Source organism: Acinetobacter sp. 'aerobic (ED)' (genome assembly GCF_904886855.1).
GTDB lineage: Bacteria > Pseudomonadota > Gammaproteobacteria > Pseudomonadales > Moraxellaceae > Acinetobacter > Acinetobacter courvalinii.
Genome location: NZ_CAJHGI010000006.1, coordinates 1 through 115,343, shown reverse-complemented (window position 1 = coordinate 115,343; position 115,343 = coordinate 1). Strand labels below are relative to the sequence as shown.

Below are 115,343 nucleotides of genomic sequence, written 5' to 3'. Positions count from 1 at the left end.
TTTTGTCTTTATCAATATGGATGAAAATGCCACTTGTGTTGAAGATCAGTTGCCTGAATTTGCACAAAAACTGAATGAAGCCTGTGCGGTGATTAAAGACTTGAAACTGGCTGCACGTTTCGTAACGGAAACGCCTGCCAACTGGAAAGTGATCGTGGATAACTATTTGGAATGTTATCACTGTGGTCCGGCGCATCCCGGTTTTGCCGACTCGGTACAGGTGGATAAATACTGGCACACCACCCATCAGAACTGGACGCTGCAATATGGTTATGCACGTTCTTCAGAAAAGTCATTCAAGCTTGACCCATCGGTGAAAGACCCGACCTTTAGCGGTTTCTGGACCTGGCCATGCACCATGTTTAACGTGCCACCCGGTGCAAACTTCATGACCGTGATCTATGAATTTCCGATGGATGCGGAAACCACTTTGCAGCACTATGACATTTTCTTCACCAATGAAGAATTGACCCAAGATCAGAAAGACTTGATTGAATGGTATCGCAATGTCTTCCGTCCTGAAGACCTGGAACTGGTTGAAAGCGTACAACGTGGCTTGAAATCACGGGGTTATCGTGGTCAAGGTCGTATCATGACCGACAAGCAACGTTCAGGGATTAGTGAGCATGGCATTGCCTATTTCCAGAATCTTGTTGCGCAATATCACAAATAATCCCGTATCAGCTATTCAGTCATTTAAGGTACGGGACGCAGACCGTACCTTGCTTTCAATCGATAGGATCATGACATGTCAACTTTGCAAGGAAGTTCATTATTTCAACAACGCGGATTGATCAATGGTCAATGGGTGAATGCACAATCCAGTGCCACAATCCCTGTGACCAATCCGGCAACGGGTGAAGAAATTGGCCAGATTCCAAATATGGGTGCAGCGGAAGCTACGCAAGCGGTAGAATTGGCGTATCAAGCTTTAGCAGCATGGAAAGGATTAACGGCACAAAAACGTGCAGATCTGTTACTGGCTTGGTATCAACTGGTTTTGAGCCATGCGGATGAGCTGGCACGGATCATGACCATTGAGCAGGGTAAGCCTTTAGCCGAAGCCTTAGGTGAAGTGAAATATGCCGCTTCATTTATTCAATGGTTTGCCGAAGAAGGCAAACGTGTTTATGGCGATGTGATTCCAACCACCAACAGTCAGCAACGTTTTATTGTGACCAAAGAACCTGTGGGTGTGGTTGCCGCCATTACACCGTGGAATTTCCCGATTGCGATGATTACCCGTAAAGCAGCGCCTGCTTTGGCAGCGGGCTGTAGCATCGTGATCAAACCTGCCAATGAAACGCCGTATTGTGCACTTGCGCTTGCTAAACTGGCAGAAATGGCGGGCATTCCTGCGGGTGTCATTAATGTGGTGACAGGCAAATCGCAAGAGATTGGTTCGGTCTTTACTAGCCATGAAAAAGTCAAAAAACTGACCTTTACCGGTTCTACACCTGTCGGTCGTTTATTGATGCAGCAATGTTCAGGCACCATTAAAAAACTGGCGCTGGAACTTGGTGGCAATGCACCCCTGATTGTGTTTGATGATGCCGATCTGGATAAAGCGGTACAAGGCGCAATCTTTGCCAAGTTCCGTAATGCTGGGCAAACTTGTGTCTGTGCCAATCGAATCTATGTCCATGACCAGGTTTATCAGGCCTTTACCGAGAAATTTGTACAAGAAGTACAGAAATTCAAAATCGGCAATGGTTTGGAGCCGAATGTGCAGATCGGACCGTTAATCAATGACAAGGCGGTACTGAAAGCCAAACAGTTGATTGATGATGCCTGTGAAAAAGGTGCACAAGTGGCTTGTGGTGGTCAACAACATGCATTGGGTCAGACTTTCTTTGAACCAACGGTGTTAACCGATGTTTCGCGTGACATGGAGATTGTTCAGGAAGAAATTTTTGGCCCCGTTGCACCGTTAATTCGCTTTACAGACGAAGCCGATGTGGTGGCACAAGCCAACGATACGATTTTTGGTTTGGCCGCTTATGTTTATAGCGAAAATATTTCACGGATTTGGCGTGTGGCTGAGCAACTGGAATATGGCATGGTCGGGATGAATTCCACCGCTATTTCCAACGAAGTCGTGCCATTTGGTGGTGTCAAACAATCAGGTGTTGGTCGTGAAGGTTCTAAATACGGTTTAGAAGAATTCATGACCATTAAGTATATGTGTTTAGGATTATAGCAATACAGCCTGTTGGGATACGCTGAATAATCGGTCCAACAGGCCATTTGCGTTTAAAAATAGAAAATGCTGGGATGAGCAGCAGGCGGTAAAGAGGATTTAGACATGGCGAGTCATTATGAAATGTTCCCTTCAGTGGTCACTTGTGTAGAGCAACTGACTCCATTGATTAAACGGTTCACATTTAAACGTCAGGATGGAAAAAATTTCCCTCAGTTTAATGGCGGCAGTCATATCATTGTGAAAATGAATGACCAGTTGTCAAATGCTTATTCATTGATGAGCTGTGCTCAAGATCTGTCGACTTATCAAGTCTGTGTACGCAAGGATGTCGAAGGTAAGGGCGGTTCAGTCTTTATGCATGATCAGTGCAATGAAGGCTGTGAGATTCTGATTTCTGAACCGAAGAACCTGTTTCCATTGGCGGCAGATGGCGAGAAACATATTCTGATTGCAGGTGGGATTGGGATTACCCCGTTTGTACCGCAAATGGATGAACTGGCTGCACGCGGTGCCGATTATGAGTTGCATTATGCCTATCGTTCACCAGAGCATGCAGCACTGTTGGAAGAGTTAAAACAAAAACATGGCGAACATATATTTAGCTATGTGGACTCAGATGGAAAATGTCTTGATCTGGATCAACTGATTGGGTCTCAACCCAAAGGCACGCATGTCTATGTATGTGGTCCGAAACCGATGATTGATGCGGTGATTGATCGTTGTAATTATCATCGTTACCGCGATGAATATATTCATTGGGAACAATTTGCTTCAACTGTACCTGAAGAGGGGGAAGCATTTACGGTGGTGTTGGCCAAATCCAATCAGCAAGTCGAAGTTCAAGGCAATCAAACCATTTTACAAGCGATTGAATTGCTGAATATTGATGTGGAGTGTTTATGCCGTGAAGGGGTGTGTGGGACGTGTGAAACCACGATCCTAGAAGGTGAGGCAGAGCATTTTGACCAATATCTGAGTGATGATGAAAAAGCCTCACAGCAGTCGATGATGATCTGCGTGTCGCGTGCCAAAGGCAAGAAATTGGTGCTTGATCTGTAAGTTGTCTGATTGATCCAGCGTATTTTTTAGTCAGTCACATCAATCTCGATGTGTGAAGTTGAAAAATTAATATACATTTAAGCTGGGGTAATTAATTTAAACACACGGACATGACCCGTATACACAGTACACCTTTCGCCACATACCAGATGTGGCATTTTTTTGCCTTGAATTTAGATGACGGGTTAGATCACTTGGCGCAAATCACGCGCCGTTTCCTGTAGCAAAGGTAAAATATGCGCAATTAAATAATCCTTGGTAGTGCGCATGGTTGGAGACACGATATTTAAGGCAGCAACGACGCTTGCATTGGAGTCATATATAGGGACAGCCACAGCATGCACGCCCAACTCATGTTCTTCACAAGAGTAACACCAATCCTGTTCCTTGATTTCATGCAGTAATTCTAAAAATAGCTCAGTTTCGGTATGGGTATATTTGGTCAGGCGTTTTAAGGGATATTTTTCCAGCCAGCGCTTTTGTTGTTCGGGCGTTAAATGTGCCAGTAAAATTTTGCCAGCAGAGGTGGCATGGGCAGGGAGGCGATTACCTAAATGCAAACCATAAGGGTTGACCCGATCGGTTTGTTGGTGAGCCGCACTACGGGCAATGGTAATTGCTTCATAACCATCTAAAACCATGACCGAGTAAATCAGTGAAGTCTGATTGGTTAAAAGATTTAATAAGGGCTGACAGATTTTGGGAAGTGTAGAACCATCCAGATAAGCCCCTGAAAATTTTAGAATCTTGGGTGATAAATAATAGTAATGTCCATCAAAATCTAAATAGCCTAAGTATTCTAATGTGAGTAAATGGCGTCGTGCAGCAGCACGGGTCATCCCGGATTTTTCAGCCGCCGTACTCATATTCAAGCGATGTCGTTCGGGACCGAAGCATTCCAGAATGGCAAGACCTTTCGCGATTCCTGCAATAAAGTCTTCATGGCGGATGGTCTTTTTATTTTCATTATGGTGAATTAATCGAGGACTTTTAGCTTCATCATTTTCCATTGATTAGGTATCCGTTCCAAATCTTTTGTTGAAGAATTTATTCTAAACTAAACATGACTATTTTACTTGGATAATGTTCGATGATCGAACATAAAAAATAATCATCGAACAAAATGCACTTCAACGTCTAGAAGTGAGCGCAGAATTTATCAAGAATGAATAGAAGAAATCCGAACAAAGCACTCGACTTAATTTCATCGGTTTTCAGGATGAAAATACGAGTGATGCATCGTACAGGAAGTAGGTAGATGATTGATAAAAGTACGCTCACATTGACTGAGGCACTGGCACAGATCAAGGATGGCGCAACCATCATGATCGGTGGCTTTGGCACTGCAGGACAACCCGCTGAACTGATTGATGGACTGATCGAACTCGGCATCAAGGATCTGGTCATCGTCAATAACAATGCAGGCAATGGCGATTACGGTCTGGCTAAACTGCTCAAAACAGGTGCGGTTCGTAAAATCATCTGTTCCTTCCCGCGTCAGTCTGACTCATGGGTCTTCGATGAACTGTATCGTGCCGGCAAGATTGAACTGGAACTGGTCCCACAAGGTAATCTGGCCTGTCGTATTCAAGCTGCTGGGATGGGTTTAGGTGCCGTATTTACCCCAACAGGCTTTGGTACGCTTTTGGCTGAAGGTAAAGAGGTCCGCCATATCGATGGTAAAGACTACGTGCTTGAGTATCCGATTAAAGCCGACTTCGCATTGATCAAAGCACACAAAGGCGATCGCTGGGGCAATCTGGTCTATAACAAATCTGCGCGTAACTTCGGCCCGATCATGGCAATGGCCGCAGATGTCACTATTGCGCAGGTGTCTGAACTGGCGGAACTCGGTCAGCTTGACCCTGAACACATTATTACCCCCGGGATTTTTGTCCAGCATGTAGTCGCTGTCGATGCAGCCAACGGCATAGGAGCAGAACAATGAGCTATCAAAAACTAAGCCGTGACCAGATCGCTGAACGTGTCGCTCAAGATATTCCAGATGGTGCTTATGTCAATCTCGGCATCGGCCTTCCAACCAAGATTTCTAATTATCTTCCAGCCGATAAAGATGTATTCCTACATTCGGAAAATGGCCTACTCGCATTCGGTCCACCGCCTGCCAAAGGTGAGGAAGATCCTGAGTTGATCAATGCAGGTAAAGAATATGTGACCATGCTGACGGGTGGTAGCTTTTTCCATCATGGTGATTCCTTTGCCATGATGCGTGGCGGACATCTGGATATTGCGGTACTCGGTGCATTTCAGGTGGCGGCCAATGGTGATCTGGCCAACTGGCATACTGGTGCAGCAGATGCCATTCCTGCAGTAGGTGGTGCCATGGATTTGGCTGTCGGCGCCAAGAAAGTATTTATCACCACTGACCACAACACCAAGCAAGGTGAGCCCAAGATTGTTGAAGCACTCACTTATCCAGCAACGGGATTAAAGTGTGTCGATCGGATTTATACCGACCTGTGTGTGATTGATGTGACTCAAGACGGTTTGAAAGTGATTGAAAAAGTGGATGGTCTGAGCTTTGAGGAGTTACAGGCATTGACGGGTGCTCAGTTGATTGATGCGACTCAATGATAATGTTTACACAGCCACTAATTACGGGTTAAAGCAGAGGCTTTTTGTATAGGCATTGCCTTACTTTTTAAGGATAAAAAGTAACAAAAATCCTTTGTTAGACTGATGGTATATCCATATACCACAGTCTAACGGGCGGCATCCATGCCGCCATCGCGAAACATTGAATGATAAGGTTTAAATGCAGCTTCTGCTTACGAAGATTTAGACTTTTCACCTAATTTACTATCGTGACAGGCGACAGGGATGTCGCCCGTTGGACAGGGAGGCAAGGAAGCTTCCTCTGTTCAACAAAGGGTTTTGTCACTTTTGTCCTGTCAAAAGTGAGGCATTGCCTACGCAAAGGAAGAATGACTAAACCCATAATTTGTGGCAGTGCTCACAACAGATTTAGAAATGGAAATGTAAGACTATGAAAAACGCTTATATCATCGATGCCATCCGTACCCCATTTGGTCGTTATGCAGGCGGTCTTGCTCCTGTACGTGCCGACGATCTTGGGGCAGTTCCAATTCAGGCTCTGATGCAACGTAACCCCACTGTGGATTGGCAACAGGTAGATGATGTCATCTATGGTTGTGCCAACCAAGCGGGTGAAGATAACCGTAATGTGGGGCGTATGTCAGCCTTATTGGCAGGCGTACCGTATCAGGTGCCTGCCACCACGGTAAACCGTTTGTGTGGTTCATCACTGGATGCCATTGCCATGGCTGCCCGTGCGATTAAAGCCGATGAAGCCGACCTGATTATTGCAGGTGGCGTCGAAAGCATGAGCCGTGCCCCTTATGTGATGGGCAAATCAGACAGTGCCTTTGGCCGTAGTCAAAAGATTGAAGACACCACCATGGGCTGGCGTTTCATCAATCCAAAGCTCAAAGACATGTATGGCGTCGACAGCATGCCGCAAACCGCAGAAAACGTGGCGGAACAGTTCAATATTAACCGTGCCGATCAGGACCAGTTTGCGCTTAACAGCCAACAACGTACTGCAGCGGCACAAGCCAAAGGCTTCTTCAGCAATGAAATCATCCCGGTGACGATTCCACAGCGTAAAGGCGATGCCATTGTGGTGGATACTGATGAGCATCCACGTGCATCGACCACTTTAGAAGCATTAACCAAACTCAAAGGTGTGGTCAAAGCCGAAGGTACCGTGACCGCAGGTAATGCTTCTGGAATTAATGATGGTGCTGCTGCCTTATTGATTGCTTCGGATCACGCTATAGAAAAATACCAACTCAAGCCACGCGCCAAAATCATTGCTGCGACTACAGTTGGGGTTGAACCACGGATTATGGGCTTTGCGCCTGCGCCTGCGATCAAGAAACTGCTGAAACAGGCCAATCTCACGTTAGAACAAATGGATGTGATTGAATTGAATGAAGCTTTTGCGGCACAGGCTTTGGCGGTGACCCGTGATTTAGCTTTGGCAGATGATGATGCACGGGTTAATCCGAATGGCGGTGCAATTGCCTTGGGTCATCCACTCGGTGCCTCTGGTGCACGTCTGGTGACCACGGCCTTGAATCAGCTTGAACAGATCAAAGGTGAATATGCCTTGTGTTCGATGTGTATTGGTGTCGGTCAAGGGATTGCCTTGATTATTCAACGTGTTGAGTGAGGTCTGTTATGAGCCAGTTATACGCCAGCTTATTTTATCAGCCTGATGTCACTGCAATTTTTAGTGATCACGCTTTATTGGGATATATGGTACAAGCCGAAGTGGCTTTAGCCAATGCACAGGCACAGGTCAACGTCATTCCTGCTTCAGCAGCAACGATGATTGAACAGGTTGGTCAAAATGCTGTTGCGCACATCGATATGGATGCGTTGGCTACAGCAGCAGGGCTGGCAGGTAATGTTGCGATTCCATTGGTCAAGCAATTCACTGCCTTGGTAAAACAGCAGAATGAAGATGCATCCCGCTATGTGCATTGGGGTGCAACCAGTCAGGATATCATTGATACAGCAACGATTTTGCAGTGTCGTGATGCCTTGGCATTGATCGAAAAGCAACTGCAACGGGCCTATCAAATTTGTTTAAAGCAAGCGCAGCAATATCGCGATCAGGTCATGATTGGACGTACCTGGTTGCAGCAGGCTTTGCCGATTACTTTAGGTCATAAATTTGCCCGTTGGGCAGCTGCCTTGAAACGTGATCTTGATCGTCTACAGGCCATGAAAGGTCGCGTATTGACTGCACAACTCGGTGGTGCAGTAGGTTCACTGGCATCTTTACAGGATCACGGTTCTGCGGTGGTTGCAGCTTTTGCAGCACAACTCAATTTAACAGCGCCTGAATGTACATGGCATGGTGAGCGCGACCGTATGGTTGAGCTTGCCAGCACGCTTGCCTTGATTGTAGGGAATGTCGGCAAGATGGCAAAAGATTGGTCATTGCTGATGCAAACCGAAATCGCAGAAGTTTTTGAACTGGCAGCAAAAGGGCGTGGTGGATCATCGACCATGCCGCATAAGCGTAATCCGGTGGCGGCAGCTTCAATTCTTGCCGCAGCCAATCGTGTGCCAGCCTTAATGGCAAGTGTTTATCAAAGCATGGTGCAAGAGCATGAACGGGCTTTAGGGGCTTGGCATGCGGAATGGCTGGCGATTCCAGAAATTTTCCAGCTATGTGCAGGCGCTTTAGAGCGAAGCAGTGACGTACTTGAGCACATGCAGGTCAACACAGACGCGATGCAACGTAATCTTGAATGTACCCATGGCCTGATCATGGCAGAGGCGGTGATGATGGCGTTGGCCCCAAAGCTTGGCCGTTTGAATGCACATCATCTGGTTGAGCAAGCCTGCCAGCAAGCTGTTGCCCAACAGCAGCATTTAAAAACCGTGTTAGCAGACATGGAGCAAGTGCAAGCCCATTTCAATGATCAGGCATTAGATGAGTTGTTCAATCCTGCATCTTACCTAGGCAATATTCAGGCTCAAATCGATGCAGTCCTACATGCACAACAAGGAGAGTAAGCACATGATCACGCATATCAATAATCGTCAGGGGCATCCGCTGGCTGTTCAGGTTCAAGGGCGCAAAGATGCTCCGGTGATCATGTTCTCTAACTCATTGGGAACCGATCATGGAATGTGGCAGGCGCAAGTGACAGCTTTAGCTGAGCATTATCAGGTCATAACCTATGACACACGTGGACATGGTACCAGTAGTGTGATTGCCGATACCACCTTGCAAAATCTGGCTGAAGATGTGATCGATATTCTTGATGCTTTAGCTGTTGAAAAAGTACATTTTTGTGGCATTTCAATGGGTGGAATCACTGCTTTGGCCTTGGCCATCAATCATGCACAACGCTTTCATAGCATCACGGTTGCAAATTCGGCTGCAAAAATCGGTCATGCCGAGGCATGGAATAGCCGTGCAGATAGCGTAGAACAAAACGGTTTGGCAGAACTTGTAAAAACCACGCATACCCGTTGGTTTAGTGAGCATTTTGATTATGCGCATGATGTGCTGGCACAAAAAACCATTCAGAGTCTGGCGGTGACACCTGCACAGGGGTATGCCAATGCATGTCGTGCTTTAGCTGATGCCGATGTTCGGGCGCAACTTGCTCAGATTCAAATTCCTACTTTAATTATCGCAGGGCAATACGACCCCGTCACCACAATCCAGGATGCAGAGTTTATGCATCATCACATTGCAAACAGTCAGCTTGAGATTTTGCTGGCTTCACATTTATCGAATATTGAGCAACCACAAGTATTTACTCAGGAACTGACAAAGTTTATCCAAAGAATATAAACACTTAGGTTTGTTAAAAGGATTTCGCCTCAAGGAGACTACTATGGCGTTTCAGGATTACGCTGCAAAAAATAACAGCATGGATGCACAGGAATTAATTGATAATGCGCCGATTAGCAAGTATCAATGGATGATTGCAATCATCTGTTTTTTAATTGTTTTTTTTGATGGTGTGGATACTGCTGCAATGGGTTTTATTGCACCAGCCCTCACACAGGACTGGGGCATTGACCGTTCCCAGTTAGGACCGGTGATGAGTGCCGCTTTGGGCGGTATGATTATTGGGGCTTTAGTCTCGGGACCAACTGCTGACCGTTTTGGCCGTAAGATCGTTTTGACTGTGGCCATGTTGATTTTTGGTGGTTTTACCTTTGCTTCTGCCTATGCATCCGGTCTGGATCAATTGGTGGTATTACGCTTTTTAACCGGTATTGGTTTGGGTGCAGCCATGCCGAATGCCACAACCTTGTTCTCGGAATATTGCCCGAAACGCGTACGCTCTATTTTAGTGGTGTGTATGTTCTGTGGTTTTAATCTGGGCATGGCGATTGGTGGCTTTATCAGTAGTTGGCTGATTCCTGCTTTTGGTTGGCACAGCTTATTCCTGTTTGGCGGAATCATTCCTTTGATATTGATGCTTCTGGTGATTGTGTTCTTGCCGGAGTCTTATCGCTTCCTGATTGTAAAAAATAAGAGCCCTGAAAAAGTACGTAAAATTTTAAATCATATTGCGCCTTCACAAGTCCAAGGTATTACCCAGTTTCATATTCCTGAAGAAGAATCCAATGTTGCACCCAAGGGCAACGTATTCAAGATGTTGTTTTCCAAACAATATGCCAAAGGTACGGTTTTATTGTGGCTCACCTATTTCATGGGGCTGGTCATTATTTATCTATTGACCAGCTGGTTGCCAACCTTGATGCGTGAAACCGGTGCGAGCATGGAACGTGCGGCATTTATCGGCGGGTTATTCCAGTTTGGCGGTGTACTCAGTGCATTGGTGATTGGCTGGGCAATGGATAAATTCAATCCAAACCGGGTATTGGCAGTGTTCTATGTCGTGGCAGGTATTTTCGCTGTAGCCGTTGGTCAAAGCCTGAATAGCCCGACTTTATTGGCCATTCTGGTGCTTTGTGCCGGTGTTGCCATCAATGGTGCCCAGTCTTCCATGCCTGCATTAAGTGCCCGTTTCTACCCGACTCAATGTCGTGCAACAGGGATTGCATGGATGATGGGAATTGGACGTTTTGGTGCGGTATTTGGTGCATGGATCGGGGCGATCCTGCTTGGAAATAACTGGTCATTTACCGCCATTCTGAGCCTGCTAATGATTCCTGCCGCAGCAGCCGCAGTCGCCATTTTTGTTAAATCTATCGTTGCCCATACCGATGCAACTTAATCGAGGAAAAAGTCAATGAATGATGAGCAGCGTTATCAACAAGGACTGAAAGTCCGTACCGAAGTACTGGGCGAAAAACATGTCGGACGTTCTTTACAGAACCTGAATGATTTCAATCAGGACTTCCAGAACTTTATTAGTCGCTTCGCCTGGGGGGAAGTGTGGTCACGTGAAGGTTTGCCACGCCATACCCGCAGTCTGGTCACGATTGCCATCTTATTGGCTTTAGGGCGAGAAGACGAACTGAGAATGCATTTACGTGCCTGCTTCAATAACGGTGTGACTAAAGATGAATTAAAGGAACTGATTTTACATAGTTCTTTATATGCCGGTTTACCAGCAGCGAATGCGGCGATGCATATGGCCGAAGACGTCTTTAAAGAACTTGGCATAGACGTGCAACCCGTTGCGGCACAACCACAGGATTAAGGAGACAGGCATGTTAAAGCATACATTAGGGGCATACCCACAACGAAACACCGATGATCATCCGCCAGCATATACACCCGGCTATAAGACCAGTGTATTACGCTCGCCAAAGAATGCATTGATTTCAATTAATGAAACCTTGACTGAAGTGACGTCACCGCATTTTTCACCGAGTATTTTTGGCCCCAAAGATAATGACCTGATCCTGAACTATGCCAAAGAAGGATTGCCGATTGGTGAACGTATCATTGTACATGGTTATGTACGTGATCAGTTTGGTCGTCCTGTGAAAAATGCTTTGCTGGAAGTATGGCAAGCCAATGCATCGGGTCGGTATCGTCATCCCAATGACAAGTTTATTGGTGCAATGGACCCTAACTTTGGTGGCTGTGGCCGCACCTTAACCGACGAAAATGGTTTCTATATTTTCCGCACCATCAAGCCCGGACCATATCCGTGGCGTAACCGGATTAATGAATGGCGTCCGGCGCATATCCATTTTTCCCTGATCGCTGATGGTTGGGCACAGCGTCTGATTTCGCAGTTTTATTTTGAAGGCGATACGCTGATTGACACCTGTCCGATTTTAAAAACCATTCCATCTGAAGATCAGCGTCGTGCCTTGATCGCACTGGAAGATAAAAACAATTTCATTGAAGCAGATAGCCGTTGTTACCGCTTTGATATTCATCTGCGTGGTCGTCGTGCGACTTATTTTGAAAATGATTTGACATAAGGGAGACATACGATGAATGCATGGAATTTTCAGGAATTGAAAGAGACCCCATCACAAACCGGCGGTCCTTATGTGCATATCGGCTTATTACCACAACAGGCCAATATTGAAGTATTTGAGTATAACTTCGATAACCAGTTAGTCAATGAGCAGACACAAGGGCAACGGATTCGTCTGGAAGGTCAGGTGTTTGACGGACTCGGTTTGCCATTAAGAGATGTGTTACTGGAAATCTGGCAGGCAGATGCCAATGGGGTTTATCCAAGTCAGGCGGATACCCAAGGCAAAACTGCCGACCCACATTTTCAAGGATGGGGACGTACAGGTGCCAATTTTGAAACAGGCTTCTGGAGTTTTCATACGGTAAAACCGGGCGCTGTTGCCGGTCGTAAAGGCTCAATTCAGGCACCACATATTGCAGTCGCAGTTTTTGCACGTGGCATTAATATCGGTTTGCACACCCGTATCTATTTTGATGATGAGGTGGATGCCAATGCCAATGATCCAGTGCTGAACAGCATTGAGTGGGCAGTACGTCGCCAGACTTTAATCGCCAAACGCAGTGACGTGGATGGTGAAGTAGTCTATCGCTTTGATATCCGTATTCAGGGTGATGATGAGACCGTGTTCTTTGATATTTAGATATTTCTTTTAAATGTCTTCGTTTCAGCGATGGGCTGATCATGGAATTAATTGATTCCTGAAATTGGAAATACTCCTCATTTTGAACCGGTGAGGAGCAATCAAAAAATGAAATGAGAACTCGGCAAGACCGCAGAGTTGCAAAAAATTTATTAAGGACGATACAGATGAAAATGAAAACACTGGCAGCAGTAATGTTGCTTGTTAGCCCCTTATTGATGGTTCAAACAGCACAAGCGCAAGATCATCAGCAAAAGCAGGTTGAATTATCTGAGCTGGCAAAGCTGCCTGTGAAAACCATTGTGCCCATTACGGCCAAAACCAGAGAGCAGGCCATTGCTCAGGCAAAAGTGATTGCAGCCAATGCGGATGCCGATCTTGCGGAGTTTCGGATTGATTTACTGAATTTTGCCAGTGATCGCAAGCAGGTGATTGCCTTAGGCCATGAGCTCAAACAGATATTAGGCACTAAACCGCTGATCGCCACGATTCGTACCCATAACGAAGGTGGGCAATTAACAATAAGTGATGCAGATTATGGCAAGACCTATCAAGCGTATTTACAGCAGCCATTTATGGACATGCTGGATGTGGAAATGTTCCGTGATCATCAAATTGTAAAGAATACGGTCAAATTAGCTCATGCGAAAAAAGTACTGATCGTCATGTCCAATCACGACTTCCAGAAAACGCCACCCGAGTCTGAGATTATCAAGAGGTTACTTAAACAGGATGAGTTAGGCGCCGATATTCTGAAAATTGCAGTCATGCCGCAAAACAAACAGGATGTATTTACCCTCATGAATGCGACCTTGAAAGTCAGTCAACAGTCTAAAAAACCATTACTGACCATGTCGATGGGCAAACTGGGCACGATTTCCCGCATCGCCACTGCCAACATGGGCGGTAGCTTTAGCTTTGGCATGATTGGTGAAGCATCTGCACCCGGCCAGATTGATGTGACCCAACTGAAACAGTTTTTAAAAACGGTTCAGCCTACACAATAATTTAAAAAGGATGTTTAGACATGAAAACAATTTACTTACGTTTAAGTACTTTAGCCATCGCTATGGCAGTTTCGGGTTGGGCAGCAGCAGAAACGTATATTGTTGATCGTTATCAGGATGATGCGGATAAAGGTTCTTTGCGCTGGGCAATTGAGCAAGCCAACAGCAAGCCGACTGAAGCCAGCGAGATTCTGATTCAGGCAGTCGGCAAAGCGCCTTATGCCATTAAGGTCAACAGTCCATTACCTGAGATCAAAGCACCGGTAAAAATTATCGGAACGCAATGGGCAAAAACAGGGGAGTTTATTGCAGTCGATGGATCGAATTATATTAAAGGAACGGGTGTTGAAGCCTGTCCTGGTGCAGTTGAAGGGCAGTTCGGAACCAATGTCCGTACCACGACTTTACCGGGCATCGTGTTACGTGACATCAATGGCGTCACCATCCAAGGTTTGGAAATCCGTCATTTCTGTATTGGAATTTTAATGAACCGTGCCAGCAATAACCTGATTCAAAATAACCGCATCATGCATAACTATGGCGGCGCAGGGGTAATGTTGACTGGAGACGATGGCAAGGGCAATCCAACAGCGACCACCACCAATAACAACAAAGTATTGAATAACTATTTTCAGGACAATGGCGATGGTCTTGAACTGACCCGTGGTGCAGCATTCAATTTGGTTGCCAATAACCATTTTATTTCTACGGCAGCCAATCCTGAACCATCACAAGGGATTGAAATCTTGTGGGGCAATGACAATGCAGTCGTCGGCAATAAATTTGAAAACTATTCGGATGGCCTACAGATCAACTGGGGCAAACGCAACTATATTGCTTATAACGAGCTGACCAATAACTCCAACGGTTTTAACCTGACGGGTGATGGCAACATTTTTGACAGCAATAAGGTACACGGCAACCGGGTTGGCATTGCCATTCGTTCCGAGAAAGATGCCGATGCACATATCACATTGACTAAAAACCAAATCTGGAATAATGGTAAAGAGATTACACGTTGTGAAGCAGGTGGCAGTTGCGTACCGAATCAACGTGTCGGCGCGATTGTTTTTGACGTTCCAGGACTGGAACATGCTCATTTTGTAGGATCTCGCGGTCATGGCGTCAAGATTGATCCTGCAAACTTGCAGAAGACCTGCAAGCAGGCCAATGAACAAGGCTGTAATGCTCAACCTAACCAAAATATTCAGGCACCGAAATTAACCTTGTCCAAAGGACAAATTGCAGTCGAAGTTAAAGCGCAGCCGAACCAGCGTTATCAGGTCGAGTTTTTTGGAAACTCATCGGCAACTTCAAATGAAGCCGAGTTTTATTTAGGTTCGGCGATTGCTGCCACCAATGCGCAAGGAATAGCGACGCTGACTTGGAAACCGACAGCACAAGTTGCTTCAGTGACAGCAAATATTACAGATCGTTTGGGTGCAACGTCTGAACTCAGTTCAGCTGTAAAACTGAAATAAACGGCAAGGAGGCTGAATATGAATTCGAATGCATTTTTGCTCAAGATGAGCTGTCTGGCTGTGGCGCTATGTGCAGCTCAATCTGGTTTTGCGGATCAGCCCTGGTCACAGGATCGTAAATGGCTCCTCGGCGACTGGAATGGCCAGCGCCAGCAACTGGAAAAAGAGGGCTATAAATTTAACCTCAATGTCATGAACCAGACAGCAACAGTGCTGGACGGTCTGGACCATCATCCCACCAAAAATGCCAATCAGGTGGCATTGGGTGCAAATTTTGATTTGGCTAAAATTGCGGGATTACCCAACACGACAGCCGCTCTCACCGTGACCAAACGGGATGGACGTAATATTGCCAGCAATATTGGCATGAACGGTAGTCCAACGGAAATCTATGGGCGCGGCAATATCTGGCGCTTGACGCAAGCATGGATTAAAACAGGATTTCTGGACAATACCCTGCAGTTTAAGCTTGGGCGGATGGGCATGTCCGAGGACTTTAATGGTTCACACTGTAATTTCCAGAGTCTGATTTTATGTGGTGGCCAAGTGGGCAAGAGTCAGGGCGATGTCTGGTATAACGGTCCGGTGAGTGGCTGGGCTGCAAATGTTAAATACCAGTTTCTGCCTGAATGGACGTTTGGTGTGGGCGTTTATGAAAATAATCCCGAAAATACTGAAGTGAAGGACAATGCCAATTTCAACCTGTCTACGGATCGGGCCAAAGGTGTCCTGATTCCAGTCGAATTGGCTTGGAAAACCAACAAATTAAACGGTTTGGCGGGCGAGTATAAAGTTGGCGGTTTCTGGAGTAGTCATGACTATGACCGGGTTGATGCACAAGCAGGACAAGATCCAAAGTCGGCCATCTGGCTGAATACCCAGCAACAGTTGAGCAGCAATGCCACGGATTCAAAGGGTGGTTTATATGGCGCCGTGAATCTGGTCTGGAACAACGATAAAACCGCCAATATTTCTGATACCCAGCAAATCGCCTTCTGGTACAAGGGAGCCTTGCCATCACGACCGGCCGACCAGATCGGTTTTGGGGTGGGACGTTATAAATTTAACGACCAGATCCTTGCCAATCATGATCGTGATGATGAGATGAATGTTGAACTGAACTATGTTTACAACTATTCCCCAGCCGTAATGTTACGTCCCAATATCCAGTATGTTTATCAGCCAAGGGGCAATCCGTCTCGTGATAATGTCTGGGTAGCCGGTATTTCAGTTGGGCTGAATTTCTAATACAGGAGTATGACAGATGTCTGAATCTTCAAGCTCGCATACCATGCTGAAAATATGGTGTTTTATTTTGGGGCTGGTTTTATTGCTGACCGGACTGTTTTTTACAGTCGGTGGAGTAAAGCTGGCGACTTTAGGTGGATCATGGTATTTCGTGATTTCAGGTGTACTCACGCTGATCGCTGCACTTTTTATTTTCAGGAAAAAAGCGCTCGGTGTCTGGTTATTTACCCTGGTGTTTGCGGGGACAATCGTCTGGTCGTTGTTTGATGCAGGGTTGGAGTTCTGGCCTTTATTTTCTCGACTGATGTTTCCAGCAGGCTTATTTGCAGCCCTGATGTTTACTTTACCTGCCATTCGTCGTTACCAGTTTCAACCGAGTGCGGATTTACCTGCTTATGGTCTTGGAATATTGATAGTGATTGGCATGGTGATTGGTCTCTATCAGATGTTCCAGCCACATCCAACCGTCACTGCGTCGGGACAGGCATTACCGCTGATCCCGGTAAAAACCGATATGAAGCAGACTAACTGGCAGCATTATGGTCAGGATGCAGGTGGTAGCCGTTTTGCGGCACTGGATCAGATCACACGTGATAATGTGCATCAGTTGAAAGAAGTCTGGCGGTTCCGTACCGGTGATTTCACCACAGGTTCGGGAAATGGTGCAGAAGATCAGATGACCCCTCTACAAGTCGGCAACAAGATTTTCCTGTGTACCCCGCATAACAATATTTTTGCCTTGGCAGCGGATTCTGGTAAACAACTCTGGAAAGCAGAAGTCAATTCCAAGTCAGATGCATGGGAACGTTGCCGTGGTGTTGCTTATTTTGACTCAACGCAAGCATTGGTTCAGCCGACTTTAGCGGGAGCGACACCGGTAAAAGCGGTGGCAAACAATACCTCATGCCTACGTCGTGTTTATACCAATACACCGGATGGTCGTTTAATTGCAGTCAATGCAGATACGGGTGAACGTTGTAAAGATTTTGGTGTAGAAGGCACGGTTGACTTGCTCAAAGGCTTGGGTGAGGGAACCACAGCACCACGTTTTGAAGTGACTTCAGCGCCAACCATTGCCGGTACGGTGATTGTGGTCGGTAGCCGTATTGCCGATAATTTTGCAGCGGATATGCCTGGTGGTGTAATTCGTGCATATGATGTCATTACAGGTGAATTACGTTGGGCCTTTGATCCACGCAATCCTGATCCAAACTATGTGTTGAAAGATGGTGAAACCTATAAACGCAGTTCAGCAAATTCATGGGCGGCGATGTCTTACGATCCGCAAATGAACACGGTGTTTTTGCCAATGGGTAGCTCATCTGTTGATGTCTGGGGCGGTAACCGTCAACCATTGGACCATAAATACAACTCATCCGTACTGGCTTTAGATGCGACCACAGGTCAGGAAAAGTGGGTCTATCAAACGGTTCATAATGATTTGTGGGATTTTGATTTGCCAATGCAGCCAAGCCTGGTCGATTTCCCGATGAAGGATGGTAGCAACAAGCCTGCTGTGGTGATTGGTACCAAATCCGGCCAGTTCTTTGTACTGGATCGTGTAACCGGGCAGCCATTAACCAAGGTGGTTGAGCAAGCGGTGAAGCCTGCGGATATCCCAGGGGAACAATATAGCCCGACACAGCCACGTTCAGTCGAAATGCCGCAGATTGGTAACCAGACCATAACGGAATCTGATATGTGGGGCGCCACACCATTTGACCAGCTCATGTGTCGTATTAACTTTAAATCGATGCGTTATGAAGGTTTATTCACTGCACCGGGGACTGATAAATCATTAAGCTTCCCAGGTTCCCTAGGCGGTATGAACTGGGGCAGTATTGCCTTTGATCCAAGCCATCAATATATGTTCGTCAATGACATGCGTTTGGGCTTATGGATTCAGTTAATTAAACAGACGCCGGAAGATCTGGCAGTTCAGGCCAATGGTGGTGAAAAAGTGAATACTGGTATGGGCGCCGTGCCAATGAAAGGAACCCCATATAAAGTCAATAAAGACCGCTTCTGGTCAAAATTGATGATTCCTTGCCAAAAACCACCGTATGGCACCATGACTGCAGTAGATATGAAAACTCGTCAGGTTGCATGGCAAGTGCCAATGGGAACGGTAGAAGATACTGGTCCGATGGGAATCAAAATGGGCCTGCCTGTTCCAATTGGTATGCCAACCATTGGCGGTCCAATGGCAACTCAAGGTGGTTTAGTCTTCTTTGCCGCGACTCAGGATTATTACTTGCGTGCACTGGATTCGTCTTCAGGTAAGGAGCTGTGGAAAGCGCGTTTACCTGTCGGTAGCCAAGGTACGCCAATCAGTTATGTGTCACCGAAATCAGGTAAGCAGTATGTGCTGATTACTGCGGGTGGCGCGCGTCAATCACCTGATCATGGTGATTATGTGATTGCGTATAGCCTGAACTAAAGCTTTTTTAATCGATAGTAATAAAAAAAACGGCAATCCTCGGTGATTGCCGTTTTTTATTTAAATATCCAGATCATTTTTTTATAAACGCTATCGAAAAGTCTACACGCCATAATTGGCATATTCATTGCTTTATTTAGGATATCTGGTCTGACCAGTCAGACAATGCCTTAAATTGGAGCAGAGATGCAACTCGAAACATTTAATCAACTCGATCCAGACAGAGCAGCACGTGTTTTACAGGCCTGTGCGCATATCCCGAACTGGATTGCTGAACTGCTACAGCAACGTCCTTATCCAGCTAAAGAGCAACTTTATCAGGCTGCAGTGACACAAGCGCAGGCATGGTCATGGCCAGAAATTTCTATAGCTTTGGCGCAACATCCCCGCATTGGCGAGAAAAAAGCAGCAGCAGTTTTGTCTGAGAAAGAGCAGCATTTTTCCCAACGTGAACAAGCTCAGGTTGAAACGGATGCTGTGCTGCAACTGGCGCTATATCAGGGCAATTTAGATTACGAGCACAAATTTGGGCATATTTTTCTGATCCGTGCGGCGGGCCGCTCTGGTCAGCAAATCTTGTCCGAATTGCAACGTCGCTTACTCAATACGGTCGAACAAGAGCAAGTCGAAGTAAAACAACAGTTGGCTGAAATTGCCTTGATTCGTTTAGAACAGGAGATTCAATAATGGCGGGGATCAGCACACATATTTTAAATGCAGCACTGGGGCAGCCAGCACCTCAGGTATTGGTGAAACTCTATCAGGAAATCAATCAGCAATATGTTTTGCAAGATGAACAATTGACGGATGCGGATGGCCGTATTCCGGCTTTCAGGATCGAAGCATTTATCCAAGCCAATTATCAGTTGATTTTTGAAGTAGGGGATTATTTTCAGACTTTGAACACAGCCAGTTTCTATCCAAGCGTCTGTATCGATTTTAAGGTCACTGATACGCAACAGCATTACCACGTGCCTTTATTGATCAGTGCATTTTCCTATTCAACTTATCGCGGCAGCTAAATCAACTTAAACAATGTGGACCTTATGAATCTAATTTGAGGAATTAACCATGCATCAAGACAACACACCCACAGAACGAGATACGCTGATCTCGGCAGAACATCAATATTTAGGCATGAATAAAAACATTTTATATGGTTTGCAGCATGTGTTGACGATGTATGGTGGAATTATTGCACCCCCATTGATTATTGGAGCTGCTGCAGGACTGGAGGCTTCAGAAATTGGATTGCTGGTGGCTGCTGCCTTGTTTGTAGGGGGCCTGGCGACGGTGTTGCAAACCCTAGGTTTCAAGCATTTCGGAGCAAAATTACCGATTGTTCAAGGCGTTTCTTTTGCAGGTGTTGCGACCATTCTGGCAATTGTCAGCACCGGTGGCGGGTTAGCCTCTGCCTTTGGTGCCGTAATTGTTGCTTCCCTCATTGGTTTATTGCTGACGCCATTTTTTGCCAAAATCATCCGCTTTTTTCCCCCCGTGGTAACCGGTTGTGTGATTACCATGATTGGTATTTCACTGCTGCCTGTGGCGATCCGCTGGATTATGGGGGGTAATCCCAAAGCTGAGAACTGGGGCGATCCGGCTAATGTCGGTCTGGCGGTGATGACGCTGGCGATTGTGATTATCTTCAGCATGTTGCGTAGTCAGATGCTCCGTCGGCTCGCGATTCTGGTTGCCATTATTCTAGGTACTGTGCTCGCCTATGCGGCAGGATTTACCGATTTTTCAAAGGTCAGTACAGGTCCGGTTTTTGCATTTCCAAGTTTCTTCCATTTTGGTTCGCCTGTATTTGAGTTTTCTGCCATTCTTTCCATGACGATTGTGACCTTGGTGATTATGACCGAAACCACCGCCGATATTATTGCCATCGGTGAAATTGTTGGAAGCAAAGTTGATTCGAAACGTATAGGCGACGGTTTACGTGCCGATATGTTATCGAGCGCCATTTCTCCGATCTTTGGTTCATTCATGCAAACAGCTTTTGCCCAAAATGTCGGGTTGGTTGCCATGACTGGCATTAAAAGCCGTTTTGTGGTGGCGACTGCAGGAGGAATCTTGATTATCCTCGGCTTATTGCCCATCGTGGGGCGTCTGGTGGCATCGATTCCCATGCCTGTTTTGGGTGGTGCTGGCATCGTGTTGTTCGGTACGGTTGCCGCCAGTGGTATACGTACCTTAGCCAAAGTGGATTATAACGATCATAAAAACCTGATTATTGTGGCCACTTCACTGGCTATCGGCATGATTCCTATCGTCAATCAGGAATTCTATGCACAATTTCCAACATGGGTAAAAACCTTATTGCATTCAGGTATTAGCTCAGCCTGTATTACCGCTATCTTACTTAACATCATTTTTAACCATCTACCGTTCACTAAAAAAACAGTGGAAGTAGCAAGCTTGCCTGTAAATTCAGGGCATTGATCATCGCGGGTTCAGGGTCGAATATTTAGTCTGAATCCCGCTTTTTACCTGCACATTATTCAAAGTTGCTTATTCAAGCTTGAATAGGTCAAGGGGAGTTTTTGTCTTGAAAAAGCCAGAAACAGGATTTTTAAAAGCCAAAAGTGATTTTTAAATCAAATCTTACGGGGAATTTTATGAGAAGTTTTAAATTAAAATCAGCCGTATTCGTGCTCGTGATGAGCCCAGCCATACAGGCGTGGGCAACGGATACTAGCCTGAATCATCTATTGAACCTGCAACAGGATTGTCAGGCGAACGATCAACTGGCTGCGGTATTTGCCTGTGGCAGTCTGCATGGTGCAGTGAAATCAACTTATTACTCACTCAATAATGCTTATTTTGTGGATAATCTGAATCAGGATACGGCTGTCATCGGTGGTTATATAAAGTATGAAACAGCGCCTTTTTATGGGGTACAGGCCGCTGTTGGTTATGATATTCAGCGTCGTTTAGATGAGAAAGATAATAAGGCTGAAGTCGATGAACTCAAGGAAGATGGTGATGGTTTAGCAGAAGCCTATCTGACGTGGAAAAATGATTTGGCTCGGGTGACCGTCGGGAATCAGCGTCTCAATTTACCGTTTATGGGGGATTATGCAGACCGCCGTGTCTTGATGTTTTTATATCAGGCCGCCGATGTCCAGATCGGAGACAATAACGATTTCTTGCGCCTGACCAAAGTCAATAAATATAAAAGTTATGGCGAAGATGAGTTTACAAAAAGCGCTCGTCAGAATTCGAATCTGCAAACCGATGGGGTTTGGTCAGTGGGTGTCGGCAAGCGTTTCAACCTAGCCGAAGACCGAAGTCTAAAAACGCAGTTGTGGTATCAAAGTTATGATGATTATACCCGCCTGATTTATACACAAGCGGATCTGGCAATGCCAAAACTTAAATATGCCCCTGAGTTTTCACTGCAATATATGTCTGGCAAAGATCAGGGCAAAGCACTGGCAGGTGAGGTGAACAGCCAGATTTTTGGTGCACAGGCAGCAGTTAAGTTCTTGCCTGTAACCACTTTAAAAGTTGCATATAACTATATTAAACCGGATCGTGAAAGTTATCTGAATGGTGCACTGTTAACGCCCTATGCCGCCAAAACCTCTTCAGGTGAAATTTTTGCCCAGCCTTTTTTTACCAGTACTCAGGATTTAGGTGCGGGCAATGCTTTGATGTTGTCCTTAGAGGGTAAACTAACAGATCAAGTGATTGCAGGGGCACGTTATTCATTTATGGATTTAAAAGAGGCTGAAAATCTCTCCAGTCGAAACCAATCTGAATATATGCTATTCGGTATTTATAATTTCACAGGTGCTTTAAAAGGTTTTAGTGTCAGTAATTTTGCAGGGATTCAGACCTCCCCACGTTATGACAAGAACTTCTTGCAGAACCGTTTGACACTGAGTTATAAATTTTAAGCAATAAGTTCAACATCGAATGCATATTCTCGTCGGGATATGCATTTTTTTGGACTGCAACCTGAGACGAAAAAAAGCCCCCTAGATAGGGGGGAGTTAAAAACAAAAACACTTAATCTAGTGGATTGCCGATAATATTACTGATGATGCCTTGCATGATGTGTGACCCTTGCTCCTGATAGAGCGATTGATACCATTCTTCAGTCACCTGCGGATCTTTCATATGGGTGACATCACAACGTTTACGTGCTCTCAAGACCATTTCTCGTGTGCGTTCATTACGTTTATTTTGATAACGTGCCAAAGCATCTTCCAGACCGAAGGTATTGATTTGCAAGGCACGGGCGAGATATATCGCATCTTCCATGGCCTGGCAGCCACCTTGGCCAATATCTGGTGTGGTGCTATGTGCTGCATCACCTAACAGCACCACACGTCCTTTGTAAAAGTCCATAAAAGGTTCAATATCATGGATTTCGACACGATTGGTTTTTTGCTCATCTAAATGTTCAATCAGTTTTTGTACGGGTTCACACCAGCCGCTAAAATGAGTTTTGAGATCTTGCTTATAGTATTCACGTCGATTTTCCAGTCCTACCTCTAAGGGGACATCAAAGAAGAAATAAAAACGATTTTGGGCCACCGGCATCAGTGACACACGTTTGCCTTCGCCGATATAAGTGGTCCATTGCATGGCAGGCGCAATGGCTTCATCAATATTAACTAGACCGTTCCAATTGACATAACCCGCATAGCGGCGTTCGACTTGATAGCCCAGTACAAATTGTCGGGTGAGAGAATGTGTACCATCTGCACCAATCAGTAAATCAGCCCGAACTTGTGAGCCATCCTGAAAATAAATGGTGACCTCATCTTGATGGGTTTCAATCGCCGTCATTTTCATGCCCAGTTTGATATCTGCCAGACCAAATTGCTGCATTAATAAATGTTGTAGATCGGCCCGGGCGACCGGATAGGCACGTTGCCCGACTTCTTTATATAAAGGAGATAAGCTAAATTGAGTCATGGTTTGTTGGCTCAGTCCATCGACATAGGCCAAAGACTCCATTTGCCCGCCGAGCGCCTGAATTTGATCGGTAAGGCCTAGATAATTCAGGCATTTGACTCCATTTGACCACAGTGAAATGGCCGCACCGACAGGTAATATTTCGGCTGCCTGTTCATAGATCGTGACCTGATGACCAAATTTTTTTAACGCGATACCAGCAGTCAAACCGCCCATACCAGCACCTACAATCGCAATATTCATCGTTCAGACCCTAAATATATAAATAAGTTTCTAAACAGTTCTAAGCGAGAAGTGTGCCAATTTTAGCAACTGGTTTTACTGGTCATACCAGATGATTTGCTTTATTAAAAAGCATAAAAAGGAAGGCTGCATGGATATGGTTCAAGGCATGGAGCAAAGTAGTGCAGATTTAATTTTCATACTTAGATTGAGCTGTTATGCCGAGCAAAGTACACACCCGCACGTTGCGCAGCACCAATAATATGCGCTTGCATGGCTTTTTCAGCCGCAGCTGCATCCTGATTAAATAAGGCTTGCAGAATGAATTCATGTTCCTGAATGGTTTTAAATGCCAGATTCGGCTGGACAAAAGGCAGGATCTGGCTTTTTTTAATCCATTCAGTATGCATCTTAAGTGTTTGAATAATCGACTGATTATGACTAAGTTCAATAATATGCTGATGAAAGGCATAATCTGCCTCAGAGGCTGCCTGCCAGTTCTGTGCCTGAATTGCAGAGGCCAGTGACTGGTAATGTTGCTGTAAGGTCGACTTATCCTGTTCAGTTAAATATTCGCAGGCCAACAGCGCACAAAAACCCTCCAGTACATAGCGTAATTGATAGAAATCTTTAAGCGAAACACGGTGTTCGCCATCCCATTGTTCGGCGGCCTGACTGTGTTGTGAAATCACATAAACCCCTTTACCTGCCTTGATTTCCAATAATCCTAAAGCGGCAAGACGGGTGAGGGCCTCGCGTAACGAAGCACGGCTGATGCCCAACTGGAGGGCAAGATCACGTTGTGAGGGTAAGGCAGAACCGACAGGATAGGTATTTTGTTGAATGCGTTGATGAATCACTTCCACCGCTTGCTCAGTCACCTGAGATGATTTTCCATTGAGCATCGCTTGTGGACTCATAAGCAACACGCCTTAAAGATAAAAATAAACAGTTTGATTCTACACAAAATTCACCTTTTTGTTGGTGATGTTGATCAAAAATCGCTATATTTTTAACAACAGGTCAGACCAGTTGGACTGGATCTTGCATAATAGAATAGAAATCAAACCTTCAGGAACGATCAATGACAGTGCATATTGCTAAAACCGTAGCTTTACCGACCCATTTGCAAGCGTTAACCAATCTCGCTGATGCCAGAATTGGTGCAACGATTGTGAGTTGTTCCGATGAGTTCTTTGCAGAAGCTGCAAGAATGTTGCAAAGTGCACCCGCTCAATTCATTGAAGGAAAATATGATGACAATGGCAAATGGATGGATGGATGGGAGACCCGCCGCAAACGTGAGTCTGGCTATGACTGGTGTATTGTTCGTTTGGGCGTAACGGGGATTGTATCTGGATTTGATATTGATACCTCATTCTTTACAGGCAATTATCCGGCATCTGCTTCTATTGAGGGCTGTTATGCACCAGATAATCAATTAGAAGGGATCACCTGGACTGCTTTATTAGAAAACTCGGTTTTATCTCCGGATCAGCATCATTTTTTCGACTGCGCTGCTCAGAAAGTTACCCATATTCGTATTAATATTTTCCCTGATGGTGGGATTGCTCGTTTAAGAGTGTATGGCCGTGTGGTGCTCGAACATGTCGATACAACCCGGCAGATGGATTTGATTGGTTTAAAAAATGGCGGGCGTATTGTGGCCTTTAGCGATGCGCATTTTGGCCATCCGAATAATTTGCTCAGTCCGGATCGTGGGCTAAATATGGGCGATGGTTGGGAAACCAAACGTCGCCGTGCCCCTGGTTTTGACTGGTGCATTATTGCTTTGGGACAATCTGGATTCGTTGAAAAAATTGAAGTCGATACCGCATTTTTTAAAGGCAATTTCCCCGCATTTTGTTCGATTCAAGCCGCTTATGTTGAAAATGCAACCGATGCACAACTGATTCCGCAAAGTATGTTCTGGCCATTCCTATTGGAACAGCAGCCTTTGACCATGGACCATATTCATGAATATATTGCAGAAGTACTGCAACATCAAAAAGTGAACTATATCCGCGTCAATATGATTCCTGATGGCGGGATTAGTCGGATTCGTTTATGGGGGAAAGCGGCACTGGTTGCAAAATGATTTTTCAGGGGGTTAAGGGGCGAAGCCCCTTAGCACACCCTCAAAAACCAATGGCGCAGCCATTGGTTTTTGAGCTTTTGATTTTAATCTGATTGCATAACCTGTAGTTATTTTTAAGCAAATAAAGCAACAGCGCAAAAGTTGCCTTGCGCGACAGTGTTGCTCACGCGATGCAACTGATCTAAAGAGAATCAACCTATGCATGAGAAAAATATTGAAATTCGGCCTTTAACTCAAGATAGTTTTGCTGCTTTTGGTGATGTGATTGAAAAGAGAGGCAAAGACTTTATCCCGATTAATCAGGGACTCACTGAGCGTTATCACGCCTTATCACTGGCACAGGTATCAGGTGATCATGTTGCTGTTGGGATGAGCATTTTTCACAATTTATTTGCAACTCAGATTCCATTTCAAATTGAGATGCTGGAACGACATCCTTATGGTTCGCAGTCTTTTATTCCATTACAGCAACAAAAATTTATTGTTGTAGTAGCATTACCGTTTGATCAGAATCGTCCCGATGAACAAAGGATTTATGCATTTATGGGTAACGGACAACAGGGAGTTACTTATCATCAAGGGGTATGGCACCATCCTTTAATTACTTTGGAAGCCAATAGTGATTTTCTCGTGGTCGATCGTATTGGTGGCGGCAGTAATTGTGATGTGCATCATTTATCTCAACCTGTATGGATCAGTGAAGCTTTAGCACAGTCAGAGATCGTTAATCTCTGACTGTATATTGAAAAAATATATTTGCCTTAGAATATTGGAAGGAGATTCGTTTTAATTTAGAATTCTCAAGCATATTAATATTCGCGTATCTTTATTATTTTCTAATTAAGATTTTTATATAAAACATAAATATTGATTTTCTATGTCAACAAAACGTTATGTAGCAAGAGAATTGCTTGAGCAGCACACAAAGCAAAAGAAGCAAGAAAAATTAGAACAAAGACGTTTGGCGCTTGAACAACAAGCTAAAGTAAAAAGAAAAGCGAAATTACAGATTGCTTTTTGGATTATCTTATTTGTTTTACCCTTATTTTTATTTCCAGCATATCCACGCAATCAGTGGCAGTATGAGATTTATCGTTATATTACAGAGCAGATGTTGATTACGGTGGGGACTAAAGGTCCATTGCCATTTTTTACTATTCTTTCAAGTATTTATTGTACTATTTTAACTTTTGTCGCGGGCTGTTACATGTGCCTGTTATTTATTAAGAAAGTAGGCATGAACAAGGCGTTTCAGGAAAAAATTTATAGTAAGTTTTTTCAGGCTGAGTTTGAGGCATCGAAGAAATATCCGTGGCTGGAGAAGCCATGGATTAAAAAAACGATTGTTTCAGGGATATTTTTATTCTGCTTTATCATGGGGATGGGCCATTTTCTTTTGGAAAATATCTCCTTTCAGGATGGTAGTCGTAGAGGTGCACTTATCCAGTTAGGTTATAATTATCGGATTGGTGTACTTTTTTGGGAAAGTATGTTTAGTGTCTTTACTATATTCCCATTTTTTTATTTTGGTTTTTTATTTATTTATCTTGTTAACTATTTTTTCCGAGGATTAGGCACTGGAAAAATTATTGTTCCCCAAAAAGTGGTACCTAAAAGAACCAAGAAGAGATCACGGAAAAAATAAATCGATAATTTTTAATGGTAGACAGAGACCATCTGCCTCTGTCTACAAGGAATCAACGATTAATATTTCCCTTTAAAATTCGCACTGATGCGTTGTTTTAAATATTCCTTCGCTGTAATTGCTGGATATTTCTGTTGTGGACTTTCAATCAGCACATCTTCATTGGCTTGGCAGAAGAATGCCAGACTATAACGCGGCCCTTGATATTCATCTGCTTCCGGATTTTTGACCCGATGGAAATTAGAAGGTAATTGGTCATCACTCCAACGCATCAGCATATCGCCAATATTACAGGTGATCACATCATCTCGTGGTTCGATACTGGTCCATTGTTGCTGTTCCATATCTTTACCTGGGCACACTTGCAGACCACCTTGACCATTACGTTGAAACAACAAGGTTAAACAATCAAAATCGGTATGTGCGCCTGCACGCCATAGCCCCAATTGATCTTTTAAAGCAGGATCAATGGCATAGTAATGCAACATTCTTAAAGTACTTTGATAGCTGTCTTGTTCCGGATCATGCGCCAGCGTAAAGAAATTATCGGCAAAACCCAGTTTATAAGCGAAACAGGAAAGTATTTTCATACCCACTTGCCAGCAGGCCTGTTCAAATTCAAGCATGGTATTTTTAAAGTCAGGTAGCTCTTGCTCGGTTGGATAAAGTCCGTCCATACGTGGGCGAGTGATTTGGTAGGATTCTTTCTGGTCTGGGGTACTGGTTGATGGACGAACCTGCGCCTTACTTTCCCAACCTGCATTGCGATTGAGCGGGTAACGCGCTTTGACAGGTTCAGGTAGAGCAAAAAACTGTTGTGTCATGTCAAATGCAGTTTGGATTTGCTCAAGTGGAATACCATGATGCGAGACCTGAAAAAAACCAATATCCGTTGCTGCTGCCCAAAGCTGTTCGGCAATTTCATATTTACGTTGTTCAAAGTTGGATAAATCAATCACCCGAACTTCACGTTCAAAGGTCTCTTGACCTAAAGCGCCCATACGCGCTTCTTTTTGCAGTTCTTCTAAGCTGTAGTCATTTTCCGCTAATGCAGACATGTTGGCGCTATTCATATTTCAACCTCATCTTCTGGATAAACCGTGACCCAATCAAATGAATTGAAAGAGACGGGGTCACATTCAAAAAAAAGCTTCATTCACTTCAAAAGATCGTTCTGATGAAGAGCCTAAGCTAATTTCTGAGCAATGACCCACATAACAGCCGATGTGACTGACTATGCTGAACGCTTCTACTCTGACATAAAGGATGAAGCAGTTTTTGTGCCAGTTTATAAAGTGAAATACAATGATGTTAAAATCGGCCTGAATTTTGAGCTATGTTGAATGGTTTAATTCACACTGCGTAAAATTAATTCAATGGTTAAGCTATCTGCAAGAAAGGACAGTAATGAGCGTATTTAATCGGCATACAGTGAATTGTCCACCATTTGGAAGATTGAAATATGGCAGTCCACATTGGCTGGGAGAAGTTGAACTTGGGGCATTTGAAGGGATGCTTAGGGTTATTGTTCGAGCAAAGCGTGATGGTCCAACAGATGCGCAGATTGCAGCAATGACTCGTTTGCTTTCTGATGTCGCGATCATCAAGACATTGGCAAGTAAGGCAATGGTTGATGTTTTTGAGGATTGTGAACTTCTTCCAAGCGACTTTGGTTCTGATGTGCATCATATCTGGCAGTATCTTTCCCCTTGTGAAATAGAGGTTTCCGATGAAAACTATTTTGGTGGTGAAGATAATCGGATCAATATAATGATTATTTTTGAGTCACCACAACATTTGGATTTTTTACCCGCTATAGTGACGATTGATGGGTACTTCGAGGAATGTGTGTCGGGAACTTGATGGCTACTTATTTTTTAAAACCCAGTTTTAGAATAATTGTTAATATGCAACATGGCTATTTAAAACATCCATTTGTCCAGTAGGTAGTTCATTTAAGGTGCAGCTGCATGTACTGAATGCACCATTAAACTGCACTCAACACCAAAGACTTAATACAGTTTATTCATCTTAGAACAATTAAAAATAAATCCGACCTAGAGAATTACCAATAAAAACAAGGTGGAATCAATCTTGGCACAGAGCTTGCTAAATCATGATTGAGTATAAGCGGTCAGTATGTTGTGAACATACGGGACATTGCTCTACAGCGTTTGCTGTTCCTCTTTCGGGGACAAAGCCAATTGATTTGGCTTTGAGAGAAATGTGTACTTATACATTGATTATCCCCCTAAAAAGAATAGCAAGATGAATCCATACAGATTTAGGGGTCTTACTTATGAATATTCAGCACTATGTAGGCAAAGGGCGACGTACTGTAATTGCGGGCGCGTTATTGGGGTTGGCAACAGTTATCAGCTCAACCAGTTTTGCAGCCGATAAACTTGTTTTACAAACCACATGGTATGCGCAAGCCGAGCAAGGTGGATATTATCAGGCACTGGCACAGGGAATTTATAAAAAATACGGACTTGATGTCGATATCAAAATCGGCGGGCCACAAGTCAATAACATGAGCTTATTATTGTCCAAGCGAGCCGATATTATTATTAATTATGATCTACAGGTCTTAAAAGGCATCGAAAGCAACTTTCCCATCAAAGCGGTGGCAGCACCATTCCAGTTTGATCCGCAAGGTGTACTAACCCATAGCGATGTAAAGTCTTTGGCCGATCTGAAAGGAAAAACGATTCTGGTCTCGACCAGTGGACAAGCAAGCTGGTGGCCTTGGTTAAAAGGCAAATATAAATTAGATGCAGCACAAGCTCGCCCATATACCTTCAATATGCAGCCTTTTTTAGCAGGCAAAAATGTCGCACAACAAGCCTATGCCACATCTGAGGTTTTTCAGGCCAAAAAAGCAGAACCTTCGAGTCATTTCTTTTTATTTGCTGATGCGGGTTATCCAGCCTACGGCGGTATCTTGGTGACCCGTAATGATGTGATTCAAAACAAACCAGAGGTACTACGCCGTTTTGTTCAGGCATCGATGGAGGGATGGAAAAACTACTTAGCCGATCCACGTTTGGGCAATAGCATCATTAAAAAAGAAAACCCGAATATGAATGATGAACTACTCACTTTTGCTGTAGGACAAATGCGCAAATTGAAGTTGATTGATGGTGGAGATGCCAAGACTCAAGGCATTGGCGTCATGACGGATGCACGTTGGAAAGCAACGCGAGATTTTATGGTGAGTGCAGGGTTGCTGAACACTAAAACCAATTGGAAAACCGCTTATACCACGCAGTTTATTAAACCAGCCAAATAATCTTAGATACTTTCCTTACAAGGAAGCCATGGTGAAAGGGTTAATAAAATAGCGCATTTGCATCAAGGGGAAATCACATGAATTCTGCTTTACCAATAGATACGCCAATACCTGAGTCTTCGAGCTTTATTACGCCGATGATTATGGCCAGAGGGGTTGAAAAAACCTATCCAAATGGCACCAACGCCTTACAACGATTAGATTTAAATATTGCCCGCGGTGAAATTGTTTCATTACTGGGGCCGTCAGGTTGCGGTAAAAGCACCTTGCTGAAAATGTTTGCCGATCTGGAGCAGCCTTCTGCGGGTGTGGTGCGCTGGAATGGCAAGGCTGAGATGCAATCTCAATGCAAAATGGCCATGGTGTTTCAGGAGGCAACGCTGATGCCATGGGCCAATATCGAAGACAATGTGCGTTTACCTCTCGATTTACAACATATCTCAAAATCAGTGAGCACCCCGAAAGTGATGGCGGCTTTAGCAGCTGTAGGTTTAGAGAAATTTAGTAAAGCCTATCCACGGGAACTTTCAGGTGGTATGCAAATGCGTGCTTCTTTGGCTAGAGCCTTGGTGACTGAACCTGATCTGTTATTGATGGATGAACCTTTTGGCGCTTTGGATGAGTTTACTCGCCATAAACTGGATAGTGATATCCGGCAATTATGGTCAGAACGAGATCTCACGGTGGTGTTTGTGACGCATAGTATTTATGAGGCTGTGTATCTGTCTTCACGGGTTATTGTGATGGGCGCACGGCCTGGGCGGGTAGTCGCCGATCTGGACATTGAAGGACCTTATTTACGTGACGACGCTTTCCGAAGCTCAGAGATTTTTATCCGACAATGTTCGCATCTATCGCAATTATTGGCTGAGGCAAGCGGAGGGCATGCTCATGATTAAACCCTTGATACAACATCCAACCGTACAACGTATCGCGGCTCCGCTCGGGTTGGGGCTGGTCTTCCTGCTGATTTGGCAGTTGAGCTTCCAGCAGCTTGCGGTGCCGGTTTATGTGGTACCCAAGCCTAGTGATATTGTGATGGCGTTGATTCATCAATCCAGTATGTTATTTGGCAGTTTATGGGTCACTCTAAAAATTACCTTATTGGCTTTTGCATGCGCGGTGCTAATCGGTACATTGGTCGCTTTTGTGTTTGTACAGAGTCGCGTGCTCGAAGCCTGTTTTATGCCTTATGCCATTTTATTTCAGGTCACACCGATTGTTGCAATCGCACCTCTGGTCATTATCTGGATTCAAAATACCACTTTAGCGTTAGTGGTCTGTGCCATGCTGGTTGCGGTTTTTCCTATATTAACCAATACCACCTTGGGTCTGCGTAGTGTCAATAAAGGCTTGCTCAATCTTTTTCAAATCAATAAAGCCAGTCGCTGGCAAATTCTGATGCGCTTACGTGTACCGAATGCGTTGCCTTATTTCTTTGGAGGCTTACGTATTTCCTGCGGTTTGGCGCTGATTGGTGCGGTGGTTTCCGAGTTCGTTGCCGGTGCGGGAGGGACCAGTGCAGGCTTGGCTTATCAAATCTTGCAAGCAGGTTTTCAACTGGATTTACCGCTGATGTTTGCTGCCTTATTCCTGATAACCTGTACGGGTTTGGGCTTGTTTATGTTGATGTCTTTATTAAGCCAGTTCTTTCTAAACAAATGGCATGAGAGTGAACAAGTATGAGTCCAGAGCAATTAAATCAAAGCTATTTAATTCAAAATGCCCATGCCATTTTAACGGGTTTATCTGGAGAGGCTGCACGTGCTTCATCCACTGATATCCGTATCCAGTCAGGTAAGATTACTGAAATAGGTCGGTTAGGTGCTCAGCCAAATGAGCAGGTGATTGATGCTAAAGATTGCGTAATTTATCCGGCATGGGTGAATACCCATCATCATTTATTTCAGTCCTTGTTAAAGGGTGAGCCACAAGGGTTGAATCAAAACCTGACCTCATGGCTTGCCAGTACGCCATATCGGTTTCGTGGTGTGTTTGATGAAAATACGTTTCGGATTGCTGTACGGATTGGTCTTGTCGAGCTATTACGTTCGGGGTGTGCAACGATAGCTGATCATCATTATTTGTATTGGCCCAAGATGCCGTTTGATGGCGCTGCGATTTTATTTGATGAAGCCGAAAAACTGGGTATGCGCTTTGTGTTGTGTCGTGGTGGTGCAACACTTACACGTGGCTTGGAAAGTGAATTGCCTCAAGCCCTACGCCCTGAGAAATTTGAAGACTATATGGCGGATATTGAGCGTTTGGTGCAGCACTATCATCAACCAGATTCAAAAGCTTTCCGAAAAATCGTGATGGCACCGACCTCGACTTTGCATTCGACCACAGCACAGCAATTACGGGAAAGCGCCAAAGTCGCCAGACAATTGGGGATCCGGATGCATAGCCATTTATCTGAAACGGTGGATTATCTGGATGCAGCACGCGCCAAGTTTGGCATGACACCAGTCCAGTTCTGTGCCGAGCAGGACTGGATTGGCAGTGATGTCTGGTTTGCCCATCTGGTGAAATTATTACCCGAAGAAATTCAGTTGTTGGGTCAGACCAAAACAGGTATTGCGCATTGTCCTCAGAGTAATGCCCGTTTGGGGAGTGGTATTGCCGATCTGGTTGCTTTGGAACAGGCAGGCATGACGATTTCGATCGGGGTAGATGGTGCAGGTTCCAATGAGGCTGCAGATATGTTATCTGAAACCCATGCCGCTTGGTTATTGCAGCGAGCCAGAAAGGGGATGTTAGCCAAGCCACAATATGAGGGCGGACAATTTGAAGGGGGTGCAGATGCTGCCAGTATTGAGGATGTAATCCGTTGGGGAACGGTGGGGGGAGCCAAGATTTTAGGGCTTGATCAAGTCGGGACAATCGAGGTGGGGCAACAGGCTGACTTGGTCATATATCAGTTAGATGATCCTCGTTATTTTGGATTACATGATATGGCGATTGGACCTGTGGCAAGTGGCGGACGCGCGCATATTAAGGCGATGTTTGTAGCAGGGAAAATGGTGATGGAAAATGATCAGGTTCCTGATCTGGATATGATGGAGTTAGCTTGGCAAGCCAAGCAAGCGGTGAAGCTGTTACAACAGCGGAGTATGGACATGGCAAAAATAGCCTAAGCTAATGGATTACCTTATGGAATTGGATAGCTCTCTTTCTTAAAGAGTGACTATCCAAGAGTTAAAATACTTGTATTTATATTTTAGCTAAAAATTTGGTTGCATTTCCGCCTTCACATTTCCAATCTGCAAATACACCAATAAGTGAGCAGTTTGTACAACGACAGCCTATGTAATACCAGCGGACATCATTTGATCCATCATAAAGTGCAACAGCAGATTCCAGTTCAAATTGTTGATTGTCACAAATACAAATATGTTCTTCTAGCTCTGCATCCTCAATATATTCAGCATTATCTCCCATCAAATGTGCATGGTTACATTGAGTACAGATCCGTCTAGCAATTCCTTCATTTTCGTCACTTTCTAAACAGAAAATATGGTTTCCACATCGACAGAAACTTGATGCAAATTCTTTTGCTTCATAACCATTTAGGTGGCTAAAACGAGTCATTTCTAAACGCAAGTCGTCTCGATTTTGACCATACCAATATTTTCCTTTTTGATATAAGGACACGAAATACCTCTAGTTCATTATTAAAAAACATTTTTTATATATAAAGCTTTATTTTTTCAGAGAGTTTTTGATTACTGTTTTATTGCTACCGTTCAGCTATGTATTTTGGCCTACCATCTATGACCCACCTACGATACCTTTCAGCAATATGGTTTGCCAATTTGTGGTAATTTTCCCAAGTATCAGCGACTCTATACACGTTATTCGTATCTACCGAAAAGCTAAGCAAGTAGTCATCAATATATCGACTTTCATTATTTAATCCTTCGTAATACGCCAAAGCAAAATCATTACCTTCTTCGTTAAAATCATTGTCAGTGAGCTTTTCATCAAGTTCATCAATGAGAAAATGTGCTCCTGTAATTTGTTTTGTCTTTAGATGTTTAATTGCATCTCGTGAATCTTCAATTAATTCTTCACTAGCAAAGTTTGAAGAAGCATCCATGTTAAAAACATTCCAATATGGGTTGCTCCTGCTTCTTGTGGAAGATCTGCAGGGAAGTCACCTCCATAATGCCAAGAAGCATCATCGTATTTCATGATTTATATCTCCAAAAACTGCACCATTACTCACCATTTAAATAATGATACTGATTTAAATTCTAATTTTATCGTAGTTAGTTATTTTCCATTTGAGCATTAAGGAGTGTCGTATAAACGCATCTCCTCGATTCGCAATCAGCTCATAAAATTGTATCAGTTCAAAGATGGGATAATTCTTCCGAATACCCCATTTTATTTAACAGAATGGGTTATGTAGATTGAGTTTAGGAGTTCTTTAATTGCTTTACCAGTATTTACAGGCTAGATAAGCCATTCAACATCATCAAGTGCGTACGAAGATTTCCACCCGTCGGTTTAACTGCCTGCCAGCGGGGTTGTCTTGGCCGCTGACCTCGTTGGGCGCTACAGGCTGCGACTCGCCGTAACCATGTGTACTGGCGGCAGCTGCGGCACCACGCTGGCGCAAGGCCATGCCCACTGATTTGGCACGGCGCTCGGACAAATCCAGATTGTAGGCGTCACTGCCCTTGGCATCGGTATGACCGCGAATTTCTATTGCTTTGGCTGGTACTTTCTGCAAGGCCACGGCCAAGCTGTCCAGCACCTTCGCTGCGTCAGGACGTATATTCGTCTTGTCGAAATCGAACAACACCTGATCATTGAGAGTGATGATGAACCCGCATGGCGCGCCTGATGGAGCGAATTTTTTTAACGGCGGAAACTTGCCAGCTGGCGCGACCTTGGGAATTGGTGCCATTTTCACTTGACGTGCTGGTGTACCTATGCTGCCGCTGCCTTTACCATCGTTGCTCACCAACCCGTGTGGGCCGTTCCAGGTACCGCTGCCATCGGCATTGATAGTGACAATGCCTTGCGGACCGCTCCAACTACCTGAACCATCACCTTCGTTGCGAATCACACCATGATCGCCGTTCCAGGTGCCGCCACCTTTGCCATCTAGCACGATGATGCCGTACTTGCCGTTATACGTGCCCGAACCGTCGGCCTCGACCGAGATGATCCCATCGTCAGCACCACCGTCGCCATTACCGTTGATTGTACCACTACCGTCTGCGTTGACGACGATGACGCCGCCTTCATAGTTGGCGGTGCCACTGCCATCTGCTTTGATATGGAAGATGCCTTCATTACCGTTGCGCGACAGATTGCCTTGCGCATCCATGCTGGTGATGCCTGCATCGTTGAGTAATGCGCCGTCGGTTGCACAGTGAGCGGGCTTAACGCTAATACCTGCAACTGGATCAGTGATGTCTTGCATTGATGCTTCCAGTGCTCGCTGGGCCGGGCCAATACCGATGATCTCTGGCACAACGATTTGCGGGATTACCGGGAAGTCGACATCCCCGGCGGACTTGGCTGCGACTTTGGCTGTTTTCGCAGTTGCATCATTGGTCTTTGCCTCGTCAGTCGAGGGGGACTTCGTGCAGGAGCAAGCGAGCAATGCCATTCCCAGCACCATGAACCTGTTCATTGAAAACATGTCTAATTACTCTACTTATATGTTGACCGTGTTTTGTTTTAATTGAGTCGCTTTAAGTCCTTCAAATGTCTATCTTGCTTAACAAAATCACGTGTACAACTGTACAACAAGGCGATGTAGTTGTTTCATTAAGATCAATTATTTACTCTTGAGTAAAAAATAGGCGAAGACAAGCACCGCTAGTCCGAACAGAAGTCGCGCGATCCAGGGTGTGACCAGCCAAGCACCGAGTGCCATGATGGCGCGGCTCAAGACATGCGGTGATTGTAATGCCCCTGACTCGGGCGCGTGACGTTGGGGCTGTAGCGGATAACCGCAATGCGGGCAGGAGTTGGCTTGGGTCGAAACCTGACTGCTGCATTCGGGGCATGAAATAAGCGCCATAAGTGTTCTTCCTTTTAAGTTATTTTCCCTTTGGGCATTAAGAAATGCCATATAGACACATGTTGTCGATTCGCAATCAGGTCATAAAATTGTATCAGCTAAAAGATTGGAAAATTCTTCCGAATCACCCATTTTATTTAACAGAATGGGTTGTTTCGACTGAGTTGAGGGGGGTGCCAATTGCTTTGCTGTTCTCTAGTAAGGTAGATAAATAAATCATTTAAGGCAATAGATCATTTAAGGCATTCAACATCTGGCTAATTTTATATGGGTGCAACGGTATAATGTAATTCAACCATACCTTCACCCATATGATGAACGGAGATTAATTTAAGCGTTGGCGCAAGTACTCGTCGGGGAAATAGTACTTTTCCTTTTGCAAGGGTGACTGAACCAATTTGTATAATAAGTTCATCAAGTAAATTGGCATCGTAGAACTGTCCAGCCAATTCTCCACCACCTACAACCCAGATATTCTTGTTCCCGATGATGGATTGAATTTCAGCATAAACCGGAGTGATGTCTCCTTGCACAAAATGGATATCTGCTCCTTCAATTAGTGGCAGTTTACGGCTGGAAAACACCCAGGCTGGCTGGGTATAGGGCCAAGGTGAACCTGTTTCGGCAGCAACATGCTCTGCGTTATTCAATATCCATTCATAAGTTGCTGAGCCCATGACCAAAGCACCAACATTTGCAATAAAGGTTGGATAACTTGAGTTATCTAGTCCGCCTAATGTAAATAACCATTCTAAAGAATCGTCTTCGGTCGCAATAAATCCGTCTAGGCTACTCGCTGCAAAATATTGTACTTTCATTCTGATTATCTCCTTATTCTAAAGGAGTAGCTTAAAGCTTATTTTCTTTGAATAAATTGTTTAAATCGGATATACGACACTTTAGGACGCTTTAATAAAATTAAGCTTGAAAAGGATGATGTCTATACCAATGCTCAGCAATTTGCTGACGGGTACAAATCCAGACCCGATCATGATTTTGCACATAATCGAGAAAACGTTGTAGCGCCTTAAAGCGGGCAGGACGTCCTAAAATGCGGCAATGCATGCCAATAGAAAGCATTTTCGGACGAGTTGCTCCTTCCGCGTACAAGACATCAAAAGCATCTTTTAAATATTCAAAAAAATCCTCACTACGATTAAAACCCGTAGGAGATGCAAATTTCATATCGTTGGTATCAAGTGTATAAGGAATAATTAAATGCGGACGGGTTGCACCTGCTGCATTGCGAAGTGTTGTCCAAAAAGGTAAGTCATCACCGTAATAATCACTGTCATATTGCACCTGATCATATTCCGCCAATAATTGACGGGTATTGGGGCTATCACGGCCCGTATACCAGCCTGTCGGCATTTCACCAAACAAATCTTTAAGGATGTGCATGGCTTCATCCATATGTTGTTTCTCGGTTTCAATATCCATATTTTGATAATGAATCCAGCGTAAGCCATGTGAGACCACATCATAGTTGTGTTGTTTGATGGCTTCGACCACCAGAGGATTACGTTGTAAAGCCATCGCAACGGCAAAAATGGTCATGGGCAATTGGCGTTTGGCAAACTCCTGCTGAATGCGCCAGAAACCGACCCGTGAGCCATATTCATAAATCGAGTCCATCGAAAGATGGCGTGCAGGATAACTTTCTGCACCACTGATTTCAGATAAGAACTGTTCCGAACCTTCATCGCCATGCAGAATATGTTTTTCACCCCCTTCTTCATAATTCAGCACAAACTGCACCGCGATTTTTGCTTGATTGGGCCATTGGGCATGGGGCGGTTGATCGGCATAACCGACCATATCGCGTGGATAATCTGCTGTTAAATGAGCGTCTGTACTGGACCAAACCATAGCAATGCCTGAATCATGAAAAAGGTGAATCTTCACATCAACTTACCCGATTAAATCTTCGGGTGTCAAACACTATATTTATTTAAATCAATAGCTTGAGTGTTTTGTTTTGGTGCAAAAATACAATTTTATTGATGAATATTGTTTTGCATGCGCGATTTTAGTGCCTCCATCTCGATAATGATATGATTCATCATGATTTGCGCAATCCGAGAAAGTTGCCGTTTTGGTGCAGTACAAAGTGCGACCGTAATCGGATGAAGGCCGTGGTCATTGATTGTTCTAAACTCAAATGCACCATTTTCAATATAAGGGGCTGCATCCAGATAACTCATGATGCTGATGCCTAAGTTTTGCTTAAGCAATGAGACCATCATACGGATATCATTACATTCGATTGTGTGTGCTGGGTTGAAGTCATGCTTTTTATAGAGTGCATGCACATGATCATGAATAATCAATGGTTCGGCAGCAACAATATGATTGAACTCCAGCGTATCGGAAAAGTAGATTTTTTCTTTATGGGCTAAAGCATGCTGTTTAGGAATGACGAAACCCAAGGGCATTTCAATAAAGTCACTGATCTGTAATTGGTGCTGATGTTTGGGATTCAGTATCAAGCCAAAGTCGAGTTCAGCATTGATTACCAGATCAGCAATACGCTCACTGTCCGAAACCCGAAGCTTAAAATTAATCCATGGATATTGCTGAACAATCGACTGCATCACGGCACTGACAAAGCTTTCACTGAGTGCTGCAATCATCCCAAAATCAATTGAACCGCGTTGTATGCCTTGGATTTCATTTAGACGTTTCTGTGTGATTTGAAACTCTTTTTGCCAGCTGCGTAGATCAGCATAGAGCAATTCGCCAGCTAAGGTCAGCTTGAGTCCATTGGGCAAACGTTCAAATAAAGCCACACCGAGTTCTTCTTCTGCCAAAACGATTTGTCGATGTACAGCGGAGACAGAAATAAACAGTTGATCGGCCGCTTTTCTTAAACTACCTGTTTTGGCAACGGCAATAAAATAATCAGCAAAACGTGAAAATGGCAATGCCATTGTAAACTCACTTGAGATAAAGCAGGTTTTAATACAAAAGCAATTTTAGTGCCCAGCCTGTTCTAATTTTTAGAATGATGCATATAAATCATTCTAATAGACGGAAATATCGATCTATTCCACACTGCAAACAATAGAGAAAATACTCAAGAACGAGCACAGGATATGAACGCAATTCCATTCATCAATCTTCCCAATAAGCCATGCCATAGCCAATTTGATGATCAGGACTGGCAGATTCTTGCGCAGCATTGGTATCCCGTGGCACGTATCGAAGATGTGAGCAGCAAACCACAGCAAGTGACCTTACTGGATATGAATCTAGCTTTGTATAAGACCGAAACAGGGCAGATTCATTTAGCTCGGGATATTTGCCCGCATCGCGGCGTGCCTTTGAGTAAGGGCTGGGTTGAAGGAGACACTTTGATTTGCCCTTATCATGGCTTACATTTTAATGAAGATGGCAAATGCAGCAAAATTCCAGCGCAACCTGATTTAACTCATATCTCAGAGCGCTTTTCGCTGACCAAGTTTCCTGTGGTTTTAAAATATGGATTGGTCTGGACTAGCATTTTGGGCAGAGATGAAAGTTTGGCTAATTTTCCTGTATTAGACACATGGGAACAGGAGGAGCATCAAGCCATTTTACCGCCTTCTGTGGATATTGCAGGTTCAAGCGGTCGTCAATTGGAGGGTTTTATTGATGTGGCACACTTTGCTTGGGTGCATCATCAGGCCTTTGCCGATCGAGACAATCCTGTGGTACCTAAATATTCGACTGAACGTACCGATTATGGCTTGCATACCAATTACACCAGTAATGTCAGTAACTATCCGCATGGGATGCAGCATTTAGCACCTGATGATTTTTTATGGGAACGGATCTTTGACGTTTATCCGCCATTTTCAGCCGTACTGACCATTCATTTTCCGAATGATGGAGTGCTCAAGATTTTAAATGCCTGTTGTCCCGTCTCACATAACAAGACCCGTTTATTTGTACCCTTGACCCGTAATTTCGATACCACAGGGGACTTACAGGCTGTCTATGATTTTAATGCGCAGATTTTTGCGGAGGATCAGGAGATGGTGGAGGCGCAAAAGCCAGAAGAATTACCTTTAGATATGAGTATGGAAGCACATTTTGAAGCAGACCGCTCTTCGGCGATGTATCGCCGGATCTTGGCTGAATGGGGGTTAAGCAAACGCTATACGGTATAAGTTAAAACTCTTTTAGGCTAGATAACTGACCCGGTTTTCAAAGTTACAAGGTATGATGAAAATCAATCTATATTATTTTAGGACGAGCATCCGAAATAATGTAGATTGATTTGAAAAACATTCAATATGATTTAAAAAAAGGTAACTTAAGTTTATTTTTGGGAAAATCATTTATACTTTCTAGATCACATAGATTTTTATTATAAGTCATGCTTAAAAAACTTACTCTTGCCGTTTTAATCACTATTCCTACAATTACTTATGCAAATAATACATCTCTTATTAAAAATGCTAAGCAAAGTATTAGAGATAGTATAAAAGATCCGAGATCAGCACAATTCCAACATATTCGAGTAGTGAAGAATTTAAGAGGAGAAAGGGCTGTCTGTGGTGAGGTAAATGCAAAAAATGCTTTTGGAGGTTATGTCGGTTTTACACCATTTATGTATGTCGATGGGGCATCCTATCTCGCGTCAGGCGATGAAGATTATCAAGAGGATTTTTATTACGTCTATATACTGAGTGGTTGTATGGGTGTCTCAGATGAAAAAGAATTTAGAAATCAGCTTTACTATGAGCAAGTTCAACAAGAAGAGCAAATAAGAAAGGAGCAGGAAGAACAAGCACGGAAAGAACGAGAAGAAGAGCTTGAGCGGATTAAACAGATTACTGACCAAAAATTAAAAGAGGTCGAAGAAAAAAAAGAACTTGATCGACTGACAATACTTGAGAAGGACAGAGAGTTTTATAAAAGAAAGAAACTTACAGCGACTGATACAGAGCGACGTGAATATAACAAGCAGGTAAAAACATTCTGTAATTTTCTATATGACTACTATACAAATAGAATTAAGCATGGTTTCAGCCATGAAGATGCTTTTTTAACGGTTACTGCGGCTTATAACAATATGGGCTTAAACTCAGTTTACGATAGTCTGGATGCCGTTGAAATTATATTACAAGATGGTTTTGAACGCCTTCAACATAATAAGGAGGATTATAATAAGTTTGTCAAAAATGGAGCATTTTTTCAGGGCTGGATGAAAGGGACATGTATCGTTCAACGCAAGATATAATCAAATTTATTATAAAGAGTTGAATGTATCTTGTATCCCTACAGCTTTTCTAGCGATAAGGATGGGGTGATAAATCAAAGTGGTCAGCTTATAATCTAATCAAGATAATAATGTGGTAAGACAATTTTAGTCTTGGTGCATAATTAAAAACATATCATTTATTTGTATAGGCTTGTATATACAATTTACCTCATTTCAATATACAATGACTTAGAATATTTAGTATGAGTTTTAGCCAATGTCAAGAGCGACAAAGCAAAACGATTTAGATTTGTCCTTAGAAGAAGATAGTCCGGTTCCTTTGTATCTACGTGTGAAACAAATGATTTCACAAAAGATTTATGAGGGAAGCTGGACTGTTAATAAAAAGATTCCTTCAGAAAGTGAATTGGTCAATTTACTGGGCTGTAGTCGCATGACCGTGAATCGGGCTTTACGCGAGCTCACCAGTGAAGGTTTATTGGTGCGTATTCAGGGTGTCGGTTCTTTCGTTGCCGAGGGACAAGGGCGTACCGCTTTATTTCATGTCAATAATATTGCCGAAGAAATTATTGCCCGAAACCACAAACATCATGCTGAAGTCTTGGTGCTGGAACAGATTCAGGCCAATGCCGAACAAAGTATGCTGATGCAGATTCGGGAAGGGCAAAAGCTCTTTCACTCGATCATCGTGCATTATGAAAATGATGTACCGGTACAGATTGAAGATCGTCTGGTCGATCCGATGTTGATTCCAGATTATTTGGCACAAGATTTTAAAAGCATTACACCCAATGCATATTTAATGTCGAAAGCGCCGGTGACAGAAGGTGAACATGTGGTCACCGCAATTTTAGCGTCAGCACAAGAATGTAAATGGCTGAAAATTAATAAGACTGAACCTTGTCTGTTGATTCGTCGCAGAACTTGGTCAAATAAACAGCTGATTTCTAGTGCCCGATTGATTTATCCAGGCAGTCGTTATTATCTGGAAGGTAAATTTACCCAATGATTCAACACTTAGACATAGCTGATTATCAGCAGATGCTATGGAAAAACGGGGCGGGTTATACCATTGAACTTGCCCGAAGTGACGGTGACAGTCTGGATACGTTTGATTGGCGTATTTCCATGGCAGATGTCAAAACTTCGGGTGATTTTTCCCTATTTAAGGGCATGCAGCGTATCCTCACGGTACTGGAAGGTGCTGGCATCGTATTGAATATTGAAGATGATTCTGAACATCTGAAAACTTTACAATCTGCGCAATTTAGTGGCGATCGAAAGACCAGCTGTGAACTGATTGATGGACCAATTAGGGACTTTAATCTGATCTATAATCCTGCAAAATGGCGTTCTAGCTACCAATGGCTGTTTGAGTCAGCCAGCACTGAGATTTTCAGTTCAGCCGATCTGATTTTTATTTTTAATCAGAGTCCAGAACCCTTGGAAATTGAAGTTGATCAGCAGGTTTTTCATTTGGCACACCAGCAAAGTCTCAAGATTGAGCAGCAAAAAACATTAAAAAAATTGCTTATAAAGTCACAGTTTTTAAAGCAGACCTGTCTCATTGAGCTCACAAAAATCTAATTTTTAGACTTTTTAAAAAACACATATGATCACAGGTTGTATGTGTTTTTTATTGTCGATCAAAAAATAAATCTATTTATTTCATTATCTTGTAATTTATTTTCATAAAAGAATTGAAAAGCATCTTTTCAATATAAAAGTTTTGTGTAGTATATGGATGTATATACAAGTTAATACATTGCTATACAGTAAAAGCAGATTAATTTGCTGGTTCAAACTCAATGGAAGGAGTCCGATTGTGACAACAACGACAACAAAATTTCGTGATGTAGAAATTCGCGCACCGCGTGGTACACAGCTCAATGCCAAAAGCTGGTTAACAGAAGCGCCACTGCGTATGTTGATGAACAACCTAGATCCTGATGTCGCAGAAAATCCAAAAGAACTGGTGGTTTATGGTGGTATCGGTCGTGCTGCACGTAACTGGGAATGTTTCGACAAGATCGTTGAAACGCTAAAGAATTTAGAAACAGATGAAACTTTATTGGTTCAATCGGGTAAGCCGGTAGGCGTATTTAAAACCCATAAAGATGCGCCACGTGTTTTGATTGCCAACTCGAATCTGGTGCCACACTGGGGCAACTGGGAACATTTCAATGAACTGGATGCCAAAGGTTTGGCAATGTATGGCCAGATGACAGCGGGCTCTTGGATTTATATTGGTAGCCAAGGCATTGTACAAGGCACTTATGAAACCTTTGTCGAAGCAGGTCGTCAGCATTATAACGGTGACTTGAAAGGCCGTTGGGTATTAACGGCTGGTTTAGGCGGTATGGGCGGTGCACAACCTTTGGCTGCAACACTTGCAGGTGCATGTTCACTCAATATCGAATGCCAACAAACTAGTATCGATTTCCGTTTACGTACCCGTTATGTCGATGAGCAAGCCACTGATCTGGATGATGCTTTGGCGCGTATTGAAAAATATACCAAAGAAGGTAAGGCGGTTTCGATTGCACTGCATGGCAATGCTGCTGAAATTTTACCTGAATTGGTTCGTCGTGGTGTGCATCCAGATATGGTGACTGACCAAACCAGCGCACATGATCCTTTGAATGGTTATTTGCCAATTGGCTGGACATGGGAAGAGTACCGTCAGCGTGCTAAAACTGAGCCAGAAGTTGTGGTGAAAGCGGCTAAACAATCGATGGCGCAACATGTTCAAGCCATGCTGGACTTCCAGAAAATGGGTGTGCCAACTTTTGACTATGGCAACAACATCCGTCAAATGGCACAAGATGAAGGCGTAGAAAATGCCTTTGATTTCCCGGGCTTCGTTCCTGCCTATATCCGTCCATTGTTCTGCCGTGGTATTGGTCCGTTCCGTTGGGCTGCGCTGTCAGGTGACCCGGAAGATATCTATAAGACAGATGCCAAAGTAAAAGAGTTAATTCCAGATGATGAACATTTACATCGCTGGTTAGATATGGCGCGTGAACGTATTAGCTTCCAAGGTTTGCCAGCACGTATTTGCTGGGTGGGCTTAGGCTTACGCGCAAAACTAGGCTTGGCATTTAATGAAATGGTGCGTAGCGGTGAACTTTCAGCACCAATCGTGATTGGTCGTGATCATCTGGATTCAGGTTCAGTGTCTAGTCCGAACCGTGAAACCGAATCAATGAAAGATGGTTCTGATGCCGTATCGGACTGGCCATTATTGAATGCCTTATTGAATACTGCTGGCGGTGCGACTTGGGTGTCATTGCACCATGGCGGTGGTGTAGGTATGGGCTTCTCGCAACACTCAGGTGTGGTGATTGTGTGTGATGGTACAGATGAAGCAGCAGCACGTATTGCACGTGTACTGACCAATGACCCTGCAACAGGGGTGATGCGTCATGCCGATGCTGGTTATGACATCGCAATTGACTGTGCCAAAGAGCAAGGCTTGAACTTGCCGATGATCACGCAATAAACAGACAAGGACATTACGATGCTTTTTGCAATTGTGTAAACAGCATCGTAAGCGAACAATAGAGTGCAAAACAGGACGCCAACAATGGAACTTCTAATTCAACCCGGCAAACTTAGCTTAGCAGATCTGCGCCACGCTTATTTAAATCCAATTAAAGTGAAACTCGATGACAGCGCTTCTGCTGGCATTAATGCAAGTGTGGCTTGTGTCGAAAAAATCGTGAATGAAGGCCGTACTGCCTACGGGATCAATACCGGTTTTGGTTTACTGGCTTCAACCAAAATTGCACCAGAAGACCTGGAGCAATTACAACGCTCATTGGTACTGTCACACGCTGCTGGTGTGGGTGAGCCGCTTGATGATGCGATGGTGCGTCTGATTATGTTGCTTAAAGCAAATAGCTTGGCACGTGGTTTTTCTGGGATTCGTCGTAAAGTGATTGACGCCATTCTGGCTTTAATCAATGCCGAAGTTTATCCGCATATTCCACTCAAAGGTTCTGTTGGTGCTTCAGGTGACTTGGCACCACTGGCACATATGTCTCTGGTGTTATTAGGCGAAAGTAAAGCACGCTATAAAGGTGAATGGTTGCCGGCAGTTGAAGCACTTAAAATTGCGGGTCTAGAGCCAATTTCTTTAGCGGCGAAAGAAGGTTTGGCACTGTTAAATGGTACGCAAGTTTCAACCGCCTATGCTTTACGTGGTCTGTTTGAAGCAGAAGATCTATTTGCTGCTGCAACAGTGTGCGGTGGTTTAAGTGTTGAAGCCATGCTGGGTTCGCGTGCGCCATTCGATGCACGTATTCATGAAGTGCGTGGTCAACGTGGTCAAATTGATGTGGCTGCGGCTTATCGTGACTTGTTGACTGAATCAAGTGAGATTTCTCATTCACATGAAGATTGCAGCAAGGTTCAGGATCCATACTCACTACGTTGCCAACCACAGGTGATGGGGGCGTGTTTGACCCAGATCCGTCAGGCGGCAGAAGTACTGGAAATCGAAGCAAATGCGGTATCGGATAACCCATTGGTCTTTGCTGCTGAAGGCGATGTGATTTCGGGTGGTAACTTCCATGCCGAACCTGTTGCCATGGCAGCGGATAATCTGGCATTGGCGATTGCAGAAATCGGTTCATTGTCTGAACGTCGTATTTCCATGATGATGGACCGTCACATGTCACAGTTGCCGCCGTTCCTGGTTGCCAATGGTGGAGTCAATTCTGGCTTCATGATTGCTCAAGTAACAGCCGCTGCGTTAGCAAGTGACAATAAAGCACTTGCACATCCTGCCAGTGTTGATAGTTTACCGACTTCTGCAAATCAGGAAGACCATGTTTCCATGGCGCCGAATGCTGGGAAACGCTTGTGGTATATGGCTGACAACGTTCGCGGCATCCTTGCAGTTGAATGGCTAGGTGCATGTCAGGGGCTTGATTTCCGTGAAGGATTGAAGAGTTCTCCAAAACTTGAGCGTGCGCGTAAAGTGTTGCGTGATCAAGTGCCTTACTACAGTGAAGATCGTTTCTTTGCGCCAGATATCGAGCAGGCAAGTGAATTGCTCGCGAGTGGTTGCCTGAACGAATTACTCATTCCGAAGCTATTACCGAGTTTGTCTGAAGTGTGATCAATAAATCGGTCACATGGAGTGGCCGAATCTAACTAAATTTCCTCAAGGATTGGAGATTATAATGTCACAGCACTCCACATTACAGCGGGGGCTAAACACCCGCCATATTCGTTTTTTGGCATTGGGTTCAGCCATTGGGACAGGACTCTTTTACGGTTCGGCTACTGCCATCAAAATGGCAGGCCCGTCCGTATTACTCGCATATATTGTTGCAGGGATTGCAATTTATATCGTGATGCGCGCACTCGGTGAAATGGCGGTACATAACCCGGTATCAGGTTCATTCAGTCATTATGCTTCTCAATATATTGGCCCGCTTGCAGGTTTTACCACCGGTTGGACCTACGTTTTCGAAATGATCATCGTTGCACTTGCCGATGTGACAGCATTCGGAATCTATATGGGATTCTGGTATCCCGATGTGCCACGCTGGATCTGGATTTTGTCACTGATCATGTTCTTGGGTGCAATCAATTTGATTCACGTCAAGGTCTTTGGCGAGCTTGAGTTTTGGCTTTCCATCGTCAAAGTCACTGCCATTGTGGCCATGATTGTTGGTGGTTTGGGATTGATGTTCTATGGCTTCCATGCGGACCACAGTGGCTTTACCACAGGCATTCAAAATCTATGGATTCATGAAGGCTTTATGCCAAATGGCATTGCAGGTTTAGTTGCCTGTTTGTCCGTGGTGGTATTTGCTTTTGGCGGGATTGAAATTATCGGGATCACTGCTGGTGAATCGCAAGATCCAAAAACTTCGATTCCAAAAGCGATTAATGCCGTGCCGGTACGTATCCTGTTGTTCTATGTCCTGACGATTTTTGTATTGATGTCGATTTTCCCGTGGAACCAGATTGGGAGTCAGGGCAGTCCATTCGTACAGATTTTTGAAAATCTGGGCATTGGATCAGCGGCAACCGTTCTGAATATTGTGGTCATTACAGCGGCTGTATCTGCCATCAATAGTGATGTGTTTGGTGCAGGACGTATGCTGTACGGGATGTCAAACCGTGGACAAGCGCCAAAAGTATTCCAGAAAATTTCGAAAAACGGTGTGCCTTGGATGACCGTGGTGGTGATGGCAGGCGTGTTGTTGATCGGTGTCTTGCTGAACTATCTGATTCCTGAAAATGTCTTCATCATCATTGCTTCAATCGCGACTTTTGCAACCGTTTGGGTCTGGCTGATGATTCTACTTTCTCAGGTTGCGATGCGTCGTAAATTATCGAAAGAAGAAATCAAGTCACTGGATTTCCCAGTCATTGGCTGGCCGTATGCCCCTGCATTTGCAATTGCGTTCATGCTGTTCATTCTAGCCATGATGGGGTATTTTCAAGACTCACGACCTGCAATTTATGTCGGTGCAACCTGGTTAGTTCTACTCTGGATTGCGTATAGCATCTGGGTGAAGCCGAAGAAAGATACGGTAAAAGAAAGCGCAAGCTTGCAACAAAATATCGAAATGGAAAGCTAAAGATCAAGCTGCTCAGGTACTTATCCTACCTGAGCAGTGAGAGGAAATGTGAATGAAAAAGCTTTGGAAAAACTGTCATATTGCCACCATGCAAAATGGGCAATATTCCAGTATCGAACATGCTGCAATGGTCACGTCGGGGCAGCACATCCACTGGATTGGAACCTTTGACGATGTTCCTGCCGATGCTTATTCCGAAACCATTGATTTGAATGGCGCGTGGGTGACTCCTGGCTTAATTGATTGTCATACCCATAGTGTATTTGGCGGCAACCGTAGTGTTGAGTTTGAAAAACGCTTACAAGGTGTGAGTTATGCCGAAATCGCGGCGAGTGGTGGCGGAATTGCCAGTACGGTTCGCGCCACGCGTGAAGCAAGTGAACAACAGTTGCTGGCATCAGCACTGAAGCGCGTTCGTTGCCTGCTCAAAGATGGGGTCACCACCATTGAGATTAAATCAGGTTACGGTCTGGACTACGCCAACGAACGGAAAATGCTGCGTGTGATTCGTCAGATTGCAGAAACACTGCCAATGACGGTTCGCAGTACTTGCCTGGCAGCGCATGCTTTACCGCCTGAATATCAGGATCAAAGCGATGCGTATATTGAGCATATCTGTAATGACATGCTGCCAAAACTCCATCAGGAAGGTCTGGTTGATGCAGTCGATGCCTTTTGTGAATATCTGGCATTTTCTCCTGCTCAGGTTGAGCGCGTCTTTAAAACCGCACAGTCTTTAAATTTACCCATCAAGCTGCATGCAGAACAGCTTTCTTCGCTCGGTGGCTCAAGTCTGGCTGCGCGTTATCTGGCTTTGTCGGCAGATCATCTGGAATTCATGACAGAAGAGGATGTGAAAGCCATGGCTGCTGCGGGGACGGTTGCAGTGTTATTGCCAGGCGCATTTTATTTCTTGAGAGAAACCCAGTATCCGCCGTTGCAGAGTTTGCAGCAACATGGTGTGCGGATTGCCTTGTCCAGTGATTTAAATCCGGGTACATCGCCAGCTTTATCTTTGCGTTTAATGATGAATATGGGCAGCACCTTATTCCGTTTAACCCCTGAACAGACTTTAGCTGCGGTAACCCTTCATGCAGCACATGCATTGGGCTTGCAAGACACGCATGGCAGTCTGGAGCAGGGCAAAGTGGCAGATTTTGTTGCCTGGGACATCGAGCATCCTTCAGAAATCGTTTACTGGTTAGGTGGCGATTTGCCAAAACGTATCATTCAGCATGGCAATGAAATTTCGATCTAAGCCTAGGCTCATTTTTAAAGCGTGGTATTGATAATGAATCACTCATTTAAATGGCAAGGACGACACGATGGTGACGGTGAAGCACATTTACGTCTCTATCAGGTGGTCAATACGCAGCAGCATGCGTCATTCGCTTTGATCGGTTTTAGTTCCGATGAAGGGGTGAAACGCAATAAAGGCCGTTTAGGTGCAGCCGATGCCCCGGATATGATTCGGGCACAATTGGCAAACTTGCCGGTCCATCAAGCGGTGACAATTGCAGATCTGGGCACAGTGCTATGTGACAATGGCAAACTGGAACAGGCACAGGCTGAACTGGCCGATCAGGTAGAACGTAGTCTAAAACAGGGCATGAAACCGATTGTTTTAGGCGGTGGTCATGAAGTGGCTTTTGGTAGCTTTTCAGGTCTGTTTCAATACCTGCAAAATCATGAGCCAGATAAGAAAATCGGTATTATCAATTTTGATGCCCATTTTGACTTGCGTGAAGCGGAACATGTCACCTCAGGTACGCCTTTTCTAAATGCAGCAAGACTGTCTGAACAGCATCAGCAAGAATTTCATTATCTGTGTATCGGGGTGGCAAAACACTCAAATACTCGAGTCCTTTTTGAAACGGCAGACCGACTAAATTGCAGTTATATCTACGACTTTGAATTACAACCGAAAAACGTTGAAATTTTACTCGAAAAAATCAATGCTTTTATCGGAAAAGTTGACTATTTGTATATTACAGTTGATCTTGATGTATTTAGTGCTAGCATTGCTCCAGGTGTAAGTGCACCTGCGGTAAAAGGAATTGATTTATCAGTCTTTGACCCATTACTAGAGGCCATTAAGGAAACCGGAAAGATTAAAGTTTTTGATGTGGCGGAATGTAATCCACGGTTTGATTTGGACAGTAGAACTGCCAAATTAGCCGCTTATATAATTTTTAACTACATATTTGATTGATGGATCATGTGAATTCATCAAAAGGTTAAAACATGTCTAATTTATCTTATGTCTCTCAAAATGACGGTCCATGGGCAACCTATCTTGAACAGATCGAGCGTGTTGCTCCATATCTAGAAGGTCTAGAAGGTTATGTGGATACATTAAAGCGCCCAAAACGTGCTTTGATCGTTGACGTGCCAATTGTTATGGACGATGGCACTATCCGTCATTTTGAAGGTTATCGTGTACAACACAATTTGTCACGTGGTCCGGGTAAAGGCGGTATTCGCTATCACCCAGATGTAGATTTAAATGAAGTAATGGCTCTTTCAGCATGGATGACAATTAAGACTGCGGTGGTGAATTTACCATTCGGCGGTGCAAAAGGTGGTATCCGTGTTGATCCGCGTCAGCTTTCTCCACGTGAATTAGAACGCTTAACACGCCGTTACACCAGTGAAATCAGCCATATTATTGGCCCACAAAAAGATATTCCTGCACCTGACGTAGGGACGAATCCAAACGTGATGGGCTGGATCATGGATACTTATTCATCTGGTCAAGGTCATACCGTAACAGGTGTGGTAACGGGTAAACCGGTTCACCTAGGCGGTTCGCTAGGTCGTATCAAGGCAACAGGCCGTGGTGTATTTATCACAGGTCAGCAAGTTGCTGAAAAAATCAAATTACCTTTAGAAGGCGCTAAAATCGCGGTTCAAGGTTTTGGTAACGTGGGTAGTGAAGCTGCATATCTATTCGGTGATTCAAAATCTAAAATCGTGACCATTCAAGATCATACTGGTACGATTTATAATCCTGAAGGGATTGATCTCGCTGCATTAAAAACCTACATGGAAACTCATCAAGGTGTGGGTGGTTTTGAAGGTGCTCAAGCGATCAGCGATGAAGAGTTCTGGACAGTAGACATGGATATTTTGATCCCTGCTGCTTTAGAAAGCCAGATCACGGTTGAACGTGCGAAAAACTTATCGGCAAAACTGGTTCTTGAAGGCGCGAACGGCCCGACTTATCCAGAAGCAGATGACATCCTGGTTGAACGTGGTATCACGGTTGTTCCTGACGTAATCTGTAATGCGGGTGGTGTAACCGTATCTTACTTCGAATGGGTTCAGGATATGTCGAGCTACTTCTGGTCTGAAGAAGAAATTAACGAAAGACTCGACAAGTTAATGATTCAAGCCATTAACGATGTATGGCATAAATCAAGCGAAAAAGAATGTACCTTACGTACAGCGGCCTTTATCTTGGGTTGTGAGCGTATTTTAAAAGCACGTAAAGAGCGTGGTATTTTCCCAGGCTAATTGAGCTGTGCTTTTGAAACGACCTTAAGACGCATGTTTTAAGGTCGTTTTTTTATTTCTATGGAACTGGAAAAGATTTTCATTATTTATTATTCAAAAATGCTTTCCCGAAATTTAATTAGATGAGTACTTCTTTTTGAATGGTATTGATAAATTGCATGACAGCATGTTCAATCTGTTCCGTCCATTCAAAAGAACAGTTCATACGGATAAAATGTTGATGCGAGGGCAATACATTAAATAAAGGGCTGGGGGCAACGCCGACCTGTTGCTGGATCAATTGTTCATAGATTTTCATACTGTTGACTTTATCGGGCAATTGAATCCAGAGAAAATAGCCACTCGGATAATTGTAGACCTTACAGCCTTTGGGTAAATGCTGTTTGAGATATTGAAAGAACTGCTTTTTATTCTTTTCCAAAGCACGTCTGAGCGTTCTGAGATGCTTTTCATAATGATGATGAGAGAGAAACTCAACCAGTGTATTCTGGATCAGCGCATTGGCTGAAATGGTGCTCATCAACTGTAGATGCTGAATATGCTCGGAAAATTTGCCTGCATAGACCCAGCCCATACGGAAACCTGAACCTAGGGTTTTGGAAAAAGAAGAGCAGTGCAGCACCAGATTTTGCTGGTCAAAATACTTCATCGGCAAAGGTTTTTGATTGCCATAAAACAGTTCTTCATAGACATCATCTTCGATTAAATGGATTTGATGCTCATGCAATAGTTTGGCAATTTTATATTTAATTTCCTCGCTGACCGTAAATCCGATCGGGTTATGTGCATTGAGCATAAACCAGCACACTTTGATCGGATAATTTTTAATGACCTGTTCAAAAGCTTCTATATCAAAGCCATGTTGCGGATGCTCAGGAATGGTAATCACCTTGAGTCCTAAACGCTCTGCAGCCTGCCAAGCCCCATAAAAAATAGTTTGCTGCAACAAAATATAATCGCCTGGTTGCGTAATCGCTTGCAGCGAAAGATTCAGGGCTTCTAAGCCGCCAGATGTAATGACAATGTCATCTGCATCCGTGGGGATGCCTTGCATGCAATAGCGTTGCGCGATCAGCTTTCTGAGCGCTAAGTTGCCCGGTGGCAGATTAGTGGTTTGATCATAACTCTGTCGATTACGGGAAAGTTGCCCCATGATCTGAATCAGTTTGGGGGGATAGAGCAACTGACTGTCTGGAAAAGCAGAGCCTAATGGACTGACGTGTTTGGATTGAATCGATTTAAGATATTTAAATACCAGCGAGTTGATTTCAATCTTCGGATTTAAAGACACCACTGAATAGGCTTGCGGAATCTGGATATGATTGTGCTCAGCGACAAAATATCCCGATTTTTCTTTGGAATAAATCAGGCCTTGTGCTTCCAGTTCCTGATACGCATTCATGACAGTAATGAGACTAAAGCCTGAGCGCTGGACCTGTTCACGTAAAGATGGCAGTTTGGTATGTGGCTTCCATGTCCCGTTTTCAATGAGAAGTTTCAGGTTATGCGCTAACTGTTCTGATTTATACATAAAATAGGGCTGATCCGAATAAACAGAGCAGCCTTGTTAAAAAGGCTGCTCCATTCCTAGTTCTAATAAGCAAACATCAATAGTAGTCTAAATAGACCAGCAATTATGGCGAGTGCAAAAAATCCAAGTAACCACAAGATTATAAACCATTGCGTTGAACTTAAATGCTGAGATTTTATTTTCATGCAACCTTCCTCCTTAGTGATAACCTGCATCACCGACACGGACCTTATCTCTGAATACCCAGTAGGAAAGGATGGTATAGGCAATGATAATCGGAATAAGAATTACCGCACCGACCAGCGCAAATTTCTGACTCGAAGCAGGGGCTGCTGCCTCCCAGATCGTAACCGATGGCGGAATAATATGCGGCCATAAACTAATGACAAAACCGGTGAAGGCCAAAAACACCAGTGCCAGGGTGTAGATAAATGGCTTCAGATCCTGACGCTTTTGACAGGCTTTTAAAATTAAGGCAGTAAAGAGCAACACCAAAACCGGTACAGGACTAAAATACAGCAGATTTGGCAAGGCAAACCAACGTGCTGCAATTTCAGGGTGAGTCAGCGGGGTATAAAGACTGACCCCGGCAAACACCACAAATAACAGGATGATCAGCTTCGGCATTAACCGATACATCTGGTCCTGTAATTCGTGATCTGTTTTCATAATCAGCCAGCCACAACCCAGTGCTGCATACATGGCCACCACACCCAGTCCGGTAAACAGTGCGAAAGGGGTTAGCCAGTCCAGACCCGACCCTGAGAAAATCCCGTTGGTCGTCTGGATTCCCTGAATATACGCCCCGAGAATCACGCCCTGAAAGAAGCTGGACAAGACCGAGCCCCAGATAAAGGCCAGATCCCATAAATGCTTGGTACGATTGGCCTTAAAGCGGAATTCAAAAGCGACGCCACGGAAAATCAATGCAATCACCATCAAGGTAATTGGCATATACAGGGCAGAAAGCACAGTGGAATAGACCAGTGGAAAAGCAGCAAATAAGCCTGCGCCCCCAAGCACCATCCAGGTTTCATTTCCATCCCAGACTGGCGCGACAGTATTCATCATCACATCGCGCTCTTCACGGTTTTTAATAAAGGGGAACAGGATGCCAATGCCGAGATCAAAACCGTCCAGCACCACATAGATCAGTACGCCCAGACCAATAATACCGACCCAGATCAGAGATAAATCAATCATGGTGTTTCTCCTTACTTTGATCTTGCCCGTCAATGCTTTCATCGACAGCACTCAGTGGACGCATCGGTGTTTTGAAATGTCCCGGACCTGCGGGTTCATGTTCAATGGCATCAATAAATTCAGGACCTTTTTTCAGCAGTTTCAGCATATAGTAAATACCGCTACCAAAAACGATGGTATAGACCCCGACAAAAATAATCAGACTGATGCCGACCTGATCGGCGGTAACGGTCTGCGACAGACCATCTTTGGTCCGCATCACGCCATAAATGACCCAGGGCTGGCGTCCGACTTCTGTGGTGACCCAGCCTGCAAGCAGGGCGATATAACCTGCCGGTCCCATGACGAAAGCAAATTTGTGAAACCATGAAGTGCCATACAGTTTGCCGGTTTTACGCAGCCATAAAGCAACCAGTGAAAGCAGTACCATCAGCATGCCCAGACCGACCATGACGCGGAAACTCCAGAACACAATGGTGGCATTGGGACGGTCTTCAGCTGCAAAGTCTTTTAAACCTGTTACTTTTCCATCCAGCGAGTGGGTCAGGATCAGGCTGCCGAGATGCGGAATTCCGACTTCATACAGATTTTCCTCTTTATCCATATCTGGAATGGCAAAAAGCAAGAGTGGCATGGATTCGTTATGATTGGTTTCCCAGTGTCCTTCAATGGCTGCCAGTTTGGCGGGCTGGTGCTTTAAGGTATTTAAACCATGATTGTCACCAATCACCACTTGCAGACATGAAGTGACCAGAACCATCCATAGACCCATCGAAAATGATTTTTTGACCAGTTCATCGCGACGGCCTTGAATTAAATGCCATGCAGCAGTACCCACCACGAGAAGTGACGAGACTAAAAATGCCGCCGCCGCCATATGCGCCAGACGATAAGGGAAGGATGGATTGAAAACAATCGCCCACCAGTCGGTAGGAATCACGATCCCGTTTTCAATGCTAAATCCTTGCGGGGTTTGCATCCAGCTATTGGAAGACAGGATCCAGAACATGGAAATACAGGTACCGATGGCAACCATCAAGGTGGCAAAAAAGTGTGCCTTGGGACTGACCCGTCCCCAACCGAACAGCATGATGCCGAGGAAGCCCGCTTCGAGGAAGAAAGCACTCAGTACTTCATAGGTCAGTAAGGGGCCAGTTACACTCCCTGCGATTCGGGAAAATTCACTCCAGTTGGTTCCAAACTGATAGCTCATCACCACACCGGAGACCACGCCCATACCGAAGGCAACCGCAAAGATCTTGATCCAGAACTTGAACAGATCCTTATAAATCGGGTTTTGGGTACGAAGCCATTTCCACTCCAGCATGGCCAGAAAACAGGCCAGACCAATCGAGGTGGCAGGAAAGATGATGTGAAATGAAACAGTAAAGGCGAACTGTATTCGGGCTAATTCTAAGGCAGTAAAACCGAGATCCATATATCCTCTCCTATAACAGACGAGTAAAGCAGTCGCTAGGAAAATGTGAAAGAACGGACTTAAACGACTGAAAATACATAGAACCTTGTGACTGTTCTGGTTGGATTTAAAAGCCTTTTAAGTTTTATCCATCATCCCGTGTTCTGCTGTATATGAGTAGGTACAATTTCTTCTTGTTTTTTTATAACAGATAAGCTTGAGCTAAGTAATCTGTTATATTTTTTTAGCAAAATTCTGTAGCTATTCAGTATCAAGATGCTCATTCAAAATAGCATACACAACGATACAGTGTGTTAAATAATGATCAAGCATTGTAAGTCGTTTATCTGACCTTACTTCGGACTGAATGGCGTTTAATTATGTTTATAACCCCTGAGCTTAATGCATTGCCCCGGCTTTTTCAGGGCAAGGCACCATCGCAATCAGTACAAGAACAGTTACAACTTGAATATGTCAATCTTGAAGCAACGTTGTTAAGAGGCAAGGTGCTTAGAGATTTTTCTAAAGAAAAAGTCACCTACATTGCCCAGGCCCCCATTGCAGAAAATGAAGGACATCTGGCTTATGTGTTTGCGCCATTTATTATTGCTAATTTAAATCAGCCGGTGATTTATACCACGCCTATCACAGCTGCTGTATTGACCGTTTTAAATCAATATTATCAGGCAGAGAAAAGCATCCATTTCAAGATCGAAGAGGTGCTTGATAGTCTGAGACTCTATATTGAGCTGGTGAATGATCCGAAAAATGAGCAGGATTTTCTTTTTCGGAGTCTGGTGAAAGCCCTGTGCAGAACAGATATTTCCCATATTTTTCTGGTGACTCATCTGCCGATCGATATGCATCAGCTCAAAATATTGCAAGATTATCTACAGGTCAGAATTACGGTGATTGATAGCGGTCAGGATATACCTCAAGTAAATCATGACATGATCAATATGCGCCAACTGTTGTTTAAAAATAAAGATGAATTCCATAAAGGAATTTGTACCTTATTTTCCAGTCTGAATGCCAGATTGGTGGCAAATATTGGCCAGTTTACCGAACAGCAGGCTGCGCATCTGATTGAAGATATGTTTTATTCCGAACACATTTTCGAGAAGTTGTCGGTCTATGCTGAATATATGCAGACCCGGATTCAAAATGGTGCCAGTTTTAAAGTTTTGTCCACGATATAAACAAGGTTAAACATTTCTTAATCTTTGAACAGGAGCAGGCCTTATGTCGCAACAGCAATCCAAATTTCCCTATTTAGCAGTGGGTATCAGTATTTTGCTCGGCTGTTTATTTCTGGTGTTTTTCTTTCTGGCAGTCAGTAATCAACCCGATTATATGCCGTCGCAGCAAAAGCATAATACCACTGAAGCACAGCAGCTCAGTTCAGCCAATAAATAATTTACTCATTCCAATACCTGAACTCAATCTTGATCCACCTTAGAGGCAAGCCAGCGGTGCCAATACCCTTCTGTTTAATTCGTTGTCTAGCAGGATAGCGCTGGCCAGTCTCACGATCAGAGAATAAGACAAATCTGGAATAGAAAAATCAGCAGATTCATGTTACTTCTAGAGCAGTAAGAAATGAAAATAGCTCAGCTGAGGGCGATGTAATGGATCATTCAGAACAAACAATTCATAAACAAGAAAATAATGGCTACGCGAGAATTGAGCCATATACCCAGCCCGCTGGCGGATGGGGCGCATTATTGAGTGTGGCCCGCAATCTCAAACGTCAGGATATCCTTAAAAAAGGTTCGATTACTTTACTTAATATCAATCAGCCGACCGGTTTTGACTGTCCCGGTTGTGCATGGCCAGAGAAAAAAGATGCCCATGCCTTTAACTTTTGCGAGAACGGTGCCAAAGCCGTTGCTTTTGAAGCCACCAGTAAAACGGTGACACCAGAGTTTTTTGCTCAGCATACAGTCAGCTGGTTAGCCGAGCAGAGTGATTTTTATCTGGAAGACTTAGGGCGTTTAACCGACCCGATGCGCTACGATCCTGTTACGGATAAATATGTACCGATTTCTTGGGATGAGGCCTTTCAACTGATTGCCAAACATTTACAAGCCTTAGACCATCCTGATCAGGCGGCATTCTATACCTCGGGACGAGCCAGTAATGAAGCGGCATTTTTATATCAGCTGTTCGTCAGAAGCTTTGGTACCAATAACTTTCCAGACTGTTCCAATATGTGCCATGAAACTACCAGTGTGGGTTTGAAAGATGCCATTGGCTTAGGTAAAGGGACGGTTATTCTGGATGACTTTGATCAGGCGGATGCCATCTTTAGTTTTGGGCATAACCCCGGCACCAATCATCCGCGGATGCTGGCCACCCTGAGAGAGGTGTCAAGACGCGGGGGTAACATCGTTGCAATTAATCCGATTAAAGAACGTGGTTTGGAGCGCTTTCAAGATCCGCAAGCTCCTTTGGAAATGATGACCAATGGCAGTACCCCGATCAGCCGCTATTACTTCCAGCCCAAAATTGGCGGTGATTACGCGCTGATGTTTGGGGTGATGAAGCATTTACTGGAATGGGATAAACAAGCCCTTGCCCAAGGACAGCCTAGCGTTTTCGACCGCAGTTTTATCGAAATGAATACCATCGGTTTTGATAAGATGCTGGCGGAAATTGAGCGGACTGAATGGCCAGAAATTCACAAACACACCGGACTTTCACCTGAACATTTACAATCCATTGCCCAGATGTATCTGGATGCAAAAACGGCTATTTTCTGTTGGGGCATGGGGATTACCCAGCATCGTCACGGCACTGCCAATATTCATATGCTGGCAAATCTGATGCTGGCACGCGGACATATCGGACGACCGGGTTCGGGGCTATGTCCAGTGCGTGGGCATAGTAATGTGCAGGGCGACCGCACCATGGGCATCAATGAAAACCCAAGTGATAAGCTACTCGACAGTATTGATCGTGTATTTGGTATCAAGTCACCGCGTAAACATGGTTTTGGCGTGGTCGATACCATCAAGGCGATGTATGAAAGTGATGTCAAAGTCTTTATTGGTCTAGGCGGTAACTTTGCGGTTGCAACACCAGATACACCTTATACCCAACAAGCTTTACGCCGTTGTAATTTAACCGTCAACATTACTACCAAGCTGAACCGTAGCCATCTGGTGTGTGGTCAGGACGCCCTGATGTTGCCATGTCTGGGGCGTACTGAAGTGGATATGCAGGTGCATGGCCCTCAAGCGATTTCGGTAGAAGATTCAATGTCGAACGTGCATCTTTCGGCAGGGCGTAATCCGCCGATCTCTGAAAATATTTTGTCTGAACCCGATATTGTGGCGCGTATGGCGGAAGCCGCGTTACCCGACAGTAAGGTGAAATGGCGCTGGTATATTGAAAGTTATGATCGTATTCGTGATTCGATTGCCGAGGTGTTTGACGAATTCCATGATTTTAACCAGCGGGTTTATCAACCGAGTGGTTTCCATTTAGAGCATCCAGCCAATCAGCATGTCTGGAACACGCCAAGTGGCAAAGCACAGTTCTTGATTACACCATTGTCCGAAGTGTATGAAGATAAAGAAAATCAGTATGCCGCCGCCTATAGTGAGCAACAGGTGTATACCTTGATGACCACACGTTCGCATGACCAGTACAATACTACCTTATATGGTCTGGATGACCGTTATCGGGGCGTATTCGGGCAACGCCGTGTGCTGTTTATGAATCAGGCGGATATTGATGCAGCAGGCTTTGTAGCTGATCAATGGGTTGATATCGAAAGTGTCTTCTCGGATGGGGTTAAACGAATCGTGCATAGTTTTCGTATCGTGCCTTATAACATTCCACAAGGCAGTCTGGCCGCCTATTATCCAGAGACCAATCCACTGGTGGCTTTGGGCAGTCATGATAAATATGCCAAAATTCCAGCATCAAAAAGTATCCCGGTGATCCTGCATGCAGGTCAGGCGCCTGAGCATTTTAACTTGGCGGTTGCAGTTGATCCTGAACATGCCAATGAGCGTGTCGGTGGTGTCTAGTCGCGCATCTAAGTAAAGAGGTCAATTTGGATACCAAAACACGCGGCTATGAAACGGTGCCAGTGCATCGTTTTCATCAGGATCATTCTGAAAATGAAATGGATTATATTGTTCAGGAGTATCCTGTTGCACTGATTTATAATGGCATCTCGCATGCCGTGATGATGGCAACGCCGTCAGACCTTGAGGTATTTGCCAAGGGGTTTAGTCTCTCGGAAGGAATATTGCACAGTCTAAACGAGTTGTATTCGCTTGAAATTCGTCACAATGCATTAGGGGTTGAGGTCGATATGACGATTTCATCGCGTGCATTTATGGCACTCAAGCAACATCGCCGAATGATGGTGGGACGTACGGGCTGTGGTTTATGCGGGATTGAGAGCTTAAAGCAATTTTATGCCGATCTACCTTTAGTTAGCAGCAAGGTTTCGCCTTTGTGGCTCAAGCAAATTCCAAATGCCATTGCTCAACTGAAAGCCCGACAAAAAATTACTGAACTCACTGGTGGTGCGCATGCTGCGGCATGGGTGGTCCAAGGGCAAATCGTGGCACTCTTTGAAGATGTCGGGCGACACAATGCTCTGGATAAATTAATCGGTCATTTGGCTGAGCAAAAGCTGAATGTTGCCGAGGGCTTTGTGGTGATGACCAGTCGCGCCAGTTATGAGCTGATTCGTAAATGTGCACAATACGATATTGGACTACTAGCCACTATTTCTGCGCCGACCAGTATGGCGATAGAAATGGCCAAGCAATTAAATCTGACTTTGGCCAGTTTTTGTCGTGGTGAGAGCTTTGTGTTATATACAGAATAAATCTAAAAAAATGTGTAGGATATGAGCATTAAGTTTTTTTATTCCCCGATATTATGAATATACCTTTAAGACCTCAGCCTGTAATTAATAATCTTTCAGGTGAAAATGCTTTATTTATCGTACTTGGCATCAATACCAATCCAGATCATTCCGGTGTAATTGATTTCCTTGCGAATTTTTCCGCATTGGTGCGCAGTCTGACCAATCGTTTTCCGAATAGTAATTTCAGTGCTTCGGTGGGAATTGGCTCAAATGCCTGGGATTTGCTATTCCCTAATTTAAATAAACCGAAAGAGCTGGCACCCTTTCAAGAGATCAAAGGGCCAAGACATACCGCGGTAGCGACAACAGGCGATTTATTCTTTCATATCCGTGCCAACCAGATGGCGATTTGCTATGAACTTGCCTCAATTTTGCATGAGCAATTAAAACAAGATACCTATCCAATTAGTGAAACCAAAGGGTTTAGATATTTTGATGGTCGTGCCATTCTTGGTTTTGTCGATGGGACTGAAAATCCTGAACATGAAATTGCCAGAGAGATTGCCTATGTCGGGCAAGAAGATGCCGAGTTCATTGGTGGCAGTTATGTATTTATCCAAAAATACCTGCATAACATGGAGATGTGGAAAGGTCTAAGCACTGAAGAACAGGAAAAAGTTATTGGACGCAAGAAATATGATGATGTCGAGCTGGGTGATGATGTCAAACCGCAAAGTGCACATAATGTGGCGAGTAAGGCACATGATGCTGACGGCAATGAACTTAAAATCTTAAGAGCCAATATGCCATTTTCCAATCCAACTGAAGGGGAATATGGCACCTTCTTTATTGGCTATTCCCGTTCTTTTAATATCACCAAAACCATGCTTGAGAATATGTTCTTGGGTAAAGAAACCGGACATGTCGACCGCTTACTAGATTTCAGTACACCTGTTTCAGGCAGCTTATTTTTTGTGCCGACCTTTGATTTTCTCGAAGATTTAGGCGAATAAGTTGAATCCGCTGAAATAAATCAGCTTATTTCAGCGGGAAATTTTTATTGGCTGATCAGATATTGTTGTAACTGTTCACGGAATTGATCGGGAATACGCCCTGATTTTTGTGTGCTGAAATCAAAATACACCTGAACAGCCTTGCCACGGGCAACGCAATGATCATTTTGCCAAGCTTCATGGGCGACTACGAATGAAGAATTGCCGATATGCTCGATCCATGTTTTGATTTCGATGTCAGCACCGTAATAGATCTGGGCAACAAAATCGACTTCAACACGCGCCAGAATCAAAGGCAGATTTTTAATTTCCATATCCGGGTTAAACAGACGGAAAACGGGTTCACGTGCGGTTTCAAACCAGCCGGTGATCACGGTATTGTTAATATGCCCGAAAGCATCGGTTTCGTAGAATCTTGGGGTAATTGAAAGTGTAAACATAGTGAAGTAATTATTTTCTCATTTAAACTCATCTACTATAAAGGCTGACGCTTGCATACGTCAGCCCTGATAACAGACTTAGGCGACTACTTTAATCACTTTACTTTCGATACGGTAGTCCTTCAGATTCACATGGTGCAGTTTGTGTTTAATCACAAAACCAAATTCTGGCCAGATGATATGATTACGACCGGCGTCATCTAAATAATAGCTCTTACAGATATCAGCTCTGACGGGCATTTTCGCCAGACGTTTATCGATGCGGGCATTAAATTGTTTTTGCACGGCTTCTTTCACTTCAATGTAATCGATACGCCGTTGTTGCATGAGTTTAATGGCTTTGGAAATATAAATGGATTGTTGTTCTGCCGTCCACATCACTGAGCCGACTGTATTTTGTGAATTAGGACCGAGCATCATAAACATATTCGGAAAGCCGTGAATGGCCATTCCCATGTAAGCGCGTGGTTGACGTTGCCATGTATCACTCAGGCTGCGACCTTCAACCCCTTTAATTATTTTATAAATCGCAGGCTCAGCGACCGCATAACCTGTACCAAAAATAATCGCATCTACCTGAATTTCTTTACCATCTTCACCGACAACCCCATGTTCAGTGATATGTGACAGGCCTTGGAACAGCACAGATACATTGGGTTTCACCAACGCAGCATACCAGTTATTGGAAAACATCGGGCGTTTGCATCCCAGGGTATGTGTAGGTGTAAGTGCCTGACGCATTTCAGGATCTTTGATGCTGAGATTGATATTGAGTTTACCCAGAGCATGCAGCTTTTCCATGATCTTGATGTTCATAAATACAGGAAGTGAGGGCTCTAAACTCCACAAAGCACCTTCACGAATGATTTTTTCTAGCAATGGTGCTTTTTTGAAAACCGTTTTCACAATATTTGGTACAGCAAAATCAGGTTTAGGTAGTACCCAAGATGGGGTACGTTGAAAACTGTATAAATGCCCAACTTTTGGCTGAATTGCGGGTAAGAATTGAATTGCTGATGCACCGCTACCGATCACGGCAACACGTTTACCGGTTAAATCGTATTCGTGGTTCCATTTGCCGGAATGAAACATGGTCCCTTTGAATTGCTCTTGTCCTGGAAAGCTGGGCATTTTGGCTTCACCAATGAAGCCCGTTGCCGGAACAAAAAATTTCGCACTGTAGCTTTTACCATCCGCTGTGCTGATTATCCAGCGATTCAATCCTTTGTCCCATCGGGCTTCGGTCACTTCAGTGCCCAACTGAATCTGGGAAACAATATTAAACTGATGTGCCACATCTTCTAAATATTGGCGAATTTCAGCCTGAGGGGCATATGTGCGTGACCAATTAGGATTGGGTGCAAAGCCCAGCGAATACATTTCACTTGGAACATCACAAAACAGGCCTGGGTAATCATTCAGTGCCCATGTACCCCCAATACGGTTGGCCATATCCAGAATCACGACATTGTGAATGCCTTGCTCCTTTAACTTTATACAGGTACTCAGTCCAGAGGGTCCTGCACCAATAATCAATACATCAACCAGTTGGGTGGGTTTGGATGGTTTAACTGCTTTATTCATTGGAAAATCCTGGTATGAAATAGACATACACCTAAACAAAAAGGTTCAAATTAGTACTTAGACGGTGGTCTGTTGAAAATGCTCAAGCAGTAACTCAGCAACACGTCCTGGCTGTTCTGCTTGTAAGAAATGCCCACAATTGGGTAAATGAATACTGCGTAAGCCTTGAGGAAAATGTCTGGATTGAGCCAAAGCTCGATGTAATGGAATACTCATGCAGCCATCATCCAGTCCAGCCAAAGCCAATGTGGGAAGCTGGATTGGAAGGAGTAAATCTCGATTGGCTTTTAAGTTGACAGGGTGATGAACTGAAAATAAGTTACGGTAGTAGCGCGTGGCTGCCCATGCGATTTGCGGCTGGCTAAAAGCCTCACGCGTGGCTGCAAAATCTGCTTGTGTAAATTGCCATGTGGATGACCATTTTTTCCAGATTTTTGCAACAAATTCAGCTTGATTTTGCGATAGCAAGGTTTTGGCAAAATGCGATTGCATCAGCAACATATATGAAGATAAATAGAGTTGCTTTGGAAAATATTTTAAATTGATCAAAATATTCTTCATGGCAGGAATCGGAGGAACGGCCAGCAAGCTCACACTATACAGCGAGGCCGTATATTGACTGGTATAGCACATGGCGATGGCTGCTCCCCAGTCATGTCCCACCAGATGAAATTTTTGAACACCGAGCATTTCTAACCAAGCTTTTAAGTCAGCAGTTGCAGAGGCCAAGCCATAGTGAGCACTGCGGCTTACCGAATCGAGTGTATAACCCCGTAACCAAGGGACGAGAACCTGATAGCCTGCATCGACCAGAATCGGGTAAAGCTTGTCCCAGCAATGCGGTGTATCTGGAAAGCCATGTAGCAACACCACTAGAGGATGAGCAGGATGACCATACAGATTGGCCTGCAAGCTTAATCCGTCACGTTGCAGAATAAGTTGATCACTTTTCATAACGGCCTCAGCGATTCATTTTGGCTACAAGCGCTTGAGTATAGGTTTCGGCAACTTGCTGGGCAGCAGGGGAATTCGCGATATAAGCCAGCGCCTTTTTCACATCACCATCATGTTCTGGATGATAGTTAAATTTGCTCCAGCCTTTCAGTGCGGTCAGAATCATCACTAGATCGGGGAGGCTTTTTTTCTGCTTTGCGGTTTGCTGAAACTCCCAAATCAACGCCAATGGATTCTTGCGGGAAATTCGATTTGCTTCAGGGGTATTGTCCAACTTACACAGATACACAGATGCACCTAACCAGAACCCGACCATTGCAATAAAGGCGAAGCTCATACTGAGCTGACGACCTAAATAGCCTTTGAGATGATCACCAGCCAGTGCACGATAAGCATCATAACCAACAGTACGATGTTCAACTTCTTCGGCACCATGCCAACGTACAATATCCAGCATCGCAGGGTCGGCATGTTCCAGACCTTCAGCATCTAGCACCCAAGTGCCGAAGAAGCAAAAATAATGTTCCAAACCGGCAATGATGCCCATACGAAAGGCAAGCCACTGTTTCGAATAGCGTTTAAAAGGTCCATAAATTCCAAAGGGGGTATCGCCCATAAAACCATCTTTAAACATCCACTCTAAAAAATGTTTAAAAGGTGTCGGGTCGATACCATGGGTCTGGAAATAGATTTCAGCGCCCTTGTGTGCATTGGCATGGGCAGCTTCCTGAGCAATAAATCCGCGTATATCGGCTTTCAGATTTTTGTCGTTGACATAGGGCAAGGTTTTATTGGCAAGACGACAGAACCAGTGCTCAACAGCAGGCAATAACACATGCATGCTGTTGAGTACATGAGTGGCCAATACATCATTGGGAACCCAATGGCGAGGGGTTTGGGAAAAATCAAAATGTACTTTACGGGCAATAATCTGATGATCAATAAACTTATTCATCTTTCGACTCCTGTCTGTTTGGCTCAGATTGAAATCGCTTCAATTTTTTTAATTAAGCTGCGGGACTGGATATAACCATTGGCAGCAAACCATTGCAGTGAATCTCGGACAGCAATCTCGACAGGAGTTTGTGGTAAACCCAATTGCTGTACCGCTTTGGCGCAATTAAAAGAGGTGCCTAATTGCCCGATTTTTGCTGCTGATGGTGTGACCAGAGGTGCTTTGTGGGTAATATGCTGGGTCACCCATAACGCGGCATGTCCTGCTAGTTGGGAGGAAACACCTTCAATCAGGTTGGGAATGGTTATCACCGGTCGCCAAATGCCCAATAAATGATGAACAGTTTCCGCCATGGCAACACCATCCAGATCTCTATTTCCCAGAATATAGGTTTCACCTGCTATGCCTTTTTCTGCAGCCAGCACATGGCCTTTGGCAACATCTCTGACATCAATCATATTGTTGATCGCAGCTGGCACAGCGAGCGCTGGCATCTGGGCAATTGTTAACAGTAATTTTCCTGTTGGCGTTGGCGCGATATCTTGGGGACCAATTGGGCCTGTTGGACAAACGATCACCACATCTAGACCGCCTGCTGCAAACTGTAAGGCGATTTGGTGTGCTTCAAATTTGGTCAATACATAAGCATCACCTGTTGCACCTAAAGCAAAAGGGCTTTGTTCTGTGGCCTGAATGCCTTTGGGTTGGCCTGCAAAACATGCACCTGTACTGGTATAAACCACCCGTTTAATCCCGGCTTTTTTCGCGGCATTGAGCACAATACGCGTGCCTTCCACATTGACCTTGCGCATCAACTCTGGTTTTGGCAGCCATAAGGCGTAGATCGCAGCGGTATGAAAGACTAAATCACAGCCTTCAACAGCTTTATCCATTTTGATTGGGTCGGTAATATCGCCTGCAATCAGTTCAACATCCAGCCCCTCAAGATTGCTTAGTTTTTCCTGAGGCAGATGTAATACGCGAACTTCATAATTTTCATTGAGCAGTGTTCGTACAATATGCGAACCAATAAAACCAGCACCACCGGTAACCAGAGCTTTCATATTTCACCAACTTCCTTCAATTAGTATCCAGAATCGAGCTGGATAAAAATGCGACAATTTTGTTGTTGGTACTATGCCGAATCACCGATATGTGTCATAGTTCTTGAAATGACAGTTTTGACCATTTTACGACATTCTGTATAAAACATTGATGAGATAACGCTTGTGAATCCATCTTTACCTGGAACCTACGTCAGTCTGATGGCCGACGTAGTACAAAAATTAAATATTTCTGCAGAGCAATTACTGGAAGGAAGTGGCGTTGGCGTCGAGCAACTTTCAGAACCGTTTTGGTATTTAGATTTTGATATTTTCAATAATTTATTGAATCGAGCGGTTGAACTCACCCATGAACCTGCGTTGGGCGTTTATCTCGGATTACAAATGACCGTGTCATGCCATGGCTCAGTTGGTCTGGCCGCCATGGTTTCACAAAATCTTGGTGAAGCACTGAATGTCATGGAGCAGTTTATTGGTCTGCGTTGTCCTGCATTAAAACCGCGTCTTGAAGTTGAAAATGGACTGGCTTCACTTTATTTAGACCAGCCGATGACAAATTTTAAGATGGGGATTGTCGGCATGACCTTTCTGATGGTGGGCTTTGCGCAGATGTCGAATGCCATCACTGGAACTAAATTAAAGATTAAAGCTGAACTGAATTATGTTGAACCTGCATTTTTATCGCAAGTTCAAGAGTTATTGCCTTGTGAGATCAGTTTTCATCACGACCATAACCGACTGATTTTCCCTGAAAGTTACTTGGCACTGCCGCTGATTATGGCGGATCCTTTAGCTGCACGTTTGGCGCGAGAACAATGTAAACATGATTTGAACAAGTTAGTGGCTAAACGTGGTGAGAAACATCCACTCACGGCTTTGGTGCGTGAATTGCTTTTTGATGAGGTGGAAGGTTTTTTCAAAATGAAAGAGGTTGCAGATAAGCTGCATCTGACTGAACGAACATTACAGCGTCAATTGGCAAAAGAGGGAACCACTTTTCAGATGCTTATGGATCAAGTCCGAGAGCGGTATGCTAAAAAATTACTGAATCATCATGAATATAGTATTTCCTCTATTTCAGAAAAATTGGATTACTCCGATGTTACTCACTTTACCCGCGCATTTAAGCGTTGGACAAATCAGACCCCGAAGCAATATCGCAATTTACGAGAATCGATCTCTAGTTAACATCAGGCTGTTCATTTCAGTCAGAAAAAAGCGAGATACCTTAACTAAAGATCGAGTGCAAAAAAGTGGAAATCTATGCTGCTGGTTAAGACAATCCGCCGCCTAAGGCTTTATAGAGTTCGATCTGGTTATTCAACTTGGTTTGTTCAAGTATGAGCAAGCCTTGTTGGGCCGCGTAAGCAGAACGTTGCGCATCCAGCACGGTCAGATAACTGTCAATGCCTGCTCTAAAGCGAGCCGTGGATAATTTATAGGTGGTATCGGTTGCTAAAACCAAACGGCGTTGTGCACTCAAACGCTCATCAATATGGGCACGGGCAGCAAGGGCATCATTCACTTCACGAAAAGCGGATTGAATGGCTTTTTCATAGTCGGAAACAGCAATTTTTTGCTCAGTTTCAGAAATTTTAATATTGGCTTTACGCGTTCCCCAATCAAAAATTGGAAGATCAATACTTGGTCCAACTGACCAGGAGAAACCTCCTGATTTAAATAAATCTTTGAGATCTGTCGATGCATAGCCTGCTGAACCTGTCAGGCTAATGGTGGGGAACATACGTGCTTTTGCTGCGCTAATATTTGCTCCAGCAGCACGGAGTTGATATTCAGCAGCTTTTAGGTCTGGACGGTTATTCAGTAAATCACTGCTTAAGCCTGTTGCAAAGCTGCGTTCAGCACTAATCGCTTTTACGGCTTGATTCGGCAGGAGATTTTGAGGAAGCGTTTGACCAGCCAACAGATCCAGTAGGTTTTGTGCCTGTGCAACCTGCGTCTTATACGTCGCGACATCATTACGAGCTGTTTCAACCGATATCTGTGCCTGACGTAAAGGAACTTCACTATCAATGCCAACATCAAAACGTTTTTTGTTGAGGTTAAAGGAATCAAGCTGGGCTTTTAAGGTCTGCTCTGCAAGATTTAAATTGGCCTGGGCAAAGGCATAATTCAACCATGCCTGGCTGACTTGACTCACCAGACTAATCTGAGTCGCATCTCTGGCACTTTGGGTAGCAAAGTAATTATTTAAGGCCACATCTTTTAAGCTTTTGACTCGGCCCCAAAAATCCAGCTCATAAGCCGTCATCCCTAGACCGACTTGAAAGGTGGAATAAGGATTATTCGGATTCACAGCAGGGTTGACCTGTCGTAGCGCACTAGCAGTTGCTCCGATGGTCGGTAACTGGTCATTCTTGCTGATCTGATATTGTTGTTGTGCGCGTTGAATATTGAGTGTCGCAGTACGTAAATCACGATTATGATTTAAACTGATTTCAATCACTTGTAATAAACGTACATCAGAAAAAAATTGTTGATAACCATGATTGGCAATCGAAGTGCCAGCTGGAGCTTGGGAAAAGTTTTGTGGAATATCCGATTTGATCATCGGTTGGGGGGCCTGCAGATTAATACATGCGGTCAAGGCAATCGAAAGTGTAGACACTAGTAAGCCACGAGATAGGACAGTCGATTTAGACATGGTCTTCTCCAAATAAGATAAGAATAAATACAGAGGAGGAGTCAGAGGAAACCCGTTGATTCCCTCTGCTCGTTATCATTTAAGATGGATCTTTTGGTTTCGGAGAAAATAGCTTTTCAACTGCACCCAGAATGAAAATGAAGAACACGGGTACAAAGAAGATCGCCAGAATCGTCGCTGAAATCATGCCGCCAAATACACCTGTACCTAAGGCATGTTGGGTTTCTGAACTTGCCCCTGAAGCGATCACCAAGGGAATCACTCCACAGGTAAAGGCCAGTGATGTCATCAAAATCGGACGTAAACGCAGTTTGGCTGCGGCAACTGTGGCCTCAATTAAACTCATGCCTTCTTCTTTCAGCATCTTGGCAAATTCAACAATCAGAATCGCGTTCTTGGCAGATAAACCAATAATGGTAATCAGGCCAATTTTAAAGAACACATCGTTCATCAGTCCGCGGGACATGATCGCAATCACGGCACCAAAGATCCCCAAAGGCACCACCAGCATCACTGAAAGCGGAATCGCCCAACTTTCATAAAGTGCCGCAAGTACCAGAAACACCACCAGCATGGAGAGGGCCAGCAAGAAGGCCATCTGAGATTCAGATTGCTTTTCCTGTAAGGATATACCGGTCCATTCATAGCCAATGCCTTTCGGTAATTTGGCAATCAGGTTTTCCATTTCACGCATGGCATCGCCCGATGACGTATCAAAGTTCGGAATACCGGCAATACTCAACGATGGACGACCGTTATAGCGGTTATATTGCTGTGGTGCTTTATTCCATTGTGGTGTGACCACTTCGGAGAGAGACACCAACTGTCCGTTTGAGCCCATCACTTTCAGGTTTAAAATATCTTTTAATTGCATCCGTGATTTGGCTTCAACCTGTACAATCACTTGTTGCATACGTCCCTGATTAGGGAAGTCATTGATGTACATTGATCCCATTGACGTTGAAATGATGTCGGAAACATCGGAGAACTTCACTCCAAGAACATTCAATTTTGCACGGTCAATTTTTAAAGAAATATTGTCGCCCTGTGGTAAGCCCTCATTCCAGACCATATAGAACTTTTTATTTTTGGCCGCCATTTCCATGAGCTGGTCTTGTGCAGCCAGGAGTGCTGGCATGCCCAAATTGCCACGGTCTTGTAAGCGTAAGCTGAAACCGGCAAAAGTCCCCAGCTCATCAATGGCCGGTGGAAGCACCGCCATGGTTGCACCTTCTTTACTATGTGCCATGGTTTCATTGACCGCATTGGTCATTTCGCTGGCACTTGACGTCCGCTCTTTAAAATCTTTGAGTGTGGTAAACGCCATTCCCACGTTTTGGCCTGCACCACTAAAGCCCCAACCCATAATGGTGGTATTGCTTTCCACGTTCGGGTTGTCTTTCAAACTGTTTTCAAATTCGTTGACCACAGCTCGGGTTCTTTCAGCTGTGGCATCGGAAGGTAACTGGAAGGTGGTCAGAAACCAGCCCTGATCTTCTTCTGGCATAAAGGCAGTGGGCCAGTATTTCATGCCTGCAAAGGTGAGACCGGTAATCACCACAAATATCGCCATCATTGGAAGACTATGCTTGATCACTTTCAGCAGGATCAATTCATACTTCTTGGTGACTTTATCGAAGCTACGGTCAAACCAGGCAAAAAAACCTTTCTTTTGATGATGCCCATCAATCGGTTTCAGGATGGTGGCACAGAGCGCAGGGGTCAGGATCAATGCCAATAATGCCGAGAACAGAATCGACACGGACATGGTCAGGGTAAATTGTTGATAGATAATGCCGACCGAACCACTGGCAAAGGCCATGGGCAAGAATACTGCAGTCAAGACCAGGGTAATCCCGATAATCGGACTGGTGATTTCCTTCATGGCCTTGGAGGTTGCTTCTTTGGGTGGAAGCCCTTCAGTTGCCATGATCCGTTCGACGTTTTCCACTACCACAATTGCATCATCGACGATAATACCAATGGCCAACACCATACCAAACATGGTGAGGACATTGATTGAGAAGCCTGCCATGAGCATGACCGCAAAGGTACCCAGCAGGGCAATCGGGGCAACAATTGCCGGAATCAGGGTATAACGCACATTGTGCAAGAACAGATACATCACGATGAAAACCAGTACCATGGCTTCCAGTAAGGTATGAATCACTTTTTCGATTGAAATTTTAACAAAAGGCGCCGTGTCATAAGGAATACTGAACTGCATGCCTTCAGGCAGGTTGAGTTTTAACTCTTCAATCTTGGCTCTGACCCCTTCGGCTGTTTTCACTGCATTGGCACCCGGACTGAGCTGGATTGCAGCCGCTGTTGCGGGTTGACCATTTTCTAAAATTGCAAAGTTATAGGCCTGCGACCCCATCTCAACCTTGGCAACATCCGACAGTCTAATGACACTGCCGCTGGTTTTACTTTTAAGACTGATATTCTTAAATTGTTCAACATCACCGAGCTGGCCTTCAGCAGACAAGGGCACGGTAATCAATTGGCCTTTTAGCGCGGGGAGATCACCGAGTCGGCCAGGGGCAATCTCGACATTGTTCTCGCGAATCGCATTGTTGACATCACTGATGGATAGGCCATAAGACACCAGTTTGTTTGGATCAACCCAAATACGCATGGCTTTTTCAGCACCGAAGGATTGAACCTTACCCACGCCTTCAACGCGTTTCAGTTCTTCCACCACGTTACGGACCAGATAATCACTCAGGTCAACTTCTGAATATTGTCCTTTGGGTGTGTTGATGCCGACCAGCATCAGGAAGCCTGATGAAGAGGCTTCGACCTGTAAACCCTGTTGGCGAACCACTTGGGGAAGACGCGCTTCAACGGCCTTGATCTTGTTCTGAACATCCACCTGTGCCATTTCAACATCTGTACCGGGTTTAAAGGTCGCCGAAATCTCTGCGGTACCCGAGGTATCTGTGGTTGAGCTGTAATACAGCAGGTTCTTTACGCCGGATAATTCCCGCTCAATCAGGGTGACAACACTGTCATTGATGGTCTTGGGTGTCGCGCCCGGATAAGTGGCACTAATATTGACCTGAGGCGGCGCCACGCTTGGAAAGCGGGCAATCGGGAGTTTCGGAATACTCAGTAGTCCAAACAATATAATGAAAATCGCAATCACCCATGCAAATACAGGGCGGCGAATGAAGAATTGTGACATCATCATTGAGCTCCCTGTGCTGCTGGGGCTTTCCAGTTGCTAATCTCAAGTTTTTGATTCGGCTGGATACGGTCAATACCTTCTACAATCACTTTATCACCGGCTTTTAAACCTTTATTGGCGATATAAAACTGGTCATAGGGCTGTCCCAGTTCAATTGGGCGTATCTCTGCTGCACCTTTGTTATTGAGTACATAGACTTGCGGTTCACCATTGATATTGCGTTGTACCGCTTGTGCCGGGATTAATAATGCTTGCGGGATAGAAGCACGGTCAATATTGACACGGACATACATGCCTGGAAGGAGTTTCCGTTCAGGATTCTGAACTTCGATCCGGATGGTGACATCCCCGGTTTCAGGATCCACATTAATGTCTTCAAATAGCATTTTTGCCGTGACGTTATACGCTTGTCCGTGACTATTGGAGATACGTACAGTTTTTTCATTATTGGCAGACAACTCGCCACTTTGTAGCGCGGCCTGTAAACGTTCGTATTCACCAATCGACTGTTTAACATCAACATAGACTTTATCAATCTGCTGTACGGTTGCCATGGTATTGGCATCACCTTGGCTGACCAATGCACCTTCGGTCACAAAAGATTGACCAATACGTCCCGAAATCGGGGCACGCACTGTGGCATATTGCAGGTTCAGATTCTGACGGGTGAGGAGCGCTTTCATCTGGGCGACATCAGCCAAAGCCTGACGATATTCAGCTTGGGCATTACTGACCTCCTGCTTACTGATTGCGTTGCTTGGCAATAGTTGTTCATAACGTTCCAGCTGCACTTTTAAACGTGCGACCTCAGCTTCGGCCTTGTTCAGCGAGGCTTTGTTGCTGTTTACATCGGCCTGAAAGGTTTCGGCATTAATTTTATAGAGTGCTTGTCCTGCTTTGACTTCACTGCCTTGTCGGAACAAGACTTTTTCAATAATGCCGCCCACCTGAGGACGGATTTCTGCCGTCCGGAACGCCTGGACACGTGCTGGCAGGTTCTCGCTAAAGCTCACCGATTGCGGTTGGATATTTAAAATGCTGACTTTGGCAGGCGGTGTTTCAGCGGGTTTTGCCTGCTCGGAATCACAACCTTGCAGTACAAGTCCGATGGATAAAAATAATGGAAGTAAGAGCTGCTTTTGCATGCTGTCCAAACCTTGGGAGTTTTTGATGCTGCTATTATTTTCGCGCTGTGTGTAATGACCATCGGTGAAGTGTGGAAAAAGTGTGGAGATCCAGAGATAATTCGGCGTATCATTGAAAGAGATTGAAATTATCCGATGACTGATTCATGTTTGAAGCCTCATTTTCTTTTGATTGCCGTGATAAGCAGATTCTCGTCGTAGAAGATGAGTATGATATTGGCGATATTATTGAGCATTACTTAAAACGCGAAGGTATGCAGGTACTCCGTGCCATGAATGGCAAGCAAGCCATTGAAATCCATGCATCGCACCCGATTGACCTGATCTTGCTGGATATTAAATTACCTGAGCTCAATGGCTGGGAAGTGCTGAGCAAAATCCGCCAGAAAGCCCAAACGCCCGTCATTATGCTGACCGCATTGGATCAGGATATTGATAAAGTCATGGCCTTGCGCATTGGTGCAGATGATTTTGTGGTCAAACCGTTCAATCCGAATGAGGTGGTGGCACGTGTGCAAGCCGTGCTGAGAAGGGCTCAACAAAATCAACAGCCACAAAATAGAAATCTGCTTTATAAGAATATTGAGATTCACACGGATTTACACAGCGTCTATATCCGTCAGCAGGACAAAAAAATCATGCTCAATCTCACCTTGACCGAGTATAAGATCCTGCTGCTGATGATCGATCAGCCCTATAAAGTTTTTACCCGCGGGGAGCTGATGAATCATTGCTTGCCTGACAGCGATGCGCTGGAACGGACGGTGGACAGTCATGTCAGTAAATTAAGGAAGAAACTGGAAGAACAAGGTTTGCAAAATATGCTGATCAATGTGCGCGGAGTCGGCTACCGGTTGGACCACCCTGCGCAGTGAGCATATTTTGACTGTGTACGGTTTTTTTAATTCAAATCCTCAGATTTCCGCTTATGCGATTTAAACGATGAAAACAGTCGTTTAAATCCAGTCTTGATTCTGTCCCAATATTCTTTACCTAATAGCGCAATAACGATCAATAACAGGATTTCACCGCCAATTGCCATTGTGGTCATGACCAGTGCTTTGTGCGGAATATCCAGAAAAGGGACAATCGGAAAGGCAATCCAGTAAACTCCGACAATTGCCAAAAGGATAAAACCTATTTTTTTACGCAGATTCAGTTTTTGATTCAGCATGAGCACCACATTTACACAAGTTTCAATTTTGCTATTTTTCGGCAGGTATGAGGAGAAAGGATCATGAAAGTGTGGAAAAAGTGTGTAAAGCATGAAAAAAAACAGCGTATCATGACCCAGTAACAAAGCAGGTGAACTGGGAAAGTCGGCATGAGAAACAAATCGGGTATTAGCAAGCAGCTATTTATTGCCTTAAGTATTGTGAACTTAAGTGTGACGCTTTTTTCCGTGCTGATGGGTTATTTGATCTATAACTATGCCATAGATGTTGGCTGGATTACGTTAAGCTCCTTGCAGGAAGACTGGACCGAATTTCATTTTATCGACTGGATCTGGTTATCAACGGTGATTTTTTGTGGTGGGGTCATTTCCATCATTATCGGCATGCATCTGGCCCAGCGCTTTATTAAACCCATTAATTTTCTTGCCGAAGCGGCCAAGCAGATCAGTCAGGGAAATCTTTCTGCGCGAGCAGATGACCGTCACATCCATTCCACTGAAATTGCAGAACTGATGCATAATTTTAATAACATGGCGCAGAAGCTGGAAAGCTCAGTTGAAAATGCACTGATCTGGAATGCTGCCATCGCGCACGAGCTGCGAACACCGATCACCATTTTGCAGGGCCGTTTACAAGGTATTCTGGATGGGGTGTTTAAACCGGATGAAGCCTTGTTTAAAAGCCTGCTCAGTCAGGTGGAGGGCTTATCTCATCTGGTCGAAGACCTGCGAACCTTGAGTCTGGTTGAAAACCAGCAACTCAGGTTAAATTATGAAATGGTTGATTTTAAAGCACTGACTGAAAAAGTATTAAAACTGTTTGAGCAACGTTTACAACAGGCACAGATCGAACCCGTACTTGAGATTCCTGCTATTGAGGTGCATTGTGACCGTCGTCGTATCGAGCAGGTATTAATGGCCCTGATTGATAATGCAATCCGTTATGCCAATGCCGGAAAACTTAACATTTCTTTGACAAAAGATCTTCAAAACTGGATTTTGCAGGTGGCCGATGCAGGTCCGGGTATCGCAGCGCAATATCAGCAAGATTTATTCAATCCGTTCTTTAGACTGGAACAGTCCAGAAATAAAGAGTTTGGAGGAACAGGACTGGGTCTGGCGGTTGTGCACGCGATTGTAATTGCGCATGATGGTCGCATTGAATATAGCAATCCTGCTCATAATAGTGTGTTTACAATTCACTTGCCAGTTAAGACTCTGCCTTAGCCAGCTCTGCTTCAATATAGCTAATAATCATGGTACTTAAACCTTTGACCATCTCATCAAAGCTGATTTGAGGATTGGGCAAGATCAGGTGGCGTGCCACATTAAAGATACTGCTATTAATGCTGATATACGCTGTCACACTAAGATTGTTCACTTTTAAATAGCGCGGATGCCGAATCATGTATTTCATCAGCACTTCCATTAACGCCATCTCGATCTGGCCGATATATTTTTCGTATTTGAGCTCTGTCGCATAGCGCAGGCAAATCAGATAACGATCATCATCACGGGTGAGCAGATCCCGGAAAGTATAAAAAATCATCTCGAATAAAGGTTCCAGCTCTTGCTCGATAATGATAGGCGTCAGCTCTTTGACCATATCCAGAACCTCTTTGACAAAGGTTTTGGCCATGGCATCATAGATTTCTTCTTTATTCTTGAAATATTCATACAGTGAACCGACGCTGACACCTGCAATATCGGCAATGTGTCGTGTGGTGGTGCCGCTGGTACCGTTAGTCGCAACTGCAATAAAACCTGCTTCAATAATCGTATCGACAGTCACTTTGGAACGAGACTGACGGGGTTTACGTGTAGCCATAAAGTATTATTATTAAAATCCGAACATAACGTCAGATTAACATGGGCTGGAATAGCATGAAAGAGCCAGCCCCATAATCCGAACAAATAAAATTACGACTTTTTAATATTTATTGGTTAGGATGTAATGAATTAGTATTTTTAAAAAATTGGTATACATTTTTTAGAAAAAATTAATTTATATATTTTATTTAAGTTATTAATATTTGTATTAAAAATAAAAATATTATGAAAAATAATAATCTTGTCAGCACAAATTTTCTTTGATAATGCTGTGCGAATTTTCGATAAATAATGATTAAAAATACCCGAATTGAATCCGAACATAAGATCGGTTTACAGTTGTTTTGTACCAGGATCAGGTTTAAAAAAATCTCCCGAATATTTTTTCACACTTCCCGAGCAGTTGGGAACGTTGAAAAGAGATGAACCAGACGAAAAGAATGTAAAAGGGCAAATGACGCTCAAGTAACCAGATAGGTGTAGCCATGATTAGCAACACATTAAGGAAAGGTTTAAGCTTGTTTAAATCCAATCCCATCACTGAGCAAATTGATTTTGCGAGTAAAAAAACGATTCCAATTCGTCATTTGGCAATCGGATTTGAAGGGAAGGAAGTTGATTTATCCTTCTATATGAATAATCAGTTTGCCACAATTTTTTTCGCCACCCTGTCAGTCTTTTTAACTTATGGCGAAGATCTGGTGATTGAAACAGCACGCCATCATCGTGATCAGTTGAAAGATCCAATTTTAAAACAACGTGTTACCTCGTTGATTGGACAAGAGGCGATTCATTCAAAATTACATAATGAATTTAATGATGCAATTGTTGAGCTTGATTATCCGGTAAAACTGTACCGTTTTCTGGGCGAGCAATTCTTTGAATATATCTTCCTGAAATTTCCACAACCGCTAAAACTTTCGCTGATGGCCGGAATCGAGCATTTTACCGCAGTGTTAGCAGAATACATGATGGCGCATGAGCAGAATTTCTATTTCTCCGATGATGCCAAAACCCGTGCTTTGTGGATGTGGCATATGCTGGAAGAATCTGAGCATAAAGATGTCGCCTACGATGTGTATCAAACCTTGAATGGCAACTATGCATTGCGTATTTCAGGTTTCTTCCTCGCGTACTTTACCATTCTCGGTCTGATTCCATTTTCAGCTACGTTGGTGCCGGTGTTACGTAGGCCACAAGAAATGCTGACAGCAAAATTCTGGAAAGATGCACGCCGTGGCGTGAAGCTGATTTTTAGTCCTAAAGATGGTGTTTTTGGAAGTACGCAAGGCCGAATCTTCGATTATTTACGTACTGATTTCCATCCCAACGATCACGATGCATCTGCGTATTTCGAATATTACGAAAAGAAACTTCTTTCAGAGGGTGGTGCCTTATATCCGTTCTTTGTAAAAGAGTTTACGCCTAAAGTTCAGGCCGCTTAATGCGCAATAAAGCAGGCACAGCAGGTAAGTCATTGCCTGCTGAGTTGGCAAAAAAGCTCAGCGTGTGATGAGCAGTTTGGTTCTTGTTGCCTACATTGCCGTCATGCACTATGCAAACAAACCATCTTATCCAGTCGCTGTATGTAGAGATATACAAATTGGCTAAGCCTTTTAAGTTGTAATGCAGTTTTAGGGGATCGAGATATGGTCGCTCAAGTTCTTCGTCATGTTTTTTCAGATAAATTCAGTACCAAATATCAAGGGATTATTCAAAATCTGGCGAGTAAATCACCGATTCCGATTCGTCATTTTGATTTTAAGTTTAACCCTTCTGAACTTGATGAGCGGTTTTTCTTAAATAAAGAACTTGCAACATCTTACTTTCATGCCTTGTCTATTTTCTTGACCTTTGGTGAAGATGTGGTGATCGAAACAGCTCGTCATCACCGTGATTTTATTGAAGATCCTGTCTTGAAACAAAGACTGACCTCACTGATTGGGCAAGAGGCGATTCATTCAAAAATCCATAATCAATTTAATGATGAAGTGCTGAAAGAAAATGGCTATCCGGTCGAATTGCTACGTGCGATTGCTGGCAAGGTTTTTGATTATGGCATCTATAAACTACCACAGTCTTTACAGTTATCGTTGATGGCAGGCATTGAGCATTATACGGCTGTATTAGCTGAATTTATGATGCAGCATGAAGAGTATTTGCTTGGGTCACAAGATGAAAGACAACGGGCCATGTGGATGTGGCACATGCTGGAAGAGTCAGAGCATAAAGATATTGCCTATGATGTGTTCCTGGAATTGTCAGGTGATTACTGGCTTCGGATCACAGGTTTCCTGTTGGCTAGCTTGACGATTTTAGGCGGTGTTTCACTGGGTGGTTATCTGATGCCATTTATACGTAAACCGAGCAATTTGGTTAATCCACATTATATGAAAGATATTGTCGAGAGTACGGCATTGTTATTTGGTAGCGAACGTGGGGTATTCGGAAGTAGCTTTATGCATATTCTGGAATATCTGCGTCCAAGCTTTCATCCCAATGATCATGATACGACCGCGTATATGGAATACTACAAAGAGCGTCTCTTGAATCCTGAAACGGGTTTATTAAGTCCTTATTTCCTTAAAGAGTTTGTACCGCCTGTGCGTACAGCTTCTGCATAACCTGGTTCAAGTTCATACGAGATTGCTGGAAAAACAATGATGAAATTATTTGCAAAGAAAGCCAAGCCAAGCCAACAGGCATTTGCTGTGGTGACTGGCGCAGGAAGCGGAATTGGTCGTAGTTTTGCGCTCGAACTGGCGAAACGTGGCGGTACTGTGGTGTGTTCAGATATCAATTTAGATGCGGCCAAAGAAACGGTCGCGCTGATTGAAGCCTTAGGCGCGAAAGCGTTTGCGGTAAAATGTGATGTTGGTAATGCCAAGCAAGTAGAAAAGCTGGCAGAGCAGGCCGAGCAGTTGATGCAACATCCCACCACATTGGTGATCAATAATGCTGGCGTGGGTTTAGGCGGCAAATTTGATGAAACCTCACTGGAAGACTGGAAGTGGGTTTCTGATATTAACTTGTGGGGCGTAATTCATGGCTGCCATTATTTTGTGCCGAAGTTTAAACAGCTAGGACGTGGCGCGATTATCAATGTGGCATCTGCTGCCTCTTATACCGCAGCACCAGAAATGACAGCCTATAACGTGACTAAAGCGGGGGTGCGTGCCTTATCGGAAACGCTTTCTGCCGAGCTTCGTAAACATAACATCAAGGTAAATGTACTTTGTCCAACGCTAGTACCAACCAACATTATCAAGAATGGCAAAGTACCACATAAAGGCATTCTGGATTATGCATTGACCAATCTGGCGTTTACCACCAGTGACAAGGTTGCAAAGCTGACGCTGGACCGTCTGGATAAAAACGAGCTTTATACCATTCCACAAATCGATGCCAAGTTATTCTGGCTGATGAAACGTACTGCACCGAATTTATATGCAAAATTTTTAGGTACATCATACCGGTTTATGAAATAACCCTGATTAGGCAAAAGAACTGAATGAATGAAATGAAGAGAGAACCTGTGGGTAATCACTTATTTCAGCTACATGATACAAAGGACATTTTAAATGACAGCTCAAGCAAAAAAATTAAACTCAGCTGAAGGAAAGGCACTCCCACAACATATTTATGACACCTTTATTGTGGGTGCAGGTATTTCAGGGATTGCGACTGCCATTCGTCTGGATCAGGTGGGTTATAGTAACTACAAGATCATTGAAAAAGCGACACGTGTCGGTGGAACCTGGCGTGAGAATACCTATCCGGGTTGCGGCTGTGATGTGCCATCGGCTCTATATTCCTATTCATTTGCGCCCAGTGCCAAATGGAGTCATTTATTTGCTCGCCAACCTGAAATTTTGAACTATTTAGAAGAAGTCAGTGAAAACTTTGGCGTAAAGCCGAAAATCGAGTTTGGTACGGAACTAGTGAATGCTGCATGGGACAAGGAACGTAATTTATGGGTGATGGACACCAATAAAGGCCAGTACCTGTCTAAAACTGTGGTTTTTGCCACAGGCCCGATTACCGAAGCACAAATTCCAAAACTCGAAGGACTGGAAACCTTCAAAGGTGAAATGTTCCATTCCGCCAAATGGAACCATGATTATGATTTGACTGGTAAACGTATTGCAGTAATTGGCACGGGTGCCTCCGCGATTCAGTTTGTACCGCAGATTCAACCTTTGGCGAAAGAGCTGTATGTTTACCAGCGTACAGCACCGTGGGTGGTACCAAAACCTGATACTGACTTGGGTGATGTCAGCAAAGCACTGATTGAAAAGTTTCCTCTGATCCAAAAAACCTGGCGTCAAACAGTCGCCCAGTCTCTGAATGCGATTAACTTTGGTTTACGTAATCCAGCGGTGTTAAAACCGGTAGGCGAATTGGCCAAACTGATTTTACGTTTCCAGATTGAAGATCCTGAACTCCGTAAAAATGTGACGCCGAACTTTACCATTGGCTGTAAACGTTTATTGTTCGCCAACAACTATTATCCTGCTTTACAGCAACCGAATACCAAACTGATTCCACATGGCTTGGTGAAGGTCGAGGGCAATACTGTGGTTTCAGCAAATGGTGAACGTCATGAAGTGGATGTAATCATTTGGGGCACAGGCTTTGAAGTCTCACATCCACCGATTGGCAAACGTGTAACCAATGAAAAAGGCCAGATACTCAATGATCTCTGGAAAAGCAGTTCGCCAGAAGCTTATTTGGGTACTAGCATTGAAAATGTGCCGAATGCATTCTTGGTATTGGGGCCTAACGTACTGGTTTATGATTCATTTATTGGTCTGGCTGAAGCTCAGCTGGATTATATCGTTGATGGTCTGCTTAAAATCAGAGACCAAGGCATTGCCAAACTGAACATTAAACCGGAAGTGATTAAACAGCATAATGAACTGGTACAGAAACATCTTAAAACCACCGTGTTTAATGCCGGTGGATGCAAGAGCTACTATTTAGATGCCAATGGTCGTAACTTTGCTGCGTGGCCTTGGTCGTTGAAAAAGTTGAAGCAACGTTTAAAACATATGGATCTCAATGATTATCAAGTGACTTATCAGACTGAAAAAACCAACTGAGTTTAGGGCAGTCATAAAAAGAGCAGTAAATTTTATCTGAGGATGGAATTTGCTGCTTATTTTTTGCAAGATAGAAATAAAGAAGGGGAAATTATGAAAGAAGGACAATCAAGCCGAACGGCAGAAGCCGCTGCCGCATTGCGTGCCAATCATTTTAACAATGCCGCAGAACCAGTATTTGCTGATCCCTTTGCATTCGAACTGACTAGTCAAGGCTGGAAGACGTTGCTGAGTACGCCATTAACCGTCAAGCTGATGAATTCTTCGGTATTTAATCGCACCTTGGGTTTATTAACCGGGCAGGTGGTGGGACGCTCGCGCTATGCAGAAGATCAGCTCTACGCTGCCATTGAACGGGGTGTAGCGCAATATGTACTGGTGGGCGCAGGTCTGGATTCATTTACCTTGAGACAGGCGCAGCAATTCCCGCAGCTCAAGATTTATGAGGTGGATCATCCCGATACCCAGACGGCTAAACAAAAAAAACTACGCCAATGGGGAGAGCTTCCAGCGAATGTAGAATTTGTTGCAATCGATTTTGAAAAAGAATCTATTGCAGATGCTTTGGCGCGTAGTTCCTTTCAGCAGGATCAGGCCGCTTTTTTCTCGTGGTTGGGAACAACCCATTATCTGGAGCCAGAAACAACCTTAAAGACTTTAGCTAGCATTGCACAGATTGCTGCACAGGGAAGTGAAGTGGTTCTGGACTATTCGATTGATTATCGGGAGCTGGACGGGATAGAGCGTTTCGGAAGCTTATTTGTCTCCCAATTTACCCGATTTCTAAAAGAACCGTTAAAGGGACAATTTAGACCTAAGATGCTGCATCAGGCAGTTGAGCACATGGGGTATAAGGTCATTGAGGATTTATCAGGGGATGGTTTAAGTGAGCGTTATTTTCATGCTCGACCAGATCATATCCGGCATACTATTGCAACGCATATGCTGCATTTACGCTTAGCTCAGGCATGAGTATTCAGTGGCATGAATAAAAAAGCCCTTAAAGACCTAGAGGTATTTAAGGGCCGATACAGATGCTATGAATTAGCGGCGTTTATTATAAACCGCCATTGCTGCCGGTAAGTTCTTACGCATGTCGCCAATACGTTGAGTGTTTGACGGGTGAGTAGACAGGAATGATCCACCACCAGCGCCATCAAGACGGTTCATTTTTTCCCATAAGCTGATGGCTGCATTCGGGTTATAACCTGCTTTTGCCATTAACATTAAACCGCCGTAATCGGCACGACTTTCCAGATTACGTGAATAAGGTAGACCGATACCAACCTGGCTGCCTAAATCGATCGCAGCGCTACCTAGATCGCCAATGCTGCTACCTGCATATGATTTACCTATACCAATTGCAAGGTTAGTTAAAGCCTGTGCACCGATTTTGCTTTTTGCATGCTCTTCTAGGGCATGGGTCATTTCATGGCCCATTACCGCCGCAATTTCATCATTGGTCAGGTTGAGTTTGTTGACAATACCGGTATAGAACACCACTTTACCGCCAGGCGCGACATAAGCGTTGACAGTGTCAGATTTTAAGACCGCAAGTTGCCAGTCAAAACGTTGACCAGTCTGGTTCATTTGATCCGCATAAGGCTTTAAGCGGTTAAACACGGTATTAATACGTTGATAAGTACTTGAGCTGCTATCCAGCTGATTTTTAGCACGTGCTTCCTGCGTCATTTTTGAGAAACTTTGTGCTGATTGCGCATTTAATGTCGCGCTGTCCGCACCCGCCATATCTGCGAACGAAGCACAGCCAGAAATGGTCATCACAGTTACAGCACATAGGCTTAAAGCTAATTTCTTCATACTTATTCTCTCCAAATCAGTATCTTATGAATATAGTCATGATCACGGTGGATTATAAAAAATGTTTACAGCAGTTAACATTCTGAATAGCTCTATAATCATTGTAATTATGTAATCGGCATTGCTTATAATTTATATTTAAGCAAATAAAAGCCAGTGGCATTGCACTGGCTTTAAAATAGATCAATTTAATTTAGCATTAAATTAATCTTCGTCATCATACTCATCTTCAGGGAAGGCATTCTCTTCTAAAGAAGCATCAAAGATTAAGATAGCCTTACCATCAGTTTGAATCATGCCCTGATCTTCAAGTGTCTTGAGGACACGGCCAACCATTTCACGAGAACAACCGACAATACGGCCAATCTCTTGACGGGTAATACGAATCTGACGGCCATTCGGTAAAATCATTGCCTCTGGTTGAGCAGATAAGTCAATTAAACAACGCGCAATACGACCAGACACATCAATAAATGCCAGATCGGTTACTTTACGTGTGGTATTTTTAAGACGGCGAACCAGTTGAGCAAACACAGCATAGCTTAAATCTGGATATTGCTTGCTTAACTCGTGGAAATTGTCGTAAGTGATTTCTGCAATTTCGCAGACATCGCGTGTACGTACTTCTGCGGTACGCTGAGGGTTCTTTTCAAAAAGCCCCATTTCGCCAAAGAAGTCACCTGGATTGAGATAGGCAACTACGATTTCTCGTTCGTCATCTTCACGTAAGATAATTGACACTGAACCTTTTAATATTAAATACAGTGATTTTGATTCCGTTCCAGCGTCAACAATCGTGGTGCGTTTAGGATATCTATTAATATGAGCACGTTTTAGCAGCGCTTTAACTGATTCAGGGAGTTGACCTGGTGATAAAGCATCAGTGCTAAGTTGTGAAAAATTTGAAGTCATGCTTAAAATTTCCGAATTTGGATAAAACCGATCGCACAGACCCTTGGAAGAGCCTTTTCTACACAGAAGAGATGAAATTCCTTATCAACTCATTTTATGTTAGTGTACAAGAACAGAGTAAATTTATAACGTTTTTCGGGTAGTTGCAATGCAAACAAGTGTACATTGGTTAGAGAATGTTGCTTTTGAAGCAAAATCAGAAAGTGGCCACAGTGTGGTGATGGATGGTTCTGCCGAATATGGCGGTGAAAACCGTGGTCCACGTCCTATGGAATTGATTTTAATGGGACTTGGTGGGTGTGCTTCGTTTGATATTGTGACCATTTTAAAGAAATCTCGTCAAGATGTGACCGATGTCGTATGTCAGCTTAAAGCGGAAAGAGCGGATAGCATTCCAGCGGTATTTACCAAAATTCATTTGCACTTTATCGTCACCGGTAAAGCGGTAAAATCAAAACAGGTGGAAAAGGCAGTCGAATTGTCTGCCGAGAAATATTGTTCAGCCAGCAAAATGCTGTCTGATGGCGGTGTAGAAATTACCCACGACTTCGAAATTATTGAAGCGGCTTAAGGCTTAAACTATTAAGTTTTGCTAAAAAATGATCGGTTTTTGCACCGATCATTTTTTATTAGGGATTCTGTTTATTTTAAAAATAATTGTGGATCTACCCGAGCATTGTTCAGGCTCATTCCCCAATGTAAATGTGGCCCTGTGACGCGTCCTGTCTTACCGACCAGTCCGAGCACTTCGCCTTGCTGGATGTGTTGACCTTTTTCTACATTAATTTTGCTGAGATGGCAGAACATACTGATCAGCCCTTGCCCATGATCAATTAGTACCGTATTGCCATTAAAGAAATAGTTGCCTGTCCCGACAACCACACCCTCTGCAGGCGCAACGACTTTTTGTCCCACTGGCGCGGGAATATCGAGGCCAGAATGCTGAGCACGTTCTTCACCATTGAAAAAACGTTTTCTGCCAAAAGAGTTGCTAAATTTACCTGCTGTAGGGCGGATGAAAGCAGGAAAGCTGTGCCAGCTACTCGGCGTAAATGAATTATAAATATCATTTTGCTCTTTTGCTTCACGTGCATAGCGATCAAGCTGGTCCTGATTCGGATTGACATAGTCCTGATTCTTGACGTTTAAACGCTGCTCAGCATAACGGTATGGCGTTACTTCGATCTGAATCGGCGTGGTATTGGTAGTTAAGCTCAAACTGCCTAATGGCGCAGAAAGTGGAATACCAAATACGGCATAACGCTGTGTGCCTTCCTGAGTAATGAGTACAGGTTTTTGCTCATAAAAGACCTGAGTGGTATTTGCGCTTAAGGGAATGACTGCAATCCCACCAGCGCGACGTGAATCTTGTGGAAGTTGGGCAAATGCCGAATGAAGAGGCAGCAGGCAAGCTGCACCCAATAAAATTTTTTTTAAGTACATGAGCGTCATTTTGAATCAACTAAAGGGTTAAGCTAAATCGTTCAGTGAAAAATCACAATCATAATTGTGTTTAGAACGGAACAGACAGAAAAATTATACAAAATATACTTGAAATAGATTGTTTATATACCCATATTATTACTGAGTTTTATTCATTTTGTATTTTATAAAATATTGAAAAATATATAATTTTTTATTTGAAATTTAAAAAAGTGTTCCCATCTAAGTGATAAGTTAGAAATTTGTTGTGAGGAATAACAAGAATGCGTTTTGAAAAATTTACAAACCGCTTACAGCAAGCACTCTCAGATGCACAATCATTGGCAATGGGTAAAGACCATACCTCGATTGCAGGTATTCATATTCTTGCTACTTTATTGGAAGAACCTGCTAATTTGAGTTTGTTGCAACAAGCGGGCGCGCGTTTACCAGAGTTAAAGCAGAAGCTGGAACAAGCCGTGCAAAATGCACCAACATTGGCAAATCCTACTGGTGATATCAATCTCAATCCTGAAGCGGTAAAGGCGCTGAATTTAGCTGACCGTTATGCACAGAAAGCAGGCGATGAGTTTTTATCAACCGACTGGGTGTTACTTGGTCTAGCAGAAACCGGTGAAACCAAAACCATTTTAAATAGTGTAGGGGTTACACCTGAAAGTTTACGTAAAGTAATTGAAAATATTCGAGGAAATGACAAAGTCATGAGCAATAATCATGAAGATCAACGTGACTCACTGAATAAATATACCATTGATTTAACCGAGCGTGCCTTGGCCGGTAAACTTGACCCCGTGATTGGTCGTGATGACGAGATTCGCCGTACCATTCAGGTATTATCACGCCGTACCAAAAATAACCCGGTGTTGATTGGTGAGCCAGGGGTCGGTAAAACCGCGATTGTAGAAGGTCTGGCGCAACGTATTGTCAACGGTGAAGTTCCAGAGAGCTTAAAGAACAAGCGTGTGCTTTCACTTGACTTGGGTTCATTACTTGCGGGTGCAAAATATCGTGGCGAATTTGAGGAGCGTTTAAAAGCAGTCCTCAAAGACCTTGCCAAGCACGAAGGTGAAATCATCCTGTTTATCGACGAGCTGCATACGCTGGTTGGCGCAGGTAAAGGTGATGGCGCGATGGATGCAGGTAATATGTTAAAACCTGCTTTGGCACGTGGTGAATTGCGTTGTGTGGGTGCGACCACTTTAGATGAGTACCGTCAATATATTGAGAAAGATGCTGCGCTTGAGCGTCGTTTCCAGAAAGTGTTGGTGGATGAGCCGAGTGTTGAAGATACCATTGCGATCCTACGTGGTCTTAAAGAAAAATATGCAACCCATCACGGCGTGCAAATTCTCGACTCGGCCATTATTGCTGCAGCGAAGATGTCGCATCGATATATCACGGATCGCCAGTTACCCGATAAGGCGATTGACCTAATTGATGAGGCTGCGTCGCGCATCAAAATGGAAATCGATTCCAAGCCAGAAGCGCTGGACAAACTTGATCGCCGCTTAATCCAGTTGAAAATGCAATTGGAAGCGGTGAAAAAAGATGAAGATGCGGGCAGTAAAGCTGAAGTGAATCATCTTGAGCAGCAAATTGCGGAAAAGCAAAAAGAGTACAACGATCTAGAAGAGATCTGGAAAGCTGAAAAAACCCTGGTTGAAGGTGATAAGAAGGCACAGGTTGAACTTGATCAGGCACGTAGCGCTTTGGAAAAAGCCAAACGTGAAGGTGATCTGGCTGAAGCTGCACGCTTGCAATATGGCGTCATTCCAGAGTTGCAAAAACGTCTGGAACAAGCTGAAGTTGCGGAGGAAAATGAAGAGCCGAAGCTGATTCGTACCAAAGTCACTGAAAACGAAATTGCTGAAGTCGTGAGTGCAGCAACAGGAATTCCTGTGGCGAAAATGCTACAAGGCGAACGTGAAAAACTTCTCAATATGGAAGAATTTTTGCATAACCGTGTGGTTGGGCAGGATGAAGCTGTGGTTGCGGTTTCCAATGCAGTACGTCGTTCACGTGCTGGCTTATCCGATCCGAATCGTCCAAGTGGCTCATTCCTGTTCCTTGGTCCGACAGGGGTAGGTAAAACCGAGTTAACCAAAGCATTGGCTAACTTCCTGTTTGACAGCGACGATGCCATGATTCGTATTGATATGTCCGAATTCATGGAAAAACATTCCGTGAGCCGTTTGGTCGGTGCACCTCCGGGCTATGTCGGTTATGAGGAAGGCGGTGTCTTAACTGAAGCTGTGCGCCGTAAGCCATATAGTGTGGTGTTATTCGATGAAGTGGAAAAAGCGCATCCAGATGTCTTCAATATCTTGTTGCAAGTCCTGGATGATGGACGCTTAACCGATTCTCAAGGTCGTGTGGTTGACTTTAAGAATACGGTGATCGTAATGACCTCGAATCTGGGTTCGCAAGATGTACGTGAACTTGGAGAAGGTGCAACCGATGATGAAGTACGGGCAGTGGTGATGAGTGCGGTCACGCAGCATTTCCGTCCAGAGTTTATCAACCGTATTGATGAGCTGGTCATCTTCCATTCGCTGCAAAAAGCACAGATTCGTGGTATTGCAGATATTCAGTTAGATCGTTTACGTACACGTTTGAGTGAACGTGATATGGGCTTAACGGTGGATGATACTGCTTTTGATTTATTGATTGATGCAGGGTTCGATCCTGTCTATGGTGCACGTCCATTGAAACGGGCGATTCAGCAACAGGTGGAAAACAGTCTGGCTCAGAAAATCCTGTCTGGTGAGTTCCAGCCTGGCGATAATATCCTGATCAAAGGCGACAGTGGTCATCTGGTGTTTGATAAGTTAAAACTGAGCTAAACCTAGTTTAGAGTATGACCCAAAGATGGTGATGAAAATCACCATCTTTTTTTGTATTGGTGCATCTGGTCAGATTTTTAGAGGAATATTACCAATGACATTGCCACTGCTATAAAAACTTGATAGCTTCAAAAGAAATAAGAACAAGATTCAGGATGAATTAAAATGCAAAAAAATAGACATCATTACACAGGCACGTGTGTGATTCTGTTGTTCAGCGCTTTATCTTCTATCGGACATGCTGCACAGCCATTGCCGGAGGGAACACTGTCTTTGCAAACAGGGGCACTAAATAATGCCTTGCCAAATATCATTATTAAAGCTCAACAGGATGCATTAAAGCCTGCGGAAGAGCGTTGGCGTTCACAGCGTGTACTAAGTGACAGGAATTTGCGTGAAATTCGTGTCAGCATGCTTGCTGAAGGAGGTTTTTCAGCTTACGAAGAGCAGAAAAAAACCACAGTGATGGATGTTCGTGAGAAAAGAAAAGCGACCATAAAGCCTCATGCAGAGGCTCCTGATCGCTTTATGATTTATGAGTTTGACTCACCGAATATCAAAAAAAGTAAAATTACTTTTCGATGAGTATTCTAAACACTTAAATACTTGGGTGCTGAATTTTCCAGGCACGATGGATTTTCTGATTGCGTTTAAAATCCAGACCAATGGTTTCAGAGGTGATTTCTTCGACCTGATACATGCCCTCAATCTCTTCATCTAGCTCAAAACCACGATAGTTATTTGAGAAGTAGAGCGTACCGTCACTGGTTAGGCGGTTCATCGCGCGTTTAAGCAATGAAACATGATCACGCTGTACGTCAAAGGTACCATAGAATTTCTTCGAGTTAGAGAAGGTTGGCGGATCAATGAAGATCAGATCATATTGCTCATGACCTTCTTTAAGCCACTCAAAGCAGTCACTGGCGAAGAACATATGTTGTTCATCGGCATGATCTACGGTTAAACCATTCAGAACAAAGTTCTCTTTCGACCAGCTTAAATAAGTATTAGATAAATCGACACTGGTGGTACTGGCTGCGCCACCTAAAGCAGCATGTAAGCTGGCCGTAGACGTGTAGCTATACAGATTCAGGAAATGCTTGCCGCGTGCTTCTTTGGCAATACGCAAACGCATCTGGCGGTGATCCAGGAACAAACCCGTATCCAGATAATCGGTCAGATTCACTAGAATACGCGCATTGCCTTCTTGAACGATAAAGCGTTTAGAGGCCGTACTCTGTTTGGTGTACTGATTTGTTCCAGCTTGGCGAGCACGGGTTTTAATAAAGATCGCATCACGATTGAGTCCTGTGACTGCTCGGATCGCTGCCAGACCAAGGTTAAAACGTTTTTTTGCTTTTTCTGGGTCAATTTTCTTTGGTGGTGCATATTCTTGTACATGCAATTTGTCACCATACAAATCAACTGCAATATTAAAGTCTGGTAAATCAGCATCATATAAACGTAAGCAATAGATATTTTCTTTCACTGCCCACTTTTTCAAAGTTTGCATATTCTTTTGCAAACGGTTGGTAAAGTCTTCGGCACCTTCAATCGGTTCAAATTGTTGTGGTTGCCAATTGGCCAGGAAGGGCTGGGTTACAGTCGCAGGTTTGACTGTACCAAAACGGGTATAGATCGGTAATTTACCGTTCATCAAACGCAAGGTTTGTGGGTCGTTAAATGCCAGTACGTCTGCCTGTTCAATTTGAGCGGCGATGATCGCTGCACGCTGATTTGGGAAATTCTTTTGCAGTAAAGCAGATAAACCGAGATATAAAGAACGATTCGATGCTTTGTCACCTAAACGTTCGCCATACGGTGGATTGGTAACGATGAAAGCTTTTTTACCTTCGGCATGGAAATCATCCCAGTCGGCCAAAGTACGTTCTTCAATCTGGATCTGATCCAGTAACTTTTCAAAACCGGCAGCGATAATGTTCTGGCGTGTCGCTTTTACTGCTTCCCAGTCGGCATCATAGGCATAGAATTGGGGTAAGGGTTGCTGTAAGGCTTTTTCATGACGCTCGGCGGCTTCGGCTTTGAGGGTCATCCATAATTCATGGTCATGTCCATGCCAGCCATTAAAACCAAAACGGCGAACCAGACCAGGTGCGCGGTCCGTCAGAATCAAGAGTGATTCAATAATAAAGGTACCTGAACCACACATTGGATCGAGGATAATATCGGGTTGATATTGTGCCAGTTGTGCTTTCTGTAAAATTGCCGCAGCCAGATTTTCTTTAATTGGGGCATCGGTCATAAAACGGCGATAGCCACGTTTATGTAAAGAATCACCAGATAAGTCCAGGCAATAGGTATGTGCGGTTTTACCCGCCAATACATAGAGTGTGATTTCTGGTTGCTTGATATCAATACTTGGACGTTTGCCCACAGCTTCCATAAAGGAGTCGACCACACCATCTTTAACACGGAGTGTCGCAAACTGGGTATTGACCTTAATTTCACGTTCAACATGCAAACGAATGGCAAAAGTACTTTGTGGTGCAAAAATCAAAGACCAGTCAAAGCTGATCGCACCTTCATAGAGTTCTTCAGCAACATCACGTGCGTCATGGGTATGTTCAAGTTCATGGGTATGAATCGGTAACAGTACTCGAGAGGCAAGACGCGACCACATACAAATGCGATATGCATTTTCGAGTGTGCCTTTAAAAACCAAACGTCCAGCGAAGCGTTGAATGTTCTGAATCCCTAAATCTTCGAGTTCTTGTTGTAATAAGGTTTCAAGTCCATCCGCACAGGTCACCCAATAGTTTGTCAGACGTTGTGTAGAATTCATGCACATTTCCAAAAAAGCAGTTCAGCAATCGGCTATTTTAACTGATTTTTGTTTGTTCTGTCGGTGCATATTTGTGTGATTGTTAGCTTTATCAGCAATTCATCCTACTTTTTTGACGAAATGTTGTCGACCTCAACTTTTTTAATGTCAGTTGATGTCGTGCTGAGAATTGTTTTGTTGAAAAGTTGGTACATGTTTTGCTTTCTAAATCAGTACTACATCAGTGAGCAATTTTACTTAAAGCTGATGAAAATTAAGAATTTTAATTTTAGGCTGTGGGGATGTTATGAAAGAAAGCATGAACAATGAAGTACTGGTCAATGCCGAAGCTTTTACGATTGCAACTCAAATGTATGTGCGCTTAAGACGTGTTTGTGGACGTGTCATCGATGTGATGTATCTGGTCAATAATCAGGAGTATGCCAAACATGTACTGGATATTGCTCTGGATACGCAAGATCCAGAGTTGCAGCGCTTTGTGGCACGCTTGAGACCATTGATTGCGTTATATCCTGAAGCTTGTTCTTCACATGTACTGGAGAATAATTTGAATGTTGAAAAAGATATGGTTTCAGATGCCTACTCAATGGAAGTGACCGAGGAAGAAATTTATCAGGCTCAGGTGCATCATCACTATATTGGTGCATTACGCTAAGTTATAAGTCATTTAAAGTAGAGAAAATAAAAAGGATGTAATGGGAAGTACATCCTTTTTTACTTAAGTGCTGAAAACTTCAACGACGCAGCAAAACTAAAGTCTGTATAATGCCTTAACTTAACGTGTTAGGAATCTCTTATGCACTTGGCGGCATTGCATACTTTGAGTCAGATCCAGCTCAACCAACAAGGAAATCTAAAACACTTTTTAACAATTGAGGGTCTTTCTAAAGAAACCTTGACCAAGATTTTAGATACAGCGCAAAGCTTTTTAGATGAAAATAATAATTTGATCAACCGTCCGTTACTTGAAGGACTGACGGTCATGAATCTGTTCTTTGAAAACTCCACCCGTACCCGTACCACCTTTGAAGCGGCAGCAAAACGTCTGTCTGCCAATGTCTTGAATATCGATATTGCGCGTTCAAGTACATCAAAAGGTGAAACGCTACGCGACACCTTGTGGAATCTGGAAGCCATGGCGGCAGATATTTTCGTGGTACGTCACTCCTCATCAGGGGCAGCACATTTTATTGCCAAAGATGTCTGTCCAAAGGTCGCGATTATCAATGCGGGGGATGGTCGCCATGCGCATCCAACTCAGGCCATGCTGGATATGCTGACCATTCGCCGTGAAACCAAGAAACCCTTTGAAGAGCTGACAGTTGCCATTATTGGTGACATCAAGCATTCACGTGTGGCACGTTCGAATGTCGCTGCATTGCAAACATTGGGTTGTAAAGATATCCGTGTGATTGCACCCAATACCTTATTGCCCGTCGGCTTTAATGAATATGGTGAGCATGTTCGCCTGTTTAATAAAATGGATGAAGGTGTGAAAGATTGTGATGTGATTATTGCCTTACGTATTCAAAATGAACGGATCGACTCACCAGCCTTATCATCACAGGCTGAATTCTACAAAATGTACGGCTTAAACAAAGAGCGTCTGACACTGGCGAAGCCGGATTGTATCGTGATGCATCCTGGACCAATGAACCGTGGTGTGGAAATTGACTCGAGCGTGGCAGATGGCGATCAGTCGGTGATTTTAAAACAGGTCACCAACGGTATTGCCGTTCGTATGGCAGTACTGGCACTTGCGATGCAAGGGCAGTTACAAGAACAAGGTTTAATTGAAGCGATTGCACTGTAAGGGATAGATCACATGAGTATTGTAAAAATTGAAAATGTCCGTGTGCTCGATCCGATTCAACAGACTGATCAGGTGCAAACGGTTTATATTGAAAATGGTAAGCGCATTGATGCCGTTGACCAGGTTGATGAAACACTCAATGGTCAAGGCAAATGGTTGATGCCGACCATGGTAGATTTGTGTGCACGTTTACGTGAGCCAGGCCAGCAACAGCATGGCACCTTGAAATCGGAAGGAAAAGCTGCACGTGCCAACGGTATTTTGCATGTCATCACACCGCCAGACTCAAAACCGATTGTGCAGGACAATGGTGCCCTGATTCATGGCCTGATTGAAAAAGCGCAACTGGATGGTGGTATCTACTTGCATATTATTGGTGCACAAACCCAAGGTTTAAATGGCAAGCAACCTGCCAATATGGCCAGTTTAAAGAAGGGTGGCTGTACTGCGGTTTCAAATGCCAATGCGGCATTTGAAAATGATGATGTGGTGATCCGTACCCTTGAATACGCCGCTGGCTTGGGTTTAACCGTGGTGTTCTATGCCGAAGAACCACAAATTGCCAAAGACGGTTGTGCGCATGAAGGTTTTATTGCCTCTCGCCAAGGTTTACCGATGATTCCTGCGATTGCAGAAACCGTTGCGATTGCCAAATATCTTCTGATGATTGAAGCAACTGGGGTGAGAGCACACTTTGGTTTGTTGTCTTGCGGTGCATCGGTCGATTTAATCCGTGCAGCAAAGGCCAAAGGCTTACCGGTAACGGCAGACGTGGCCATGCATCAATTGCATCTTACCGAGCATTTAACGGATGGCTTTAACTCACTTGCACATGTGCGCCCGCCATTGCGTTCGGAACAGGATAAGCAATTATTACGTCAAGGTGTAAAAGAAGGTGTCATTGATGCCATCTGTACCCATCACGAGCCTTTGAGCAGCTCGGCGAAAATGGCACCGTTTGCAGAAACCCAACCGGGGATTACGGCATTTGATACCTATGTCGCTCTAGGCGTACAACTGATTCAGGAAGGACTGTTCGAGCCGTTGGAATGGGTCGCAAAAGTGACCTCGACGCCAGCACAAGTTGCCAATATGACAGAACGCTGGATGCAGGAAGCAGGCTGGGTGCTGATTGATCCGGAACTGCAATGGACGGTGTCTAAAGAGACCATCCTTTCACAAGGCAAAAATACTCCGCTTATCGGTCAGCAATTGACCGGCAAGGTTGTGAAGACCTTCGCATAACAGATTAAGTCCTTTTTATATCAAGCGGAACAGGAGCTAAGTCTTGTTCCGCTTTGTAAACTGTGATGTAGATATTGTATTTAAATTTTATAGAATTGATGAAAAACAAGAAAAACAGCTTAAAGTGATGATATAAATGAGAGATGTCTTACATAAAATTATAAAAAAGAGAAATAATCCATTCTAATAATTGGAGCTTAAACAATGTCTATACATCCGATGGAGTTGCTTAAACAAAAAGTTTCATCTGTGATTGTGAATGATCAAACCAGTCTTGTGAATGAAAAAAATGATGTTTTATCAAGATTTTATCCTGTCTTATTATATCGTTTTCTGGAAAAGCCGGAACTGGTCGATAAATTAAGAGAGAAATTAACCCCTTCAATTTCAGACCTGCTGGAAGACAATGAACGGGTCAAAAATGCATTGCTGTTAAGACTGGCAGCTGGAAAAGTTTCTGTGGCTGAGGTTGAAATTACCTTAAATCGGGCAATTCCTAAAAGTCTGGCGGTTCTTTCCAATGAAGTAGGTAATGATGCGATCAGGATCATTTACTATTTAAGAGACCATAAGGCCTCTATTTATTCTTTATTACCGTGCTGGACCACTGAAGTCTTGTCGCAATTAAATGAAAACGCTCTACAAGAGCAAGTACTCGATGTCATTCCTACAATTCCGAGCGTTCCCGATGCGAAAAAAACCAACAAGATTTTTCCGTTTCTTACGCTGCTTTTTGGTTTTTCCCTGATCTTTTTATACCATCTCAGTAAATGAGGTCGGATGCGATGAATATCGGTTTTTATATTATTTTAATTTTTAAAGTAAAAATAAAGAAATTAAGTAGTTGTGTATGTGCTTGGTGATACTAACGCGAGGGCCTGAACTGTTAAATAAATATACAGATTTCATATTTTTATTTGTAAATTGTGATGTAAGTATTGTATTTAAATGATATCAAAACGAATAAAAAAAATACAAAAGATTAGAATGAAAAAGCAGCAGTTCACTTGAGCTTAATTTTTTAGCATTTCTTGAGTGTTCTGAATATTATAAATTTAATGTGTTGGAGTGAATAACAATGTCAATAAACCCAATGGAACTGTTAAAGCAGAAAGTGACTTCGTTGATCGTAAATGATCAAGACGGTCTGGCAAATGAAAAAAGTGCTCTTTTATCCAGGTTTTATCCCATTTTACTTTCTATCTTGGCGGCAAGGCCTGAACTTATTCAGAAATTAAAAGATTCGATTTCACCGTCATTATCAGATTTATTAGGCCATAATGAACAAGTCAAGAACGCGCTTCTGAGCAATTTAAGTAACGGGCAGCTTTCCAGTGCTGAAACAGAACAGACGTTGAATCAGGCGATTCCAAAAAGTCTGGCCGCTTTAACCAATGAAGCGGGAAATGATACACAAAGCATTGTGAATTATTTAAAACAGCATATGGATTCGATCCGCGCTCTGTTACCCGCATGGGCGGTCGGTCTGTTGGCACCTCTGGGTTTGGTCTCCAGCGCCTCTGCATCAACATCAAATTTCGCCCAAGGCTCGGCAGCACCAGCGACCAAATCACGTGCCTGGTTGCCGATTGTAGCCATTATCATTCTCGGTTTACTGGTGGCCTGGTTGTGGAAGTCATGCCAGCATAAACAAACCACTGCTCCGGTAAATGATGAGGCGAATTCAGCTTCACAAGTGGCGACAGATGCTGCGCCAGCAAGCTTATCCTTAACCACAGATGCTTCGGGTAACTTGGCGCAATGTCAGGTGGGCGTAGGGGATCAAGGGTTTTTGGCGACCATACAGGCCAAAGTGAAAGAAGTATTTTCTGCAAATCAGCAATGTAGCGTTGATACCACAACCAAGCATGCTGGAACATTTATGGATCAGGCGGGCCTTGCCGGTGTTTTAGGTCTGCTTAAAGGTGTACCGAATGTTTCTCTGGACTGGATTGGTGACAAGATTACCCTGAAAGGTGGAGATGCGAATCAACTGAACGATCTACTTGGGAAAATTAAAGGGCTTGTACCTAATACCGAAGTGGTGGTTGAAGCACCTATGACTGCGGCAGACTCTGTGAGCCATAGTTTAAATGCCGCACAGGATGCTTTGGCAAATATTGATGCCAGTCAGGTGGATATTAATGATGTGATCAAGGCTTTAAATTTACAGATTATCAATTTTGCAACTGCATCAAACCAGATTCCAGATGAAAATAAAGCCATTCTGGATAAAGCTGCAGCTTTAATGAAAAATACCAAAGATGCAAAATTAACGGTGGCGGGATATACCGATTCAACCGGTAATGCCAATAGCAATAAAACCTTATCGCAAAAACGTGCTCAAGCTGTGGTGGATTATTTGGTCAGTCAGGGTGTCGCTGCTGATCAGCTTACAGCGGTAGGTCATGGCGCAGATAATCCAGTGGCTGATAATACCACTGAAGAAGGGCGTTTTAAAAACCGCCGTATTGAGTTCTCAGTTACGCCATAAAATCAGCGTTAAAACATAATATAAAGGAGCTATTCAGTCGATAGCTCCTTTAATTTTATCTAATAAATGAATTAAAAACCCGATCACTTAATTTATTTAAATCAAATATAAGAAAAGACTCGAATAAGTCGAGTTAAATTGAGTAGAATACGCCCGAAAAAAACAAGATAACAGGGTAATTAATATGAATAAGTTTTTTATATTCACCTCTTTAACCGCAGCAGTTTTATTGACAGGATGCGATAAATTCAAACCTAAAGATAAAGTTGAAAATGTTGAAGCCGCAGTGTCCGAATGGAGTTGTACCAATCAGGATAACCTGAATAATATTCAGGCTGCATTAAAAAAGGCATATTTAAAGCAGATTGATCGTAGCTTGCGTGAAAGTGAATATCAGGCAGATTATGATGTGCTGGACAAGATTAACAAAGGTCTGAAATTTGAAATCAAAAATGTGCGTACTTTAGATAATACGGACACTGAGCAAGCTTCAAAAACATTATTAGATTGTGATAGTCAGCTGGTGATTTCATTCCCTAAAGGCTTACAGAAACGTGCTGAAAATGCTTATCTTGAAGAGCAGAAATATCAAAGAGATGGCGAGGATGAAGGGCAGTCAAACTATATCTTGGGTGATTATTTCTCAGATAGCGACTATCCATTAAAGCTGGAAGATGACCAGTTGCGTGGTGACTTTACCTATAACCTGACCAAAACGGATAAAGATGGTGTGGTATTGAATATTCCGGATCAAAACGCCGTGATTGATGGGGTGGTGTTTATGGCAACCAAAGCAGTGCATTACATGGCCTACCTCAAAGAAAACCGCTTGATTGAACAGAATAGCGAAAAGGCGCAGCAGGAGTATGATGCAAATTCATCTGCTCAGATGGAACTGGCGCAAAAAGCAATGGATATCCGTAAAAAAGAGCTGGATGCGGAAAAGAGCAAGCAGGTTGAGCGTTTGAACCAGACCTGGGACAAGTTCAGTGCCGAGCAGAAGGCACAATTGCAGCAGGATCAGTCAGACTGGTTTGAGAAGCGCGATGTGGATTGTAAAGTACTCTCACAGAAAAGTGTCTATGATACGCCTGAGAAAGATCGCGAAACCTATCAGAAGCAGGCGGGTTACTGGAACGACGCGATGCATAAGCAAGATCAGGATATGCAATATACCAAATGCTTTATTCAGCGCACGATTGAACGCGTTGTTTACTTAAATAATGTCAATTAAGTGAACAAGCAGAAAAGGACGAATTGATTCGTCCTTTTTTTATTGGCATGCTTAAGCAAATCACGTGTTTAGATAAAGTTTATGAAAATTACATTGATCGGTGCAGGGCGTGTTGCCATACATTTAGCTAAAGTCTTACAGTTACAGCACCAGATTGTTCAGATCTTTAGTCGAGACTTACAGCGTGCCCAGACCCTTGCCAATCTTGTCAGTGCTCAGGCAATTGATGATGTGAGGCAGCTTAATCCGCAAACAGATTTGGTGATTATTGCGGTCAGTGATCAGGCAATTTCCAGTGTAATTGAGTCGATTGCACCTTATTTATCAGACAATCTGATTGTGCATACCTCAGGCAGTACCAGTGTGTCGGTTCTGCAAAATAGTCATCATCGGGCAGGTGTGTTTTATCCCTTGCAAACTTTTAGTTTTGACAGGGACGTAAACTGGATAGAAACGCCTGTGTTTGTTGAAGCTGTTGAGCCACAGGATTTAACTTTTTTGACGGAATTAGCAAACAGTTTAAGCCATCGTGTCTATCAATATAGCTCTACTCAACGTCAAACTTTACACTTGGCAGCAGTATTTGCTTGCAATTTCAGTAATTACTGTTATGACATGGCAAAGCAGATTGTCGATGCCGAGCAGGTGGATTTTAGCTTACTCCATCCACTGATTTTAGAGACTGCAAACAAAGCTACGACTAATGATCCCAAGGATATGCAGACTGGCCCCGCAATGCGAGGAGACCACAATATATTAAAAATGCATCAGCAGTTATTGGGAGATTCTAATCGTTCTGACTTGCAGAATATCTATACTTTAATGAGTGAAGCGATATTAAAACGGCATCAATAGCACCTTTTAACAATAAGTATACAAAATAGACAAATCAGTCTGTTTTGTATAATATTAATAAAATTTTATTTTATATTTTATAAAAAGATGTTGGCTAATATATTTCAAGCTTTAGAGAGTCTCGGCCTTACAGCACAAAAACGTGCCATTCATATTCAGTTTTCGAATCAAAATTTAAATACCCAAGTTTTCCTGCAACGCATTGATGGCCAGCATGCGCTGAATGCCGGTTTTAAGGCTGAGCTGATCTGCCTGTCGACCAATGCCAGCATTCCCTTGAAACAGTTCATCGGCAGCCAGGCAGCCATTGATACCGTCACCGATCAGGGACAACTCAGCCGTGTCACAGGCATTATCACGCAAGCCTTGCAAGGCCAGTCGGACGGTAGTTTAACCCTCTATAAACTCACTTTAGAAGATCCAACGGCTCTGTGGAAACAACGCCGTAACAGCCGCGTGTTTATGAATAAAAGCGTGCGCGATGTGGTGGAAGTTGTCTTTAAAGAATGGCAACAAAAAAGTCCCTTGTTTGCCTCCAGCCTAACGTTGGACCTCAGTGGACTCAGTCAGGATTCCGATGTCCGCCCATTCATAATGCAGTCCAATGAGAGCGACTATGACTTTCTCACTCGTTTGCTGCGTAGCGAAGGCATCAACTGGCTGGTAGATGAAGCAGAACGAATCGTTCCACAAAGTAGTGCTGCGATTCAGCCACAAAAACTGCGTCTGATTGACGACAATAGCCAGTACCAAGCTTTAGAGCGTCGCCAGATCCGTTATCACCGCAGCAGTGCCACCGAACAATACGACAGCATGACCAGTCTGGTCGGACAACGCTCATTACAACCGAGCAGCGTACATGTACAACGCTGGCAAGCCGATGCACTGGAACAGGAAGACGGTGCAGGCAGTGTCCAAAGCACGCATAAGCACAGCGAACAACATGACAATGCCAGTCTCGGTCTGGAACAGGCCTGGCATTTTTCACCGGCATGGATGCAAGACCTGAATGGTGAAGATGGTGCAACCTCATCGGGCAATGCCCAGATTGAAAAGCTGAATCAGAACCTCGGACAATATTACGACCTACAATCCAAACAGTTTGTAGCGAAGACCACCGTCCGTGACACCCATGTCGGTTACTGGTTTGAACTGGCAGAACACCCTGAAATTGATCAACACGATGGCAGTGATAAAGAATTCCTGATCACAGGCAAACACTTCTACAACCAGAACAACTTGCCTAAAGATTTGCACCAGCAAATTCATCAGCTATTGGCCCAAAGCAACTGGCAGCCAAGCCAACAAAGCAATACAGAAGAACGCCAAGCCAATCAACTGACGTTGCAACGCCGCAATATCAAAACGGTTCCTGAATTTAACCCCTTACAACACCGCCCAGCCGCTTCACCACAACGTGCCAAAGTGGTTGGGCCAAGCGGCGAAGAAATCCATGTCGATGAATGGGGACGTATCAAAGTCCGCTTTCTGTTTACCCGTAGTGAAGACCATAGTCACGATGGTGGTGCAGGGGCCAATGACAACGATACCGATTCAGCCTGGGTCGATGTACTGACGCCTTGGGCGGGGGAAGGCTATGGCGCACGCTTCCTGCCGCGTATCGATGAAATCGTGGTGATCGACTTCTTTGATGGCAATATTGACCGTCCATTTGTGGTTGGTCGGATTCACGAAGCGCATCGTAGTCCAAGCAAATTCGACAATGCCGGTAAGCTGCCAGATACCAAAAAACTGGCGGGGATCAAATCGAAAGAATATCAGGGCGAAGGTTTTAACCAACTGCGTTTTGATGACACCACCGGACAGATCAGCGCACAACTGCAAAGCAGCCATGCTGCCAGCCAGCTCAACTTAGGTAAACTGAGTCATCCCAAAGACAAGGCAGAAAGCGAAGACCGAGGTGAAGGTTTTGAACTGCGTACCGACCAATGGGGTGCGGTACGTGCAGGCGAAGGCTTACTTGTTTCTACGCACAAGCAGGATCAAGCCCAAGGCGAACATCTGGATGCACAGCCTGCCAAGCAACAGCTTGAAGGCAACCAAAACAATGCCAAAGCCTTAAGCGAAGTGGCCAAGAACCAGCAGACCGATGAAATTGAATCGATTGATCAACTGAAAGAGTTTGCTGATGAAATTGAAGCGGATATTGCCAAGTTTAACAAGGCCATGCTGTTATTGAGTTCGCCAGCAGGCATTGGCCTGAGCACTAATGAAGATATTCATTTATCTGCGGACGGGCAGATCAATCAGTTTGCCGGTGATAGTATCAACTTAAGCACGCAAAAAAATCTGGTAGCTCATGTCAGTGGAAAAGTGAGCCTGTTTGCCGCACAGAATGGGATTAAGCAGGTTGTTGCCAAAGGTAAGTTTGAAGTTCAGGCCCAATCGGATGGCATGGATTTACTGGCCAAGCAAGGTATTCAGATTATTTCAACCGAAGACCGCATTGAGATTACCAGTCCGAAAGAAATCGTGATTACCGCTGGTGGTTCCCAGATCAAGTTGGATGGTTCGGGTATATTCCCAGTAACAGGCGGTAAGTTTGAGGTCAAGGCGGGGCAACATTTGTTTATGGGGGGAGCGAAGGTTGAGGCTCCAGAAAGGAAATTTAATAGCTCTCCATGTTATTTGACTTTTGAGATTGTGGATTTAGAAGGTAAACCTGCGAAAAATGTAGAATATATTGCATTTAGAGCAGATGGAACTCAGCAAACTGGTCGCACAAATGCGGCAGGCCAAACTCAAAGATTCACAACAGAGAGTTCAGAGAAGATTTCGATTCATATTAATGATGAAAATGCTTCTAAATATAAGCTGGTAACAAAGGGTTAGAAAATAATGAATAAGTATAATGTTATTGAAAAAACGATTATTTTTTATAACCAAAGAAACAAAGTCTTGCCAAATGTGAATTACACTCTCTTTTTTTTTCCTAAACAGGGGAGTCGTATTACCTATACGGGGGTAACCGATGATAAGGGGCAGACTAAGCCAGTTGAAATTAGTGAAAATGGGACGTTACATGTTTTTGTTCAGGGTCATGAAACCATTTTTAGTCCTAAAAAGCTGATTAAACCTGTTTTGGCTGAAGGGACAAATGTTATTGAAATTCAAGATAGTCGTTTAGAGAACAATATCAAGTTTATAACAAAAGAGCAGTTCGAGCTTCAGCAGGAAAAATCCAAAAAATTACGTGCTGAACTAAAAGAGCAGGCGAAGAAAAATCCTAAAGGCAATTTTTTTAATTTATCTAAAATGCCACCAACATTTAATCAGGGTGTACAAAAACTTGAACAAAGTTTCGATATGTCTTATGAGGAATATAAAAAGAAAAATACTACGATTATAAAGTCCAAAAAATATTTGAAATTTAAAATGTATGTGTTGTACCGCTTTGTTGATAGCCGAGGTAAAGGTATTCCTAATATGAGCTATCAGATTTTTGGAGAGGGGCAAAGTAAACCTTTAGTCGGTTTTAGACCAACACCAACAGATCAAAAAGGTTATACCAAACAAGCGGATACTTATCTGAAAAGCCAAATTAAATATCAAATGGGAAGCACATCAAAGACAAGTGAGTTATATGAACCAATTACTTGTGTAGATAAGCAGGATATCAGGTTGGTTGTTTTCCCAACAGCCTCAGCGAATACCAATCCAGATATTAACAATAAAGCCAGTTTAGGTGAGAATCAGAAACCACCCATTGTGATCAATCCATCTGACAATGAGGTTTTGGTACTTCCTCCTGCACTTTATGCAGAATTTGATCGAAAAACAAAAATTTTATCTGATGCAATAAAGGAAGTTCATCATTCTAATAGTGAATTAACAAGAGCAATTCAAAGTAGAGATCTTGAGCAAATCAAGGAACTCGAGAAAAGGTTGAATATCAATCAGGAAAAAGCCATTGAAAAAATTAATGGTGAATTTAAACAAGTTGCAGACCTCAAAGAGGTATGGATTGTTGAGACAACTGGTGAAAAGAATCAGAGTGCTTCCAAATATAATTTGGTAAGACGTTATCTGCGTGTTTCTGATTATAAGAGCTATAGCCAGAGGCGCTTAAATGAAGAAAAGGAAGTCAAGATTAAGCAGGAAAATGGTCAGGTTGCTCCGCCAAGTCTTATCAAAAAGGAATTTGATAAACTCGCAAAACAGTTATTGACCGCTAAAAAATCAGTGGGTGGGGATAAAGCCGTTTATAACCTGATTGGTGGTTTGGGGGGGGAAATTGCTGAAGAATATGTTAGCAGCAGTGACATTACGGTGAGTCAGGAAGCCCAGTGGATGCGTATGGTGGCCGGTTCTAGCGGTGAAGGCATGATCAGTGCATCCTCAAAGGGTGTCAAAATGAAAGTGAGCGGGGATGCATCTGCCAAATGGACATTATTCGAAGGTGTAAAAGAGTGGCGTAAGTTTTATCCTTGTGAAACTGGTTGGGCTCTTGAGCTGGGAAACTATGATTTAGGTACGATTCGTTTTTTAATAGGTGCAGAGTTATCGGGCTTCTCTGGGGCAAATCTTGGGATTGCAGGAAATTTATCAGTAGATATTAGCCATCAAGGTGCGACGCAAGTATTAACTGCAGCAGTGCGAGAACCTGGACAATCGATGGCAAATATGCTGAATCGTGAGCGTAAACCCGTATTTCAGCCAGCAAAAGGTGATCTAAAAGAAATTGCGGCGGCTCAGGAAAGTGGTAAGCCCCAAGCAACGGTAGGAATTAATGCTTTTGTGGGTGCACAAATACAAGGTGTGCTCAAAGGTGGCATTGAATGGTTTAAGCCGAATATAGATAAAGGAGGAGAAGGCGAATTTGTTACCATTGCTGCTGCGACAGGTGGAGGCGGGGTTAGTGCTGGAGCTGGAGCACAAGGACAATTTCAGATTATTTATGATGACGGATGTTTTAAAATACGCGCTGCTGCCCATCTATGTTGGGGGGTAGGGGCAAAAGGGGTTGCAACTTTTACGGTAGGTACCGAGCATATTCTTAATTATATCGGATTTATTAAATTACAGTTATTACAGGCTGGGTTTAGAAGTCTAGTCTATATTGCCAGTAAAGCATTCTCTTTACTTTCACAAGCGTTGGCATATTGTATTGGTGATAATCATCCAATAACTGAAGGTTTTCAAGATGCAGCAGTCTTTTTTACTGGTTGGGTAGGGAGATTAGATATTGATCAAGGTCGTTTAAAAACTGCGAATCATGTGAACTCCGCTAAAGGACGGGAGGAACTCATCATTGCGCCTCCTGAAACCAAAGGAATTCTCCTATATGCAGTCACTCATTGGACGAGTAGTACGGCTCCGATTTTTGATATTCATGTGTCATTTAGCAGTTTAGAGATCAAGTTTTTTCCTGCCCGAAAGACAGCGGTAATTAATATCTTAAAAACCTGTATTACGACTGCAGAATGGCAAAATACTATTCAACATATTCATCCCTTGGGTGAAAAGTTAACCCGAGATCAATTCGGTAAAGTTGAAGGGGATTTGATTCGGTTTTTAAATTATGGGGAAAATCCCAAATATGCCGAAGATATCATTCGTTGTATTAACCAAGGTATTGATTATGCGGGAACCAATATTAATCAATGGTTAAAAGATTATTTAAAATATCGTAAGGGTGCTAAAGCAGTTACAGGTACGTCCTGGAATTATATGTTAGTAAGAAATCAGGATGATCAGCGTTTTGAACAGTTCAAGATACAACAGGGAATGTCCAGAGGTTTTGAAGAGCAAACATTGATGGCCAGCAATCTTGAAATCTTAGCGCCTTTTGAGCAGGATGAATCAGAGAAGGTGTACCATGTTTAAGGTACACCTTAGAAAGTATGAGAATTAAGGATTTACAGCACACCGTACTGAATTGTATTGATTTAAATCAATATTATACTTTTTGATTCTTGGATCTTTTGCACGTACTGGGTCTTCAACAGGATGCATCGCATGACGTTGCATGGTTAAGCCTTTTCCTCCCATATGCATATTCTGGCCATCATCAGGTGCAGAACTACGTACAACTTTTAATGTACCTGAGGCAGGGCCTTGTGGATTTTTTTCAGGGGATTTACTGTAATATTCAGGATCGTACCAGTCCAGCATCCATTCATAGTTATCGGTAAGCATGTCATAAAAGCCTAATGGGCTAGCGGGATATTGTTGTAAAACAGGAATATCTTTTAATGCTTTATATTTTTTATTGGATGCTTTTCTTTGTTCAAAACTCCAGATATTACGTCCAATATCGATTTTGCCATTGTCGGTTGCATATAGGACATATTGGCCACGATTACGGGCAGCATATTCCCACTGTGCTTCTGTAGGCAAATCCATTTTTACATTAAGTTGCTGACCGAGCCATTGGCAATAGTCTCGAGCTTGTTGCCAATTAATTCCTGCGGCAGCTGTAGGAGCACGTTCTTGAATTGAAAATTCATCGAATGTTCCAATCTTCTTTTGTCCAGTGATATTAGTATAGATATCAAAATCAGCATAAGTGGCTTTGGTAGCACTTAATTGAAAGTCATCTAAAGTGACTTTATGCAAGGGCTTGCTGTCACCTTTACCATCGTAAGGAAGTTTATCGGCACTATGTTCAGGGCCGAAATCACCCATCATAAAAGTTCCCCCCTTGACTAAAATAAGGTTCTTTTTTGTTTTTTCTAGGAGTTGTTGTAATTGCTTTTGCTGTTCGGCAGACAGGTTTTTTTGGGCAACTGGTGTTTGTGTCTTTTGGCTAGAATCTGAGGTGGGTTTTGCACATGCGGTTAAAGCAGTGCTGGAAAGCAGAATAATCGCAAGGTTTTGTTTAATCATCTTTTTTAAAATCATTGGGTTGCGGATATTGTTAGAATTTTAAGACAGTTTTGCGGGATTGAAAAGAAACATTGTGTTAAGTATTAAAACCAAATGTGAAGTTAAAATTTTCTCATATTTTTACTTGAATTGATGTGATGGTCTTCGGTGTTTTAAATAGGAGGAAGATGGAGCTAAGGTGTACCATGTTTAAGTTACACCTTAGAGAGCATATAAATTAAGGGTTTACAGCGCAACGTACTGAATTGTATTGATTTAAATCTAAATTGTATTTTTTAACAAGTTCTGATTTAGCGCGTTTTGGATCCTCTACAGGATGCATCGCGTGACGTTGCATAGTTAAGCCCTTTCCTCCCATATGCATATTCTGACCATCATCAGGCGCAGAACTACGTACAACTTTTAATGTACCTGTTGCAGGGCCTTTCGGATTTTTTTCAGGGGCCTTGCGGTAATATTCCGGATCATACCAGTCCAGTATCCATTCATAGTTGTCGGTAAGCATGTCATAAAAGCCTAAAGGGCTTGGAGGAAATTGCTGGAGTGTAGATACATTTTTTCTTGCTTTGAATTTTCTATTAGAGGCTTTTTTCTGCTCAAAGCTCCAGATATTACGACCAATATCCATTTTGCCATTGTCGGTTGCATAAAGAACATATTGACCACGATTACGGGCAGCATATTCCCATTGGGCTTCTGTAGGTAAATCCATTTTTAAATTAAGTTGTTGGCCGAGCCATTGGCAATAGTCTCGAGCTTGTTGCCAATTAATTCCTGCGGCAGCTGTAGGAATACGATATTTAATTGAAAGTTCATCGAATGTTCCAACCTTCTTTTGTCCAGTGATATCAGTATAGACATCAAAATCGGCATAGGTGGCTTTGGTAGCACTTAATTGAAAGTCATCTAAAGTGACTTTATGCAAGGGCTTGCTGTCACCTTTACCATCGTAAGGAAGTTTATCGGCACTATGTTCAGGGCCGAAATCACCCATCATAAAAGTTCCACCCTTGACTAAAATAAGGTTCTTTTTTGTTTTTTCTAGGAGTTGCTGTAATTGCTTTTGTTGTTCGGCAGGCAGGTTTTTCTGGGCAACTGGTGTTTGTGTCTTTTGGCTAGAATCTGAAGCGGGTTTTGCACATGCAGTTAAGGCTATACTAGAAAATATAATAGCTATAAGGGTGGGTTTAATCATTTTTTTAAAACCTAAAATTGAATGCTGACTTAAAAAGAATGTGGAAGATTGGCGACGCAACGTACCCCATATAAACGATAGGTCATTTTATTTTCTTCATTTGATTTTGGTAGGGCATGTGCTCTTTCTATATTAAGACCATCAGCCATCATTAAATTATCGGCACCCATAGGAGCTGTGCTACGCAATACCTTTTCAGTACCAGACTTAGGCCCTTTAGGATTGTCGACAGGTGAGTATTTATAATAATCTTTATCGTACCAGTCATTCATCCATTCATAATTATTGGTGACAAGGTCATAAAAACCTAGCGGATTTGGAGGTGTTTTTCCAAGTACAGGAGTTTCGAGTACTGAATCAGGATTGTTACTATGTCTATAATTGTCATATTGATTTATTTCCCATAAGTTCTTCTCAGGCTCTACTTTGCCTGTATCGGTTGCAAAGACAGTATATTGGCCTTTATTGCGTGCAACATATTCCCATTGTGCTTCAGTTGGCAAGTCCATAGGCGTTCCTACTTGTTGGCCTAGCCACTGGCAATAATCTTTAGCCTGTTGCCAATCCATTCCTGTTGCAATTTCATGGGCGATTTCTGGAGTAAAGAGTTCATTGTAATAGCTCTTAGGTTGTCCGGTTGCCTCAGTAAAAGTATTAAAGTCTTCTAATGTAGTTTTATAGGCACTCATATTAAAGCTGCTCAGTGTCACTTTATGCAGAGTCTTATTGTCATTTCCCGGTGAGAAAGGCAGGTGATCAGGTTTTTCGGTGTTGCCTTTTGGGTTCTTGATTGCCAGGCTGTCAGGAACTGTTTTTTCGAGTTCAGGAGTGACTAGCCCAAAATCGCCCATCAGGTAGCTACCGCCTTCAACAAAGATCATATTCTTTTTGGTTTTTTCCACCAGTTTTTGAATGTTTTGTTGCAGTTCAGGTGAGGCCTTTACAACCTTCTGATTCGTTTCAGGTGCTTTGGCACAAGCGCTTAAAGCTAGGCCTGAGAATAAAATAAAAAATAGCTTCTGCTTTTTCATTCTAAAAAATCAATTGTTTGAATTTAATTGGAAGAAATCTTAATCAATCTAATTAAAATAGTGAAGTTAATTTGTGTTAGTTGCTATTAAGAGGTAATTAAAAACTTCTTACCAATTATAATGTTGTTAGTGCAAAAGTCATATATAAGGCTGCTTATTTTCGATTGATCTATATTAGACCTTGGATTTGATTTCTAGTATTTAACAATATAATCCAATTTTGTTAGCATTTTATTCTTATCCATATTTTAAAAAAGGTGCTATGCCTGATTGTTTCTCTAAAAAATTAAGTAAAATCTCTTCAAAAGTTTGTTTTATGTTTTTTTAATAATCGATCTATTGCTAGAAACAGGTAGACTACTGGAAATAAAAGTTATAATCGTACATTCAATTTTTATATGGATATGAAAATCTGACTATACTCTCGTTTGATCTATACAAAGTATTGATATTGAAATGAAAGAAAAATTTATTGTTATCTTGATTATTTTGACCATTTTTCAATTCAGTGCCTGTTCAAAAGTAACTCGGAATAATCAGGAGGTACAAGCTGAATTGCTCTATCAACAAGGTGGGCGATACTTCTTGGGCCAAGATGTAGCTCAAGATTATATAAAAGCTAAGGCTTTGTTTGAACAAGCAGCGCAACAAGGCTCAGCGATTGCCCAAAATGATCTGGCCGGCATGTATTTCAAGGGCCTTGGGACCGCTAAAAACGAAGAGAAAGCTTTTTACTGGTATGAACGAGCAGCACAGAAAAATTTTCCGGAAGCACAATATAATTTGGGCATTATGTATGACCATGGTCACTATGTGGAAAAAGACCGAAATAAAGCTTTAGCTTTTTATCGGTTATCTGCAGATCAAGGCTACGCTAAAGCTCAATATAATCTGGCAAATGCTTATTCTTCAGGGAGAGGGGTGAAAAAGGATATTGGTCTAGCCATGGAGTTATATGAAAAGGCCGCACAACAGAATATGCCTGAAGCGCAATATAATCTGGCAAATATGTATTCAGATGGTCTGCTGGTACCCAAGAATGAAAAGAGGGCTTTAAAACTATATGAAAGTGCAGCCGAGCAGAATTTCCCTATGGCTCAGCATAATTTAGGTTACCTTTATATAAATGAATATCATAACCTTGAAAAAGCCAAGTACTGGTTTAAAAAAGCCTATGAAAATGGAGTTAAAGAATCAGAAGAGGTGTTAAAACAATTAGAGCATGACTCGCCATAGCCTGATCTCAGTCATGTCAATGTTTATGCAATAAAAAAGCCACTAAACAATTAGTGGCTTCCTTCGAAAACTAAATCGGCTTATTTAATTTTCTTAAAGATAAAGTCATTAATCTTATGGCCAGATTCCAGCCCACGACGCTCGAATTTAGTGACTGGACGCCAGTCTGGGCGAGGGTAGCTATTGCCTTTACCTGCCAGATTTTCCATATCAGGACGGTTATCTAGGATATCAAGCATCCATTCTGCATACGGCTCCCAATCTGTCGCTGCATGGAAAGTCCCACCCAGCTCAAGCTTTTGTTCAACCAGTTGCATACGCTCATGAATGACAAAACGGCGTTTAAAGTGACGTTTCTTCTGCCATGGATCAGGGAAGTAAAGCTGTACACAGTTAATGCTGTTGTCTGGCATTTCACGTAATACCTGAATGGCATCGGCATCCAGTACAAACAGGTTCTTTAAGCCAGCCATACCCGCTTCGTAGACACACTGTGCGATACCAGGCACATGCACTTCAATCCCGACAAAGTTACGTTCAGGATTGGCTTTGGCCATTAACACCAAAGAACGGCCCATACCAAAACCGATTTCAACGGTCAATGGACGTTCAGGATGTTCAAAATGCTGGCGTAAATCACCAACAGGGTATTCCAAAATTAAATCACGATAATCTTCTAAAGCAGTACGTTGTGAAGTATTGAGCGGAGCTGAACGACGCATAAACGTCACAATTTCACGGTGCTCAGGCAAATTGTCGAGTTCCGTAATTTGCGTTTCTAACTGATCGTTTGACATGATTCTGGAGATATAAATATAGAAATGCCGTATTTTAAGTGCTCAGGTGGACAAGTCAAACTTTTAAGTGATTTTATTTAGTCGTTTATTTTTAAAAATGATGAAAACTTGTCAAAAAATCTTCATGGTGCTGTCACAGAACTTGCATAGCCTAATGGCAATTTAAACACTAAGTAAAAAACCATGCATAATTTTAAATACCATTCGATCGCCATTTGTTTAAGCCTGTTGGGCGCATCTTCAATCTTTTCTGCGGCGCATGCACAACTGATGTTTAGTCAGTATGTCGATGGCAGCAGCAATAAAAAGGGGTTGGAAATCTATAACCCCGATGCCACAACGGTCAATCTGGCAGATTATGAAATCCAGCAGTTTAATAATGGCGGCACCGTTAAAACCGCAGCATTTCCCTTACAGGGCAGTTTAGCCAGCAAACAGAAATATCTGATCGGCCGTTCAGAATTACAAGCCCAATTAGGCAATAAGGTTAATCAGGTTGCTGGTCTATCCTTTAATGGTGATGATGCGGTGATATTGCTGTATCGTGGGACACCTGTAGATCTTTTCGGTCGCATTGGCGAGCGCCCAGCAGCAGGTTGGGGTACAACGGTTTTAAGCATGGGTAACAGCTTTAAACGCATTCAAACAGACAATTCAGTCGTGAGTGTTGACCCAACCAGTCCATTTGACCTGGATCAATCCTGGCAGGCCTGGGCGGACCGGAATGACTTTTCGAACTTAAGCGGTTCAACCACCACACCGCTGGTTAGCGATGCGGTCAGCTGTAGCAGTCTTGATACACCGATTGCCAATTTAGCCGACTCAGCTCAGAATCAAAACTATACCATTCGTGGGGTGATCACCGCAGACTATCGTTATAACAACGGTTTCTCCGGTTTCTATGTGCAAACGCCTGATAGCAAAGCAACGCCTAATGTCAGCAATGCCATCTTCGTCTATATTCCTGCAAGTAGTGCCGTAAACGGTGGGCAGGTTGGTGATGAAGTGATCTTGCGTGGTCGTTTAACCAGTTATCAAAACCAGCTTCAATTGGATCAGTTACAGCAGGATATCAAAACCTGTAACCAGAACATGGCATCGCTGATTCAACCGCTGGATTTGAATTTACCCTTTAGCAGTTTGACCGATACGGCGGGGAACTCACCGAAACGTTATCAGGGTATGTTGGTAAAATTACCGCAAACGTTGACGGTCAGTGAAAACTATAATTTCGGTCGTTATGGGGAGTTGTCTTTAAGTCTGGGGCGTCTGTTTATTCCAACCAATCTTTATCCGGCACTTTCAAATGAAGCCAAGGCGTTAGCGCAGCAAAATCTGCTGTCCAAGATTATCTTTGATGATGGCTATAACAATCAAAACCGTGCACCGTGGTTGCCTCAAAACTTTAGTGCTTTAAATACACTGCGTTCAGGCTATCAGTTAAAAAATGCACAAGGTATTTTGGAATACCGTTTTAATGCCTGGCGTGTACAACCGATTGCAGGGGCAAACTTGCCGGAAGTTGTGACCAACACCAATCCGCGGCCAACGATTACGGCTAAGCAAAGTAAACATGTTCGTGTTGCAGCATTTAATGTACTCAACTATGACAATGGCAAGACTGGCTTCCCAACCGAACGTGGTGCAAACAGTCAGGCTGAGTTTGACAAACAGCATGCCAAAATTGTGAGTGCATTAAAATCAATCGATGCTGATGTATATGGCTTGATGGAGATTGCCAATAATGGTTATGGCAGTGACAGCGCGGTTGCCAATCTCACCAAAGCATTAGGGCCAGACTGGAAATATGTCATTCCAGAAGGACTTAATCAGCTGGGTACGGATGTGATTGCGGTTGCGATTATCTATAACAGCAAACGTGTTCAACCCGTGAATAAAGCTGCGATATTGGACCTGGGTGATAAAAACCGTTCAACCATTGCACAATCCTTTAAGCCTGTACAAGGTGGGCAAATCTTTACGGTGATTCCAAATCATCTTAAATCGAAAGGTTGTAAAGGTGTCGATGAAAACTCTCTCGATGCGGATCAACGCGATGGACAAGGGTGCTGGAATCCAACCCGCGTGAAAGCAGTTGAACAACTCACGCAATGGATCGCCAAGAATCCAACTCAGGTCAAAAATCCGAATATTTTATTATTGGGTGATATGAACAGCTATGCCAAAGAAGATCCGATCCTGACTTTTGAAAAAGCCAACTACAAAGTTTTGTTAAATGACAGCAAGGTCGGTGAGGGCAATCAGACTTATAGCTATGTCTTTGGTGTATCGAGCGATGCAGATGGCTATGGTGGTGCAGGTAACCTTGATCACGCCATTGCCGATGCCAATCTGTATAAACGTGTGATTAAAGCCTTTGCCTGGCATATCAATGCCGATGAGCCAACGCTATTGGATTATAACGAAGAATATAAAACCGATGCGCAAAAGGATCTGTTCTTTGCGGCCGATGCCTACCGTTCTTCAGACCATGATCCTGTGATTGTTGATCTGGATATGAAAACCGCAGATTCACAACTTGAACCTGATCATCCGAAACACATGATCGTGGAATTTCTAAATTCGTTATTTGAATGGTTAGGCAAGCTTTTTGGTCGAGCCTAATCCGGTTTCCGTGGCATTGTTTGGTTGTTTTTTCATAAATTAATCAATCGTCACGGAATATAACTTGCAAGGTCGAAAAAAATTTATTAATAGTAGTGGTGTAGATGTTCTTAGCATGAAAGCGATTATAAATTTTAATTCTGTCTGTTCTCGAGTTTCGTAGGAACGTTCTAGAGCATAAGTTGTTAGATAACAAGGATCAATTATGAAGTTGTATTATTCACCTGGCGCATGCTCATTGGCAGCCCACATTATTTTAAATGAAATCAATGTAGATTTTGATTTAGAACGAGTTGATCTAAAAACACATAAAACCTCAAAAGGTGCAGATTATTACGAGATTAATCCAAAGGGTTATGTACCAGCTTTGGAAATTAATCCAGGTTTGATTTTAACCGAGAATGTGGCGATTTTACCGTTTCTTGCGCAACACGATCCGAAGCAGGACCTGATTCCGCCATCAGGTATGGGACGTGCCAAAGTTCTGGAATGGTTGGGGTATTTGAACTCGGAATTGCATGATGCTTATGCGGTTTTCTTTACCGGTAAACTTACCGATGATGAAAAGACCAAAGCCTATGCTGAAGTTGACCGTTTATTGAAATATATCGATAACTATCTGGCTGAATCAGACTGTGATTATCTGGTAGATGATAATTTTGGCCCAGCGGATGCCTATTTGTTTGTGCTGACCAACTGGTCGAATCATATTGAGCATGATTTAACCCCGTATATCAGTGTGATTGCGTTGCGCAATAAAATTGCTGAACGTCAGTCAGTGCAGATTGCCATGCGTGATGAAGGGCTGTTAAGCTAGGACACCCAATAAAAAAGCCTCTGTGAACAGAGGCTTTTTTACGTCAACTCAATTATTGTTGAGCTTTTTCTTTCACGTCAGCAGCACCAGACTCTACTGCACCCGCAACTTTAGCTGTCGCATCACGTGCAGCAGCTTCAGTTTTTGCAGCAGCTTCAGCAGTTGCAGTTGCCGTATGATCAGCAGCAGCATCAATTTGATCGCCCGCTGTATCTACCGCAGTTGCAACATCGCTAGTCGCGTTTTGAGTAGCGTCTTTAATATCAGCACCAGCCTGATCAGCCGCGTGTTCTAAATGTTCACCTGTGGTCGCGCCAGTTTCAGGTGCTTTATCTTTATTACAGCCTACAAGCGCAACAGTAGCAGCAAGACCTAATGCAACAAGTAATTTATTCATTGTCTATTTCCTTTTCTTTGTGGCATCCAATAGGAATGGATAGCAAAAATATAACCATAAACTGCATAAAGAATAAAGTTGAAAATTTGTAAAAACACGCACTTACATCGGAAAACATAAGTGCGTGTTTCATTTTTTAAAGCATTTAAACACCTGAACGGATCATGTAATCAAAGGCAGACAGTGAGGCTTTGGCACCTTCACCGGTAGCAATGATAATTTGCTTGTACGGCACAGTGGTACAGTCACCTGCGGCAAATACACC

100 protein-coding genes and 1 pseudogene (1 of these 101 running past the window's edge) are annotated in these 115,343 nt (G+C 43.5%); 66 read left to right on the top strand and 35 right to left on the bottom strand.

Annotated features, from left to right (window positions below; translation table 11 throughout):
- From cntA to cntB, 3 genes are all read left to right on the top strand, one after another.
- On the top strand, positions 1-673 hold the 3' portion of the coding sequence (cntA, locus tag JO943_RS13335) for a carnitine monooxygenase subunit alpha (protein ID WP_005286894.1). It extends 443 nt beyond the left edge of the window; the window shows 673 of its 1,116 coding nt (coding positions 444-1,116); its start codon lies beyond the left edge, outside the window; it ends in the stop codon at positions 671-673.
- A gap of 75 nt (positions 674-748) precedes the next feature.
- Positions 749-2,200, top strand: coding sequence for an NAD-dependent succinate-semialdehyde dehydrogenase (locus JO943_RS13330; RefSeq protein ID WP_202741034.1), 1,452 nt, complete (start codon positions 749-751; stop codon positions 2,198-2,200).
- A 105-nt stretch (positions 2,201-2,305) separates the two neighbouring features.
- On the top strand, positions 2,306-3,262 hold the full coding sequence (cntB, locus tag JO943_RS13325) for a carnitine monooxygenase, reductase subunit CntB (protein WP_202741033.1): 957 nt from the start codon (positions 2,306-2,308) through the stop codon (positions 3,260-3,262).
- 185 nt (positions 3,263-3,447) lie between these two features.
- On the opposite strand, the gene pcaU is transcribed toward cntB, so the two are convergent.
- Positions 3,448-4,272 carry an IclR family transcriptional regulator PcaU gene (gene pcaU, locus JO943_RS13320; RefSeq protein WP_202741032.1) on the bottom strand — a complete coding sequence of 275 codons (825 nt, stop codon included), beginning with the start codon at positions 4,270-4,272 and terminating at the stop codon, positions 3,448-3,450.
- A 248-nt stretch (positions 4,273-4,520) separates the two neighbouring features.
- Here pcaU and JO943_RS13315 point away from each other — a divergent pair, with 248 nt between their 5' ends.
- The 17 genes from JO943_RS13315 (at position 4,521) to JO943_RS13235 (ending at position 22,913) form a co-directional block, all read left to right on the top strand.
- Complete coding sequence (locus JO943_RS13315) at positions 4,521-5,210, top strand: 3-oxoacid CoA-transferase subunit A (RefSeq protein WP_202741031.1); 690 nt, start codon at positions 4,521-4,523, stop codon at positions 5,208-5,210.
- A complete protein-coding gene (locus JO943_RS13310; protein WP_202741030.1) occupies positions 5,207-5,857 on the top strand; it encodes a 3-oxoacid CoA-transferase subunit B in 651 nt (216 codons plus the stop codon). The genes JO943_RS13315 and JO943_RS13310 overlap by 4 nt, the downstream gene beginning before the upstream one ends.
- A 412-nt stretch (positions 5,858-6,269) precedes the next feature.
- Entirely contained in the window at positions 6,270-7,478 is a 1,209-nt protein-coding gene (gene pcaF, locus JO943_RS13305) for a 3-oxoadipyl-CoA thiolase (protein ID WP_202741029.1), read from the top strand.
- An 8-nt stretch (positions 7,479-7,486) separates the two neighbouring features.
- Positions 7,487-8,836 carry a 3-carboxy-cis,cis-muconate cycloisomerase gene (locus JO943_RS13300; RefSeq protein WP_202741028.1) on the top strand — a complete coding sequence of 450 codons (1,350 nt, stop codon included), beginning with the start codon at positions 7,487-7,489 and terminating at the stop codon, positions 8,834-8,836.
- A gap of 4 nt (positions 8,837-8,840) precedes the next feature.
- Positions 8,841-9,626, top strand: coding sequence for a 3-oxoadipate enol-lactonase (gene pcaD / locus JO943_RS13295; protein WP_202741027.1), 786 nt, complete (start codon positions 8,841-8,843; stop codon positions 9,624-9,626).
- Between the two features lie 43 nt (positions 9,627-9,669).
- Positions 9,670-11,025 carry an MFS transporter gene (locus tag JO943_RS13290; RefSeq protein WP_005231116.1) on the top strand — a complete coding sequence of 452 codons (1,356 nt, stop codon included), beginning with the start codon at positions 9,670-9,672 and terminating at the stop codon, positions 11,023-11,025.
- 15 nt (positions 11,026-11,040) lie between these two features.
- Positions 11,041-11,454, top strand: coding sequence for a 4-carboxymuconolactone decarboxylase (gene pcaC / locus JO943_RS13285; protein ID WP_009509226.1), 414 nt, complete (start codon positions 11,041-11,043; stop codon positions 11,452-11,454).
- A 10-nt stretch (positions 11,455-11,464) separates the two neighbouring features.
- Complete coding sequence (gene pcaH / locus JO943_RS13280; protein ID WP_004654275.1) at positions 11,465-12,190, top strand: protocatechuate 3,4-dioxygenase subunit beta; 726 nt, start codon at positions 11,465-11,467, stop codon at positions 12,188-12,190.
- A 12-nt stretch (positions 12,191-12,202) separates the two neighbouring features.
- The gene (gene pcaG, locus JO943_RS13275) at positions 12,203-12,832 is read left to right on the top strand and encodes a protocatechuate 3,4-dioxygenase subunit alpha (protein WP_202741026.1); all 630 of its coding nucleotides are present in this window, start codon (positions 12,203-12,205) and stop codon (positions 12,830-12,832) included.
- A 167-nt stretch (positions 12,833-12,999) separates the two neighbouring features.
- A complete protein-coding gene (aroD, locus tag JO943_RS13270) occupies positions 13,000-13,839 on the top strand; it encodes a type I 3-dehydroquinate dehydratase (protein ID WP_032867022.1) in 840 nt (279 codons plus the stop codon).
- Positions 13,840-13,859: 20 nt separating this feature from the next.
- The gene (locus JO943_RS13265; protein ID WP_202741025.1) at positions 13,860-15,320 is read left to right on the top strand and encodes a right-handed parallel beta-helix repeat-containing protein; all 1,461 of its coding nucleotides are present in this window, start codon (positions 13,860-13,862) and stop codon (positions 15,318-15,320) included.
- Positions 15,321-15,338: 18 nt separating this feature from the next.
- Positions 15,339-16,568, top strand: a complete 1,230-nt coding sequence (locus tag JO943_RS13260) for a carbohydrate porin (protein ID WP_202741024.1) — start codon at positions 15,339-15,341, stop codon at positions 16,566-16,568.
- Positions 16,569-16,584: 16 nt separating this feature from the next.
- On the top strand, positions 16,585-19,008 hold the full coding sequence (locus tag JO943_RS13255; protein WP_202741023.1) for a glucose/quinate/shikimate family membrane-bound PQQ-dependent dehydrogenase: 2,424 nt from the start codon (positions 16,585-16,587) through the stop codon (positions 19,006-19,008).
- Positions 19,009-19,194: 186 nt separating this feature from the next.
- Positions 19,195-19,695 carry a 2-oxo-4-hydroxy-4-carboxy-5-ureidoimidazoline decarboxylase gene (gene uraD, locus JO943_RS13250; protein WP_202741022.1) on the top strand — a complete coding sequence of 167 codons (501 nt, stop codon included), beginning with the start codon at positions 19,195-19,197 and terminating at the stop codon, positions 19,693-19,695.
- Positions 19,695-20,030 carry a hydroxyisourate hydrolase gene (gene uraH, locus JO943_RS13245; RefSeq protein ID WP_202741021.1) on the top strand — a complete coding sequence of 112 codons (336 nt, stop codon included), beginning with the start codon at positions 19,695-19,697 and terminating at the stop codon, positions 20,028-20,030. Before uraD ends, uraH begins: the two co-directional genes overlap by 1 nt.
- A 49-nt stretch (positions 20,031-20,079) precedes the next feature.
- The gene (locus JO943_RS13240; protein ID WP_202741020.1) at positions 20,080-21,453 is read left to right on the top strand and encodes a nucleobase:cation symporter-2 family protein; all 1,374 of its coding nucleotides are present in this window, start codon (positions 20,080-20,082) and stop codon (positions 21,451-21,453) included.
- 176 nt (positions 21,454-21,629) lie between these two features.
- Entirely contained in the window at positions 21,630-22,913 is a 1,284-nt protein-coding gene (locus JO943_RS13235) for an OprD family outer membrane porin (protein WP_202741019.1), read from the top strand.
- A 112-nt stretch (positions 22,914-23,025) separates the two neighbouring features.
- Here JO943_RS13235 and hpxO read toward each other — a convergent pair whose 3' ends face one another.
- Together hpxO and JO943_RS13225 are read right to left on the bottom strand one after the other, a co-directional pair.
- Positions 23,026-24,183, bottom strand: coding sequence for an FAD-dependent urate hydroxylase HpxO (hpxO, locus tag JO943_RS13230; RefSeq protein WP_202741018.1), 1,158 nt, complete (start codon positions 24,181-24,183; stop codon positions 23,026-23,028).
- Positions 24,184-24,365: 182 nt separating this feature from the next.
- Positions 24,366-25,082 (bottom strand): FadR/GntR family transcriptional regulator, encoded by a 717-nt coding sequence (locus tag JO943_RS13225; protein WP_150952415.1) that lies wholly within the window; start codon positions 25,080-25,082, stop codon positions 24,366-24,368.
- 164 nt (positions 25,083-25,246) lie between these two features.
- Between JO943_RS13225 and alc the strand changes: the two genes are divergently transcribed.
- From alc to JO943_RS13210, 3 genes are all read left to right on the top strand, one after another.
- Positions 25,247-26,260 carry an allantoicase gene (gene alc / locus JO943_RS13220; RefSeq protein ID WP_202741017.1) on the top strand — a complete coding sequence of 338 codons (1,014 nt, stop codon included), beginning with the start codon at positions 25,247-25,249 and terminating at the stop codon, positions 26,258-26,260.
- Positions 26,261-26,458: 198 nt separating this feature from the next.
- Positions 26,459-26,995 (top strand): ureidoglycolate lyase, encoded by a 537-nt coding sequence (locus tag JO943_RS13215; RefSeq protein ID WP_202741016.1) that lies wholly within the window; start codon positions 26,459-26,461, stop codon positions 26,993-26,995.
- Between the two features lie 142 nt (positions 26,996-27,137).
- A complete protein-coding gene (locus JO943_RS13210; RefSeq protein WP_032867043.1) occupies positions 27,138-27,905 on the top strand; it encodes a hypothetical protein in 768 nt (255 codons plus the stop codon).
- A 59-nt stretch (positions 27,906-27,964) separates the two neighbouring features.
- Here JO943_RS13210 and JO943_RS13205 read toward each other — a convergent pair whose 3' ends face one another.
- Entirely contained in the window at positions 27,965-28,978 is a 1,014-nt protein-coding gene (locus JO943_RS13205; protein ID WP_202741015.1) for an isopenicillin N synthase family dioxygenase, read from the bottom strand.
- A gap of 334 nt (positions 28,979-29,312) precedes the next feature.
- Here JO943_RS13205 and JO943_RS13200 point away from each other — a divergent pair, with 334 nt between their 5' ends.
- The 5 genes from JO943_RS13200 (at position 29,313) to JO943_RS13180 (ending at position 34,334) form a co-directional block, all read left to right on the top strand.
- The gene (locus tag JO943_RS13200) at positions 29,313-29,768 is read left to right on the top strand and encodes a hypothetical protein (RefSeq protein WP_202741014.1); all 456 of its coding nucleotides are present in this window, start codon (positions 29,313-29,315) and stop codon (positions 29,766-29,768) included.
- Positions 29,769-30,204: 436 nt separating this feature from the next.
- Positions 30,205-31,197 (top strand): ABC transporter substrate-binding protein, encoded by a 993-nt coding sequence (locus JO943_RS13195; RefSeq protein WP_202741013.1) that lies wholly within the window; start codon positions 30,205-30,207, stop codon positions 31,195-31,197.
- 77 nt (positions 31,198-31,274) lie between these two features.
- Positions 31,275-32,096 carry an ABC transporter ATP-binding protein gene (locus JO943_RS13190; RefSeq protein WP_202741012.1) on the top strand — a complete coding sequence of 274 codons (822 nt, stop codon included), beginning with the start codon at positions 31,275-31,277 and terminating at the stop codon, positions 32,094-32,096.
- On the top strand, positions 32,089-32,883 hold the full coding sequence (locus JO943_RS13185) for an ABC transporter permease (protein ID WP_202741011.1): 795 nt from the start codon (positions 32,089-32,091) through the stop codon (positions 32,881-32,883). Before JO943_RS13190 ends, JO943_RS13185 begins: the two co-directional genes overlap by 8 nt.
- Positions 32,880-34,334: an amidohydrolase family protein gene (locus tag JO943_RS13180; RefSeq protein ID WP_202741010.1), complete on the top strand. Its 1,455-nt coding sequence runs from the start codon at positions 32,880-32,882 to the stop codon at positions 34,332-34,334. The genes JO943_RS13185 and JO943_RS13180 overlap by 4 nt, the downstream gene beginning before the upstream one ends.
- 76 nt (positions 34,335-34,410) lie before the next feature.
- Here the strand turns inward: JO943_RS13180 and JO943_RS13175 are convergent, their stop codons facing one another.
- The 8 genes from JO943_RS13175 to JO943_RS13145 form a co-directional block, all read right to left on the bottom strand.
- Positions 34,411-34,851, bottom strand: a complete 441-nt coding sequence (locus JO943_RS13175; protein WP_202741009.1) for a hypothetical protein — start codon at positions 34,849-34,851, stop codon at positions 34,411-34,413.
- Between the two features lie 85 nt (positions 34,852-34,936).
- Positions 34,937-35,296, bottom strand: a complete 360-nt coding sequence (locus JO943_RS13170; protein WP_265102661.1) for a hypothetical protein — start codon at positions 35,294-35,296, stop codon at positions 34,937-34,939.
- Positions 35,260-35,391, bottom strand: a complete 132-nt coding sequence (locus JO943_RS18625) for a hypothetical protein (protein WP_265102660.1) — start codon at positions 35,389-35,391, stop codon at positions 35,260-35,262. Before JO943_RS18625 ends, JO943_RS13170 begins: the two co-directional genes overlap by 37 nt.
- A 286-nt stretch (positions 35,392-35,677) precedes the next feature.
- Positions 35,678-36,856, bottom strand: a complete 1,179-nt coding sequence (locus JO943_RS13165) for an OmpA family protein (RefSeq protein WP_202741008.1) — start codon at positions 36,854-36,856, stop codon at positions 35,678-35,680.
- Positions 36,857-36,994: 138 nt separating this feature from the next.
- The gene (locus JO943_RS13160; protein ID WP_202741118.1) at positions 36,995-37,240 is read right to left on the bottom strand and encodes a zinc ribbon domain-containing protein; all 246 of its coding nucleotides are present in this window, start codon (positions 37,238-37,240) and stop codon (positions 36,995-36,997) included.
- 263 nt (positions 37,241-37,503) lie between these two features.
- Positions 37,504-38,058 carry a dihydrofolate reductase family protein gene (locus JO943_RS13155; protein ID WP_202741007.1) on the bottom strand — a complete coding sequence of 185 codons (555 nt, stop codon included), beginning with the start codon at positions 38,056-38,058 and terminating at the stop codon, positions 37,504-37,506.
- Positions 38,059-38,158: 100 nt separating this feature from the next.
- A complete protein-coding gene (gene puuE / locus JO943_RS13150) occupies positions 38,159-39,109 on the bottom strand; it encodes an allantoinase PuuE (RefSeq protein WP_202741117.1) in 951 nt (316 codons plus the stop codon).
- 128 nt (positions 39,110-39,237) lie between these two features.
- A complete protein-coding gene (locus JO943_RS13145) occupies positions 39,238-40,170 on the bottom strand; it encodes a LysR family transcriptional regulator (RefSeq protein ID WP_202741006.1) in 933 nt (310 codons plus the stop codon).
- A 165-nt stretch (positions 40,171-40,335) separates the two neighbouring features.
- Here JO943_RS13145 and JO943_RS13140 point away from each other — a divergent pair, with 165 nt between their 5' ends.
- The 10 genes from JO943_RS13140 to JO943_RS13095 all read left to right on the top strand — a co-directional run bounded on the left by JO943_RS13140 (position 40,336) and on the right by JO943_RS13095 (position 52,567).
- Positions 40,336-41,391, top strand: coding sequence for an aromatic ring-hydroxylating oxygenase subunit alpha (locus tag JO943_RS13140; protein ID WP_202741005.1), 1,056 nt, complete (start codon positions 40,336-40,338; stop codon positions 41,389-41,391).
- A 209-nt stretch (positions 41,392-41,600) separates the two neighbouring features.
- The gene (locus JO943_RS13135; protein ID WP_199948896.1) at positions 41,601-42,467 is read left to right on the top strand and encodes a hypothetical protein; all 867 of its coding nucleotides are present in this window, start codon (positions 41,601-41,603) and stop codon (positions 42,465-42,467) included.
- Positions 42,468-42,705: 238 nt separating this feature from the next.
- Positions 42,706-43,458 carry a histidine utilization repressor gene (gene hutC / locus JO943_RS13130; RefSeq protein ID WP_005231077.1) on the top strand — a complete coding sequence of 251 codons (753 nt, stop codon included), beginning with the start codon at positions 42,706-42,708 and terminating at the stop codon, positions 43,456-43,458.
- Entirely contained in the window at positions 43,455-44,036 is a 582-nt protein-coding gene (locus tag JO943_RS13125) for a HutD family protein (RefSeq protein WP_202741004.1), read from the top strand. The genes hutC and JO943_RS13125 overlap by 4 nt, the downstream gene beginning before the upstream one ends.
- A gap of 238 nt (positions 44,037-44,274) precedes the next feature.
- Positions 44,275-45,951 carry a urocanate hydratase gene (gene hutU, locus JO943_RS13120; protein WP_005231074.1) on the top strand — a complete coding sequence of 559 codons (1,677 nt, stop codon included), beginning with the start codon at positions 44,275-44,277 and terminating at the stop codon, positions 45,949-45,951.
- An 84-nt stretch (positions 45,952-46,035) separates the two neighbouring features.
- Positions 46,036-47,574 carry a histidine ammonia-lyase gene (gene hutH, locus JO943_RS13115; protein WP_005231073.1) on the top strand — a complete coding sequence of 513 codons (1,539 nt, stop codon included), beginning with the start codon at positions 46,036-46,038 and terminating at the stop codon, positions 47,572-47,574.
- Between the two features lie 64 nt (positions 47,575-47,638).
- On the top strand, positions 47,639-49,051 hold the full coding sequence (locus tag JO943_RS13110) for an amino acid permease (RefSeq protein ID WP_202741003.1): 1,413 nt from the start codon (positions 47,639-47,641) through the stop codon (positions 49,049-49,051).
- A 52-nt stretch (positions 49,052-49,103) separates the two neighbouring features.
- Positions 49,104-50,309, top strand: coding sequence for an imidazolonepropionase (gene hutI / locus JO943_RS13105; RefSeq protein WP_202741002.1), 1,206 nt, complete (start codon positions 49,104-49,106; stop codon positions 50,307-50,309).
- Positions 50,310-50,342: 33 nt separating this feature from the next.
- On the top strand, positions 50,343-51,263 hold the full coding sequence (hutG, locus tag JO943_RS13100) for a formimidoylglutamase (RefSeq protein WP_199948899.1): 921 nt from the start codon (positions 50,343-50,345) through the stop codon (positions 51,261-51,263).
- 32 nt (positions 51,264-51,295) lie between these two features.
- On the top strand, positions 51,296-52,567 hold the full coding sequence (locus JO943_RS13095) for a Glu/Leu/Phe/Val family dehydrogenase (RefSeq protein ID WP_005231067.1): 1,272 nt from the start codon (positions 51,296-51,298) through the stop codon (positions 52,565-52,567).
- Between the two features lie 118 nt (positions 52,568-52,685).
- On the opposite strand, the gene JO943_RS13090 is transcribed toward JO943_RS13095, so the two are convergent.
- From JO943_RS13090 to JO943_RS13080, 3 genes are all read right to left on the bottom strand, one after another.
- Positions 52,686-54,098, bottom strand: coding sequence for a PLP-dependent aminotransferase family protein (locus JO943_RS13090; protein ID WP_202741001.1), 1,413 nt, complete (start codon positions 54,096-54,098; stop codon positions 52,686-52,688).
- Between the two features lie 198 nt (positions 54,099-54,296).
- Positions 54,297-55,301: a cytochrome d ubiquinol oxidase subunit II gene (gene cydB, locus JO943_RS13085; protein ID WP_005286769.1), complete on the bottom strand. Its 1,005-nt coding sequence runs from the start codon at positions 55,299-55,301 to the stop codon at positions 54,297-54,299.
- A complete protein-coding gene (locus JO943_RS13080) occupies positions 55,294-56,739 on the bottom strand; it encodes a cytochrome ubiquinol oxidase subunit I (protein WP_202741000.1) in 1,446 nt (481 codons plus the stop codon). The genes cydB and JO943_RS13080 overlap by 8 nt, the downstream gene beginning before the upstream one ends.
- Before the next feature lie 359 nt (positions 56,740-57,098).
- Between JO943_RS13080 and JO943_RS13075 the strand changes: the two genes are divergently transcribed.
- The 5 genes from JO943_RS13075 (at position 57,099) to JO943_RS13055 (ending at position 62,565) form a co-directional block, all read left to right on the top strand.
- A complete protein-coding gene (locus JO943_RS13075; RefSeq protein WP_202740999.1) occupies positions 57,099-57,917 on the top strand; it encodes a hypothetical protein in 819 nt (272 codons plus the stop codon).
- A gap of 43 nt (positions 57,918-57,960) precedes the next feature.
- The gene (locus JO943_RS13070) at positions 57,961-58,134 is read left to right on the top strand and encodes a cbb3-type cytochrome oxidase assembly protein (RefSeq protein ID WP_005231060.1); all 174 of its coding nucleotides are present in this window, start codon (positions 57,961-57,963) and stop codon (positions 58,132-58,134) included.
- A 212-nt stretch (positions 58,135-58,346) separates the two neighbouring features.
- Entirely contained in the window at positions 58,347-60,755 is a 2,409-nt protein-coding gene (locus JO943_RS13065; RefSeq protein WP_005231059.1) for an FdhF/YdeP family oxidoreductase, read from the top strand.
- 26 nt (positions 60,756-60,781) lie between these two features.
- Complete coding sequence (gene fdhD / locus JO943_RS13060) at positions 60,782-61,570, top strand: formate dehydrogenase accessory sulfurtransferase FdhD (RefSeq protein WP_005231058.1); 789 nt, start codon at positions 60,782-60,784, stop codon at positions 61,568-61,570.
- Between the two features lie 53 nt (positions 61,571-61,623).
- Positions 61,624-62,565 (top strand): Dyp-type peroxidase, encoded by a 942-nt coding sequence (locus JO943_RS13055; RefSeq protein ID WP_005231057.1) that lies wholly within the window; start codon positions 61,624-61,626, stop codon positions 62,563-62,565.
- 44 nt (positions 62,566-62,609) lie between these two features.
- On the opposite strand, the gene JO943_RS13050 is transcribed toward JO943_RS13055, so the two are convergent.
- The 5 genes from JO943_RS13050 to JO943_RS13030 all read right to left on the bottom strand — a co-directional run bounded on the left by JO943_RS13050 (position 62,610) and on the right by JO943_RS13030 (position 67,562).
- The gene (locus JO943_RS13050; protein WP_005231056.1) at positions 62,610-63,005 is read right to left on the bottom strand and encodes an acyl-CoA thioesterase; all 396 of its coding nucleotides are present in this window, start codon (positions 63,003-63,005) and stop codon (positions 62,610-62,612) included.
- Between the two features lie 78 nt (positions 63,006-63,083).
- The gene (locus tag JO943_RS13045; RefSeq protein WP_202740998.1) at positions 63,084-64,589 is read right to left on the bottom strand and encodes a flavin-containing monooxygenase; all 1,506 of its coding nucleotides are present in this window, start codon (positions 64,587-64,589) and stop codon (positions 63,084-63,086) included.
- 57 nt (positions 64,590-64,646) lie between these two features.
- Positions 64,647-65,543: an alpha/beta fold hydrolase gene (locus JO943_RS13040; RefSeq protein WP_202740997.1), complete on the bottom strand. Its 897-nt coding sequence runs from the start codon at positions 65,541-65,543 to the stop codon at positions 64,647-64,649.
- A gap of 7 nt (positions 65,544-65,550) precedes the next feature.
- Entirely contained in the window at positions 65,551-66,498 is a 948-nt protein-coding gene (locus tag JO943_RS13035; protein ID WP_202740996.1) for a metal-dependent hydrolase, read from the bottom strand.
- Positions 66,499-66,521: 23 nt separating this feature from the next.
- Positions 66,522-67,562 carry an NAD-dependent epimerase/dehydratase family protein gene (locus tag JO943_RS13030; RefSeq protein ID WP_202740995.1) on the bottom strand — a complete coding sequence of 347 codons (1,041 nt, stop codon included), beginning with the start codon at positions 67,560-67,562 and terminating at the stop codon, positions 66,522-66,524.
- A 165-nt stretch (positions 67,563-67,727) separates the two neighbouring features.
- Here JO943_RS13030 and JO943_RS13025 point away from each other — a divergent pair, with 165 nt between their 5' ends.
- Positions 67,728-68,750, top strand: coding sequence for an AraC family transcriptional regulator (locus JO943_RS13025; RefSeq protein ID WP_202740994.1), 1,023 nt, complete (start codon positions 67,728-67,730; stop codon positions 68,748-68,750).
- Between the two features lie 85 nt (positions 68,751-68,835).
- Here JO943_RS13025 and adeC read toward each other — a convergent pair whose 3' ends face one another.
- The 3 genes from adeC to JO943_RS13010 form a co-directional block, all read right to left on the bottom strand.
- On the bottom strand, positions 68,836-70,227 hold the full coding sequence (gene adeC / locus JO943_RS13020; protein WP_202740993.1) for an AdeC/AdeK/OprM family multidrug efflux complex outer membrane factor: 1,392 nt from the start codon (positions 70,225-70,227) through the stop codon (positions 68,836-68,838).
- A gap of 79 nt (positions 70,228-70,306) precedes the next feature.
- Positions 70,307-73,417, bottom strand: a complete 3,111-nt coding sequence (locus JO943_RS13015) for an efflux RND transporter permease subunit (RefSeq protein ID WP_202741116.1) — start codon at positions 73,415-73,417, stop codon at positions 70,307-70,309.
- Positions 73,417-74,562 carry an efflux RND transporter periplasmic adaptor subunit gene (locus tag JO943_RS13010; protein WP_202740992.1) on the bottom strand — a complete coding sequence of 382 codons (1,146 nt, stop codon included), beginning with the start codon at positions 74,560-74,562 and terminating at the stop codon, positions 73,417-73,419. Before JO943_RS13010 ends, JO943_RS13015 begins: the two co-directional genes overlap by 1 nt.
- 146 nt (positions 74,563-74,708) lie before the next feature.
- On the opposite strand from JO943_RS13010, the gene adeR reads away from it, so the two are divergent.
- The gene (gene adeR, locus JO943_RS13005) at positions 74,709-75,437 is read left to right on the top strand and encodes an efflux system response regulator transcription factor AdeR (RefSeq protein WP_202740991.1); all 729 of its coding nucleotides are present in this window, start codon (positions 74,709-74,711) and stop codon (positions 75,435-75,437) included.
- A 26-nt stretch (positions 75,438-75,463) separates the two neighbouring features.
- Here adeR and JO943_RS13000 read toward each other — a convergent pair whose 3' ends face one another.
- Positions 75,464-75,736: a transporter suffix domain-containing protein gene (locus JO943_RS13000; protein WP_202740990.1), complete on the bottom strand. Its 273-nt coding sequence runs from the start codon at positions 75,734-75,736 to the stop codon at positions 75,464-75,466.
- Positions 75,737-75,886: 150 nt separating this feature from the next.
- On the opposite strand from JO943_RS13000, the gene adeS reads away from it, so the two are divergent.
- Entirely contained in the window at positions 75,887-76,963 is a 1,077-nt protein-coding gene (gene adeS, locus JO943_RS12995; RefSeq protein ID WP_202740989.1) for a two-component sensor histidine kinase AdeS, read from the top strand.
- Here adeS and JO943_RS12990 read toward each other — a convergent pair.
- Positions 76,947-77,564, bottom strand: coding sequence for a TetR/AcrR family transcriptional regulator (locus JO943_RS12990; RefSeq protein WP_005231043.1), 618 nt, complete (start codon positions 77,562-77,564; stop codon positions 76,947-76,949). The genes adeS and JO943_RS12990 overlap by 17 nt on opposite strands.
- A gap of 487 nt (positions 77,565-78,051) precedes the next feature.
- On the opposite strand from JO943_RS12990, the gene JO943_RS12985 reads away from it, so the two are divergent.
- The 5 genes from JO943_RS12985 to JO943_RS12965 all read left to right on the top strand — a co-directional run bounded on the left by JO943_RS12985 (position 78,052) and on the right by JO943_RS12965 (position 83,640).
- A complete protein-coding gene (locus tag JO943_RS12985; protein ID WP_005231041.1) occupies positions 78,052-79,011 on the top strand; it encodes a metal-dependent hydrolase in 960 nt (319 codons plus the stop codon).
- 204 nt (positions 79,012-79,215) lie between these two features.
- Positions 79,216-80,190, top strand: a complete 975-nt coding sequence (locus JO943_RS12980; RefSeq protein WP_202740988.1) for a metal-dependent hydrolase — start codon at positions 79,216-79,218, stop codon at positions 80,188-80,190.
- 39 nt (positions 80,191-80,229) lie between these two features.
- Positions 80,230-81,054, top strand: coding sequence for an SDR family NAD(P)-dependent oxidoreductase (locus JO943_RS12975; RefSeq protein WP_032867146.1), 825 nt, complete (start codon positions 80,230-80,232; stop codon positions 81,052-81,054).
- Between the two features lie 93 nt (positions 81,055-81,147).
- Positions 81,148-82,668 carry a flavin-containing monooxygenase gene (locus JO943_RS12970; protein WP_202740987.1) on the top strand — a complete coding sequence of 507 codons (1,521 nt, stop codon included), beginning with the start codon at positions 81,148-81,150 and terminating at the stop codon, positions 82,666-82,668.
- Between the two features lie 93 nt (positions 82,669-82,761).
- The gene (locus tag JO943_RS12965; protein WP_202740986.1) at positions 82,762-83,640 is read left to right on the top strand and encodes a class I SAM-dependent methyltransferase; all 879 of its coding nucleotides are present in this window, start codon (positions 82,762-82,764) and stop codon (positions 83,638-83,640) included.
- Positions 83,641-83,712: 72 nt separating this feature from the next.
- On the opposite strand, the gene JO943_RS12960 is transcribed toward JO943_RS12965, so the two are convergent.
- Both JO943_RS12960 and crp read right to left on the bottom strand, forming a co-directional pair.
- Positions 83,713-84,489 carry a M48 family metallopeptidase gene (locus JO943_RS12960; protein WP_005231035.1) on the bottom strand — a complete coding sequence of 259 codons (777 nt, stop codon included), beginning with the start codon at positions 84,487-84,489 and terminating at the stop codon, positions 83,713-83,715.
- A 204-nt stretch (positions 84,490-84,693) separates the two neighbouring features.
- Positions 84,694-85,401 carry a cAMP-activated global transcriptional regulator CRP gene (gene crp / locus JO943_RS12955; RefSeq protein ID WP_004772727.1) on the bottom strand — a complete coding sequence of 236 codons (708 nt, stop codon included), beginning with the start codon at positions 85,399-85,401 and terminating at the stop codon, positions 84,694-84,696.
- A gap of 148 nt (positions 85,402-85,549) precedes the next feature.
- On the opposite strand from crp, the gene JO943_RS12950 reads away from it, so the two are divergent.
- On the top strand, positions 85,550-85,972 hold the full coding sequence (locus JO943_RS12950) for an OsmC family protein (protein WP_005231034.1): 423 nt from the start codon (positions 85,550-85,552) through the stop codon (positions 85,970-85,972).
- A gap of 71 nt (positions 85,973-86,043) precedes the next feature.
- On the opposite strand, the gene JO943_RS12945 is transcribed toward JO943_RS12950, so the two are convergent.
- Complete coding sequence (locus JO943_RS12945) at positions 86,044-86,844, bottom strand: M23 family metallopeptidase (protein ID WP_202740985.1); 801 nt, start codon at positions 86,842-86,844, stop codon at positions 86,044-86,046.
- Between the two features lie 263 nt (positions 86,845-87,107).
- Here JO943_RS12945 and clpB point away from each other — a divergent pair, with 263 nt between their 5' ends.
- Positions 87,108-89,687 carry an ATP-dependent chaperone ClpB gene (gene clpB / locus JO943_RS12940; protein ID WP_005286635.1) on the top strand — a complete coding sequence of 860 codons (2,580 nt, stop codon included), beginning with the start codon at positions 87,108-87,110 and terminating at the stop codon, positions 89,685-89,687.
- Between the two features lie 165 nt (positions 89,688-89,852).
- Complete coding sequence (locus tag JO943_RS12935; protein ID WP_005286631.1) at positions 89,853-90,272, top strand: hypothetical protein; 420 nt, start codon at positions 89,853-89,855, stop codon at positions 90,270-90,272.
- Between the two features lie 13 nt (positions 90,273-90,285).
- Here JO943_RS12935 and rlmKL read toward each other — a convergent pair whose 3' ends face one another.
- Positions 90,286-92,490 (bottom strand): bifunctional 23S rRNA (guanine(2069)-N(7))-methyltransferase RlmK/23S rRNA (guanine(2445)-N(2))-methyltransferase RlmL, encoded by a 2,205-nt coding sequence (gene rlmKL / locus JO943_RS12930; protein ID WP_202740984.1) that lies wholly within the window; start codon positions 92,488-92,490, stop codon positions 90,286-90,288.
- A gap of 286 nt (positions 92,491-92,776) precedes the next feature.
- Between rlmKL and JO943_RS12925 the strand changes: the two genes are divergently transcribed.
- From JO943_RS12925 to JO943_RS12885, 9 genes are all read left to right on the top strand, one after another.
- A complete protein-coding gene (locus tag JO943_RS12925; RefSeq protein WP_199948929.1) occupies positions 92,777-93,145 on the top strand; it encodes a hypothetical protein in 369 nt (122 codons plus the stop codon).
- A 141-nt stretch (positions 93,146-93,286) separates the two neighbouring features.
- A complete protein-coding gene (locus JO943_RS12920) occupies positions 93,287-94,303 on the top strand; it encodes an aspartate carbamoyltransferase catalytic subunit (RefSeq protein ID WP_202740983.1) in 1,017 nt (338 codons plus the stop codon).
- A 12-nt stretch (positions 94,304-94,315) separates the two neighbouring features.
- Positions 94,316-95,548, top strand: coding sequence for a dihydroorotase (locus JO943_RS12915; RefSeq protein ID WP_202740982.1), 1,233 nt, complete (start codon positions 94,316-94,318; stop codon positions 95,546-95,548).
- Between the two features lie 204 nt (positions 95,549-95,752).
- Positions 95,753-96,322: a hypothetical protein gene (locus JO943_RS12910; protein WP_202740981.1), complete on the top strand. Its 570-nt coding sequence runs from the start codon at positions 95,753-95,755 to the stop codon at positions 96,320-96,322.
- A 304-nt stretch (positions 96,323-96,626) separates the two neighbouring features.
- On the top strand, positions 96,627-98,042 hold the full coding sequence (locus tag JO943_RS12905) for an OmpA family protein (protein ID WP_202740980.1): 1,416 nt from the start codon (positions 96,627-96,629) through the stop codon (positions 98,040-98,042).
- 184 nt (positions 98,043-98,226) lie between these two features.
- Positions 98,227-99,276, top strand: a complete 1,050-nt coding sequence (locus JO943_RS12900) for a DUF1311 domain-containing protein (RefSeq protein WP_202740979.1) — start codon at positions 98,227-98,229, stop codon at positions 99,274-99,276.
- Positions 99,277-99,357: 81 nt separating this feature from the next.
- The gene (locus tag JO943_RS12895; protein WP_202740978.1) at positions 99,358-100,131 is read left to right on the top strand and encodes a Rossmann-like and DUF2520 domain-containing protein; all 774 of its coding nucleotides are present in this window, start codon (positions 99,358-99,360) and stop codon (positions 100,129-100,131) included.
- Positions 100,132-100,218: 87 nt separating this feature from the next.
- Positions 100,219-102,984 (top strand): type VI secretion system Vgr family protein, encoded by a 2,766-nt coding sequence (locus tag JO943_RS12890; protein ID WP_202740977.1) that lies wholly within the window; start codon positions 100,219-100,221, stop codon positions 102,982-102,984.
- Positions 102,985-102,990: 6 nt separating this feature from the next.
- Complete coding sequence (locus tag JO943_RS12885; protein ID WP_202740976.1) at positions 102,991-105,978, top strand: hypothetical protein; 2,988 nt, start codon at positions 102,991-102,993, stop codon at positions 105,976-105,978.
- A 24-nt stretch (positions 105,979-106,002) separates the two neighbouring features.
- Here the strand turns inward: JO943_RS12885 and JO943_RS12880 are convergent, their stop codons facing one another.
- The 3 genes from JO943_RS12880 to JO943_RS12870 form a co-directional block, all read right to left on the bottom strand.
- Positions 106,003-106,995: an SUMF1/EgtB/PvdO family nonheme iron enzyme gene (locus tag JO943_RS12880; protein ID WP_202740975.1), complete on the bottom strand. Its 993-nt coding sequence runs from the start codon at positions 106,993-106,995 to the stop codon at positions 106,003-106,005.
- 202 nt (positions 106,996-107,197) lie between these two features.
- On the bottom strand, positions 107,198-108,175 hold the full coding sequence (locus JO943_RS12875; protein ID WP_202741115.1) for a formylglycine-generating enzyme family protein: 978 nt from the start codon (positions 108,173-108,175) through the stop codon (positions 107,198-107,200).
- Between the two features lie 29 nt (positions 108,176-108,204).
- Positions 108,205-109,206 carry an SUMF1/EgtB/PvdO family nonheme iron enzyme gene (locus JO943_RS12870; protein ID WP_202740974.1) on the bottom strand — a complete coding sequence of 334 codons (1,002 nt, stop codon included), beginning with the start codon at positions 109,204-109,206 and terminating at the stop codon, positions 108,205-108,207.
- Positions 109,207-109,662: 456 nt separating this feature from the next.
- Between JO943_RS12870 and JO943_RS12865 the strand changes: the two genes are divergently transcribed.
- Positions 109,663-110,442 (top strand): tetratricopeptide repeat protein, encoded by a 780-nt coding sequence (locus tag JO943_RS12865; protein ID WP_202740973.1) that lies wholly within the window; start codon positions 109,663-109,665, stop codon positions 110,440-110,442.
- 80 nt (positions 110,443-110,522) lie between these two features.
- Here the strand turns inward: JO943_RS12865 and trmB are convergent, their stop codons facing one another.
- Entirely contained in the window at positions 110,523-111,239 is a 717-nt protein-coding gene (trmB, locus tag JO943_RS12860) for a tRNA (guanosine(46)-N7)-methyltransferase TrmB (protein WP_005231014.1), read from the bottom strand.
- A 183-nt stretch (positions 111,240-111,422) separates the two neighbouring features.
- On the opposite strand from trmB, the gene JO943_RS12855 reads away from it, so the two are divergent.
- The gene (locus JO943_RS12855) at positions 111,423-113,864 is read left to right on the top strand and encodes an ExeM/NucH family extracellular endonuclease (protein ID WP_202740972.1); all 2,442 of its coding nucleotides are present in this window, start codon (positions 111,423-111,425) and stop codon (positions 113,862-113,864) included.
- A 205-nt stretch (positions 113,865-114,069) separates the two neighbouring features.
- On the top strand, positions 114,070-114,681 hold the full coding sequence (locus JO943_RS12850; RefSeq protein ID WP_202740971.1) for a glutathione binding-like protein: 612 nt from the start codon (positions 114,070-114,072) through the stop codon (positions 114,679-114,681).
- 52 nt (positions 114,682-114,733) lie between these two features.
- On the opposite strand, the gene JO943_RS12845 is transcribed toward JO943_RS12850, so the two are convergent.
- Together JO943_RS12845 and JO943_RS12840 are read right to left on the bottom strand one after the other, a co-directional pair.
- The gene (locus JO943_RS12845; RefSeq protein ID WP_005231011.1) at positions 114,734-115,078 is read right to left on the bottom strand and encodes a hypothetical protein; all 345 of its coding nucleotides are present in this window, start codon (positions 115,076-115,078) and stop codon (positions 114,734-114,736) included.
- Positions 115,079-115,223: 145 nt separating this feature from the next.
- Positions 115,224-115,343 (bottom strand): annotated as a pseudogene (locus JO943_RS12840) (pyridine nucleotide-disulfide oxidoreductase); the annotation flags it as partial.

What these genes read in the sequence shown, in the direction of transcription:
- hutI (WP_202741002.1), top strand. Translation starts at nt 49,104, where the DNA reads ATGAAAAAGCTTTGGAAAAACTGTCATATTGCCACCATGCAAAATGGG.
- JO943_RS13010 (WP_202740992.1), bottom strand. Translation starts at nt 74,562, where the DNA reads ATGCAAAAGCAGCTCTTACTTCCATTATTTTTATCCATCGGACTTGTA.
- JO943_RS12845 (WP_005231011.1), bottom strand. Translation starts at nt 115,078, where the DNA reads ATGAATAAATTACTTGTTGCATTAGGTCTTGCTGCTACTGTTGCGCTT.
- pcaH (WP_004654275.1), top strand. Translation starts at nt 11,465, where the DNA reads ATGTTAAAGCATACATTAGGGGCATACCCACAACGAAACACCGATGAT.
- pcaU (WP_202741032.1), bottom strand. Translation starts at nt 4,272, where the DNA reads ATGGAAAATGATGAAGCTAAAAGTCCTCGATTAATTCACCATAATGAA.
- JO943_RS13030 (WP_202740995.1), bottom strand. Translation starts at nt 67,562, where the DNA reads ATGAAAGCTCTGGTTACCGGTGGTGCTGGTTTTATTGGTTCGCATATT.
- adeR (WP_202740991.1), top strand. Translation starts at nt 74,709, where the DNA reads ATGTTTGAAGCCTCATTTTCTTTTGATTGCCGTGATAAGCAGATTCTC.
- JO943_RS12970 (WP_202740987.1), top strand. Translation starts at nt 81,148, where the DNA reads ATGACAGCTCAAGCAAAAAAATTAAACTCAGCTGAAGGAAAGGCACTC.
- JO943_RS12855 (WP_202740972.1), top strand. Translation starts at nt 111,423, where the DNA reads ATGCATAATTTTAAATACCATTCGATCGCCATTTGTTTAAGCCTGTTG.
- JO943_RS13300 (WP_202741028.1), top strand. Translation starts at nt 7,487, where the DNA reads ATGAGCCAGTTATACGCCAGCTTATTTTATCAGCCTGATGTCACTGCA.
- JO943_RS13055 (WP_005231057.1), top strand. Translation starts at nt 61,624, where the DNA reads ATGAATATACCTTTAAGACCTCAGCCTGTAATTAATAATCTTTCAGGT.
- JO943_RS13000 (WP_202740990.1), bottom strand. Translation starts at nt 75,736, where the DNA reads ATGCTGAATCAAAAACTGAATCTGCGTAAAAAAATAGGTTTTATCCTT.
- JO943_RS13170 (WP_265102661.1), bottom strand. Translation starts at nt 35,296, where the DNA reads ATGGATGCTTCTTCAAACTTTGCTAGTGAAGAATTAATTGAAGATTCA.
- JO943_RS13190 (WP_202741012.1), top strand. Translation starts at nt 31,275, where the DNA reads ATGAATTCTGCTTTACCAATAGATACGCCAATACCTGAGTCTTCGAGC.
- JO943_RS13080 (WP_202741000.1), bottom strand. Translation starts at nt 56,739, where the DNA reads ATGGATCTCGGTTTTACTGCCTTAGAATTAGCCCGAATACAGTTCGCC.
- JO943_RS13235 (WP_202741019.1), top strand. Translation starts at nt 21,630, where the DNA reads ATGAGAAGTTTTAAATTAAAATCAGCCGTATTCGTGCTCGTGATGAGC.
- JO943_RS12925 (WP_199948929.1), top strand. Translation starts at nt 92,777, where the DNA reads ATGAAAGAAAGCATGAACAATGAAGTACTGGTCAATGCCGAAGCTTTT.
- JO943_RS13200 (WP_202741014.1), top strand. Translation starts at nt 29,313, where the DNA reads ATGAGCGTATTTAATCGGCATACAGTGAATTGTCCACCATTTGGAAGA.
- JO943_RS12915 (WP_202740982.1), top strand. Translation starts at nt 94,316, where the DNA reads ATGAGTATTGTAAAAATTGAAAATGTCCGTGTGCTCGATCCGATTCAA.
- hutG (WP_199948899.1), top strand. Translation starts at nt 50,343, where the DNA reads ATGAATCACTCATTTAAATGGCAAGGACGACACGATGGTGACGGTGAA.
- JO943_RS13145 (WP_202741006.1), bottom strand. Translation starts at nt 40,170, where the DNA reads ATGGCATTGCCATTTTCACGTTTTGCTGATTATTTTATTGCCGTTGCC.
- JO943_RS12960 (WP_005231035.1), bottom strand. Translation starts at nt 84,489, where the DNA reads ATGAAGAAATTAGCTTTAAGCCTATGTGCTGTAACTGTGATGACCATT.
- uraD (WP_202741022.1), top strand. Translation starts at nt 19,195, where the DNA reads ATGCAACTCGAAACATTTAATCAACTCGATCCAGACAGAGCAGCACGT.
- pcaF (WP_202741029.1), top strand. Translation starts at nt 6,270, where the DNA reads ATGAAAAACGCTTATATCATCGATGCCATCCGTACCCCATTTGGTCGT.
- JO943_RS12870 (WP_202740974.1), bottom strand. Translation starts at nt 109,206, where the DNA reads ATGAAAAAGCAGAAGCTATTTTTTATTTTATTCTCAGGCCTAGCTTTA.
- puuE (WP_202741117.1), bottom strand. Translation starts at nt 39,109, where the DNA reads ATGGTTTGGTCCAGTACAGACGCTCATTTAACAGCAGATTATCCACGC.
- JO943_RS13290 (WP_005231116.1), top strand. Translation starts at nt 9,670, where the DNA reads ATGGCGTTTCAGGATTACGCTGCAAAAAATAACAGCATGGATGCACAG.
- JO943_RS13310 (WP_202741030.1), top strand. Translation starts at nt 5,207, where the DNA reads ATGAGCTATCAAAAACTAAGCCGTGACCAGATCGCTGAACGTGTCGCT.
- JO943_RS12965 (WP_202740986.1), top strand. Translation starts at nt 82,762, where the DNA reads ATGAAAGAAGGACAATCAAGCCGAACGGCAGAAGCCGCTGCCGCATTG.
- JO943_RS12985 (WP_005231041.1), top strand. Translation starts at nt 78,052, where the DNA reads ATGATTAGCAACACATTAAGGAAAGGTTTAAGCTTGTTTAAATCCAAT.
- JO943_RS13160 (WP_202741118.1), bottom strand. Translation starts at nt 37,240, where the DNA reads ATGGCGCTTATTTCATGCCCCGAATGCAGCAGTCAGGTTTCGACCCAA.
- JO943_RS13330 (WP_202741034.1), top strand. Translation starts at nt 749, where the DNA reads ATGTCAACTTTGCAAGGAAGTTCATTATTTCAACAACGCGGATTGATC.
- JO943_RS13095 (WP_005231067.1), top strand. Translation starts at nt 51,296, where the DNA reads ATGTCTAATTTATCTTATGTCTCTCAAAATGACGGTCCATGGGCAACC.
- JO943_RS12980 (WP_202740988.1), top strand. Translation starts at nt 79,216, where the DNA reads ATGGTCGCTCAAGTTCTTCGTCATGTTTTTTCAGATAAATTCAGTACC.
- JO943_RS13075 (WP_202740999.1), top strand. Translation starts at nt 57,099, where the DNA reads ATGTTTATAACCCCTGAGCTTAATGCATTGCCCCGGCTTTTTCAGGGC.
- JO943_RS13240 (WP_202741020.1), top strand. Translation starts at nt 20,080, where the DNA reads ATGCATCAAGACAACACACCCACAGAACGAGATACGCTGATCTCGGCA.
- JO943_RS13265 (WP_202741025.1), top strand. Translation starts at nt 13,860, where the DNA reads ATGAAAACAATTTACTTACGTTTAAGTACTTTAGCCATCGCTATGGCA.
- JO943_RS13260 (WP_202741024.1), top strand. Translation starts at nt 15,339, where the DNA reads ATGAATTCGAATGCATTTTTGCTCAAGATGAGCTGTCTGGCTGTGGCG.
- adeS (WP_202740989.1), top strand. Translation starts at nt 75,887, where the DNA reads ATGAGAAACAAATCGGGTATTAGCAAGCAGCTATTTATTGCCTTAAGT.
- cydB (WP_005286769.1), bottom strand. Translation starts at nt 55,301, where the DNA reads ATGATTGATTTATCTCTGATCTGGGTCGGTATTATTGGTCTGGGCGTA.
- JO943_RS13045 (WP_202740998.1), bottom strand. Translation starts at nt 64,589, where the DNA reads ATGAATAAAGCAGTTAAACCATCCAAACCCACCCAACTGGTTGATGTA.
- JO943_RS12910 (WP_202740981.1), top strand. Translation starts at nt 95,753, where the DNA reads ATGTCTATACATCCGATGGAGTTGCTTAAACAAAAAGTTTCATCTGTG.
- JO943_RS13185 (WP_202741011.1), top strand. Translation starts at nt 32,089, where the DNA reads ATGATTAAACCCTTGATACAACATCCAACCGTACAACGTATCGCGGCT.
- JO943_RS12865 (WP_202740973.1), top strand. Translation starts at nt 109,663, where the DNA reads ATGAAAGAAAAATTTATTGTTATCTTGATTATTTTGACCATTTTTCAA.
- JO943_RS13255 (WP_202741023.1), top strand. Translation starts at nt 16,585, where the DNA reads ATGTCTGAATCTTCAAGCTCGCATACCATGCTGAAAATATGGTGTTTT.
- JO943_RS13050 (WP_005231056.1), bottom strand. Translation starts at nt 63,005, where the DNA reads ATGTTTACACTTTCAATTACCCCAAGATTCTACGAAACCGATGCTTTC.
- JO943_RS13210 (WP_032867043.1), top strand. Translation starts at nt 27,138, where the DNA reads ATGTCAACAAAACGTTATGTAGCAAGAGAATTGCTTGAGCAGCACACA.
- JO943_RS13110 (WP_202741003.1), top strand. Translation starts at nt 47,639, where the DNA reads ATGTCACAGCACTCCACATTACAGCGGGGGCTAAACACCCGCCATATT.
- JO943_RS13215 (WP_202741016.1), top strand. Translation starts at nt 26,459, where the DNA reads ATGCATGAGAAAAATATTGAAATTCGGCCTTTAACTCAAGATAGTTTT.
- pcaD (WP_202741027.1), top strand. Translation starts at nt 8,841, where the DNA reads ATGATCACGCATATCAATAATCGTCAGGGGCATCCGCTGGCTGTTCAG.
- JO943_RS13165 (WP_202741008.1), bottom strand. Translation starts at nt 36,856, where the DNA reads ATGTTTTCAATGAACAGGTTCATGGTGCTGGGAATGGCATTGCTCGCT.
- JO943_RS12950 (WP_005231034.1), top strand. Translation starts at nt 85,550, where the DNA reads ATGCAAACAAGTGTACATTGGTTAGAGAATGTTGCTTTTGAAGCAAAA.
- JO943_RS12975 (WP_032867146.1), top strand. Translation starts at nt 80,230, where the DNA reads ATGAAATTATTTGCAAAGAAAGCCAAGCCAAGCCAACAGGCATTTGCT.
- JO943_RS13070 (WP_005231060.1), top strand. Translation starts at nt 57,961, where the DNA reads ATGTCGCAACAGCAATCCAAATTTCCCTATTTAGCAGTGGGTATCAGT.
- trmB (WP_005231014.1), bottom strand. Translation starts at nt 111,239, where the DNA reads ATGTCAAACGATCAGTTAGAAACGCAAATTACGGAACTCGACAATTTG.
- cntB (WP_202741033.1), top strand. Translation starts at nt 2,306, where the DNA reads ATGGCGAGTCATTATGAAATGTTCCCTTCAGTGGTCACTTGTGTAGAG.
- JO943_RS13135 (WP_199948896.1), top strand. Translation starts at nt 41,601, where the DNA reads ATGCTTAAAAAACTTACTCTTGCCGTTTTAATCACTATTCCTACAATT.
- JO943_RS13315 (WP_202741031.1), top strand. Translation starts at nt 4,521, where the DNA reads ATGATTGATAAAAGTACGCTCACATTGACTGAGGCACTGGCACAGATC.
- JO943_RS12945 (WP_202740985.1), bottom strand. Translation starts at nt 86,844, where the DNA reads ATGTACTTAAAAAAAATTTTATTGGGTGCAGCTTGCCTGCTGCCTCTT.
- JO943_RS13155 (WP_202741007.1), bottom strand. Translation starts at nt 38,058, where the DNA reads ATGAAAGTACAATATTTTGCAGCGAGTAGCCTAGACGGATTTATTGCG.
- JO943_RS12885 (WP_202740976.1), top strand. Translation starts at nt 102,991, where the DNA reads ATGAATAAGTATAATGTTATTGAAAAAACGATTATTTTTTATAACCAA.
- rlmKL (WP_202740984.1), bottom strand. Translation starts at nt 92,490, where the DNA reads ATGAATTCTACACAACGTCTGACAAACTATTGGGTGACCTGTGCGGAT.
- JO943_RS12850 (WP_202740971.1), top strand. Translation starts at nt 114,070, where the DNA reads ATGAAGTTGTATTATTCACCTGGCGCATGCTCATTGGCAGCCCACATT.
- crp (WP_004772727.1), bottom strand. Translation starts at nt 85,401, where the DNA reads ATGACTTCAAATTTTTCACAACTTAGCACTGATGCTTTATCACCAGGT.
- JO943_RS13225 (WP_150952415.1), bottom strand. Translation starts at nt 25,082, where the DNA reads ATGAGTCCACAAGCGATGCTCAATGGAAAATCATCTCAGGTGACTGAG.
- adeC (WP_202740993.1), bottom strand. Translation starts at nt 70,227, where the DNA reads ATGTCTAAATCGACTGTCCTATCTCGTGGCTTACTAGTGTCTACACTT.
- JO943_RS13090 (WP_202741001.1), bottom strand. Translation starts at nt 54,098, where the DNA reads ATGTATAAATCAGAACAGTTAGCGCATAACCTGAAACTTCTCATTGAA.
- pcaC (WP_009509226.1), top strand. Translation starts at nt 11,041, where the DNA reads ATGAATGATGAGCAGCGTTATCAACAAGGACTGAAAGTCCGTACCGAA.
- JO943_RS13205 (WP_202741015.1), bottom strand. Translation starts at nt 28,978, where the DNA reads ATGAATAGCGCCAACATGTCTGCATTAGCGGAAAATGACTACAGCTTA.
- pcaG (WP_202741026.1), top strand. Translation starts at nt 12,203, where the DNA reads ATGAATGCATGGAATTTTCAGGAATTGAAAGAGACCCCATCACAAACC.
- JO943_RS13195 (WP_202741013.1), top strand. Translation starts at nt 30,205, where the DNA reads ATGAATATTCAGCACTATGTAGGCAAAGGGCGACGTACTGTAATTGCG.
- hutH (WP_005231073.1), top strand. Translation starts at nt 46,036, where the DNA reads ATGGAACTTCTAATTCAACCCGGCAAACTTAGCTTAGCAGATCTGCGC.
- JO943_RS12895 (WP_202740978.1), top strand. Translation starts at nt 99,358, where the DNA reads ATGAAAATTACATTGATCGGTGCAGGGCGTGTTGCCATACATTTAGCT.
- uraH (WP_202741021.1), top strand. Translation starts at nt 19,695, where the DNA reads ATGGCGGGGATCAGCACACATATTTTAAATGCAGCACTGGGGCAGCCA.
- hutC (WP_005231077.1), top strand. Translation starts at nt 42,706, where the DNA reads ATGTCAAGAGCGACAAAGCAAAACGATTTAGATTTGTCCTTAGAAGAA.
- aroD (WP_032867022.1), top strand. Translation starts at nt 13,000, where the DNA reads ATGAAAATGAAAACACTGGCAGCAGTAATGTTGCTTGTTAGCCCCTTA.
- JO943_RS13125 (WP_202741004.1), top strand. Translation starts at nt 43,455, where the DNA reads ATGATTCAACACTTAGACATAGCTGATTATCAGCAGATGCTATGGAAA.
- JO943_RS12890 (WP_202740977.1), top strand. Translation starts at nt 100,219, where the DNA reads ATGTTGGCTAATATATTTCAAGCTTTAGAGAGTCTCGGCCTTACAGCA.
- JO943_RS12905 (WP_202740980.1), top strand. Translation starts at nt 96,627, where the DNA reads ATGTCAATAAACCCAATGGAACTGTTAAAGCAGAAAGTGACTTCGTTG.
- JO943_RS13140 (WP_202741005.1), top strand. Translation starts at nt 40,336, where the DNA reads ATGAACGCAATTCCATTCATCAATCTTCCCAATAAGCCATGCCATAGC.
- JO943_RS13035 (WP_202740996.1), bottom strand. Translation starts at nt 66,498, where the DNA reads ATGAATAAGTTTATTGATCATCAGATTATTGCCCGTAAAGTACATTTT.
- JO943_RS12900 (WP_202740979.1), top strand. Translation starts at nt 98,227, where the DNA reads ATGAATAAGTTTTTTATATTCACCTCTTTAACCGCAGCAGTTTTATTG.
- alc (WP_202741017.1), top strand. Translation starts at nt 25,247, where the DNA reads ATGACAGTGCATATTGCTAAAACCGTAGCTTTACCGACCCATTTGCAA.
- JO943_RS12880 (WP_202740975.1), bottom strand. Translation starts at nt 106,995, where the DNA reads ATGATTTTAAAAAAGATGATTAAACAAAACCTTGCGATTATTCTGCTT.
- hpxO (WP_202741018.1), bottom strand. Translation starts at nt 24,183, where the DNA reads ATGAATATTGCGATTGTAGGTGCTGGTATGGGCGGTTTGACTGCTGGT.
- JO943_RS12875 (WP_202741115.1), bottom strand. Translation starts at nt 108,175, where the DNA reads ATGATTAAACCCACCCTTATAGCTATTATATTTTCTAGTATAGCCTTA.
- clpB (WP_005286635.1), top strand. Translation starts at nt 87,108, where the DNA reads ATGCGTTTTGAAAAATTTACAAACCGCTTACAGCAAGCACTCTCAGAT.
- JO943_RS13065 (WP_005231059.1), top strand. Translation starts at nt 58,347, where the DNA reads ATGGATCATTCAGAACAAACAATTCATAAACAAGAAAATAATGGCTAC.
- JO943_RS12920 (WP_202740983.1), top strand. Translation starts at nt 93,287, where the DNA reads ATGCACTTGGCGGCATTGCATACTTTGAGTCAGATCCAGCTCAACCAA.
- JO943_RS12935 (WP_005286631.1), top strand. Translation starts at nt 89,853, where the DNA reads ATGCAAAAAAATAGACATCATTACACAGGCACGTGTGTGATTCTGTTG.
- JO943_RS13040 (WP_202740997.1), bottom strand. Translation starts at nt 65,543, where the DNA reads ATGAAAAGTGATCAACTTATTCTGCAACGTGACGGATTAAGCTTGCAG.
- JO943_RS13180 (WP_202741010.1), top strand. Translation starts at nt 32,880, where the DNA reads ATGAGTCCAGAGCAATTAAATCAAAGCTATTTAATTCAAAATGCCCAT.
- JO943_RS18625 (WP_265102660.1), bottom strand. Translation starts at nt 35,391, where the DNA reads ATGAAATACGATGATGCTTCTTGGCATTATGGAGGTGACTTCCCTGCA.
- JO943_RS13015 (WP_202741116.1), bottom strand. Translation starts at nt 73,417, where the DNA reads ATGATGTCACAATTCTTCATTCGCCGCCCTGTATTTGCATGGGTGATT.
- JO943_RS12990 (WP_005231043.1), bottom strand. Translation starts at nt 77,564, where the DNA reads ATGGCTACACGTAAACCCCGTCAGTCTCGTTCCAAAGTGACTGTCGAT.